The organism is Paenibacillus alkaliterrae, from assembly GCF_021532375.1.
GTDB classification, from domain to species: Bacteria; Bacillota; Bacilli; order Paenibacillales; family Paenibacillaceae; genus Pristimantibacillus; species Pristimantibacillus alkaliterrae.
Window position 1 is genome coordinate 1 of the sequence record NZ_JAKGAP010000022.1, and the last position, 115,343, is coordinate 115,343.

General features: G+C 50.3%; 126 protein-coding genes and 4 pseudogenes (1 of these 130 running past the window's edge). 116 read left to right on the plus strand and 14 right to left on the minus strand.

The genetic code is table 11. The features are described from left to right. Nucleotides 1–355 precede the first annotated feature (355 nt). Nucleotides 356–664 (minus strand): hypothetical protein, encoded by a 309-nt coding sequence (locus L1N85_RS10970; protein WP_235237689.1) that lies wholly within the window; start codon nt 662–664, stop codon nt 356–358. Between the two features lie 198 nt (nt 665–862). Here L1N85_RS10970 and L1N85_RS10975 point away from each other — a divergent pair, with 198 nt between their 5' ends. From L1N85_RS10975 to L1N85_RS11010, 8 genes are all read left to right on the plus strand, one after another. After that, complete coding sequence (locus L1N85_RS10975) at nt 863–2,683, plus strand: sensor histidine kinase (RefSeq protein WP_235237691.1); 1,821 nt, start codon at nt 863–865, stop codon at nt 2,681–2,683. After that, nucleotides 2,676–4,196 carry a response regulator gene (locus L1N85_RS10980; protein WP_235237694.1) on the plus strand — a complete coding sequence of 507 codons (1,521 nt, stop codon included), beginning with the start codon at nt 2,676–2,678 and terminating at the stop codon, nt 4,194–4,196. Before L1N85_RS10975 ends, L1N85_RS10980 begins: the two co-directional genes overlap by 8 nt. A gap of 127 nt (nt 4,197–4,323) precedes the next feature. Next, nucleotides 4,324–5,793, plus strand: a complete 1,470-nt coding sequence (locus L1N85_RS10985; RefSeq protein WP_235237696.1) for an ABC transporter substrate-binding protein — start codon at nt 4,324–4,326, stop codon at nt 5,791–5,793. An 80-nt stretch (nt 5,794–5,873) separates the two neighbouring features. Then, nucleotides 5,874–6,812, plus strand: a complete 939-nt coding sequence (locus tag L1N85_RS10990; protein ID WP_235237700.1) for an ABC transporter permease — start codon at nt 5,874–5,876, stop codon at nt 6,810–6,812. 50 nt (nt 6,813–6,862) lie between these two features. Beyond that, the gene (locus tag L1N85_RS10995; protein ID WP_235237702.1) at nt 6,863–7,774 is read left to right on the plus strand and encodes a carbohydrate ABC transporter permease; all 912 of its coding nucleotides are present in this window, start codon (nt 6,863–6,865) and stop codon (nt 7,772–7,774) included. A 34-nt stretch (nt 7,775–7,808) separates the two neighbouring features. Continuing rightward, on the plus strand, nt 7,809–9,128 hold the full coding sequence (locus L1N85_RS11000) for a glycoside hydrolase family 125 protein (protein WP_235237703.1): 1,320 nt from the start codon (nt 7,809–7,811) through the stop codon (nt 9,126–9,128). Next, nucleotides 9,125–12,247 (plus strand): beta-galactosidase, encoded by a 3,123-nt coding sequence (locus L1N85_RS11005; RefSeq protein WP_235237707.1) that lies wholly within the window; start codon nt 9,125–9,127, stop codon nt 12,245–12,247. Before L1N85_RS11000 ends, L1N85_RS11005 begins: the two co-directional genes overlap by 4 nt. Nucleotides 12,248–12,276: 29 nt before the next feature. Further along, nucleotides 12,277–15,015, plus strand: coding sequence for an alpha-mannosidase (locus L1N85_RS11010; RefSeq protein WP_235237710.1), 2,739 nt, complete (start codon nt 12,277–12,279; stop codon nt 15,013–15,015). Nucleotides 15,016–15,368: 353 nt separating this feature from the next. Here the strand turns inward: L1N85_RS11010 and L1N85_RS11015 are convergent, their stop codons facing one another. From L1N85_RS11015 to L1N85_RS11025, 3 genes are all read right to left on the minus strand, one after another. Further along, nucleotides 15,369–15,485, minus strand: a complete 117-nt coding sequence (locus L1N85_RS11015) for a YjcZ family sporulation protein (RefSeq protein WP_235237714.1) — start codon at nt 15,483–15,485, stop codon at nt 15,369–15,371. Between the two features lie 109 nt (nt 15,486–15,594). Then, on the minus strand, nt 15,595–16,005 hold the full coding sequence (locus L1N85_RS11020) for an ImmA/IrrE family metallo-endopeptidase (RefSeq protein ID WP_235237716.1): 411 nt from the start codon (nt 16,003–16,005) through the stop codon (nt 15,595–15,597). Nucleotides 16,006–16,013: 8 nt separating this feature from the next. Continuing rightward, on the minus strand, nt 16,014–16,439 hold the full coding sequence (locus L1N85_RS11025; protein WP_235237718.1) for a helix-turn-helix domain-containing protein: 426 nt from the start codon (nt 16,437–16,439) through the stop codon (nt 16,014–16,016). 197 nt (nt 16,440–16,636) lie between these two features. Here L1N85_RS11025 and L1N85_RS11030 point away from each other — a divergent pair, with 197 nt between their 5' ends. From L1N85_RS11030 to L1N85_RS11100, 15 genes are all read left to right on the plus strand, one after another. Continuing rightward, nucleotides 16,637–17,077: a phage holin family protein gene (locus tag L1N85_RS11030; RefSeq protein ID WP_235237721.1), complete on the plus strand. Its 441-nt coding sequence runs from the start codon at nt 16,637–16,639 to the stop codon at nt 17,075–17,077. A gap of 105 nt (nt 17,078–17,182) precedes the next feature. Continuing rightward, entirely contained in the window at nt 17,183–17,347 is a 165-nt protein-coding gene (locus L1N85_RS11035) for a hypothetical protein (RefSeq protein WP_235237723.1), read from the plus strand. A 365-nt stretch (nt 17,348–17,712) separates the two neighbouring features. Continuing rightward, nucleotides 17,713–18,786 (plus strand): ATP-binding cassette domain-containing protein, encoded by a 1,074-nt coding sequence (locus tag L1N85_RS11040; RefSeq protein ID WP_235237725.1) that lies wholly within the window; start codon nt 17,713–17,715, stop codon nt 18,784–18,786. Then, nucleotides 18,783–20,516, plus strand: a complete 1,734-nt coding sequence (locus L1N85_RS11045; protein WP_235237727.1) for a putative 2-aminoethylphosphonate ABC transporter permease subunit — start codon at nt 18,783–18,785, stop codon at nt 20,514–20,516. The genes L1N85_RS11040 and L1N85_RS11045 overlap by 4 nt, the downstream gene beginning before the upstream one ends. Nucleotides 20,517–20,578: 62 nt before the next feature. After that, on the plus strand, nt 20,579–21,379 hold the full coding sequence (gene phnX / locus L1N85_RS11050) for a phosphonoacetaldehyde hydrolase (RefSeq protein ID WP_268818239.1): 801 nt from the start codon (nt 20,579–20,581) through the stop codon (nt 21,377–21,379). Further along, the gene (gene phnW / locus L1N85_RS11055) at nt 21,376–22,503 is read left to right on the plus strand and encodes a 2-aminoethylphosphonate--pyruvate transaminase (RefSeq protein ID WP_235237729.1); all 1,128 of its coding nucleotides are present in this window, start codon (nt 21,376–21,378) and stop codon (nt 22,501–22,503) included. The genes phnX and phnW overlap by 4 nt, the downstream gene beginning before the upstream one ends. A gap of 21 nt (nt 22,504–22,524) precedes the next feature. Next, entirely contained in the window at nt 22,525–23,712 is a 1,188-nt protein-coding gene (locus tag L1N85_RS11060; protein ID WP_235237731.1) for a saccharopine dehydrogenase family protein, read from the plus strand. A gap of 57 nt (nt 23,713–23,769) precedes the next feature. Further along, nucleotides 23,770–24,555, plus strand: a complete 786-nt coding sequence (locus L1N85_RS11065) for a DeoR/GlpR family DNA-binding transcription regulator (RefSeq protein ID WP_235237734.1) — start codon at nt 23,770–23,772, stop codon at nt 24,553–24,555. A 205-nt stretch (nt 24,556–24,760) separates the two neighbouring features. Next, nucleotides 24,761–25,861: a putative 2-aminoethylphosphonate ABC transporter substrate-binding protein gene (locus L1N85_RS11070; RefSeq protein ID WP_235237743.1), complete on the plus strand. Its 1,101-nt coding sequence runs from the start codon at nt 24,761–24,763 to the stop codon at nt 25,859–25,861. A gap of 122 nt (nt 25,862–25,983) precedes the next feature. Further along, nucleotides 25,984–26,145, plus strand: coding sequence for a hypothetical protein (locus tag L1N85_RS11075; RefSeq protein ID WP_235237745.1), 162 nt, complete (start codon nt 25,984–25,986; stop codon nt 26,143–26,145). A 191-nt stretch (nt 26,146–26,336) separates the two neighbouring features. Continuing rightward, nucleotides 26,337–27,377, plus strand: coding sequence for a CobW family GTP-binding protein (locus tag L1N85_RS11080; protein WP_235237749.1), 1,041 nt, complete (start codon nt 26,337–26,339; stop codon nt 27,375–27,377). Nucleotides 27,378–27,513: 136 nt separating this feature from the next. After that, nucleotides 27,514–28,047: a hypothetical protein gene (locus L1N85_RS11085; RefSeq protein ID WP_235237751.1), complete on the plus strand. Its 534-nt coding sequence runs from the start codon at nt 27,514–27,516 to the stop codon at nt 28,045–28,047. A gap of 162 nt (nt 28,048–28,209) precedes the next feature. After that, nucleotides 28,210–28,353: a hypothetical protein gene (locus L1N85_RS11090; protein ID WP_235237752.1), complete on the plus strand. Its 144-nt coding sequence runs from the start codon at nt 28,210–28,212 to the stop codon at nt 28,351–28,353. 228 nt (nt 28,354–28,581) lie between these two features. Beyond that, complete coding sequence (locus L1N85_RS11095) at nt 28,582–31,077, plus strand: bifunctional diguanylate cyclase/phosphodiesterase (RefSeq protein WP_235237757.1); 2,496 nt, start codon at nt 28,582–28,584, stop codon at nt 31,075–31,077. Nucleotides 31,078–31,199: 122 nt separating this feature from the next. Then, the gene (locus L1N85_RS11100) at nt 31,200–31,460 is read left to right on the plus strand and encodes a SadB/YajI family lipoprotein (RefSeq protein WP_235237759.1); all 261 of its coding nucleotides are present in this window, start codon (nt 31,200–31,202) and stop codon (nt 31,458–31,460) included. Nucleotides 31,461–31,581: 121 nt separating this feature from the next. Here the strand turns inward: L1N85_RS11100 and L1N85_RS11105 are convergent, their stop codons facing one another. Continuing rightward, on the minus strand, nt 31,582–32,265 hold the full coding sequence (locus L1N85_RS11105) for a hypothetical protein (protein WP_235237761.1): 684 nt from the start codon (nt 32,263–32,265) through the stop codon (nt 31,582–31,584). A gap of 155 nt (nt 32,266–32,420) precedes the next feature. Between L1N85_RS11105 and L1N85_RS11110 the strand changes: the two genes are divergently transcribed. The 23 genes and pseudogenes from L1N85_RS11110 (at nt 32,421) to L1N85_RS11205 (ending at nt 58,055) form a co-directional block, all read left to right on the plus strand. Beyond that, nucleotides 32,421–33,470, plus strand: coding sequence for a LacI family DNA-binding transcriptional regulator (locus L1N85_RS11110; protein WP_235237763.1), 1,050 nt, complete (start codon nt 32,421–32,423; stop codon nt 33,468–33,470). Then, nucleotides 33,467–35,659 (plus strand): alpha-galactosidase, encoded by a 2,193-nt coding sequence (locus L1N85_RS11115; RefSeq protein WP_235237766.1) that lies wholly within the window; start codon nt 33,467–33,469, stop codon nt 35,657–35,659. The genes L1N85_RS11110 and L1N85_RS11115 overlap by 4 nt, the downstream gene beginning before the upstream one ends. 253 nt (nt 35,660–35,912) lie before the next feature. Next, complete coding sequence (locus tag L1N85_RS27140; RefSeq protein WP_268818240.1) at nt 35,913–36,035, plus strand: hypothetical protein; 123 nt, start codon at nt 35,913–35,915, stop codon at nt 36,033–36,035. 38 nt (nt 36,036–36,073) lie between these two features. Beyond that, nucleotides 36,074–36,604 (plus strand): type 1 glutamine amidotransferase domain-containing protein, encoded by a 531-nt coding sequence (locus L1N85_RS11120; RefSeq protein WP_235237768.1) that lies wholly within the window; start codon nt 36,074–36,076, stop codon nt 36,602–36,604. A 250-nt stretch (nt 36,605–36,854) separates the two neighbouring features. Next, a complete protein-coding gene (locus L1N85_RS11125) occupies nt 36,855–38,012 on the plus strand; it encodes a GntR family transcriptional regulator (protein WP_235237769.1) in 1,158 nt (385 codons plus the stop codon). A gap of 145 nt (nt 38,013–38,157) precedes the next feature. Further along, the gene (locus tag L1N85_RS11130; protein WP_235237771.1) at nt 38,158–41,241 is read left to right on the plus strand and encodes an alpha-mannosidase; all 3,084 of its coding nucleotides are present in this window, start codon (nt 38,158–38,160) and stop codon (nt 41,239–41,241) included. Between the two features lie 83 nt (nt 41,242–41,324). Then, a complete protein-coding gene (locus tag L1N85_RS11135) occupies nt 41,325–42,236 on the plus strand; it encodes an ABC transporter permease (protein WP_235237778.1) in 912 nt (303 codons plus the stop codon). A 13-nt stretch (nt 42,237–42,249) separates the two neighbouring features. Next, on the plus strand, nt 42,250–43,146 hold the full coding sequence (locus L1N85_RS11140) for a carbohydrate ABC transporter permease (protein ID WP_235237781.1): 897 nt from the start codon (nt 42,250–42,252) through the stop codon (nt 43,144–43,146). Between the two features lie 54 nt (nt 43,147–43,200). Continuing rightward, complete coding sequence (locus L1N85_RS11145) at nt 43,201–44,889, plus strand: extracellular solute-binding protein (RefSeq protein ID WP_235237785.1); 1,689 nt, start codon at nt 43,201–43,203, stop codon at nt 44,887–44,889. Between the two features lie 99 nt (nt 44,890–44,988). After that, nucleotides 44,989–45,096 (plus strand): annotated as a pseudogene (locus tag L1N85_RS27880) (glutaminase domain-containing protein); the annotation flags it as partial. A gap of 17 nt (nt 45,097–45,113) precedes the next feature. Next, nucleotides 45,114–45,212 (plus strand): hypothetical protein, encoded by a 99-nt coding sequence (locus tag L1N85_RS27885; protein ID WP_407946361.1) that lies wholly within the window; start codon nt 45,114–45,116, stop codon nt 45,210–45,212. Nucleotides 45,213–45,263: 51 nt separating this feature from the next. Continuing rightward, a complete protein-coding gene (locus L1N85_RS11150; protein ID WP_235237792.1) occupies nt 45,264–46,259 on the plus strand; it encodes a Gfo/Idh/MocA family protein in 996 nt (331 codons plus the stop codon). Next, nucleotides 46,256–47,125 (plus strand): sugar phosphate isomerase/epimerase family protein, encoded by an 870-nt coding sequence (locus tag L1N85_RS11155; RefSeq protein WP_235237793.1) that lies wholly within the window; start codon nt 46,256–46,258, stop codon nt 47,123–47,125. Before L1N85_RS11150 ends, L1N85_RS11155 begins: the two co-directional genes overlap by 4 nt. 62 nt (nt 47,126–47,187) lie before the next feature. Next, the gene (locus L1N85_RS11160; RefSeq protein ID WP_235237795.1) at nt 47,188–49,374 is read left to right on the plus strand and encodes a hypothetical protein; all 2,187 of its coding nucleotides are present in this window, start codon (nt 47,188–47,190) and stop codon (nt 49,372–49,374) included. A gap of 226 nt (nt 49,375–49,600) precedes the next feature. After that, nucleotides 49,601–50,839 (plus strand): LolA family protein, encoded by a 1,239-nt coding sequence (locus L1N85_RS11165; protein ID WP_235237798.1) that lies wholly within the window; start codon nt 49,601–49,603, stop codon nt 50,837–50,839. 148 nt (nt 50,840–50,987) lie between these two features. Continuing rightward, complete coding sequence (alr, locus tag L1N85_RS11170; RefSeq protein WP_235237803.1) at nt 50,988–52,175, plus strand: alanine racemase; 1,188 nt, start codon at nt 50,988–50,990, stop codon at nt 52,173–52,175. A 227-nt stretch (nt 52,176–52,402) separates the two neighbouring features. Continuing rightward, a complete protein-coding gene (locus L1N85_RS11175) occupies nt 52,403–52,684 on the plus strand; it encodes a CopG family ribbon-helix-helix protein (RefSeq protein WP_028609437.1) in 282 nt (93 codons plus the stop codon). Between the two features lie 3 nt (nt 52,685–52,687). After that, the gene (locus tag L1N85_RS11180) at nt 52,688–53,038 is read left to right on the plus strand and encodes a type II toxin-antitoxin system PemK/MazF family toxin (RefSeq protein WP_028609438.1); all 351 of its coding nucleotides are present in this window, start codon (nt 52,688–52,690) and stop codon (nt 53,036–53,038) included. Between the two features lie 244 nt (nt 53,039–53,282). Further along, on the plus strand, nt 53,283–54,008 hold the full coding sequence (locus L1N85_RS11185) for an SAF domain-containing protein (RefSeq protein WP_235237807.1): 726 nt from the start codon (nt 53,283–53,285) through the stop codon (nt 54,006–54,008). After that, nucleotides 54,005–54,853 (plus strand): P-loop NTPase family protein, encoded by an 849-nt coding sequence (locus L1N85_RS11190; RefSeq protein ID WP_235237809.1) that lies wholly within the window; start codon nt 54,005–54,007, stop codon nt 54,851–54,853. The genes L1N85_RS11185 and L1N85_RS11190 overlap by 4 nt, the downstream gene beginning before the upstream one ends. Further along, nucleotides 54,850–56,223 (plus strand): ATPase, T2SS/T4P/T4SS family, encoded by a 1,374-nt coding sequence (locus tag L1N85_RS11195; RefSeq protein ID WP_235237810.1) that lies wholly within the window; start codon nt 54,850–54,852, stop codon nt 56,221–56,223. The genes L1N85_RS11190 and L1N85_RS11195 overlap by 4 nt, the downstream gene beginning before the upstream one ends. Then, complete coding sequence (locus tag L1N85_RS11200; RefSeq protein WP_235237812.1) at nt 56,216–57,151, plus strand: hypothetical protein; 936 nt, start codon at nt 56,216–56,218, stop codon at nt 57,149–57,151. The genes L1N85_RS11195 and L1N85_RS11200 overlap by 8 nt, the downstream gene beginning before the upstream one ends. Nucleotides 57,152–57,164: 13 nt before the next feature. Continuing rightward, nucleotides 57,165–58,055, plus strand: a complete 891-nt coding sequence (locus L1N85_RS11205) for a hypothetical protein (RefSeq protein ID WP_235237817.1) — start codon at nt 57,165–57,167, stop codon at nt 58,053–58,055. A gap of 130 nt (nt 58,056–58,185) precedes the next feature. Here L1N85_RS11205 and L1N85_RS11210 read toward each other — a convergent pair whose 3' ends face one another. From L1N85_RS11210 to L1N85_RS11220, 3 genes are all read right to left on the minus strand, one after another. Continuing rightward, nucleotides 58,186–59,343, minus strand: a complete 1,158-nt coding sequence (locus L1N85_RS11210) for a site-specific integrase (protein WP_235237820.1) — start codon at nt 59,341–59,343, stop codon at nt 58,186–58,188. A 101-nt stretch (nt 59,344–59,444) separates the two neighbouring features. After that, nucleotides 59,445–59,864 carry an ImmA/IrrE family metallo-endopeptidase gene (locus tag L1N85_RS11215; RefSeq protein ID WP_235237822.1) on the minus strand — a complete coding sequence of 140 codons (420 nt, stop codon included), beginning with the start codon at nt 59,862–59,864 and terminating at the stop codon, nt 59,445–59,447. Between the two features lie 12 nt (nt 59,865–59,876). Next, nucleotides 59,877–60,332 carry a helix-turn-helix domain-containing protein gene (locus tag L1N85_RS11220; protein ID WP_235237826.1) on the minus strand — a complete coding sequence of 152 codons (456 nt, stop codon included), beginning with the start codon at nt 60,330–60,332 and terminating at the stop codon, nt 59,877–59,879. A 232-nt stretch (nt 60,333–60,564) separates the two neighbouring features. Between L1N85_RS11220 and L1N85_RS11225 the strand changes: the two genes are divergently transcribed. The 52 genes and pseudogenes from L1N85_RS11225 to L1N85_RS11470 all read left to right on the plus strand — a co-directional run bounded on the left by L1N85_RS11225 (nt 60,565) and on the right by L1N85_RS11470 (nt 96,959). Beyond that, complete coding sequence (locus tag L1N85_RS11225) at nt 60,565–60,807, plus strand: helix-turn-helix domain-containing protein (RefSeq protein ID WP_235237827.1); 243 nt, start codon at nt 60,565–60,567, stop codon at nt 60,805–60,807. Beyond that, complete coding sequence (locus L1N85_RS11230; protein ID WP_235237828.1) at nt 60,804–61,022, plus strand: helix-turn-helix domain-containing protein; 219 nt, start codon at nt 60,804–60,806, stop codon at nt 61,020–61,022. Before L1N85_RS11225 ends, L1N85_RS11230 begins: the two co-directional genes overlap by 4 nt. Before the next feature lie 36 nt (nt 61,023–61,058). After that, nucleotides 61,059–61,274 (plus strand): hypothetical protein, encoded by a 216-nt coding sequence (locus L1N85_RS11235; RefSeq protein ID WP_235237829.1) that lies wholly within the window; start codon nt 61,059–61,061, stop codon nt 61,272–61,274. Nucleotides 61,275–61,288: 14 nt separating this feature from the next. Continuing rightward, on the plus strand, nt 61,289–61,480 hold the full coding sequence (locus L1N85_RS11240; protein ID WP_235237831.1) for a hypothetical protein: 192 nt from the start codon (nt 61,289–61,291) through the stop codon (nt 61,478–61,480). A gap of 1 nt (nt 61,481) precedes the next feature. After that, on the plus strand, nt 61,482–61,640 hold the full coding sequence (locus tag L1N85_RS11245; RefSeq protein WP_235237833.1) for a hypothetical protein: 159 nt from the start codon (nt 61,482–61,484) through the stop codon (nt 61,638–61,640). A gap of 84 nt (nt 61,641–61,724) precedes the next feature. Further along, on the plus strand, nt 61,725–62,138 hold the full coding sequence (locus L1N85_RS11250) for a hypothetical protein (protein ID WP_235237835.1): 414 nt from the start codon (nt 61,725–61,727) through the stop codon (nt 62,136–62,138). After that, a complete protein-coding gene (locus tag L1N85_RS11255) occupies nt 62,131–62,370 on the plus strand; it encodes a hypothetical protein (RefSeq protein ID WP_235237837.1) in 240 nt (79 codons plus the stop codon). The genes L1N85_RS11250 and L1N85_RS11255 overlap by 8 nt, the downstream gene beginning before the upstream one ends. Next, nucleotides 62,367–63,590: a DUF2800 domain-containing protein gene (locus L1N85_RS11260; protein WP_235237839.1), complete on the plus strand. Its 1,224-nt coding sequence runs from the start codon at nt 62,367–62,369 to the stop codon at nt 63,588–63,590. Before L1N85_RS11255 ends, L1N85_RS11260 begins: the two co-directional genes overlap by 4 nt. A 172-nt stretch (nt 63,591–63,762) precedes the next feature. Further along, complete coding sequence (locus L1N85_RS11265; RefSeq protein ID WP_235237841.1) at nt 63,763–64,353, plus strand: DUF2815 family protein; 591 nt, start codon at nt 63,763–63,765, stop codon at nt 64,351–64,353. A 73-nt stretch (nt 64,354–64,426) separates the two neighbouring features. Beyond that, nucleotides 64,427–64,915, plus strand: coding sequence for a nucleoside triphosphate pyrophosphohydrolase family protein (locus L1N85_RS11270; protein ID WP_235237843.1), 489 nt, complete (start codon nt 64,427–64,429; stop codon nt 64,913–64,915). Continuing rightward, complete coding sequence (locus tag L1N85_RS11275; protein ID WP_235237845.1) at nt 64,912–65,226, plus strand: DUF7352 domain-containing protein; 315 nt, start codon at nt 64,912–64,914, stop codon at nt 65,224–65,226. Before L1N85_RS11270 ends, L1N85_RS11275 begins: the two co-directional genes overlap by 4 nt. Further along, nucleotides 65,223–65,384: a hypothetical protein gene (locus L1N85_RS11280; RefSeq protein ID WP_235237847.1), complete on the plus strand. Its 162-nt coding sequence runs from the start codon at nt 65,223–65,225 to the stop codon at nt 65,382–65,384. The genes L1N85_RS11275 and L1N85_RS11280 overlap by 4 nt, the downstream gene beginning before the upstream one ends. After that, nucleotides 65,381–65,599 (plus strand): hypothetical protein, encoded by a 219-nt coding sequence (locus L1N85_RS11285; RefSeq protein WP_235237850.1) that lies wholly within the window; start codon nt 65,381–65,383, stop codon nt 65,597–65,599. Before L1N85_RS11280 ends, L1N85_RS11285 begins: the two co-directional genes overlap by 4 nt. Further along, a pseudogene (locus L1N85_RS28160) lies at nt 65,580–67,370 on the plus strand (DNA polymerase); the annotation flags it as partial. The gene L1N85_RS11285 and the pseudogene L1N85_RS28160, both read left to right, overlap by 20 nt. Before the next feature lie 634 nt (nt 67,371–68,004). After that, the gene (locus tag L1N85_RS27895) at nt 68,005–68,136 is read left to right on the plus strand and encodes a helix-turn-helix domain-containing protein (protein WP_407946362.1); all 132 of its coding nucleotides are present in this window, start codon (nt 68,005–68,007) and stop codon (nt 68,134–68,136) included. A 289-nt stretch (nt 68,137–68,425) separates the two neighbouring features. Continuing rightward, nucleotides 68,426–69,328: a DNA cytosine methyltransferase gene (locus L1N85_RS11295; protein ID WP_235237856.1), complete on the plus strand. Its 903-nt coding sequence runs from the start codon at nt 68,426–68,428 to the stop codon at nt 69,326–69,328. Nucleotides 69,329–69,547: 219 nt separating this feature from the next. Continuing rightward, nucleotides 69,548–69,808 carry a DUF3310 domain-containing protein gene (locus L1N85_RS11300; RefSeq protein WP_235237859.1) on the plus strand — a complete coding sequence of 87 codons (261 nt, stop codon included), beginning with the start codon at nt 69,548–69,550 and terminating at the stop codon, nt 69,806–69,808. 34 nt (nt 69,809–69,842) lie between these two features. Further along, a complete protein-coding gene (locus tag L1N85_RS11305; protein ID WP_235237861.1) occupies nt 69,843–70,448 on the plus strand; it encodes a sigma factor in 606 nt (201 codons plus the stop codon). A 20-nt stretch (nt 70,449–70,468) separates the two neighbouring features. Then, nucleotides 70,469–70,597, plus strand: coding sequence for a hypothetical protein (locus tag L1N85_RS27145; protein WP_268818241.1), 129 nt, complete (start codon nt 70,469–70,471; stop codon nt 70,595–70,597). A gap of 41 nt (nt 70,598–70,638) precedes the next feature. Then, entirely contained in the window at nt 70,639–70,839 is a 201-nt protein-coding gene (locus L1N85_RS11310) for a hypothetical protein (RefSeq protein ID WP_235237864.1), read from the plus strand. A gap of 69 nt (nt 70,840–70,908) precedes the next feature. Then, entirely contained in the window at nt 70,909–71,727 is an 819-nt protein-coding gene (locus L1N85_RS11315) for a DEAD/DEAH box helicase family protein (protein ID WP_235237867.1), read from the plus strand. Next, on the plus strand, nt 71,720–72,235 hold the full coding sequence (locus tag L1N85_RS11320; RefSeq protein WP_235237868.1) for a helicase-related protein: 516 nt from the start codon (nt 71,720–71,722) through the stop codon (nt 72,233–72,235). Before L1N85_RS11315 ends, L1N85_RS11320 begins: the two co-directional genes overlap by 8 nt. Then, entirely contained in the window at nt 72,225–73,211 is a 987-nt protein-coding gene (locus tag L1N85_RS11325; RefSeq protein ID WP_235237870.1) for a DNA-methyltransferase, read from the plus strand. Before L1N85_RS11320 ends, L1N85_RS11325 begins: the two co-directional genes overlap by 11 nt. 12 nt (nt 73,212–73,223) lie before the next feature. Beyond that, nucleotides 73,224–75,587, plus strand: a complete 2,364-nt coding sequence (locus tag L1N85_RS11330) for a virulence-associated E family protein (RefSeq protein WP_235237872.1) — start codon at nt 73,224–73,226, stop codon at nt 75,585–75,587. A 306-nt stretch (nt 75,588–75,893) separates the two neighbouring features. After that, a complete protein-coding gene (locus L1N85_RS11335) occupies nt 75,894–76,181 on the plus strand; it encodes a VRR-NUC domain-containing protein (RefSeq protein ID WP_235237875.1) in 288 nt (95 codons plus the stop codon). Then, nucleotides 76,171–76,599 carry an HNH endonuclease gene (locus tag L1N85_RS11340; protein WP_235237877.1) on the plus strand — a complete coding sequence of 143 codons (429 nt, stop codon included), beginning with the start codon at nt 76,171–76,173 and terminating at the stop codon, nt 76,597–76,599. Before L1N85_RS11335 ends, L1N85_RS11340 begins: the two co-directional genes overlap by 11 nt. Continuing rightward, nucleotides 76,596–77,979: pseudogene (locus tag L1N85_RS11345) on the plus strand (SNF2-related protein). The gene L1N85_RS11340 and the pseudogene L1N85_RS11345 overlap by 4 nt, the downstream one beginning before the upstream one ends. Next, nucleotides 77,963–78,382, plus strand: a complete 420-nt coding sequence (locus L1N85_RS11350) for a transcriptional regulator (protein ID WP_235237878.1) — start codon at nt 77,963–77,965, stop codon at nt 78,380–78,382. Before L1N85_RS11345 ends, L1N85_RS11350 begins: the two are co-directional and overlap by 17 nt. Nucleotides 78,383–78,669: 287 nt before the next feature. Further along, the gene (locus tag L1N85_RS11355) at nt 78,670–79,116 is read left to right on the plus strand and encodes a terminase small subunit (RefSeq protein ID WP_235237882.1); all 447 of its coding nucleotides are present in this window, start codon (nt 78,670–78,672) and stop codon (nt 79,114–79,116) included. After that, the gene (locus L1N85_RS11360; protein WP_235237885.1) at nt 79,106–80,368 is read left to right on the plus strand and encodes a PBSX family phage terminase large subunit; all 1,263 of its coding nucleotides are present in this window, start codon (nt 79,106–79,108) and stop codon (nt 80,366–80,368) included. Before L1N85_RS11355 ends, L1N85_RS11360 begins: the two co-directional genes overlap by 11 nt. A gap of 7 nt (nt 80,369–80,375) precedes the next feature. Further along, nucleotides 80,376–81,815, plus strand: a complete 1,440-nt coding sequence (locus tag L1N85_RS11365; protein WP_235237887.1) for a phage portal protein — start codon at nt 80,376–80,378, stop codon at nt 81,813–81,815. Further along, nucleotides 81,802–82,725 (plus strand): phage head morphogenesis protein, encoded by a 924-nt coding sequence (locus L1N85_RS11370; protein WP_235237890.1) that lies wholly within the window; start codon nt 81,802–81,804, stop codon nt 82,723–82,725. The genes L1N85_RS11365 and L1N85_RS11370 overlap by 14 nt, the downstream gene beginning before the upstream one ends. A gap of 111 nt (nt 82,726–82,836) precedes the next feature. Then, nucleotides 82,837–83,463, plus strand: a complete 627-nt coding sequence (locus L1N85_RS11375; protein WP_235237892.1) for a phage scaffolding protein — start codon at nt 82,837–82,839, stop codon at nt 83,461–83,463. Between the two features lie 27 nt (nt 83,464–83,490). Then, nucleotides 83,491–83,676: a hypothetical protein gene (locus L1N85_RS11380; protein WP_235237896.1), complete on the plus strand. Its 186-nt coding sequence runs from the start codon at nt 83,491–83,493 to the stop codon at nt 83,674–83,676. 29 nt (nt 83,677–83,705) lie between these two features. Next, complete coding sequence (locus tag L1N85_RS11385; RefSeq protein ID WP_235237898.1) at nt 83,706–84,659, plus strand: major capsid protein; 954 nt, start codon at nt 83,706–83,708, stop codon at nt 84,657–84,659. A gap of 66 nt (nt 84,660–84,725) precedes the next feature. Beyond that, a complete protein-coding gene (locus L1N85_RS11390; RefSeq protein ID WP_235237900.1) occupies nt 84,726–84,998 on the plus strand; it encodes a hypothetical protein in 273 nt (90 codons plus the stop codon). Continuing rightward, nucleotides 84,995–85,504, plus strand: coding sequence for a hypothetical protein (locus tag L1N85_RS11395; RefSeq protein WP_235237901.1), 510 nt, complete (start codon nt 84,995–84,997; stop codon nt 85,502–85,504). Before L1N85_RS11390 ends, L1N85_RS11395 begins: the two co-directional genes overlap by 4 nt. A gap of 155 nt (nt 85,505–85,659) precedes the next feature. Then, complete coding sequence (locus tag L1N85_RS11400) at nt 85,660–86,217, plus strand: phage head-tail connector protein (protein ID WP_235237904.1); 558 nt, start codon at nt 85,660–85,662, stop codon at nt 86,215–86,217. Beyond that, a complete protein-coding gene (locus L1N85_RS11405) occupies nt 86,217–86,534 on the plus strand; it encodes a phage head closure protein (protein WP_235237908.1) in 318 nt (105 codons plus the stop codon). The genes L1N85_RS11400 and L1N85_RS11405 overlap by 1 nt, the downstream gene beginning before the upstream one ends. Continuing rightward, a complete protein-coding gene (locus L1N85_RS11410; RefSeq protein ID WP_235237910.1) occupies nt 86,531–86,935 on the plus strand; it encodes an HK97 gp10 family phage protein in 405 nt (134 codons plus the stop codon). The genes L1N85_RS11405 and L1N85_RS11410 overlap by 4 nt, the downstream gene beginning before the upstream one ends. Beyond that, the gene (locus tag L1N85_RS11415) at nt 86,928–87,332 is read left to right on the plus strand and encodes a hypothetical protein (RefSeq protein ID WP_235237912.1); all 405 of its coding nucleotides are present in this window, start codon (nt 86,928–86,930) and stop codon (nt 87,330–87,332) included. Before L1N85_RS11410 ends, L1N85_RS11415 begins: the two co-directional genes overlap by 8 nt. Nucleotides 87,333–87,346: 14 nt before the next feature. Then, nucleotides 87,347–87,856 (plus strand): hypothetical protein, encoded by a 510-nt coding sequence (locus L1N85_RS11420; protein ID WP_235237914.1) that lies wholly within the window; start codon nt 87,347–87,349, stop codon nt 87,854–87,856. Nucleotides 87,857–87,916: 60 nt separating this feature from the next. Further along, nucleotides 87,917–88,285: a hypothetical protein gene (locus L1N85_RS11425; protein WP_235237916.1), complete on the plus strand. Its 369-nt coding sequence runs from the start codon at nt 87,917–87,919 to the stop codon at nt 88,283–88,285. A 62-nt stretch (nt 88,286–88,347) separates the two neighbouring features. Continuing rightward, nucleotides 88,348–88,623, plus strand: a complete 276-nt coding sequence (locus L1N85_RS11430) for a hypothetical protein (RefSeq protein WP_235237917.1) — start codon at nt 88,348–88,350, stop codon at nt 88,621–88,623. Then, entirely contained in the window at nt 88,620–90,548 is a 1,929-nt protein-coding gene (locus L1N85_RS11435; protein ID WP_235237919.1) for a phage tail tape measure protein, read from the plus strand. Before L1N85_RS11430 ends, L1N85_RS11435 begins: the two co-directional genes overlap by 4 nt. Beyond that, nucleotides 90,548–90,802, plus strand: coding sequence for a hypothetical protein (locus L1N85_RS11440; RefSeq protein ID WP_235237920.1), 255 nt, complete (start codon nt 90,548–90,550; stop codon nt 90,800–90,802). Before L1N85_RS11435 ends, L1N85_RS11440 begins: the two co-directional genes overlap by 1 nt. Next, nucleotides 90,795–93,830: a sialidase family protein gene (locus L1N85_RS11445; RefSeq protein WP_235237921.1), complete on the plus strand. Its 3,036-nt coding sequence runs from the start codon at nt 90,795–90,797 to the stop codon at nt 93,828–93,830. Before L1N85_RS11440 ends, L1N85_RS11445 begins: the two co-directional genes overlap by 8 nt. An 11-nt stretch (nt 93,831–93,841) precedes the next feature. Beyond that, entirely contained in the window at nt 93,842–94,297 is a 456-nt protein-coding gene (locus L1N85_RS11450; RefSeq protein ID WP_235237922.1) for a hypothetical protein, read from the plus strand. Nucleotides 94,298–94,309: 12 nt separating this feature from the next. Continuing rightward, nucleotides 94,310–95,500: a hypothetical protein gene (locus L1N85_RS11455; protein ID WP_235237923.1), complete on the plus strand. Its 1,191-nt coding sequence runs from the start codon at nt 94,310–94,312 to the stop codon at nt 95,498–95,500. 14 nt (nt 95,501–95,514) lie between these two features. Continuing rightward, complete coding sequence (locus L1N85_RS11460; RefSeq protein ID WP_235237925.1) at nt 95,515–95,781, plus strand: hypothetical protein; 267 nt, start codon at nt 95,515–95,517, stop codon at nt 95,779–95,781. Nucleotides 95,782–95,851: 70 nt separating this feature from the next. Next, the gene (locus tag L1N85_RS11465) at nt 95,852–96,313 is read left to right on the plus strand and encodes a phage holin family protein (RefSeq protein ID WP_235237928.1); all 462 of its coding nucleotides are present in this window, start codon (nt 95,852–95,854) and stop codon (nt 96,311–96,313) included. Then, a complete protein-coding gene (locus tag L1N85_RS11470; RefSeq protein ID WP_235237931.1) occupies nt 96,306–96,959 on the plus strand; it encodes a peptidoglycan recognition protein family protein in 654 nt (217 codons plus the stop codon). The genes L1N85_RS11465 and L1N85_RS11470 overlap by 8 nt, the downstream gene beginning before the upstream one ends. 44 nt (nt 96,960–97,003) lie before the next feature. On the opposite strand, the gene L1N85_RS11475 is transcribed toward L1N85_RS11470, so the two are convergent. The 6 genes and pseudogenes from L1N85_RS11475 to L1N85_RS11505 form a co-directional block, all read right to left on the minus strand. After that, nucleotides 97,004–97,183: an excalibur calcium-binding domain-containing protein gene (locus tag L1N85_RS11475; RefSeq protein ID WP_235237988.1), complete on the minus strand. Its 180-nt coding sequence runs from the start codon at nt 97,181–97,183 to the stop codon at nt 97,004–97,006. Further along, nucleotides 97,172–97,744: pseudogene (locus L1N85_RS11480) on the minus strand (stalk domain-containing protein); the annotation flags it as partial. The gene L1N85_RS11475 and the pseudogene L1N85_RS11480, both read right to left, overlap by 12 nt. A gap of 84 nt (nt 97,745–97,828) precedes the next feature. Continuing rightward, nucleotides 97,829–100,480 carry an ATP-binding protein gene (locus L1N85_RS11490; protein WP_407946360.1) on the minus strand — a complete coding sequence of 884 codons (2,652 nt, stop codon included), beginning with the start codon at nt 100,478–100,480 and terminating at the stop codon, nt 97,829–97,831. 4 nt (nt 100,481–100,484) lie between these two features. Beyond that, nucleotides 100,485–101,204: a M23 family metallopeptidase gene (locus tag L1N85_RS11495; RefSeq protein WP_235237937.1), complete on the minus strand. Its 720-nt coding sequence runs from the start codon at nt 101,202–101,204 to the stop codon at nt 100,485–100,487. A gap of 120 nt (nt 101,205–101,324) precedes the next feature. Beyond that, the gene (locus L1N85_RS11500; protein ID WP_235237939.1) at nt 101,325–101,714 is read right to left on the minus strand and encodes a hypothetical protein; all 390 of its coding nucleotides are present in this window, start codon (nt 101,712–101,714) and stop codon (nt 101,325–101,327) included. A 126-nt stretch (nt 101,715–101,840) separates the two neighbouring features. Next, nucleotides 101,841–102,146 carry a hypothetical protein gene (locus L1N85_RS11505; protein ID WP_235237940.1) on the minus strand — a complete coding sequence of 102 codons (306 nt, stop codon included), beginning with the start codon at nt 102,144–102,146 and terminating at the stop codon, nt 101,841–101,843. A gap of 519 nt (nt 102,147–102,665) precedes the next feature. Between L1N85_RS11505 and L1N85_RS11510 the strand changes: the two genes are divergently transcribed. The 18 genes from L1N85_RS11510 to L1N85_RS11595 form a co-directional block, all read left to right on the plus strand. Further along, the gene (locus L1N85_RS11510) at nt 102,666–102,812 is read left to right on the plus strand and encodes a hypothetical protein (RefSeq protein WP_235237942.1); all 147 of its coding nucleotides are present in this window, start codon (nt 102,666–102,668) and stop codon (nt 102,810–102,812) included. Then, nucleotides 102,809–103,234 carry a hypothetical protein gene (locus L1N85_RS11515; protein ID WP_235237943.1) on the plus strand — a complete coding sequence of 142 codons (426 nt, stop codon included), beginning with the start codon at nt 102,809–102,811 and terminating at the stop codon, nt 103,232–103,234. The genes L1N85_RS11510 and L1N85_RS11515 overlap by 4 nt, the downstream gene beginning before the upstream one ends. A gap of 21 nt (nt 103,235–103,255) precedes the next feature. Continuing rightward, nucleotides 103,256–103,741, plus strand: a complete 486-nt coding sequence (locus tag L1N85_RS11520) for a hypothetical protein (RefSeq protein WP_235237944.1) — start codon at nt 103,256–103,258, stop codon at nt 103,739–103,741. 65 nt (nt 103,742–103,806) lie between these two features. Further along, entirely contained in the window at nt 103,807–105,027 is a 1,221-nt protein-coding gene (locus tag L1N85_RS11525) for a M24 family metallopeptidase (RefSeq protein WP_235237946.1), read from the plus strand. 21 nt (nt 105,028–105,048) lie between these two features. Then, a complete protein-coding gene (locus L1N85_RS11530; RefSeq protein WP_235237949.1) occupies nt 105,049–105,528 on the plus strand; it encodes a PH domain-containing protein in 480 nt (159 codons plus the stop codon). Then, a complete protein-coding gene (locus L1N85_RS11535; protein WP_235237951.1) occupies nt 105,521–107,050 on the plus strand; it encodes a PH domain-containing protein in 1,530 nt (509 codons plus the stop codon). The genes L1N85_RS11530 and L1N85_RS11535 overlap by 8 nt, the downstream gene beginning before the upstream one ends. 138 nt (nt 107,051–107,188) lie before the next feature. Further along, nucleotides 107,189–107,731, plus strand: a complete 543-nt coding sequence (gene sigY, locus L1N85_RS11540) for an RNA polymerase sigma factor SigY (RefSeq protein ID WP_235237955.1) — start codon at nt 107,189–107,191, stop codon at nt 107,729–107,731. Continuing rightward, nucleotides 107,709–108,047 (plus strand): YxlC family protein, encoded by a 339-nt coding sequence (locus L1N85_RS11545; protein ID WP_235237956.1) that lies wholly within the window; start codon nt 107,709–107,711, stop codon nt 108,045–108,047. Before sigY ends, L1N85_RS11545 begins: the two co-directional genes overlap by 23 nt. Continuing rightward, entirely contained in the window at nt 108,035–108,259 is a 225-nt protein-coding gene (locus tag L1N85_RS11550) for a sigmaY antisigma factor component (protein ID WP_235237958.1), read from the plus strand. The genes L1N85_RS11545 and L1N85_RS11550 overlap by 13 nt, the downstream gene beginning before the upstream one ends. Before the next feature lie 32 nt (nt 108,260–108,291). Next, entirely contained in the window at nt 108,292–108,501 is a 210-nt protein-coding gene (locus L1N85_RS11555; protein WP_235237960.1) for a PLD nuclease N-terminal domain-containing protein, read from the plus strand. Then, nucleotides 108,498–109,454, plus strand: a complete 957-nt coding sequence (locus tag L1N85_RS11560; protein ID WP_235237963.1) for an ABC transporter ATP-binding protein — start codon at nt 108,498–108,500, stop codon at nt 109,452–109,454. Before L1N85_RS11555 ends, L1N85_RS11560 begins: the two co-directional genes overlap by 4 nt. Beyond that, nucleotides 109,451–110,248 carry an ABC transporter permease subunit gene (locus L1N85_RS11565; RefSeq protein ID WP_235237966.1) on the plus strand — a complete coding sequence of 266 codons (798 nt, stop codon included), beginning with the start codon at nt 109,451–109,453 and terminating at the stop codon, nt 110,246–110,248. Before L1N85_RS11560 ends, L1N85_RS11565 begins: the two co-directional genes overlap by 4 nt. Nucleotides 110,249–110,353: 105 nt before the next feature. After that, nucleotides 110,354–110,734 carry an ATPase gene (locus L1N85_RS11570; protein WP_235237967.1) on the plus strand — a complete coding sequence of 127 codons (381 nt, stop codon included), beginning with the start codon at nt 110,354–110,356 and terminating at the stop codon, nt 110,732–110,734. Between the two features lie 178 nt (nt 110,735–110,912). Beyond that, nucleotides 110,913–111,200 (plus strand): Asp-tRNA(Asn)/Glu-tRNA(Gln) amidotransferase subunit GatC, encoded by a 288-nt coding sequence (gene gatC, locus L1N85_RS11575; protein WP_235237991.1) that lies wholly within the window; start codon nt 110,913–110,915, stop codon nt 111,198–111,200. 35 nt (nt 111,201–111,235) lie between these two features. After that, the gene (gene gatA, locus L1N85_RS11580) at nt 111,236–112,693 is read left to right on the plus strand and encodes an Asp-tRNA(Asn)/Glu-tRNA(Gln) amidotransferase subunit GatA (RefSeq protein WP_235237968.1); all 1,458 of its coding nucleotides are present in this window, start codon (nt 111,236–111,238) and stop codon (nt 112,691–112,693) included. A 34-nt stretch (nt 112,694–112,727) separates the two neighbouring features. Next, nucleotides 112,728–114,167 carry an Asp-tRNA(Asn)/Glu-tRNA(Gln) amidotransferase subunit GatB gene (gene gatB / locus L1N85_RS11585; protein ID WP_235237971.1) on the plus strand — a complete coding sequence of 480 codons (1,440 nt, stop codon included), beginning with the start codon at nt 112,728–112,730 and terminating at the stop codon, nt 114,165–114,167. Between the two features lie 142 nt (nt 114,168–114,309). Beyond that, on the plus strand, nt 114,310–115,020 hold the full coding sequence (locus tag L1N85_RS11590; RefSeq protein ID WP_235237973.1) for an MgtC/SapB family protein: 711 nt from the start codon (nt 114,310–114,312) through the stop codon (nt 115,018–115,020). Next, nucleotides 115,002–115,343, plus strand: the beginning of a protein-coding gene (locus L1N85_RS11595; RefSeq protein ID WP_235237975.1) for a DUF4097 family beta strand repeat-containing protein. It continues 1,596 nt past the right edge of the window; only the first 342 of its 1,938 coding nucleotides appear in the window; the start codon lies at nt 115,002–115,004; its stop codon lies beyond the right edge, outside the window. The genes L1N85_RS11590 and L1N85_RS11595 overlap by 19 nt, the downstream gene beginning before the upstream one ends.

Genomic DNA, 115,343 nt, shown 5'->3' on the forward strand with positions numbered 1-115,343 from the left:
ACTGCGTAAACTAGGGAACCGCCGTATACCGAACGGTACGTACGGTGGTGTGGGAGGTCGGCTACTCAAATAATGAGTAGCCTCCTACCCGATTGCGTTAATGGTGTGTGAAGTGTTGAACTGGGAGGCGGTAGTAAAACAAAAATTATATCTAATATAATCAAATGTTTCTCATAAGTTCGCCGAACTTCTGGGAAGACTCTTTCTTCATGTTTTTTGTAACGTGAAGATACACACGCTTTGTGATCTCATCTTCCATTCACACACTGACCACGAACATATCGCAACAATTTGCCTTACTGATTTCCCCGCATAGGGTATCATAAAAGAATGTCGTTGGGGATAGTTCCTCCAATTATTTGCTTTTCTTCTGCTGAGTCACGGAGAGAGCCTGCTTTAGCTCCGCGTTCTTGCTAACCAACAGCTTAGATAAATCAACTTGTTTTTTGTTGATTTCCGTTAATTCTTCGTTTAATTTATTTATCCGGGTCAATTTACTGCTTAAATCACTCGGCAGCGTACTTTTTTTGCTGTCTTTTTGTAACTGCTTCACTTTAGCCTGGGCTTTATCTTTTTTTTGTTTCTCATCCAAGCTTTGTTTTTCAATCGCAGCTATTTCTCTTTTTAACCGGCTTATTCTCGATTGGGTAAAGCTAATTGACATTCGGACACCTCTTAATCATATAGTGGGCATCGTTCCATTTTACTACAAAGCAAACGTTTAAGCGAGAAGGAGAAAGGCTGTCTGCCCTCAGAGGAACCGTATGCCGCTTGTTCCTTCAATCCTGCTGGAGTATGATTAGATGTTGTAGAAACATACGGTGTTAGCCTGTTTAATGGGGCGTGACGCAGAAAGGAGCGAATGTTGAAGATTAGCAGCTTGTACGACAATTACATCAAGAACAATCTGTTTATGAAAATGATCCTGTTGTTCGTCGTGATAACGACGGTGACGATCGTGACGTTTTCCTACTTCATGTTCGATTTCATGTCGCAGTCGATTGTCCGCAATGAGCTTGAGAATCAGAAAAAAGCGATGGACCGAATCAATAGCTATATGACTCGAAAATACGAGTCGGTTCAGACGATGATGCTGGACGTATACCGGAATGAGCCGCTCTCGCTTCAGCTGTCCTATTTTTTGCAAAATCCGTTCGATGAGTATATGAAATATATGCTGGATCAAAATATCGCGGAAGCGAATATCGATATGCCCAAAGGGCTCGATTATTTTGAAAATAAGCTTGAGAACGATCCGGATATCGAAAATTTGCTGTTGTACAGTTCAGATAAGCAGTTTTTGTATGTGTATAAGCAGCAGCAGGTGACGAGATTGATCTCGGCTAATGCTTCACGTTCCTTCATTCCCGATGCGATGGCGCTTGAGAACAATTTGGTTTCGGTGCCGAGCATATGGGTACGGAACGCGATCAACCAGCAGGATCCGAAGCTGTATGCCATACGCGTTCCAATCAACGATAAGAATACACTGAAAAATATCGGACAGCTGCTCGTGTATTACAATTCGTCTCGGATCGAGCAGGAGCTGGCCAGCTACGGTGAGCAGTTGAAGGGCTATATTCTAGTGCTGGGGCCCGAAGGGGAAGTGTTGTTCGATTCATCGAACAATTATTACGGTGCCCTCTATCCCTATACGGATCAAATCGAAACGTTACACGGGACAGCAATGTTGGAAAAGGAGTCCTACGTGACGACGCTGACGCAAAATCAAGCGGGTTATCTGATCGTCGGGATTGCTCCTAAGGATGAAGTGGCCGCCGCTTACCGGGGCTTGAAACAAACGATTATGCTCATTAGCGCGATATGCATCATCGTGGTGCTGCTTGTGCCGACTCTCGTCGTCGTCAACTTCGCGAAACGAACGAATAAAATTATCCGTTTCATGCGCAAGGTCGAAACCGGCGATTTGTCCGCCCGCATTCAGGACGAGAAGGAGGACGAGCTCGGACAAATTTCCAGAAGCTTCAACGATATGCTTGATGAGCTGACGCGGCATATCGACCGCGTTTACAAAGCGGAAATCAAACAAAAGCATACCGAGCTGGCCGCGCTTCAGGCAAGGGTGAATCCGCATTTTCTCTATAACACGCTGGAAGTGATTCGCATGCGGGCCGTTTCGCAAGGGGCAAAGGATGTCGGCGAAATGATCTACAGCTTGTCTGTGCTGTTCAAAAGCTTCGTGCAGCCGAAGGGGGTCAATACGCTGAAGGACGAACTCGAAACATCCCGTCTTTATTTGGAGCTGTTTCGTATCCGTTATAAGGATAAATTATCTTATGCCATTGAATCAGACGAACAATTATCAGACAAAATGATAATGAAAATGGCGCTGCAGCCGATTATTGAAAATTATGTTGTGCACGGTCTCGAACCGCGCAGGGCGGATAACCGAATTACGATCAGCGTCTTGCAGGAGGAGGGGCGGATCCGCGTACAGGTCGCCGACAATGGAACCGGTATTGACGAGGAAAAGCTGGAATCGATCCGTCAGTCTCTCGATTCGCCCGAAGAAAGCGGTGAATCCTTCGGCCTTAGAAGCGTACATGAGAGGCTGAAGCTGCTTTACGGAAGCGGATACGGACTTGAAATAGAGAGTGAAAAGGGCATTGGGACTATCGTGACGATAGCCGTTCCCGACTCGGGGGAGGCAGAGGGTGTATAGAGTATTCATCGTCGATGACGAGCCGTTCATTATTGAAGGCCTATATGACATAATCGATTGGTCGGAATTCGGGCTTGAAATTGCAGGCAGCGCGGAAAATGGCCAGGATGCGCTCGCCTTGCTCATGGATTTGCCCGTCGACATCCTGCTCACGGACATATCCATGCCCATCATGGACGGATTATCGCTCATCCGCGAAGCGCGAAGGTTCCGGCCGGATTTGAAGGTTATTATATTGAGCGGATATAACGATTTTCAATATATTAAGGAAGGACTCAAGCTTGGCGTAGAAAATTACCTGCTGAAGCCCATTAATATCGATGAGCTGCAGGAAACGCTCGCGAACACCATTGACAAGCTGAACGCGACGCGGGCTGACCGGCTGTTCAGCGATTATGATATTCGCATTTTAAGGGATAATATTCTGTATCGCTGGTTAACGGGACGCATCGCCCCGAACGAGCTGAACGAACGGACAGACATGCTGCAAATCCGCCTTGACCGTCCCTACTTAGTTACGGCGGTGCTTCGTACGGAGGATCAATTCGAGCCATCGTATGACGCTGCACAGCGGCTTGCCGTTCAGGATTCCTCGATGCTGCCTTTTGTCGATATCGACGGCGATTTGGTTATCGTCTTCATGTTCGAGGATCCGGTCGCGGGCAAGCAGGAGGCGATCGATAAGCTTCTCGGCATGCAGAAGCGGCTTTCGTCAGGCCAATCGCGCATCTCGCTCGGCAGCGTGGAGGCGATGGGCGAAGGAGCGCCGCGCAGCTATGCGAATGCGAAGAAAGCGCAGGAATACTTCCTGCTGTTCGACGAGCCGACGATATTGGATTACGGACTGCTGCCGGAGACAGGCGGCACGGCCCATGCGCTGACGGACCCGCTCGACTGGCCTTCCTATGCCAAGCTCATCAAAGCGAAGGATATCGATGGCCTTCATCAGGCAATCGCCGCAGAATTCGAGCAATACCAGACGCTCGCGGGAGCTACGCCGGCGTTTATTCAAAGCATGGCCATCGAGATGCTGATCCGCTTCAAGATGGAGCTGAAAGAAATCAAGCAGGCCGACCAGCCGGAGCTGTACAAGCCGGGTTTCGTAAAGGTGATGCAGGCTGAGACTATCGATGAGCTGGCGGCTATCGTGAAAGAGGCGGCCTCGTTAACTGTCGATTCGCTCATGCGGGACGTGAAGAGCCCTATTATTCAACTGCTGCTCAATTATGTGCATGAGCATTACGCGCAGGCATTATCGCTCAAATCGCTCGGCCAGCAGTATAATATTCATCCGGTCTATTTGGGCCACCTGTTTCAGAAGGAAACGAACGAATCGTTCACCGAGTACCTCAATAAATACCGGATCGGCAAGGCGAAGGAGATGCTGAAGGAGACGCATCTGAAGGTGCAGGAAATCGCGACTCAGGTCGGCTATTGGGAAACAGGATATTTTTACAAACAATTCAAAAAATATGTAGGGATATCTCCTACGGATTATAAAGGACTACTCTGATCAGGCGCAGGGTAGTCTGTTTTCTTTAATTTGTACATCATTCCTTTAGTTTGTTGCCTATTTGAAAAGCGTTACATCCGTTAAAGTCAGAGTATGAAATGCAATAACGTCAAGGGGAGGATATAAAATGAAAAACAAGAAAATAAAATTTATGCCGGCGCTCGCGCTGCTGCTTATCGTTTCGATCATGCTAAGCGCATGCGGCGGAGGCAAGAGCGATAACGCGGAAGGCACGGCGGAGAAACCTGTTGAGCTGATCTGGTACACGATCGGCACGCCGCAAAAAGACGTGGACAAGGTTATGGCGGAGGTCAGCAAATATACAGCCGAAAAAATCGGCGTGACGATTAAGATGAACATGATCGATTGGGGCGACTACTCGCAGAAGCTGCAGGTCATGACCGCTTCGGGTGAAGCGGTGGACATTATGTTTACGGCATCATGGGCATTCGACTACGTTCAAAACGCAAGAAAGGGCGCATTCATGCAAATTGACGATCTGCTTGCCGAATACGGCAAAGGCATCGTCGATACGCTTGATCCCGCCTTCCTTGAAGGCTCCAAGATAGATGGCCGCAATTACGGCATTCCAGCCAATAAAGAGCTTCCGGCTCAAGAGGTATGGCGATTCAATAAGCAGCTTGTTGACAAGTACAAGCTGGACATTTCGAACGTTTATACGCTGGAAAGCCTGGAGCCTCTGCTGAAAACGATTAAGGAAAACGAGCCGGACGTCTACCCGCTCGCGGTTGATAAAAACCAGATGCCTTACGTTCCTTACGATTACGTGATCGAGAAGCTTCCGATGGGGGTATCGCTCGATACGACGGACTATAAAATCGTAAACGTCCTGGATTCTCCGGAAATGAAACAAATGCTGAACACGATGCACAAATACTACAAAGTGGGCTACATTCCGACGGAAGCGGCTACGATGGACTCGTTGACGGACGTGCAATCGACCGGCAAATGGTTCGCTGACCGGGCGACATCCCAGCCGTTCGCAGACAACCTATGGTCAGCCAGCTACGGTTATCCGGTCGTATCGACGCCGGCAAGCGAGGCGCTTATTTACAACTGGTCGGTTATGGGCTCGATGCAGGCTATTTCGGCTAACTCGAAATATCCGGAGAAGGCGATGGAATTTCTTAACCTGCTTAACACCGACCCTGTACTGCGCAACATGATCGATTCGGGTATCGAGGACGTTCATTACAAGAAAGTAAGCGACACCGTGATGGAAAACCTCGATGAGTCGAAAAACTACGATATGCCGACCTTCTCGCTCGGCAACCTGATGCTTACGTACTTGAACCCGACCGACCCTGATAACAAGTGGGAAGAGTTCAAAAAATTCAACGATGCGGGTACAACTGCTCCTCTGCTTGGCTTCAATTTCGATACGTCGAAAGTAACGACGGAGATTGCGGCCGTACAGAACGTGAGAGAAGAATATTGGGCGCCTCTCATGAGCGGAACGGTCGATCCTGAAGTATATCTGCCGCGTGCGAACGAGAAGTTCAAGGCTGCCGGTCTCGATAAAATTATGGAAGAAGCGCAGCTCCAGCTTGACGAGTGGAGAGCCGCGAACAAGTAAGGAAGCGGGAGGTATGAGGCGAATGCACATCATTCGATTCATACCTTCTCTCATTAATTGACTGCATAAGAGGTGATAACGTGGGAGCCTTAGGGCGTTTTTTCAAGGATATTGGCAAAAATAAAGCGATGCTGGCAATGGTGCTTCCGGCCACGCTATGGTTCATTTTCTTCTCTTACCTGCCGATGGCCGGCATGGTTGTCGCGTTCAAGGAATACCGCTACAGCCGTGACGGTTTTCTGGCCAGCATTATCGAGAGCAAATGGGTCGGATTGCAAAATTTCAAATTTCTGTTCAGCACAAACGACGCTTATATCATTACCCGAAATACAGTCCTTTATAATATATTTTTCATCGTGCTGGGCCTTGTCATCGCCGTTGCGATGGCGATTATGCTCGCTGAAATTGCGAATAAAAGATTGGCTAAGGTTTATCAAACGGGCATGTTCCTGCCGTATTTCTTGTCTTGGGTCATCGTCGGCTACTTTGTGTACAGCTTCCTGAGCATGGATAAAGGCGTCGTGAACCAAATCTTCGGCTGGTTCGGCATCGATCCGCTCAATTGGTATTCGAATCCGACCTATTGGCCGATCATTATCGTCGTCGTTTTTCTGTGGAAGTCTGTCGGCTATAACAGCGTTATTTATTTGGCGGCTATCATGGGCATCGATAAATCGCTTTATGAGGCGGCGATGATCGACGGCGCAAACAAATGGCAGCAGATCCGCAACATAACGATCCCGATGCTGACGCCGCTTATTACGATTTTGACATTGCTTGCGATTGGGAAAATATTTTACGCGGACTTCGGCCTGTTCTATCAGGTGCCGCGCGATTCCGGAACGCTGTACAGCGTAACGAATGTAATCGACACTTACGTGTACCGCGGACTGAAATCGACTGGGGAAATCGGCATGAGCACGGCGGCAGGCTTGTATCAGTCGCTGATCGGCTTCATTCTTGTTATTACATCGAACGGCATCGTTCGCAAATTCAATAAAGATAATGCTTTGTTCTAGGTTCTAAGGCAGTTTAATGAAACAAGCAACACGATGGGAGGGAAACGGCTGTGTCCGTTGGAACGACGAAAGGCCGCGATTTTCATAGGCTGACGCCGGCATGGAATATCGCATTTCACTCGGTGGCCTTCATTTTCGCTTTTTTATGCGTATTTCCTTTTTTATTCGTAACGATTATTTCGTTTACGGACGAGACGACGCTTGCCCGCAACGGCTATCAGCTATTTCCGGAGAAGTGGAGTTTTGAGGCTTACAGTTATTTATTCAAAGCAGGCGATCAATTGCTCCGCTCTTACGGGGTAACGATTGCCGTTACGATTATTGGTACGATCATCGGTGTCGCATGTACGGCGCTCTTCGCTTATGCTATTTCGCGTCACAGCTTTAAATATCGCAATTTTTTTGCTTTCTTCGCCTTCTTCACCATGCTGTTCAACGGCGGTCTCGTACCGAGCTATATCGTCGTCACTCAGCTGCTCGGGCTTAAGGATTCCATCTGGGCGCTTATTTTGCCGCTTGCGGTGAACGCCTTCTACATCATGATCCTGCGCACGTTCTTCTCGACGATGGTGCCTGACGCGATCATCGAATCGGGCAAAATAGACGGTGCAGGCGAGTTCGGCATCTTCTTTAAGCTTGTATTGCCGCTGTCGCTGCCGGGTCTCGCTACGATCGGTCTGTTCAGCACGCTCGGCTATTGGAATGATTGGTTTAACGCTTTACTCTACATTAACGATCCGAATTTGGTGCCGCTGCAGTCGATGCTGATGCGGATCGAGAACAGCATGCAGTTCATTATGCAGAACTCGCAGTCAATCAGCGCGGGCGTGCTGCAGTCGATGCCGCAGGATACGTCGCGCATGGCGATGGTTGTGCTGGCAACCGGCCCGATCGTCTTCGCTTATCCGTTTTTCCAGAGGTATTTCATACAAGGACTTACGGTAGGCGCAGTGAAGGAATAAGATCGAAACTCGACAGATAAAGGAGTTAGACAACATGGAGCAATTCCGCTTACCGAAAATTCCGCTTCCGGAGCTTAAGCTGCCGGAGGCGATTCAAGACGTATTGCAAGAAGCGGAGCAGAAGCTGGCGCATCGCCCGAAGCTGCTCCAATTGTTCAAGAACTGTTTCCCGAATACGCTCGAAACGACGACGAAGCTGATGGATGACGGCACGACCTTCGTCATTACGGGGGACATTCCCGCGATGTGGCTGCGCGATTCGGTGGAGCAGGTCATTCACTACGTGCCCTTTGCCAAGGACGATGCGGATTTGCAGCGCATCATCGGCGGTTTGATCAAGCGGCATATCTCGTCTATTCAGATCGATCCTTATGCGAATGCTTTTAACGAAACGGACAATGACTGGCACTGGAATACGACCGACGAGACGGACATGTCGCCGTGGGTTTGGGAGCGCAAATTCGAGCTTGACTCCATTTGCTTCTCCATGCGTCTGGCTCACGAATACTGGAAGGAAACCGAGAGAACGGATATTTTCGATTCGGGTTTCAAGTCGGCGATGCGCCGCATCGCGGAGCTGTGGAAGACGGAGCAGCGCCATTTCGAGCGCTCGCCGTACCGCTTCACCAGAGATAACGGCATTCCGACCGATTCGCTGCGCAACGATGGTCTGGGCATGCCGGTCAATTACACCGGTATGATCTGGTCTGGCTTCCGTCCGAGCGACGACGCCTGCGATTTCCACTATAATATTCCCGCGAATATGTTCGCGGTCGTCACGCTGCGCCAGATGAGGGAGATTGCGGAGTGGGTATTCCGCGACATGGCCTTCGTGAAGGAGCTGAAGAAGCTGGAGGAGGATGTCGATCACGGCATTCAGCTTTACGGCATTTACCAGCATCCCGAATTCGGGCCGGTCTATGCTTACGAGACGGACGGCTTCGGCAATTATTGCCTGATGGACGATGCGGGCACGCCCGGTCTGATGTCGATTACTTACCTTGGCTACACGGACGCGGATAATCCGATCTATCAGAATACGAGACGGTTTGCTCTGAGCAAGCAAAATCCGTTCTACTACGAAGGCAAGGCAGCCAAGGGGATAGGCAGCCCGCATACGCCGCCTGATTATATCTGGCATATGGCGCTGTCGATGCAGGGGCTAACCGCAACGGATAACGAGGAGAAGCTAGCCATGATCGCGATGCTGGAAGCGACGGATGCGGATACCGGCTACATGCATGAAGGGTTCCATGCGGATGATCCGGCCGTGTTCACGCGCAAATGGTTCGCATGGTCAAACAGTCTGTTCTCGCAGCTTGTCTATAAGGCGATGAAGGATGGCCTTCTATGAGCCTCAAAACGGTCATCCTCTATGATCAATCGTTTCCGATAGCAAGTCGTTTGCCAGCCGATGCGGAAAGCAGTTTGCAACTGGCCGGAACCGTCGTACGAGCGGATGAGCTGGCGGAAGCGCTGAGCGATACGAACTGCGGGGTATTCATTAATCTGCATGCCCCTTATTTCCCAAAGCAGGCGTGGAGCGAAATTTCGGCGTATTTGAAACGCGGCGGCGGATTGATCAGCATTGGGGGCGCGCCGTTCAAGCGTCCGGTCGTCGCTTCCGAAGCGGAAGGCTGGCAAGCGGAGGCTGAGCAAACGGCCTATCACCGCGAGCTTCATATCCATGAGACGCTGCCGGTTGACGCGTCGCCGGTTGACAAGCTTTCGGCGCTCGCCGAGCTTCCTCTGCTGCAGGGCAAGGAAGCGTTATTCGAGGTGTCGGATACGTGGAATTTAGTGCCGCATGTGACGAAAAGCAGCGATTTGCCTCATCAGATGGGCTCTGCCGGTCCGATGGACGCACATTTGTACCCGCTGCTGAAAGGCATCTCGGCTGAAGGGCGTGAGGTAGCCGCCCCCGTCGTGCTTTGGGAAAATACGAAGGGCATGTTCGCGGGAGCCCGCTGGCTGTTCGTGAACATGCCGCTGCTAGACGGTTTCTGGACGAATGGCGGCGCGGAGGAACTGGCCCGATGGGCTTCCTATTGCGCGGCGGGCGTTACGGAGCTGTGGCTAAAGCCCAATTATGCCTCCTACGAGCCGGGCGAGCGGGCGATGCTGACGCTGCAGGCTCAGCATCTTGGGAGGCTTGGCGGCGCAGCCGACTGGAGCTTCTCGATCACGGTGAAGCATGAGAGCGAGCCCGGGCAGAGCTGGACGGTCAGCATGAAGCAGGAGGCGGATAACGAGCTTCGCCTTGCACGGCTTCACGTTCCGCTTGAGCTGAAGCCCGGATACTATCTGATGGAATGCCGGGCGGAAGCGTCCACTGGCGAAGTGCGTTTGCTTCGTCAAGGTTTCTGGGGCTTCGACCGCAGGCTGCTCGCCGAAGGCAGTCCGGTTACGTGCGGACGCGACTATTTCGAGAAGGACGGGCAGCCGATGCCGGTAGTAGGCATGACGTATATGACCTCGGACGTCGCCCGCAAGTTTTTGTTTCTGCCGAATGCGTCCGTATGGGACAAGGATATGGCGCAGATGCGCAAAGCCGGCATTAACTGGATCAGAACGGGGATATGGACGGCTTACCGGAACGTGATGCAGGTCGACGGCCATGCCTCGGAGGAAGCGCTCCGTTCGATCGATGCTTTCCTGCTTACGGCGAAGCGGCATGACCTGCAGGTAACCTTCACTTTCTTCTCCTTTACGCCGGAGCCATGGGAAGGACGTAATCCTTATCTCGATCCGCGCAGCGTAGAGGCGCAGAAACGATTCGTCAGAGCCATTGTCTCGCGTCATAAGGAAACATCGAACGTGGACTGGGATTTGATCAACGAGCCTTCAATGTTCGACCCGCCCCGCATATTTTCGGACGGACCGAGATCATGCCGCGATCCTTTTGAGCAGGCCGCGTATGCAGATTGGCTGAAGAAGCGCCATGGCTCGATAGAACGTTTGCAGGAGCTTTGGAACATGTCGCCGGAGCAGCTGCCGGAATTTGAAGCGGCGCTGCCGCCGGAGCCGGAGGAAATCAACTTTGACGTGCAGGACATGCACCAGGGCAAGAAAGGAACGCGCTGGCTTGACTACGCGCTCTTCTCCATGGAGATGCATAACCGTTGGGCAAGGCAGATCTATGATGCCATTAAGGACGAATGCCCGGGCCATATGGTAACGGTCGGACAGGACGAGGCGCTTGGCGCGCAAAGGCCTTCGCCGTTCTTCTATGCGGAGGCGGCCGACTACACGACCGTGCATTCCTGGTGGCTCAATGACCACCTTGTATGGGACGGCATCTTTGCCAAGACGGCAGACAAGCCGTGCCTTGTGCAGGAGACGGGCATCATGTATGTGGAAACGCCGGACGGCCGGGCGAAGCGTTCGGAAGCGGAGCTCCGCAATATGCTGGAGCGGAAATACGCCTATGCGTTCGCGACTGGCGGCGCCGGCGCGATTCAGTGGATCTGGAACACGAATTACTATATGGACAATGCGAACGAATCGCATATCGGCGCTTTGCGGGCGGACGGAACGGAGAAGCCGGAGGCGGATATCTCGTACGATTTCGGGCAGTTTATGTCAGAGATACGCGATTTGTTTGTTGATAGGAAACTGGAGGACGCGGCGGTTGTATTCCCATATTCCAATGATTTCTCCAATCGCAAGCTGGCGTTCGATGCTACCACGCGGGCAACGAGGGTGCTTGCCTACGAGTTGAACACGGCGTTCAGAGGAGTCGGGGAGTATCAGTTGGATGAGCTGGAGGCGAACCCGCCGAACCTTGTCATCCTGCCGAGCGCCCATAATATAGACGACCTTGCTCTTGATCGGCTGCTTGACTTCGTAAGCCGGACAGGCGCGACGCTGCTTATGACCGGACCGGCGGGTCTGGATGCTTACTGGAGACCGACCGACAGACTTACGAATCTGCTGGGCACGCGGCAGCTTGGCAATGTCCGCCGCGAGGAGCGGCTCCGCCTTGGCGGCCGCGTCATGCCGGTATCTTACGGAAACCGCCGAATCGCGGAGGTTTCGAAGGAAGTGACTGAGGCAGCCTTTAGCGGTGCAATTGAGGCAGATACGATTAAGGAAGTTGCTTACGGCAAGGGGCGGCTGATCTGGTGCCCGCTGCCGATCGAGCTTAACGACCGCATCGAGCCGATTGCAGCATTGTATGAATACGCGCTGGCTGCGGCAGGCTGCGGCCGGGAGTTGGATTGGATCAAAGGCGGCGAATTATCCGGGATATATGGCCGCAAGCTTACGTTCCGTGACGGAGCTTTGTTCGTCTTCGTGTCGGAATCCGGCTTTGACGAAGCGATCGAGGTGAAGGACCCTGTAACGGGTGCGGTGTATTCTTTTGCGCTGGAGAGTGACCGCTCGGTACTCTTCGGGTGTGACGCGAACGGCGGGCTTCGCTCCGTATATCGTCCGAGTCAAGTAGAGGTGACGGTAACTCCCGCGGGTTAACGACGAATATTTGGAAGAGGTGCTCAGTTATGACCGATAAACGAACGGCCCATATTATTTCGCATACACACTGGGACCGCGAATGGTATTTGCCCTATGAGAAGCATCATGTCCTGCTAGTGAAGCTTATGGATACGCTGCTGCATACACTCGATACCGATCCGGCGTTCAAAAGCTTTTATTTGGACGGACAGACCATTATCATTGAGGATTACTTGCAGGTACGTCCTGAGAACAGGGAGCGCCTCGAGCGTTATATCCGCGAAGGACGGATCCCGATCGGTCCATGGTACATTTTGCAGGATGCATTCCTGACCAGCAGCGAAGCGAATTTGCGCAATTTGCAAATCGGCCATCAGGACGCATCGCGTTACGGCACGATCGCGAAGGTAGGCTATTTCCCCGACACGTTCGGCAACATTGGCCAAGCGCCGCAAATATTGCGGCAGGCCGGCATTGATAATGCGATATTCGGAAGAGGCGTGAAGCCGACCGGCTTTAATAATACCGTGGCGGATTCGGAATACGAATCATCATTCTCCGAGCTGATTTGGGAAGGTCCGGACGGCTCGCGGGTGCTTGGAATTTTGTTCGCGAACTGGTATTGCAACGGCATGGAAGTGCCTGTAGACGAGGCGGAAGCTAAAGCTTATTGGGAACGAAAGCTGGAAGAGGCGCAGAAATATGCCGCAACCGGCCAGCTGCTGTTCATGAACGGCTGCGACCATCAGCCGATCCAGCAGGATTTGTCGGCCGCGTTAGACACGGCAAGACGCTTGTTCCCGGATACGGAATTCGTGCATTCGAACTTCGAGGACTATTTGGCTTCGGTGAAAGAGTCGTTGACCCGCGAGCTGTCTGTCGTCAAGGGAGAGCTTAGGAGTCAACAGACGGACGGCTGGTCGACGCTTGTGAACACCGCTTCCGCCCGCGTTTATTTGAAGCAAATGAACCAGCTCGGCCAAGCGATGCTGGAGAAGGTGGCCGAACCGCTGGCCGCGCTGGCGCAAACGGTCGGTCACGAGTATCCTCATCATTTGTTTACGTATGCGTGGAAGACGTTAATGCAGAATCATCCGCATGACAGCATTTGCGGCTGCAGCGTTGACGAGGTGCACCGCGAGATGGTGACCCGCTTTGACAAGAGCCGCCATGTCGCTGAAGCGATCATCGACGATGCCAAGCAAGCCATTGCTGATGCGGTAGATACATCCGCATTCGCCGCTTATGGCGAGGATGCGCTGCCGTTCGTCGTATATAATACGACAGGCTGGGAGCGCAGCGGAACGGTCTCGGTCGAGCTTGACGTCGAGCGGATTTACTACCGCGAGGGCGTGCAGCTTACCGAAATGAATCGGCGGATGAAAGCCGTGGATGTGAGCGGCAGAACGCTCATTGACCATAAAGGCGCTGCCGTTGCTTACTCCGTCGAGGATTTGGGACTGCAGTTCGGCTATGACCTGCCGGATGATAAGTTCCGCCAGCCGTACATGTGCCGCAGGGTGAGGCTGACGTTCGCGGCGGAGAAGGTGGCGGCGCTGGGGCATACCGTTTACGCATGGGTTCACGGCAGCGCGAAGGCGAGCGGAGGTCCCGCCGCTATGCTCGTGGCAGAGGATCGCATGCTGGAGAATGAATGGCTCCGCATAGCTATTGCCGAAGACGGATCTTTCAGCGTTACGGATAAGCAGAGCGGCCAAGCCTATAGCGATCTCGGCGTATATGAGAATACGGGCGATATCGGCAATGAATATATGTACAAGCAGCCGAATGGGGAACAAGCCCTCACGACGAAGGGGCTGCAGGCGAGGATACAGCTTCTCGAGCATACGCCTTACCGCGCGGCGATTGAAATTGTGCACGAGTGGGCGGTGCCGGCATCTGCGGACGAGGCGTTCGAGACCGAAAAGCAGGAAGCCGTCTACTTCCCAGACCGGAAGGCGCAGCGCTCGCAAGACACCGTACTGCTTACGATCAGAACCGTCGTGGCTTTGAGCAGCAGCGGCAAAGGAGTTGAATGGGAGACGTCGTTCAACAACCAAGCGAAGGATCATCGCGTACGCGCGTTGTTCCCGACCGACGTGGCAGCATCCGTTCATCGCGCGGATTCGATCTTCGAGGTGGCCGTGCGCGACAACGAGCCGGCAGCCGAGTGGATGAATCCCAGCAATGCTCAGCATCAGCAGACTTTTGTTGATGTTAGCGGCGAGCATGGAGGCTTGACGGTTGCCAATCTCGGTCTGCATGAATATGAGGTGCTGCGCGACGGCCGCAACACGATTGCGGTAACGCTGCTTCGCTCCGTATCGGAGCTGGGCGATTGGGGCGTTTTCCCTACGCCGGAGGCGCAATGCCTCGGCGGGCAGCGCTTCCGCTTGCGTATTATTCCGCACAGCGGCGACGGCGTTCAATCCGGCGCCTACGCGGACGCCTACCAGTTCCAGGTGCCGTGGACGGTATGTCAGACAGGCGTTCACGCGGGCAGGCTCGTCCCGTCGGGCGCAATAATCGCATGGGAGGGCGCGAGTCTAGCTTTCTCGTCGATGAAGGTGAACGAGAATTCCGGCGATTTGATGCTGCGCTGGTTCAATATGCAGGCGCAAGATGCGACATTGAAGCTAAATGCTCCAGATGGCCGCTCCATAGGGCAAATGTATAAAAGCAATGTGCTGGAGCTTCCAGGCGAAAGCATAGCCTTGCTTGATCAGTCGGTCGTTACTCTTCCGGTGGGGCCGTGTGAAATCGTGACCATAGGTATTAAGCGTTGACAAAACACGAAGAAGCCCTCCTTCAATCGGAATTGGGGCGAGTGTGCGTTCGGTGACGGGAACAGACATTAGAATCTCTACCTGATCCTATTCCTTTGCATAACTTATACAGTTCGACCCATTTTATAATCGCTAGATTGGAACGAGTTGGCCGACTATTTTGTCTCAGAAATGCTCTATTAAAGCATTGCAATTTTTAGTTCAACCTGTATAGTTCAGAGGCTCCATCAATCAAATCTTATATATAGAAAGATGCGGAAAAGCCAGAAAGACCCTGAAAAGGGTCTTTTTGGCTTGTTAACTGGAGTTATAGTAGTACACCTTGCATAACAAGGTTACGACTTAGAGGTTTATTAGCCTCTGCCATAGCCGCCGAAGCCCAAGCAGCTACAAGCGATAATCACCAATAGAATGAAGAGCACAAGAATCGTGCCAGTGTTCGTGAAAGCACCACCTACATAACCGGACATTGTTGAAGGCACCTCCTTCGTGTTGAGTACACTATAAGTTATGCAGGGTCGTTACAATTTGATTGGGTGTTTGTCTTGGAGATTGTTTATCCCTGTCGTTAGCCCAGATTCAAAAATAAAACTTCTGCATCTCCTTAGGAACGCCATTACGCATCAGCAGCTCCTCAAGCGTTTCAGAGCGGGCAGGCGAATCGCCGGCCGTGAGCAGCCGAACGGCGAATTTACTCGCTTGCCGCTCGTATTTCCCCACATTGAAATAGGATTGCTCATCCAGCCAAAAGCGGTTGAAGCCCGGGTGAAGCCGGTCATGGCCCAGCTCATGGGCGCATACGAACCGGCGCCAATCATCGGGGAGCTTCTCGTGGATGACGATGAACCGCCGGCGAAGCTTCTTGAAATAAAGGCCGCGCGTTCCTTCGCCTAAATCTGCAATCCGTATATGAATGCCAAGACCTTCGGCAATGGTAAAGGGATCGTTGGTCTTGAATTTGCGGATGAGCTTCAGAATTAGTTTATCCATAGCAACACCTATCCTTTGGGATCATCGGGAGCATCGTTTTGCGGATCTGCTTTTTTCTTGTGCTTATTCATTTGCTTCGCTTCCCAGAAGAGCCCGGTAAGAACGTCCATGACGCGTATGCGGTCAGCAGGGCTCATCGGCACGCCGTCGAACATAATTTCCCCGTCTTCCTCGAGCAGCTTTTTGAAGTCGCGTTTATCCTTATGCGTTGCCCAGTCGGGTATAGTTGCTGTGGAAAGGTCGCGGCCAAGCAAGTAATCGGTGGTCGTATTTAAAATATCGGCCATCTTTTGCAAATCCTCGCTCGTTGGCGTTACCCGGTCATTCTCAATGTGGCCTAAATTGGATCGCCCCATGTCCAGCTGCGAAGCAATGTCCAGCTGCGTTAAACCGCGTTCGATCCTCAAATGCTTGATTCTTGTTCCCAATGACATTTTTAATACCCTCCAATAATAAAATGAAGTATTTAAAATACTTGACGGTATTATAAATACCGAATACAATGAAGTTCACCAGACGAATACATAAAGCGATCTGTGAAACACGCTAAAAGGATATTTTCGCTACTTCACAGCTAGTATATTTACTAATTAGGGTAATGTCAATACCATCTAGGGGGAGGATGAGGAGGATGAAGGCTCCAGAGATTTATGCTTATCTATTATACGGAATGGAGGCGTTATACGGAGAGGGAAGGCTGCTGTTAATCACGATATTAATTGCCGCTATTGCATTGGATTGGATTACGGGAATCGCGGCAGCGCATTTAGGGGGCAGACAAGCTTTAGAATATGGGAAACTCGGCGTGCTTCGGACGTTGTTTATTTTGTTGCTTCCTATGTTTTCGAAATTATTAGATACGATGCTGAGTATGCCGGGTTTGTTTTTCTACGCCGTCACGATCGGACTTATTTATCGCGTCTGGCAATCGATAACGGCAAATGCCTATCATGCCGGCTGGGATAGGTGGATCCCCAGATTGGTCATTCAACATATCGAGGCCGAACTGAAAGCGAAAGCAGAGCAAGTCTTTATAAAGGATAACTGCAAGAAGGAGGAGGATTTGTATTAGCTGCAGCTGTAACCTTAGGCATTTGCTCATTTCATGCGAATGCCCATACACTTTTCGCCCTGAAACATAGGATACTGTGTACCTTAACGCAAAGGAGATGAACAAATGAGCTATGGAGTAGCAGGTGTTGGTGCAGGAAACAATGCTCCTTACCCGGTTGCAGGAGTTGGACATTGCGTACCAAAAGTTGGCGGTGCATTCACGAATGTGGGCTGCATTCTTGTCCTTTTTATTCTACTGGTCATTATCTCGCGTGCTTGCTTGTACTAGTTTTACCAAGGCTTTATTGTAAATCGGCATAAAAAAGCTTCCACTACCTGCGTGTATAATAAAATCCCCAAGAGCCTGAGCCTTGGGGATTTTATGTGTGTTTCGATCATGATGCGAGAATAAGGGCTAGAGGGGGAGTATCGCGTTCATAGGTTTGGAATCAGTCCTTTATTTGTGTTGTTGTGGAAAACAAGAAACGGAATCCCGGCTCCAGGCTCTGCATAATCACGTCCTTACATACAAACGCAACTTAAAACAATAACAAAACAATTAAACACACAATCTTTACTTGTATTTGACGCTCTTTTAACAAAACTATTTTAAGATACAAAGGTGTTAAACCGAGGATAGCAAGGAGAATGAGAATGAATAATGAAGGATTGGCGATTAACGGCATTCGCAAAGCATTCGGCGGTTTTCAGGCGCTCCAAGATGTCAGTGTTCATATTCCAAAAGGAAAGTTTACGTGTCTGCTCGGTCCTAGCGGCTGCGGGAAGACGACATTGCTTCGCATAATAGCAGGTCTGGAACAGACAGACTCAGGCACGGTCATGCTTGATGGACGAAATATTACGATGCAGCCTTCGGCAAAACGGAATTTCGGCATTGTGTTTCAATCGTATGCATTGTTTCCGAATTTGACCGTAAGCGAGAACGTTGGTTATGGCTTGAAGGGGAAGCAGCCGAAGCGGCAAATCGAGGAACGCGTGCAGGAAATGCTCGAGCTCGTCGGCTTGGCAGCCGTGCGCGACAGGTATCCTGCCCAGCTCTCCGGCGGACAGCAGCAGCGCGTTGCGCTCGCCAGAGCCATTGCGCTGTCGCCAGACATTCTGCTGCTCGATGAACCCTTGTCCGCTCTCGATGCCAAGGTGCGCGTGATGCTGCGCGAGCAGCTATGCGAGCTCCAGGAACGGCTAGGCATTACAACGGTTATGGTTACGCATGATCAGGAGGAGGCCTTGACGATGGCGGATCAAATCGTCGTTATGGATCATGGCCGTATCGTGCAAATCGGTACTCCCCAAGATGTATACGACAAGCCGAATACACCGTTCGTTGCGGATTTTATCGGCGCTATCAACTTCTTGCCGGCCGGAACGATGAAGTGGATGGAAGCAAGCCCGAATGATGTGCTTGCCATTCGTCCCGAGCATATCCAGATCTATGAGAAGCAAGGCATGCCGGGGGAGCTAAATAACGGAGGAATCAGCGGTTTCGTGCAGCATGTCGAATTTAGGGGCGCTTTCTACCGCGTAAGCTTGCTGCTAGCCAATGAATTCGGCAGCAACACGGACATTAACGTAACGGTGGACCTTTCCGCGCAAATGGCTAACCGGTTCAACTGGTCGCGAAATTCACTCCTTCATCTGCATTTGCCTGAAGAGCGTATGCTGCATTACCCCTCGCAAGCTCCGGGGGCGCAGAGGAGTACAGGATGACAGTGAAAGCTAACCATGTCACAGCCTTGCAAACGAGGATGAGCAGGAAAAAGTCGGGAGAAGGCGGCTGGTTGTTAAAGCTGATGCTGATCGCTCTTCTGCTTGCGTTAGTATCAGCCATTGTGCTTCCGCTTTTATCCATGTTCAAGCAAGCATTTGTTGATTCAAGCGGCAATCCAGCAGGTCTGGCCAATTTTGCGAAATACTTTCAATCCCAATCGCTGCTCCAATCGCTGTTAAATACGATAACCGTATCGACGACTGCTACGGCAATTGCCGTACCGCTGGCTTTCGGACTAGCTTACGTGCTGACGCGAACGGATATTAAAGGGAAATCATTGTTCAAAGCGCTGGCTATGCTGCCTTTGTTCGCGCCGACTATGATGCACGGCATTGCGCTTACGTATTTATTCGGGCATCAGGGCTTGATATCGACCGGCCTGTTCGGCCTATTGCCTTTCGAATGGCGAATTCCGCTATACGGGTCGACGGGCATCATCATTTCGGAGGTCATTTATACGTTTCCGCAGGCGTTCCTTATTTTGTGCGCAGGCCTTGCCGTCAGCGATTACCGCTTGTATGAGGCAGCCGAGTCAATGGGAGCAAGCGGATGGCGAAAGTTGCGGACGGTAACGCTTCCGTCGGTCAAATATGCGCTGCTTAGTGCTGTTGTCATTTGTTTTACGCTAAGCTTTACTGACTTTGGAGCTCCTAAGGTCGTCGGCGGTCAATACAACGTGCTTGCTACCGATATTTTCAAACAGGTTGTCGGTCAGCAAAATATGCCAATGGGAGCCGTCGTTGGTATCGTGCTGACGATTCCGGCTATAATTGCCTTCGTTGTTGATCGTATGGTGACACGAAAGCAGCAAGCCTATGTGACATCGAAATCGGTTCCCTATTCCGTCAAGCGAAACCGTACGCGCAATGCTCTCGCTTATGCATACGCGATTATGCTGTCGGCAATGGTCCTGCTCTTGATGGGAGCCGTCGTTCTCGCTTCGGTCGTGAAGAAATGGCCGTACGACATGTCGTTTACTTGGAGCAACTTCGATTTCTCCAAAGCGGCAGCAGGCGGCTTCGATCCGTTCTGGAACAGCGTGGAGATGGCGGCGTGGACAGCTGTAATCGGGACGGTTATTACCTTCCTCTTCGCTTATTTAATTGAGAATGCGCGCGTATACAAACCGATTAGACAAATGGCCTATTTTCTATCTATATTGCCGTTGGCACTGCCCGGTCTCGTAATCGGGCTATCGTATATTTATTTTTTCAACCATCCTGCAAATCCGCTCCATTTCGTGTACGGGACGATGATTATACTAGTTTTGGCTAATATCATTCATTTCTATTCCGTTCCGTTCATGACGGCGACAGCGACTTTGAAAATGATGGACAAGGAGTTCGACAGCGTCTCCGAATCGATGAATGTTTCGAAGCTCCGGACTTTTACGCGCATTACGGTTCCGTTGTCTTTGCCGGCTATATTGGAGATGGCCGTCTATTATTTCGTGAATGCAATGGTTACGGTATCGGCGCTGATCTTCCTGTATGCTTCGGATTTAAGGCTCGCATCGGTATCAATCGTCAGCATGGACGATGCGGGAGATACGGCTGCCGCCGCGGCGATGTCAGTACTCGTCGTTCTGCTGAATATTGTTGTCCGTATCCTGTATGAAGCGGGAACCGCGCGGCTGCGCCGAAGGATGTCGGCTTGGCAGAAGCGGTAAGAAAAGAAATGGATGCGCCGCATAAGTCGAGAAAATAACAAACAACACAATGGAGGCCAAGAATGATGATTAAAACAGTAATTTTGGATTGGGCAGGCACGGTAGTGGACTATGGAAGCTTCGCGCCCGTTGAAGCGTTTCGCAGATTATTTGAGGAAAGAGGCATTGAGGCGTCTTCGAAAGCCATCCGCAAGCCGATGGGCCGCATGAAAAAGGATCATTTGCGGGACATTTGCTCCGATCCAGACGTATCGGCGGCTTGGCAAGCTAAATATGGCAGCGCTCCGAGCGAATGCGATATTGACGATATGTACGAGGCGTTCGAGCCGATGCTGTTTTCCATTCTTCATCAATTCGCTGCACCGGTGCCAGGCGCGCTTAAGCTGATTGCAAGCTTGCGGGGGCAAGGGATTACGATCGGAACGACGACGGGGTATACCCGTCCGATGATGGATATTATTGCGCCGGAGGCAGCTAAGCATGGTTATTCACCGGATAGCACGGTGACGCCTGATGAGGCAGCCGAAGGCCGTCCGCATCCTTGGATGATCTTCCGCAACGCGGAGCGGCTTGGCACTTATCCGATGAGCGCGATCGTCAAATGCGGTGACACAGAGGCCGATATGCGGGAGGGACGGAATGCGGGCGTATGGTCAGTAGGCGTTATCTTTGGCGGAAACGAGATCGGATTAACGCAAGCGGAGACGGCTGCGTTGACGCCTGCAGAGAAGGAAAGGCTGTTTGTCGAAGTATCGGAGCGGCTGATGCAAGCGGGAGCTCATTATATTATTCGTGAAATCGGCGAACTGGACGGAATTATTAGTCATATCAATGAACGCATGAAGGAGGGAGAACAGCCATGACAGCATACGAAACAGCATCAACGTCAAATCCTTATTTACTGCTTACACCAGGGCCCTTGACGACGACCCGGACCGTGAAGGAAGCGATGCTGAAAGACTGGTGCACCTGGGACGAGGAGTATAACCGTTTGGTAGCTTCCATTCGGGAAAGGCTTGTTCAATTGGCGGTGAAGACGGAGACGGAGCTTTACACAGCGGTGCTGATGCAAGGAAGCGGGACATTCAGCGTGGAAGCGGCAATTGGCACTGCGCTGCCGCGCGAAGGCGGCAGGCTGGCTATTGCGGTTAACGGCGCTTATGGAGAGAGAATCGTTCAGATTGCCGAGGTGCTGGGCATTCCGACTACGGTTGTACGCTTTGATGAGCGCAGCGCGATCGATCCGGCCGTATTCGAGCAGGCACTGCGGCATGATCCGTCCATTACGCATGCGGCGGTCGTGCATTGCGAAACGACGACAGGCGTTCTTAACCCGCTTGCGGAAATAGCAGAAGCAGTTAAACGCCGGGGAGTTACGTTCATTGTGGATGCGATGAGCAGCTTCGGCGGCGTAGCTCTCGATATGAAGGAGCTAGGCATCGATTATTTGGTCAGCAGCAGTAATAAATGCGTGCAAGGCGTACCGGGCTTCGGCTTCGTTATCACGCGCCGCGAAGCAATTGCCGCCTGCAAAGGCCATGCGCGTTCGTTATCGCTGGATTTGTACGACCAGTGGGACATGATGGAGCGATCTAACAGCAAATGGCGTTACACGTCCCCGACGCATGTCGTGCGTGCATTCGATCAGGCGCTGCGGGAGCTGGAGCTTGAAGGTGGAATCGCAGCCAGGCAAAACCGCTATAGCAGCAACCAGCGCGTATTGACGGAAGGCATGGAAGATGCCGGCTTCTCCGTGCTGCTGCCCCGCGAGTGGCAATCGCCGATCATAACCGCATTTCGTTATCCGGATGCCGAATTTTCGTTCGAACAATTTTATGCTCGCCTGAAAAAAGAGGGCTTCGTATTGTATCCAGGCAAGCTGACCTCGGAGCCTACTTTCCGAATCGGCAGCATTGGCGATGTCCATCCGTCCGATATGGAAAGATTAGTTGCGGTGATCAAAAGCAATCAATTGACATTTTATTAAGCATAAAGGGGATCGGGAGCGATGAAGGTATTCTGTTTGGGCGGCGCGGGACGAATTTGCAGGGAGGCGGTGCTGGATCTGGTTCAGCATTCCGCATTCGAATTGATCACAATAGGCGATTTCAACTTGGAGGCGGCTGAGGCTGTCGCGGCCAGTCTCGATGACAAACGGGTTCGCGCGGTACGGGTCAACGTGCTTGACCATGCGGCGACCGTGGAACAACTTAAAGGTTACGATATTGTAATGGACGGAACGACGATTACGTTAAACGGACTTTCTACCGCTTGCATTGCGGAAGCAGGCTGTCACGGCATTAATTTAAACGGCTTTGGCGAAGAGGATGCCAGTCATGAAATATTCGCCCGTCACGGAAAAATTTGCTTGCCCGGTTTCGGGATGACGCCCGGCGTTACGCAAATGATGGCGATGCATGCGGCTAATCAGTTGAAGGAGGTACATGAGGTTCGTGTCAGCCACGGCTCTTACCGCCCGATCGCCTTTTCCAAGTCGATTGCGGAAACGACCGTATACGAATATGATCCCGAACTGCCTGGCAGAGTGGTGTTTGAGAACGGGCAATTCATTCAAGTAGAGCCGTTTGCGCGTCCGCGTGAAATCGAGCTGCCCGAGCCGTACGGCACCTCCGTGCAATATATAATTCCGCACGCGGAGACGCGTACGCTGGCCAAGGCTCTCGAGGGCAAGGGCGTCCGCTTGGTTGAAGTAAGAGGAACGTGGCCGCAGCCCAATATGAGGCTTGTCCGTGCGTTGTACGAATACGGGTTCATGCGCAACGATAAAATTACAATCGGCGATCAGAAAATCGGCATCATGGATGCCATTGGGCAATATTTGTTCGAATCAAAGGAAGGACATCATACCGAGCTATACGGCTATTCCCTGCATATTGAAGTAACCGGAATATCCGCCCAGACCGGAGAAGCGGTAAGGCATACGCTCATTCATACGCATCCGGCATCTGACGGGTCGGTTGAAGACTGGGAGGGCTTGCGTGCATACACTCGCAATGTCGGCATTCCGCTTGCCATTGCGACGGAGCTTATTGCCAGCGGACAAACGCTTTGCAAGGATCGTCCGGGCATCGTCACGCCTGAAGACGCTTTTGAGCCTGCCGTCATTTTCGAACAACTTAAGAAGCGCGGTATTCTCATTCACGAAAAGATTGAGAGTTTGGCAGAAGTGCGCTAGAATACGTTTAACATTATAATGAAGGCTTGTTAAGCTGAAGATGAAGGGGATATCGCGATGTCGCTCGCCGGAGAAGAACGGAAGCAGATCATCATTAATATGCTGCAATTGAAAGGAAAGGTTCGTACGCCTGAGCTCGTACAAGCGCTTGACGTTTCGTCGGAGACGATCCGCCGTTACTTGGAGGAGCTTGAGAATGAACTCAAGCTGAAGCGGGTTTATGGCGGCGCCGTGAAAATTAATGTAGAGCGGGAAGAGCCTGCTTACGTTCGGCGCGAGGTGCTGCAGGCGGAGGAAAAACGGCGAATCGGACGTGCTGCCGCTTCCTTGATTCAGGATAAGGACGTTGTCGTCATCGACGACGGAACGACGACGCTGCAAATGATAGATTCACTAGTGCTTAAGAAGCAGCTTACGGTGCTGGTTACATCCGTATATACGCTGAATCTGCTGATCGGGTATAAAAACCGGAACATATTTGACGGGGAAATCGTCCTGATCGGAGGACGAATAAATACAAAGCATTACCGTACTTCCGGAACGCTTGCGATGGAGTTTATGTCTAACTTCAACGTAGACAAGGCTTTTGTAGTCGCAGACGGCCTGCAGATCGACAGCGGCGTGACGAGCTATGAGGATGAGCGCGGCGTGCTTGCAAGAACCTTCATGAAGCAGGCGAAGCAGACGATCGTTTTGGCCGACTATACAAAGATTGGCACAAGCCATTACTATAAAATTGCCGATTTTAAAGAGATTGATATGGTCATAAGCGACGTCGCGCCTCCGAACGCCTGGCAAGCCAAGCTCGATGATCGGGATGTGCACTGGATTGTAGCGGAATAACGGCTATCCTATATAGAACCTTTAAGTCTATCGACGATTAGGGTTCTTTTTTTTATGCGCAGGATCTATGAAAAAGTAGAAAAGTCCACACAAAAACAATTAAACATAAAACAAAACAATTTATTTACTTGTAATTAACAGTGCGTTAAACAAACAAGCATATAGTAGAGCTAGTGAAGAACATCATCGAAAGGGAGAATCAAAAATGAAAAGAAACTGGTTTCTATTAATGAGTATGCTTATTATCCTTACTGTGTTGTCTGCATGCGGCAGCAACGGGAGCGCTAATACCGAAGCTGATAATCCTTCCGGCAATACGGCTGCGGCAGGAGCGGGGCTTGATACGGAAAGCAAGGAGCTTACCGTCTATACGGCACTTGAGGATGACCAAATTAAGGAGTACTTGAAATCGTTCAATGAAAAATATCCGGATATAAAGCTGAATATCGTTCGCGATTCGACTGGTATTATTACGGCTAAGCTGCTTGCCGAGAAGGATAACCCGCAAGCCGACGTCGTTTGGGGCGTTGCCGCGACAAGCTTGCTCGTTCTTGATCAGAACGGCATGCTGGAGCCGTATTCACCTGTAGGGATCGATCGCATTCAAGATGATTTCAAGGATAGCTCTAGCCCGGCGCACTGGGTAGGTATCGATGCATGGGAAACGGCGATTACCGCCAATACGGTAGAGCTGGAGAAAAAAGGGCTTGCCGTTCCGCAATCGTATGAGGATTTAATAAAACCGGAATATAAGGGTCTGATCACGATGCCTAATCCGGCTTCGTCGGGAACGGGCTTTCTGACGGTATCCGGCCTGCAGCAGCTGCTGGGCGCAGATCAAGCTTGGGAGTATTTGGACAAGCTTCACGAGAACATCGGTATTTACACGCATTCCGGTTCCAAACCGGCGAAGATGGCGGGTACCGGCGAGTATCCGATCGGAATTTCTTTCGGCTACCGCGGCATTAAAGAGAAAAACGACGGTTCCCCCGTTGAAGTCGTCTTTCCTGCAGAAGGTTCAGGCTGGGATGTAGAAGCCAATGCATTGATGAAAAAAGCAACGATTAAAAAAGCAGCAAAGGATTTCCTCGACTGGGCCATTACGGACGAAGCCATGGCTGAATACAGCAAAAACTATCCAATCGTAGCGGTGAAGGGCGATTCGGGCGTCATTCCGGACGGCTACACGAAAAATCCGGTGGAGCAATTGATCGAGTACGACCTGCAGGAAGCTGCGAAGGATCGCGATAACGTGCTTAACGAGTGGAGCGCGCGATACGACAGCAAGAGCGAGCCGAAATCTTAATGCAATGCTAATGAGTACCGGGCGATGATGAAAATGAGCAGGAGCACATTTTGCCGAATTGCCTATACATTTTTATCTCTGAATCATAGGATACTGTACCTTAACAAAAAGGAGATGAACAAATGAGCTATGGAGTAGCAGGTGCCGGCGCAGGACACTGCTGTCATTATCCGGTTGCAGGAGCTGGACATTGCGGACCTGGAGTTGGCGGAGCATTCACAAGCGTAGGCGGTATTCTTGTCCTTTTCATTCTGCTTGTCATCATATCCCGTGCATGCTGGTAATCGTCAACGGAGCTTACTTGTAAATCGGCATAATTGCGTTTCCACTAACTGAAATAGGTTAAAAAATCCCCAAGTGCCTGAGCCTTGGGGATTTTGAATTGTTCATGAATAAAAGATGAACGAGCGTAACGGTTACGATATAATAGAAGATGATTGAGAAGCATTCATTTCATTGAACGGGAGAAGCAAACATGAAACATAGTGAACAAAGCATACCGGTACATCTATTATCCGGCTTTCTTGGGAGCGGTAAAACAACGCTGCTGCAGAGACTGCTGGAATACTGCAAGGCTCAGGGGAAGAAGCCGGCCGTCATCATGAACGAGCTGGGCGATATCAATCTGGATGGGCAACTGCTGGACGCAGAGGTGCCTATGGCCGAAATGCTTAGCGGCTGCATTTGCTGCACGATACGCGGCGATTTGGGCATGGAGATCAGCATGCTCATTGAAGAACATCAGCCTGATGTGATATTCATCGAATCGACGGGAGCTGCCAATCCGATGGAAACGTTGGACGGCGTAACGGAGGCGGCCATGTATAAGGCGATCGACCTTCGCAGCGTCATTACCGTCGTAGACGGGCCGGAGCTGCTGGAGCGCGGCCGCGACGGTAAAGGACGCACCTTTAAGCTGATGAGTGAGCAAATCCGGTGCGCTACGCTGCTGCTGTTGAATAAAGCGGATAAGTTGGAGCCCGAACAGCTCGTAGAGGCGCAGCAGCAACTGCGGGAGCTGAATGCCCATGCGCGGATTACGGCAACGATTCGATGCGCGATCGATGATTGGAGCTGGCTGGATAGCGAAGAAGAAACGCAAGATTTTTCTCTTGACTCTATGGATGGCGAAGAAGGCGAAGCTTGCACGCATGTCGGCTGCTCCCATAATCATAGCGGGCACGCTCATCATCACACCCATGACGGTCACCATCACTCGCATGATCATGTACTGGTCGTAACTCATTATTGGAGCAGTCCGGTCTGCAGCAAGGCGTTCGAGGCATTGCTGCAGCGTTTGCCGAATGAGATTTACCGGGCGAAGGGAATCGTGACGTTTACGGATACGCCGAGCCGCTTCCTTTTCCAATATGCCTATCGGGAATCCGACTTCATGAGAATCGAGCCGCAGGGGCATGTGAACGATGTCGCCGTATTTATCGGAGAGCATTTCTCCAAGGATTGGCTGCGAAGCGAGCTGGCGCATCTGGAGCAAACCGAGAATACAGAGGCGTGAAGCTTGATGAAGAGATTTGAAGAGTTGTCGAAATTTGCGGACATATGACTATTCATTCGTATGCTTGGGCAAAATAAGCCAGATGAGGCTAATCCAGCCTTTTCATCACGATTGCAATAGAAAGGTGTGGCAGCAAATGATTAGAAAATGGTTAGTCCCGGCTGTGGCGCTAGCTGTGCTGTTCTCAGTCGCTCCCGTATGGGCGGCGCAATCGGTAACGGCCTTGCCGGATGCAGCACATTTTGTTAAGCATCCAACAACGTCCGATGAGGATGGCGAGTATAAGCATCACAAGGGAAAAATGACACGCAAGGATTTTGAAACTTACCGGCTGGAGAAGCTGAAGGAAGCCGCAGCTTATTTCGGCATCGAAACGGAAGGCAAAACCGTCCAGCAGCTCAAGAAGGAAGTGGAGGCAGCAAAGGTTGCCAACAAGGACAAATGGGAAGCCTTCAAGGCGGAGCATAAGGCTAAGCGGCTGGAGCATTTGCGAAAAATAGCCGATGAGCATGGCATCAAGACGGATGGCAAGACGGCAAAGCAGCTGCGCGAAGAGCTTTATAAGCTGCACGGGGGCAAAGGCAAACGTCCTCATCGCTTGGAAGATCACGATCGCGCCGGCGAGGATGCGCAGGACAAGCAGCAGAAGGACAAGCAAAACCAAGTATAAGATTGGCATGAAGCAGGCCGTTTCTAGTTCATTAATGACTAGGGACGGCCTTATTTTTTATTCGAAAATTGTGCGCATACTAGTTTAGGGCGTTTTGGGCATTATACATCGACTGTTTATATGTGATTTCAGTGCTCCGCAAAGCTATGCTTGGTGATCACGATGGATTGGGGGAAGCTGCAAAACCGCCGTCTCGTTATCGAGCAGCAGGGCCCAGCCGTAGAGGAAGTGCCGCCGATGTTTATTGAGAACAAAGACGCTGATATGGAGCGCATCTGCCTAATAGAGGCTGATGCGCTTTTTTAGTGCGCCCAGCATGGGCGCTATCTATAAAGAAGACATTAGGTCCAATAGTCCCTTGCCTTGTTTAAACAACAGGTGAAAAGTAGTTTTTTGTCGATAAATATAGTGTTTCTTGCCTATTTCAAGCATTGTGTTCAAGGAGAAATGTCAAGTATACTAGAGCCATATCATAATTTGACATATTGCGTCGTTTTTATTTCTTTGTTCGACAACAAGGGGCTGATCGATAAGATGAGAAAGATAAGGCTAAGCATCGCTCAAAAATTAATGTTTTCTTTGGGCCTGCTTGTTATTCTTTCATTTGGTATATTGGTATCCGCCCACCTTATTAAGCTTTATCATTTGAACCTGCGTGAAAGCGAGCTGCTCTCGCAAACGCAGTCGATGGCCTACATATATCCTCTCACCAAATCACTGGACCAAACCATTGCAAAGCTCGATAAGCTGGAAGCCATTATGGTACAGATGCGCAGTGATCAAATGCAGGACCGCGAAATTATCGTTGAAAAGCTCCAGAAGCTGCTTCGCGAGCAGCCTCAGCTGTTAGGCGTCTATACGCTTTGGGAGCCAAACGCTTTCGATGGAAAGGACGACGCCTACCGTAACAAAAACAGCTATGACGATGATACGGGACGTTTCATTCCCTACGCGGTGCGTAAGGATGGGGAGATTCAGCTTCATGCTCTCGAGCATTATGAGGATCAGGTCGATGGAAGTTATTATCAAATTCCGAAACGTTCAAAGACGTTTTCGTTAATCGAGCCTTATGCCTATCAAGTCGATGGCAAAACCATTTTAATGACCTCGCTCGTGCTTCCTATAATGGATACGCAAGGCCGGTTTTTGGGAATTGTAGGAGCCGATCTTTCACTGGATTCGGTACAGAAGCATATCGAAGAAGTTCGCCCCTTAGGCGGATACGCTAACATCATAACGACAGAAAACAAGTATTTAGCCAATGGCAGTAATTCGGAGCTAGTGATGCAGCCCTATGAGCGATGGTCGGACGATAATGAGCTTGAAGCGATGAAAGGCACGAAGCCTTATTTTCGCTATACGCGTGATGCCGATGGCAGCGGAACCGTGCTGCGAATGTTTTATCCGATTGTGATCAAGAATGCGATTTGGCATATTGAAACCGTCATACCGAAGAAGAATATGCTGACTGAATTTTACAAGAGCTTATGGGAGTCGCTTATGATCACGGCGTTCGCGCTTCTGTTTATAACGCTTATGATGGGGCTGCTCGTTCGGAAAATCATCCTGGTCAATATCCATAAAGTTGTTCAGGCAACCTCCGAAGTCTCCTTCGGCAATGAAAATAAAAAGCTGGACATTCAGACGAATGATGAATTCGAATTTATGGCGAAGCATTTCAATCATATGATCGACCAGCGCAAGGAAGCGCAACTGCTGATCGAATATCAGTCCACGCATGACTTATTGACCGGACTGCCCAATCGTTATGCGTATCTTCTGCATGTGGAAGGAAAAGTTTCGTCCCGAACAGCAATGGAGGACGGACATCTTGCTTTGCTCTTCATTGATCTTGATCGATTCAAAGTGATCAACGATACGCTGGATCATGCTATGGGCGATCAACTGCTAAAGAAGGTGTCCGAGAGAATCGTACAAGTTGTTCAGGACAAGGGACGGGTATTTCGCTTCGGAAGCGACGAGTTTATTGCGCTGCTTGAAAATGTGAGCCATCTGCATCAAGCGCTGCATACAGCGGAGGACATCCTGTCGGGCATTGCCGAGCCTCTGCGATTGAGGGATCGGATGTTTTACATAACGGCCAGCATCGGAATGAGCATTCACCACGAGCTGCTGCCCGGTACGGGCGAACAGCTGGTGAAGGAGTCCGACATTGCGATGTACGTGGCCAAGAAGGAGCGCAACACCTGCAAGATCTATTCTCCTTCGATGAACGATGTGCCGAAGAAGGAAATTATGCTGGAGAACAGCATGCTTAACGCATTGGAGCTGGGACAATTTATGTTATATTACCAGCCGAAGATCGATGTAAAGACCGGCCGGATTAATGGAGCGGAAGCCTTGATCAGGTGGAAGCACCCGGAATTGGGTATGGTCTCGCCGCTTGATTTTATTCCCATAGCAGAGAAGACGGGCTTCATTATTCCGTTGGGAGAATGGGTGCTGTATACGGCATGCCGGCAAATGAGCGAGTGGGAGCGGATGGGGCTGCCACGGCTGACGGTGAGCGTCAATATGTCGATGATTCAATTCCAGCAAAAGCAGATTGTCCATACGATCGAACGTATTCTTTCGGATGCGGGCATCAGGCCGGAGCAGATCGAGCTGGAAATTACGGAATCTATCTTTATGGACAACCAGGAGTACACGCTCAAAATATTGCATGAGCTTCAGCAGTTGGGCGTCAAGCTGTCGCTTGATGATTTTGGAACGGGGTATTCCTCGCTCAGCTATTTGCAAAATATACCGCTGCACACGCTGAAGCTAGATAAATCGTTTATCAGCGATATCGTCAGCGATTATAAGAAGCAAATGATTTTTAAATCGGTCGTCGTTATCGCGCATAATTTGAATTTAAGAGTGGTGACCGAAGGTGTCGAGACAGAGGAGGAGCTGCGAGTCATTCGCGAGCATAACTGCGATGCGGTGCAAGGCTATATTTTCAGCCCGCCGGTGCCGGCACCTAAGTTCGCCAAGCTTTATATGGATCATCTTACAGCAGAAGCCTGATGATATTTCCGAGGTTGTAATAAGAACGCTTGTTTGGTACAATGGATTAATCGCATTTATGCCTACGCAGCTACGCTATGAAGTACATTTGCTTCGCAAATGTTTAATTAAGGAGGATTTCAATGTCAGAGGAACGACTTGAACGTCTGGAAGGCTTGATGGAGCAGCTGATTGGTATGGTGGGCAGTGTGCTTAGTGAGCAAAGGTCGATGAAAGATGAGCTTAGCTCAATGAAAGAGGATATTTCGTTAATAAATGAACGACTCGAGCGAATCGAACGGCAAAACACGGCTTTTCAAGAATCTACGGCGTATCTATTGGACAAAACGGCGGAACATGACCATGACATTCATGTGCTTAAGCACCGTTTGTTAAAAATTTGATCGAAGTAGTTTATGACAGCTCTATTGGTCATGAGACGAAAAGATTTTTAAACGATGCTGCCGCCCATTGCAAGGGAGGCAGCATGTTGTTTTAGTTACACTTCTTGCACCCGGCTATTCTTTAGATCGTCCACTGAGAGTGGACAATTGCGCTTACGTACCAAGCTCCCACAAACTCCTCAAGCACGAGAATAAGGCTTTCCCAATCCATTCCCTCATACTGCTTATCAAAGCCGCTAAAATAATAATCCATCACGAAGCTGCCCGGAAACACCTCTTCAATATTGACAAGCGTATTTCCCATCCCTTTAATCTCATTAACGCCGACGGTCTCTGCTTCCATAAAGTCCTTGCCGTAAACGAACTTGTCGTAATACTGCTGAAACGTCAGCTCAATCGGCTCGCCGGTGCCGTCATAGGAGCCCCAGTTGTAGACGGTCGGATCTGACATAGCCGGCAAGTCTGCAGCTTGAAACACTTTAGCGGATACGGTTTCGATATGGGCATAAGGAGAGAATAATAATCCTTTGTCCGGATGGATATAGCTTGCGAGCGTCGCAAGGTCCGCATCCTTAAGTGCGAGAATGACCGCGGCCGCCGCTTCCTGCTCGGTTTTTGCTTTAACAGGCTGCTCCTCGCCGTCTGTGTTCGTTTCCGCAGGTGCGGGACTGGGCTTCGCCGCGCCCGTATTTTGATTTTGGCCTGGATTTGCAGTTGAATTACCGTTTCCTGAATCGTTCGTGGCAGCATTGCTGCATGCGGATAGGAGAATCAGCAGAGAAAGGATCAGAATTGTTTTTTTCATCCTTCGATCACCTCTAAATACGGTTTTGTTTGAAGCATTCTCATAAAGTCAGACGTGATTTGATCTTAAAAGTTGCATAGACGCTTGTGGACTTTATACCGGTCTGCTAAAATATTATTGTTCAGTAAATTTATTAACTAAATTTGGAGCGTGACATGGCGACTATAAAAGATATTGCGCATGAGGCGGGAGTATCGGCAGCCACCGTATCCAGAGTGCTCAACAATGACGCTGCGTTGGCTGTTAGCGAGGAAACGCGTGCCCGTATATTCAGCATTGCCGAGAAGCTGCAATATAAGCCGTCGAGATTGCGAAGAATGAAGAAGGAAGAGCAGCTGTCGCGTCAGCAAATCGGCTTACTCATGTGGTCGACGCCGGAGGATGAGCATAGCGATCCATATTTTTCTTCGATCCGCAAAGGAATTGAAATGCGCTGCGAGGAGCTCGGCATTAGCATTAATAAGGTGTTGCGAGGAAACGGCCGGGCAGAATTTCAGCCCATGCATGAGCTGGACGGCTTGATCGTCGTCGGATCTATCGCCGAGGAGGACGTAACCCAGCTTTTTAGACATGGACACCGGCTCGTATTCGTCAATCATTCGAGAGAGTTGAACGATTACGATACGGTGAAGCTTCATTTTGAACAGGCAACAAGAGCCGTTATTAATCATTTGAGAGAGCTCGGGCATGCGCGGATCGGTTATATTGGCGGGAATGATCACATTCATCGGCTCAATCGCCAGGAAGAGGACGTTGTCGTAGTCGAGCTTCGCCGCGCTTTTTTCGAGAAGGCGCTTGGCGAGCTTGGACTTTATGAGGAAACGCTTGTCATGCAAACGGAATGGTCCTCGAATGGCGGCTATGAAGCGATGAACCGGCTGCTTCAGCTGGAAGCGAAGCCGACCGCATGCTTTATCGGAAGCGATCCGATGGCGGTCGGCGCTTTGCGGGCGTTACATGAGCATGGCGTGAGGGTTCCGGAGGAAATGGCTGTCGTCGGGTTTGACGATATCGAAGTATCGGCATTTCTTAATCCGCCCTTGACGACCGTACGCGCGCATACGGAGCATATGGGAAGATCGGCGGTACAGCTGATGCTTGAGAGAATCGAAGGGCGGGAAGCTGCGGTGCATATGACGATTAATACTACCTTGATCGTTAGGGAGAGCTGCGGCAGCAAATTAAATGGGAGGAATTCATTATGACTATTCAGTATGATCAACAGCGTTCGCTATTCCATCTTCAAGCTCAAGATACGAGCTATGTCATTCACGTTACAAAAACAGGTTATGTCGCGCATCTCTATTGGGGGAAAAAAATACGCGGCATGAAGCTGGAGCGCTTGCTTGAGCTGAAGGAGCGTGCTTCCTTCTCTCCGAGCACGGAGCTGGATCATTTGGCCTTGTCGCTGGACACGCTTCCTCAGGAATACCCGGGCTACGGAAATTCCGATTTCCGGATGCCTGCCTATCAAGTCATGCTGCCTAACGGCACGACGATAACCGATTTGCGTTATGAATCACATGCAATTGTACAAGGCAAGCCGGCGCTTGCGGGATTGCCTGCAACCTATGTAGAAAGTGATAAGGAAGCGCAAACGCTGGAGCTTACGTTGAAGGACGAACTAACCGGTTTATCTGTTATTCTTTCCTATACGGTGTTTGAAGAGTTTGATGCGATTACCCGCTCAGCTAGACTAGTGAACAACGGAACGGACACGCTGCAGCTGCAGCGCGCCTTCAGTTTGAGCCTGGATATGCCGCATGATCAATTCGAAATGCTTCAGCTATCCGGCGCATGGACGCGTGAGCGCCATATACACAAGCGTAAGCTTGAGCCTGGCCTGCAATCGATCGAAAGCCGCAGAGGGTCAAGCAGCCATATGCAAAATCCGTTCGTAGCGCTTCTATCGGAAGGGGCAAGCGAGGATCACGGCGACGTGTACGGGGTGAACCTCGTATACAGCGGCAACTTTACGGCAGGCGTAGAGGTCGACCAATTCCATTCGGCACGTTTGTTTATAGGGATCAACCCCTTCGACTTCAATTGGCGGCTTGATCCGGGCGAGCATTTCCAAACGCCGGAGGCGGTTATGGTTCATTCCGAGCATGGGCTCGGCGGCATGTCGCGCAGCTTCCATGATCTTTACCGCACCCGCTTGATTCGCGGCACGTTCCGCGACCAGACGCGCCCGATTCTCGTCAACAACTGGGAAGCGACGTATTTCAACTTTAATGCGGATAAAATCGAAGCGATCGCCCGTACCGGACAAGAGCTCGGTATCGAGCTGTTCGTGCTTGATGACGGCTGGTTCGGGAAGCGTGACAATGACACGACCTCGCTTGGCGATTGGTTCGTGGACCGCAGCAAGCTGCCAAACGGCCTCGAGGATCTGGTAAGCCGAGTTAAACGTCTTGATATGCAGTTCGGCTTATGGTTCGAGCCGGAAATGATTTCACCTGAAAGCGAGCTGTATCGTGCGCATCCGGATTGGTGCTTGCACGTAGAAGGCCGCCGGCGCACGCAAGCGCGGCATCAGCTGATTCTCGACTTGTCCCGCAAAGACGTGCAGCAATATATCGTGAAGTCGATTTCGGACATTTTGTCCAGCGCTCCGATTACGTATGTGAAGTGGGACATGAACCGGAATATGACGGAAATCGGCTCGGCGCTGCTGCCGGCGGAGCGGCAGCGGGAGACGGCTCATCGTTACATGCTCGGTTTATACGAGGTGCTTGAGCAAATTACGTCGGCTTTCCCGCATGTTCTGTTCGAGAGCTGCTCGGGCGGCGGAGGCCGCTTCGATGCGGGCATGCTCTATTACATGCCGCAGACATGGACAAGCGACAATACGGATGCCGTTTCAAGGCTTAAGATACAATACGGCACAAGCATCGTCTATCCGGTGAGCTCCATGGGTTCGCATGTATCGGCCGTCCCTAACCATCAGGTCGGACGCATTACTTCCTTGGAGACGCGGGGCAATGTCGCGCTGTCCGGCAACTTTGGCTATGAGCTCGACCTTACGCGCTTTACCGAACAAGAGAAGGAAACCGTCAAGACACAGGTCGCACTTTACAAGGACGTGCGCCATCTCGTACAATTCGGCAATTTTTACCGATTGCTAAGTCCGTTCGAGGGGAACGACACGGCGTGGATGTTCGTATCCAAGAATCAGAGCGAAGCGTTCGTCGTTTATGTATCGGTGCTGCAGGAGCCGAATCCGAAGCTGAATCGCTTCCTCCTGAAAGGGCTTGATCCGAAGCGGGATTATAAGCTTGACGGGCAGGAGTCCGTATACGGCGGCGATGAGCTGATGTACGCGGGTCTTGCAACGCCGCAATTCCATGGCGACTATGCGAGCAAGATGTACCGTTTCCGCGCAGTGGAATAAGCTGGGCTCGCCTATTGGCAAAACAAAAGGGGTATCCTGCGAGCAGCATGTTGCAGCTCGCAGGATACCCCTTTGTATGATCAACCTGATAGCGGAACGTTATTGTACAAATAGTCATACTGGCTATATGTTATGACTTATGCACTTCGCTGAATTAATTGGTAATTGTGAGAATCTATGCTTGAATGTACCGGTCGCTAAGTTATGAGTAATTTGTAAGGGTTATACTTTGTTGCAGAGGTAGATCAGCAGGATGGAAAGGGAAAAGGCACAGCCTTATCTAATAGGAGCCTTCGCGAAGCTGACGGCAGTGACCGAGCGGACGCTCCGCTTCGTAGAAAACGCGCTGCTTCAAATTTGCGACATTAGGGTATAGTAATTTATGGCTATACGAATGAGAGGAGTGTGCAAAAGATGACGAAAGCGAAAAAGGTTGCTTTTCTGCTGGCGAATGACTTTGAAGATTCCGAGATGAAGAACCCCTTCGATGAGATGGTGAAGAACGGCCACGAGACCGTTATTATCAGCTTGAAGGCCAATGAGGAGCTGAAGGGCAAGCAGGGCACGATCAACTATACATCGCATCTGGGTATAAAAGAAGTCGCTGCGGACGATTATGCCGCTGTCATCATACCTGGAGGCAAATCGCCTTCCCATCTGATGAATGACGCGGACGTGCAGGCGTTCGTGCAGAAAGCGGATAAGGCAGGCGCGACAATTTCTGCGATATGCCATGGCCCGCAGGTGCTGGCCGCTGCCGGTTTGCTTAAAGGCCGAACGTTGACGGCATTTCCGGGCATTTCCGGCGAGATCGAAGCGGCAGGCGGGCATTTCGTCGACAAAGAGGTTGTCGTAGACCGCAATCTGGTGACATCGCGCATGCCGGAGGATGAGCCGGCCTTTATCCGGGAGACCCTCGAACGTCTGGGCGTGAACGCTTGGTAGGGGCACAGCGGCAAACTCTGACTGCGGCACCGTGAGCGGTGAGCCCGGCAAGGAAACAAGGAGCCGAATGATCCGGCTCCTTTATTTTGCGTCTTATGGACCTATCGGCAAAAATCCAGCAGCAGTGATCGAGATTATAATATATATTATATATGTTATAAGTTCATTCGACGATGGACTAGGTCTTGCGTAATAGTGATTAACCATATAATATATATTACAAATATCAATATGAAGTTTGGTGATTGCTATGAATTCAACAGTCCGCACCCCGCTCTATCAGAAAATTCAGGACTATATCCGCGATCTGATTGATTCGGAAGGCTTAAAGACGGGGGATCGCATTCCGACGGAAAAGGATCTTATGAAACGGTTCAACGTTAGTAAGATTACGGTTGTTAATGCTATGACCGGATTAGCGAATGATAATATTATTACACGGGTGCCCGGGAAGGGCAGCTTTGTCAGCGGCCAGAAGCCGATGCCGGTGCAAGAGGTTGAAGGGTCCGCAACAAGTTCTATCGAGGCGGGGGAAGAGAATGGCCTTCGTACGCGCATTATCGGCCTTGTTATGCCTTCCATTTACGATTATTTCGCTATTCGTCTGATCGAAGGCGTCCAAAGGGCGCTCAATGAGAAAGGCTACCGGAGCATGATCCTCTTGTCGGAAGGCAAGCTGGAAAAGGAAAAAGAGGCTTTTAAAACGCTCAAGGAAATCGGAGCGGAAGGATTGCTGGTTTTCCCGGTGGACGAAGAAAATTACAACGAGGAGATTCTCAGCATGAAGTTCACCGGCTATCCTTTCGTGCTTATCGACCGGTACCTGCCGGGCGTGGAAACCCATTACATTGCCGCTGACGGCAAGCTTGGAACGAGTCTCGCAGTCGATTATCTGTGGGAGCTCGGACACCGGGAGATTGCGATTTGTTCCGATTCTCCGCTGCAAACGGTAACGGTTCAAGAGCGGATTGAAGGATATATGAGTGCTCTGAAGAACAAGGGGGCGCTCATAAATCCGGCTCAGATGATTACCGGCTTTCAGGTGGAAAGTCTGAAAGATTCGGAGAAACATCCGTTATTCCGGTATATCCGCAGTCGAATGGCAACGGCATACATCACGCTGAACGGAAGACTTGGGGTGCAAATTTATCAAATGGCGCGCCAAGCCGGATTGAAGGTGCCGGAGGATTTGTCCATCATTAGCTTTGACGACCCGACAGCGATCGTAGAGGAGTTCAGCATCTTCACCCATATCAAGCAGTTCGAGCATGATATGGGCTACCGCGCGGCCCACACATTGCTCGAAATTATTGAGAACGGAGAAGGTAAGGGCAAGAAGTACAGCAAAACCTTAATTAAGCCGGAGCTGGTCGTCGGACAAACGACCGGACATTTTACCGCTAAGTAAGCAAGTCGTTAGGAACCGAGGATCTTTTCCGCTAAGGAGAAGATTCTTTTTTTATTTATATATTGAATATATTCAACTTATATATTATATTAGGATCAAGCTATCGACTCGAAGTATATAACAGGATGGAAATGGAGACATGCATATGCCCTACGAAACGGTAAGTATGGAACAGTTGAAGTCGATGTTGGAACGCTTGAAGGAACATATCTATAAGCCGCTCTCGGAATTGAACGTAACGGCCTGGGTAACGCCTGAGCCGGTCCCCTATGAAGCTAGAATGTCGGGGCAAAGAATAGAGCTTTCTTCTGGCGACCGATGGGGAAAGCTGTGGGATTGCGCTTGGTTCCATTTTACCGGCCAAGTGAACGGAGACGCCAAAGGCTTGAAAGTCGTCTTGCTCATAGACGTGAATGGCGAATTATGCCTTGTTGATGAAGAAGGATCGCCCGTCCAGGGATTGACGAATATCAATTCCGAATATGATTACTCGCTAGGTCTTCCTGGGAAGCGGGTCGTGAGCGTCAGCGATTGCTCGATCGGGAACGAAACAGTTGATTTGTGGGGCGATGCGGGCTGCAACGACCTGTTCGGGCGATTCCGCAGCGGAACTTTGAAGGAGGCGGTCGTCGCTGTCTGCCGCGAGGACGTCCGTCAGTTGTATTACGACACGGAAGTGCTGCTGGAAACGGCGGACCGTCTGCCGAAAGGATCCGCTCGAAGGGAACGAATGATCCAGGCTCTGTACGACGTATCGCTTCTGCTTACCGAGTTGACGGAAGACCGCGTGGCTAAGGCATTGTCGATCTTGGGCGAACAGCTGGCGAAGCGGGGCGGCGATCCGGTACTGACCATCAGCGCCGTTGGTCATGCGCATTTGGATTTGGCGTGGCTGTGGCCAATCCGGGAAACGATCCGCAAAGGCGCGAGAACATTCTCGACAGCGCTGATGATGATGGAACGTTATCCCGACTATGTTTTCGGGGCGAGTCAGCCTCAACTGTATGATTGGATGAAAACCCATTATCCGAAGCTGTATGCACGGATCAAGGAGCGCGTTTTGGAAGGGCGCTGGGAGCTGCAAGGGGCGATGTGGGTCGAGTCGGACACGAACGTGCCTGGGGGCGAATCCCTTATACGCCAAATCCTTTACGGGAAACGTTATTTTCAAGAGGAATTCGGTCAAGAGATGAAGACGTTATGGATGCCGGATGTGTTCGGCTACACGGCCAGCTTACCCCAAATTTTGAGCAAATCCGGCGTTGATTACATGATGACGCAGAAGCTGTCTTGGAGCAAATACAACCGTCATCCCCATCATACGTTTGTATGGGAAGGGATCGACGGCTCGAGAGTACTGACGCACATGCCGCCGGAGGATACCTATAACAGCCCTGCGGCACCCCGTTCGATCGTGAAGGCAGAGAACGAATATTTGGATAAAAACGTGTCGGAAGAGTGTCTCATGCTGTTCGGGATCGGCGACGGCGGAGGCGGTCCCGGCGAAGAGCATCTAGAGAGGCTTATGCGGCAGAAAAATCTGCTTGGTCTAAGCCCTGTCGTGCAAGAACCGTCCTTGCGTTTTTTCGAGAAGCTGGCCGAAGGTGCGGATCGCTATCAAACCTGGTCCGGTGAGCTTTATTTGGAGAAGCATCAAGGAACGTTAACAAGCCAAGCCCGGAACAAACGATACAACCGGAAGCTGGAGAAGGCGCTTCGCGAGCTGGAGTACGCTGCGGTTTTGGCCGGCGAGAGAACGGGTAAGCCATATCCTTCTGAGGAGTTGGAGCTTATTTGGAAGGAAGTGCTTCTATACCAGTTTCACGATATCCTGCCAGGCTCCTCGATCAAGCGGGTATATGACGAATCTTTGGAGCGCTATGCCGCGCTGTCGGAACGAGTGGAGCAGATGATTGCGGAAGCGTATGAAGCGGCTGCCGAAGGGCTCCCGGCTGAAGCGGGGACTGCAGCCTTTTTCAACTCCTTGTCCTGGGAGCGGGAAGAGTGGCTGCACAAAGATGGCTGTTGGTTCCGGATTCGTGTGCCTGCTATGGGATATGCCTTGGCGAATACGGATATGCTCGCTAGGTCGAAGGCAGAGACGGCTGCTGCGGGAGCAGACGTGGATGAGAAGGAAAGCGCGATGTTGCCGGATTCAAGATTCCCGGATATGAGGGCTTCAACCGTCGACCGAATCATAGAGAATGATCTGCTTGCAGTGACTTTCGCAGAAGACTATACCATTGTATCTGTGTGGGATAAAGAGTATGGTCGGGAAGTGATTCCTAACGGACAGAAAGCCAATGAGCTCTGCCTGTACCATGACGATGGCGATGCATGGGATTTCCGTCAAGATTACAGGCAATCCGGTGCAGCGCCGCTGCAAACCGCTGAAAGCGCCGCATTTCAAGAAGGACCGAAGAGCGGTTTGATTTTACATTATCGGTTCGGCCATTCTTCCTTGACGCAAAAGGTCGTGCTCACCCAAGGCAGCCGCCGGATTGATTTCGTTACGAACGTAGATTGGAAGGAATCCGGGAAAATGCTTCGTACGTCGTTCCCGGTCGATATTCGGTCGGACAGCGCCAGCTGTGAAATCCAGTTCGGCTACATCAAGCGTCCTACGCATCGCAATACGATGTGGGATTATGCCAAAGACGAAATATGCGCTCATCATTGGATGGATCTCTCTGAGCCGGATTACGGTGTGGCCTTGCTGAATGACTGCAAATACGGGCATCGCGCCTGGCAGAATGTCCTCGATCTCAATCTGCTGCGCAGCACAGCCTATCCCGATCCTGAAGCCGACCGGGCGGAGCACAGCTTTACTTATTCGCTCTATCCGCATAAGGGGGATCATATTCAGGCGGAGGTTTACAAACGGGGCTATGAGCTGAATGTACCTTTGCGGTCGGTCGACTTGCCTCGAAGCAGCATGACTGGGATGCTGTCGGAAGAGCAGTCCTTTATTCGGATCGGCCATCCGAACGTTATGGTTGAAACGGTAAAGCAAGCGGAGGATGGCGAAGACTTGATCGTCCGGCTTTACGAGACAGCGGGCACTCACCTCAAGACAACGTTTGATCCGAAATTCAGGATGTCGGAAGCGTGGCTCGCCGACTTAATGGAAGCGCCGATCGAAAGGCTCGATTCGGAGGACGGGGCGTTCACGCTATCCTTCACGCCTTTCGAAATCAAAACGATCCGATTGACAAAGCCATCCTTGTGAAAACAATATAACCTGCTGGAAAACTCATGTTTGCGATAGACCGAGTGATCCAGCTCTTCATTTACAAGAAGGAGGTGGGGGATGTGACAATATCCCTGCAATGGAAGCGAATCTGGCGGCATAAATTGTTCTACCTGTTTATGCTGCCGGGCATTATTTGGTTTTTTCTCTTCTCTTACGTCCCGCTCTTCGGCATCCAGGTAGCATTCCGTGACTTCATGTACTCAGGTGGCTTTACGGGAAGCCCCTGGGCCGGACTTAAATACTTCAAGCAGTTCTTCTCTTACTATCAGTCATTCGAAATCATCCGCAACACGATCATTATCAGCCTAATGAAGCTTCTAATCGGATTTTCCATGCCCATTATATTGTCTATTATTTTAAATGAGGTTCGTAACGTTAAATTCAAGAAAACGGTGCAAACGCTTTCGTATTTACCTTATTTCGTCTCTTGGATCGTCGTCGTAACGTTGATGCAGAGGCTTCTGACGCCTTATGGAGGTCCGCTCAACGATCTGATTTCCTCCTTCGGAATGGAGCCTATCCAGTTTCTGAACAACACGACTTGGTTCTATCAAATTATAGTTGGTTCGGATATTTGGAAAAACATTGGATGGAACTCTATCATTTATATGGCGGCAATCGCCGGCATCGATCAACAACAGTACGAAGCGGCAAAGATCGACGGCGCCAGCCGCTTTCGCCAAATGTGGCATGTCACGCTTCCGGGTATCCGCAATATCGCCGTCATTCTGTTTATTCTCTCGGTCGGCAGCTTGATGAGCGCCGGTTTCGAGCAGCTGCTGCTTCTAAACGGACCGGCTACGGCCGCTATCGGCAGCGTACTGGATGTACATGTTATCAACGCGGGTATCGGTGAAGGCCGGTTGAGCTATGCCGCGGCTGTCGGTTTGTTCCAGAGCGTCATTGCGCTCATTCTCATATTGACAGTCAACCGGATTGCACGCAAAGTCAGCGACGTATCCCTGTTCTAAGGAGAGATTTGTTATGGCGAAGCGCCAATTTTCCGTTTTTAACTGTTTGAATTATATCTTTTTGACGCTGTTCGGTCTATCGATGATCTATCCGTTCATTTACATCCTTGTTTACTCGCTAAACGACGGTAAAGATTCCATGATGGGTGCTTTGTACTTCTTTCCGCGTAAATTTACGCTGGACAATTACGCTGAGGTGTTCGACAACGCCCGCATCTGGCAATCTTACAAAATTACGCTGTTTCGCACGCTGCTAGGCACGTTCCTGCATGTGGCGTTATGCACACTTATGGCCTATGCCCTTTCGAAGAAGTCGCTGCCGGGACGCACATTTTTTACGTTTTACATTTTTTTGCCGACGATCTTCAGCGCTGGCTTCATTCCGTACTTCATCACTTTGCAAAAGCTGCATCTGATTAACAGCTTCTGGGTGTACGTCATTCCAATGCTGTTCAACTTCATGCATATCGTCATTCTCCGTACGTTCCTGCAGGGCATTCCGGAGGAACTGGAGGAATCGGCCCGTATAGACGGATATGGGGATTTCCAAATTTTCATCCGGATTATTTTGCCGCTGTCGGGTCCCGTTCTTGCGACTATCGCACTGTTCATTGGGGTTTCTCACTGGAATGATTGGTTCTCCGGTGCTTACTACGTGTCTAACAAAGATCTTATTCCTGTTCAGACGCTGCTTCAGGAAATGCTGACGGAGGCAGAAGCCCTTTCCTCCTCCATGCAGCGGGCGGCGCAGCAGGGCGGTCAGACGGTCAACGTCAATATCGAGGGGGCCACGCCGGAATCACTCCGGATGGCGCTGCTTGTTATCACGGTTTTCCCGATCTTATGTATTTATCCGTTTTTGCAGCGGTACTTTGTAAAGGGCGTCATGATTGGATCGGTCAAAGGATAAGCGTCTCTAATCGGGACTTTATCATATTTAATTACAGTTCACGGGAGGGTTTTTATGAAGAACAAAAGAGTAAAAAGCACTTCGTTATTGCTGGCGGTCGTTCTGATAGCGGTAACGCTGTTTGGCTGCAGCGGCAACAACAACAACGGTGGATCCGGCAGCGGTAATGTTCCTTCCGACAACAATGGCACATCGAACAGCGGCACATCACAAAAAGAAGTGAAACTCAAAGTCCTTCACAACTGGAACGGCTCGACCGGCGCCGACGTCGATATGACAGCCGTTGCGGAGGTCATCAAAGAGAAAACCGGCGTAACCGTGGAATGGGAATATACGAAAGGCAGCGAGGTTGAGAAGCTGAATACCATCTTCGCGACGCAGGATCTGCCAGACATCTATACCGGTCCGGCATGGGGCGGCGAACTGGACGGCATTATCAAAGCGGCTAAGGAGGATCAACTCGTCGATCTAACCGATAAGCTGGATAAATATCCGAACCTCGCCAAAGCTATTGCGAAAGAAAACGTGCCTCCTGCGCTTTATGAGAAAGCGTTCGACGCTTACGGCGGCAAGCAATTCTTGCTTTACCAAAACCATCCTGCGACACCTGAGGATGCCATGGATTGGTTGTACGGCTTCTATGTTCGGAAGGATATCGCCGAGAAGATAGGGGTCGATCCGCAATCCGTCAAAACGAAGGACGATCTGTACAGCTTCCTGCAGAAGATCAAGGACGCTGGTCTGGAAGAGAACGGAATGCCAGTCATTCCGCTAGGCGGCTTCCACAACGGTTGGGCCGTTGGAATCGGCAATACGATGTTCTATGGCTCCGGTTATGTCGACAAAGGAGACGGCACATTAGAAAACAGCTTCTTCACGAAAGCTTATGAAGACTATACGTTATACTATCGCAAGCTGCTCGCTGAAGGGCTGCTCGATCCTGAAACGTTCACCCAAACGGCCCCGATTGCAAACGAGAAAATCAAGCAGGGCCGCATAGCCGTGCTGGCTGCGCACTATCCGGCCATTCTCGACGCATCCAAGGACTATGTGAAAGCGCATCCAGGCTCTGACTATGTTCCGGTCGGACCGCTAGAGCGCGCAGGCGCCGAATCGGACCGTCCAGCCGATCTTTCCATTCAAGGCAACAACGTAACCGTTATTATGAAAAAATCCAAAAACGTAGATGCAGCGCTACGTCTGTTAGAATATCTCGCGTCCGATGAAGGTTTTCTGCTCGTGCGTTATGGCGTGCAGGGCGTACACTGGGACATGGAGAACGGCAAACCGGCCGCAAAGAAGGAATGGTTTGATAAATTTACGGCTGACACGACCGGCAAGCTGAAGAAAAACGAAGGCATCGGCATTGGCTTTGAATCCATGTCCGGTCAGGATCGAATCAACTCCGTCGGCAGTGGAGACATTTGGTCCGATCAGGATCGTCTCGCCGCAATGGAGAGCGCCCGCAAAATACTTCGTCCGAACGGTATCAGCGTCATTTCGGCATACAATCCTGGAGATGTCATGATGAAGTCGCCGCAGTGGGAAATGCTGAAGCCGTCCATGGATAAAATAGGTGACGTATGGCAAGTAGCGATTTTCGCGAAATCCGATGAAGCGGCGCTTAAGGTAATAAACGACCTTCGCGAGCAGATGAATAAGACAGGTTATCCGGAAGCGATCCAATTCGTGAACGACAACCTTAAAGGCAAAGAAGCAGTCATGTTTGGAATGCCGAACTGATTCAGCTATAGGGGGAGCGTCTTTGCTCTCCCTTTTTATTATCGATTGAACAATTATTTTGATAGGCAAGCGATTGCGGCACATAAGCTGGTTAGTGATGAAAACGGGGATCCGGCCAATCAACTGTGCACAGATGATTTTGCCGGCCATTTGGCGCATAACGCCAACCTTTCCAACAAAGCGATCATCGGTATCGGCGCCTATTCCATCATTGGTATGATACGATCTCCGGCAAGCAGTTAAACTTTCAGAACCGGCCGGTCGTCGGCGGACTTTTTATTCAATTATTAAATTCCAATAAAAGTGGAGCGCTCAAGTGGTAATAGGTTTATTCCCAGGATTTGCACAATATTTGATTATGGGAGGCAATAAGTATGAGTAAAATTCGCGTGGGCTTGATTGGTACGGGAGGGATTGCCGGCTTGCATGCCAGACAGCTGCTGGAGCTGCCGGAAGTGCAGATAACGGCTGTGTCTGATACAAGCGTTTCGAACAGGGAGAAATTCGTAGAGAAGTTCAGCTTGAGTGAAGCGGACCAATTTTCCGATTATCAAGAAATGCTGGAGCAAGCAGATTTAGATGCGGTAGTTATTTGTTCGCCGCATACGCTGCATTTTCAACAAGCAAATAATGTGTTAAACAGCGGTCTGCATGTGTTGATTGAGAAACCGATGACATGCTCATCCGCGGAGGCGGAGTTGTTGATCAAGACGGCTGAGCAAGCGGGTAAGATCATGCAAGTATCCTATCAGCGGCATTTTCAACCTGAATTCTTATATATTCGCGATGCCATCGCAAGCGGGGAGATCGGTAAGCTCACTTCGATTACTGCTTCCCTCTACCAGGAATGGAGACAGGGAACACCTGGTTCATGGCGTCAAGATCCAGCATTATCCGGAGGCGGCTTCTTAATGGATTCCGGCAGCCATATTATCGACGTTCTGCTTTGGACATCAGGTCTTACCCCCGTGGAGGTAAAGCCCCAGCTGCATATGCATGGAGCAGCAGTTGAAATCGATACCTTCACTTCCATTCGCTTCGCGGAAGGAGCCGTTGCCGGCTTAAACCTAGTCGGTTACTCGCCGTGCTGGCATGAAACCTTTGTATTCTGCGGAGAGAACGGCGGGATCTTCTATGACAACGGTAAAATCACGTTACGTCGTTTAGGACAAGAAGCGATCGTACCGGAGCTTCCGGTACAGACCACCAATCAGGATAAAAGCTTTATTGATGCCATTCTTGGGCGTCATGAAGTGCTCGTACCTGGTGAATTCGCGCTCAAAGTCGTCAAGCTTTCGGAAATGATTTACCATGCTGCCAGCTATGTTCCGGATGCAGCACTTGAGGCGGAGGAGGAGCAAACAGCATGAACGTTCAAATAGGTATGCGTATCCCGCCCAAGATTGGGGCGGAAGGAATTATCAAAACGGCTGAATGGGCGGCTAGTGCCGGTCTGGATATCTTGGACGTCTCTAATTTGACCCCTGAAGTGAAGGGCGCGTGCGAACATGCCGGTATCGGCATCGGATCTATCGATGCGCATCATACATCGCAGCTGTTAAGCCGCGATGAAGCGCGCCGCGCGGATGCAGTGGAAGCCACGAAGCGACAAATGACCAGTATCTCCGAATTAGGCGGAAGGGTGCTGTTCATGTGCTTGGTACCGGAAGATCATACACTTCCTCGCAGGGAAGGGTTCGCTATCTTTAAGGAAACGTTCCCGGAGATCGTCCGTCATGCGGAGCAGTCGGGCATCTATATGGCCATAGAGGGTTGGCCGGGACCGGCGCCGTATTATCCAACGCTTGGATGCACGCCGGAAATGTGGAGAGCGATGTTCGAAGCCATTCCGTCGAAGCATTTTGGTCTGAACTATGATCCATCGCATCTCGTGCGTCTTGGAATCGATTATATCCGAGCACTTACGGAGTTTGGTGACCGAATCAACCACTGTCACGGAAAGGATACGGAGATTCTTCATGACGAGCTGTATGAATGTGGCGTTATTCCTGCGACATTCGGTGAGAAATACGGTTTCTCCGAAGGATCCTGGCGTTATACGATTCCTGGACATGGTGAAGTGGAATGGGGCAAGGTGGCCGTTCGCCTTGATCGTCTCGGCTATAAGGGAGCGGTAAGCATTGAGCTTGAGGATCACCGTTACTGGGGATCGCTTGAAGCAGAGCGACAAGGTATCGTGAAAGCGGCCGAGCATCTGACGAGATATTTTAAATGAGAGTGATAACTTATGGCGGGATCGGAATAGACAGATTATTGAATTAAAGGAGGTTTCTTGAATTGAACAAGGCAACGAAAGCGCGGTCCGAATGGACCGGATTTCAGGAGTCGCGGCCATATGGGCCGAAGTACGATTTGCGGACTGATTTTGTTATGGTTTACGGCATTTCAAAGGATTTGCCGCAGCGTATCGAAGGCTGGAAGAAGGCCGGTTACACGATCCATCTCATGACGGGTATCTCATGGGGCGAATATCAGGACTATTTATATGGCCGGTTCGATGGTCGCAATCATTGGGATGAAGCCCAGACGGATCGAAAAGGCAATCATCTGCTCCACGGCAAGGACGTGCCTTACATGGTGCCAACCATTTCATTTGCCGAATATTTGGCGTCTCATATCAAACGGGCGATCGACTGCGGCGCCGAAGCTATCCATTTGGAGGAGCCGGAGTTTTGGGCAGCTTCGGGGTATTCGGATGCATTCAAGCGGGAGTGGTTGAATTATTACGGGGAGGACTGGATTCCTCCCCACTCTTCTCCGGATGCTCAATACCGGGCGTCTAAACTGAAGGCAGCCATGTATTACCGGGCACTCGACCGGCTTTGCAGCCAAATGAAGGAATATTCGCTTGTCACCTATGGAAGGACCGTACGCTTTTACGTACCTACCCATAGCCTCATTAATTATACGCAGTGGCGTATTATAAGCCCTGAGGCGCTGCTCGTTTCCATGCCGGGCTGCGACGGCTTTATCGCCCAGATCTGGACGGGGACGGCGCGTACGCCTAACGTATACAAAGGCTTGCGCCGGGAACGGACCTTCGAAACGGCGTATTTGGAATACGGAATTATGCAGGAGCTCACGCGCGGAACAGGCAGGGAAATGTGGTTTCTTCATGATCCGATCGAAGATAACCCCGGCTACAGCTGGAGCGATTACCGCAAAAATTACCGTTCAACCGTCGTTGCCTCCCTCCTGCATCCCGAGGTCAAGCGATACGAGGTCTGTCCTTGGCCGCGCCGTGTGTTCGAGGGCAGCTATCCTAAGGAGAATGGGCAAGGTAAAGAAACGATTCCGGGAGACTACGCGACCGTCCTGCTTACCGTCATGAATGTGCTGCGGGATATGCATCATCACGAGGAAGAGGTCGAAGGAGATGCGTATACGTCGGGGATCGGCCTCTGCCTTTCCAATTCTGCCATGTATCAGCGAGGGGACGTTGTACCGGAAGAGGACAGACAAGGCGATGCTTTCAAATATGACGGCACCACGACGACCGAGGGGCTGACTTCCGGGCAGCAGGAGGTGCTCGATTGGTCTGCGTTCTACGGCTTAGCGCTGCCGCTCGTGAAGAGCGGCATTCCGCTCCGCCCGGTGCAGCTCGACAACATTATGACCTTTCCCGGATATATAGAGGGCTACAGGGTACTGCTGCTCAGCTATGAATTCATGAAGCCGGAGCATCCGGGCATCCATCAAGCGGTTGGACAATGGGTGAGGGAAGGCGGCGTTCTGATCTATGTGGGGGACGGCTCCGACCCGTTCCACTCCGTTCGGGAATGGTGGAACCGCAAGGAAGGACACCGGACTTATGAGCGGCCCGAGGAGCATCTATTCGAATCGTTAGGGCTGAGCAGGAATCCGGAGGATGGCGAGCATACAGTAGGCAGCGGTGCTGTTCTTATCCACCGGGTGAACCCGGCAGTACTGTCTCGTTCGAGCGCCGGCGCAGAGCAAATAAGGGACACGGTGCGGCGGGCGCTTGAAATTCGCGGCGAAGCAGGCGATTACAAGGAGAGCAGCCTGCTTCAAATTAAGCGCGGTCCTTATTTGATCACCCATGTGCTTGACGAGTCGGAAACGGCAAAGCCGGTATTCCTGCAAGGTCTATTCCTTGATTTGTTCGAGGCCGACCTTCCCGTCCGGCAGTCTGCCTTGCTGAAACCGGGTGAGGATAGCCTGCTTTATGATTTGAACCATTCCGTTCAGGAGCATCGCGTTCCCGGCATCCTTGTCAGTTCGTCGCGAATCCGTGACGAACTGACGGAGAAGACGAGACTGTCTTTTGTATCGGAGTCTCCGCAGGATACGGTCGTCAGCACGCGAATACGCGTTGCGGGCGAACCTCGCAGTGTGAAGGCCGGAGGCGCTGCGGCGGAATTCCGCTATGATCCCGTATCGGGAACGGTACTGCTCCGATATTCTGGAGTGCCGAAGGGTATAAACATAATCGTGGAGTGGTGACAGTGCTTCTCTTGGAAATGCCGGCAGCGGAAGATGCCGGCATTTCTATATATTGTAAGGTTTCGATCCGGATCCCAGCTGCGGAATAAACGGTCCGGATGACCATTCCCTTTTTGCTCGAATGCCGCTTTGCCTAAGCTTGTCAAACTAGTCCGCATAATTGGTCAAGTCCCCTCATAGACATGTTATCAGCCAGTAAAAAACATTGTGCAGAGGGGATGATTACATGCGTCGCATTACATGGACCGCGGCAGTTTTGTTATGTTTCTCATTAGTACTAGCCGCTTGCGGAACGAAGGACGCCGAGTCCGTGGTTAAGGATCTCGACAAGCATGTCAACAACATGGAAAGCTATCAAGGAAGCGGGACGATGACGCTTCACACGAGTCAGCAGCCACTCGAATACAAAGTCGAGGTTTCCTATCAGAAGCCGCAATATTACCGCATCAAGCTAACGAATGAAGAGAAGGACATTACACAAATCGTGCTTCGCAATGACGACGGAGTATTCGTTCTCACTCCGAAGCTGAATAAAGTGTTCCGCTTCCAAAGCGATTGGCCGCAAAACCAAGGACAGGTGTACCTGTACCAAACGTTAGTTCAAAGCATTTTGGTGGATAACTCACGCGAGTTCGTAATCGACGAGGATGCTTATGTATTTGACGTCATGGCCAACTACAACAACGGCTCATTGGCCCGTCAAAAAATTTGGCTAAATAAATCCGATTACAAGCCGGTGCAGGTTGAGGTCAGCGATGCGAACGCAGCGGTTATGGTCGAGGTGAAATTTGATACATTCGAATTCGGGCGGAAATTTGAAAAGTCGGTGTTCGAGACGGAGGCTAATATGAAGGCGGAGCCTTCCAGCCAATCGACCGAAGAGCCGACAATGGCGCAGCCGGAGCAAGAAGGCGATGATGCGGCTGCGGGCAATGCATCCGGCAATGAGGCAGGTAATGCAGCCGACGATGGCGACGACAATGCTGCAGCGCCTGGCGACGAAGCGGATGCAAGCGAAGACGAGCAAGGGAATGACAGCGCGGTAGACGGCGACGATCAATCTGACGAAAGCGGCAATGACAACGCTGGCGACGATGCTTCTGCAGGCGCCGGGAAAGAGACAAGCGCTGAATTCACAGCTATGAAGCCGTCTTATCTTCCTGACGGAGTAGCGGAGCTGGACATGATTGACATTGTGTTTGGCGGTAATCCCGGCCAGATGACTCGTTACGAGGGCGATTACAGCTATACGCTGATCCAAACGCAGCCGAAGGACCAAGCGGCATCGTTAACGGATGGAATGATGGTTGATTTGGGCTTTACGATCGGTATGCTAAGCGGCGAAGATCAACTGACGCTTACTTGGATACATGAAGGAAATCAATTCCGTCTCATAAGCGCAAATCTTCCTGAATCCGAGATGATAAAGGTTGCGCAATCGGTACAGGGCGAAATAGGGAAATAAAGCTGGAAAACAGCCGAATTTCCAAGACGTACTAGCCATTTCCGGGGCTCCTTTCATTGACAGTCTTAGCGGCAGCGTTTAACATTATTTCTATTGATGTTTGCTGCTCGGACTGTTATGGCTGCCAGATAAGGAGAAGGTGAACGGCTTGGATTCGTTTTATCGCCCGACAAGGGTTGAAATATCATTAGATGCGCTTAAACGTAATTTGCAGGCATTTCGTAACGCAATGCCAGACGGCTGCAGGCTTATGGCCTCGGTCAAGGCGAATGCTTACGGGCATGGCGCAGTAGAGATAGCGCGCGAGGCGGAGCGCTTCGGCGTTGAATATTTTGGAGTCGCTTTTTTAGATGAAGCACTTCAATTGCGGAAGGCAGGCATCCAAACCCCGATCCTTGTGCTTGGTTTCGTGGCCGCGGATGCCTTGCCTGTCGCAAGGGACAACAATGTGACGATCAGCTTGTTCCGGGAGGATATCATCGAGGCAGCCGCAAAGCTGCCTAACGATTCTGCCGGACGCAGGCTTAAGGTGCATATCAAGATCGATTCCGGCATGGGACGATTGGGCGTACTGGGACAAGAATCGGCGGAAGCCTTTATTGAGAAGGCGCTAAACGTGCCTCAGCTTGAGGTCGAAGGGATGTTTACCCATTATGCCCGCGCAGATGAGGCGGACAAAAGCTACACGAAGCTGCAATACGACAGATTTCAAAGCATTGTCGCTTATGTGAAGCGGCAGAACTTATCGATTCCGATTATCCACGCTGCCAACAGCGCTGCCGGTATCGATACGCCTGAATGGGCAGGCGGCATGCTGCGGCTTGGAATTAGCATGTACGGTTTATATCCTTCTGCCGAAGTGAATCGTCAGCGCATAGAGCTTGAGCCCGTAATGACCCTTAAGACTGAGGTTGTTATGGTCAAAACCGCGCCGGCCGGCTGGGGAATCAGCTATGGCTCACGTTATGTGACAGAAGGCGAAGAACGTATAGGAACACTGCCGATCGGTTATGCGGACGGCTTCAGCAGAATGCTTACCGGCAAAGCGAACGGACTTGTGCGCGGTGTCAAAGTGCCGATTCGCGGTACAATTTGCATGGATCAATGTATGATTTCGCTCGATTTTGCCGTTGCGGGAGCGAATGCAGCGCCCGTAGAGCCTGGCGAGGAGGTTGTACTCATCGGACGTCAGGGCAATGCGGTCATTACGGTTGAAGAAGTGGCGCAGCAGCTTGGTACCATTAACTACGAAGTCACCTGCATGTTAGCGGCCCGCGTTCCTCGTTTATATGTAAACGGCGGCCGTACGTCAGCCGTTTACAACCCTTTAGTCTAAACTTAGCTTTTATTGGTAATTGTTTCAAATTACATTTTTTCGTAAATGAAGAGGAATTTCGCTAATAATCACGAATTTAGTAAGGCAGAGCATCTATAGAGGCTATACATGAAAACATACAGCATATTTGATATACGGCGATCATAGATATGTTGAAGTATAGCGACGGCAATATTATGTCATAATGTGTATTAGGGTTTTGGAAAAGTTTTGGGGGTGCGAGTTCGGTGGCCAATGTACAAAATACCAAGAGGATCATGATAAGCCTGCCAGATCATTTGCTGGAGGAGGTTGACGGGATTGTTGCCAAGGAAAACTCCAACCGCAGCGAATTTATTCGGCAAGCCATGAAGCTGTATCTGGTGGAGCGTAAAAAACGTCAAATCCGGGAATCCATGCAGCGCGGGTATATGGAAATGGCGAAAATTAACCTGAACATGGCCTCGGAAGCTTTTCAAGCGGAGGAAGAAGCAGACCATACGTTAGGCCGTCTCGTTAGCGGGGTGTAGAGCTTGATCGTAAAACGCGGAGATGTGTTTTTTGCGGATTTATCGCCAGTCGTCGGATCGGAGCAGGGCGGAGTTCGCCCCGTGCTGGTCATTCAGAATGATATCGGAAATCGTTTCAGTCCGACGGTTATCGTGGCTGCTATCACGGCTCAAATCCAGAAAGCGAAGCTGCCTACCCATGTGGAGATGGATGCCGCCGCTCACGGGTTCGATCGCGATTCGGTTGTGCTGCTTGAACAAATTCGGACGATCGACAAGCAAAGGCTGACCGATAAAATTACGCATCTTGACGACGAAACAATGCGTAAGGTTGACGATGCTTTGTTAATCAGCGTAGGATTAATCGATTTTTAAAGATGTGGGCTGTTTGGCAGAATGAAGGAGCTGTCCTTTATGCTAAATGGCTTTTTTGTCGGGATTAACCGAAATTTGATGAATTTAGGAAAAAATGATAGACAAATGAAAGCACTATTTGCTATTATGTACTCAATTAGCAGTTGAAATTATATACGAGAGCATTACATTGCGAAGAACGCATGCGGAACAGCCTGAGAGGGCTGCCGATGCGTTCTTTTTTTATGCTCGGAGAGGAGTGGCGATGAACAGAAGAAGGAATGTATACATCAGCTTAACGGCTGCAGTGCTGTCAGGATGTCTCGTTTATGGCATGTATAAGCTGCAGCGCATACAGATCGAGCGGGAGGGAACGGTCGCGGTGCTAGTGCCAAAGCGCTTCATTGCGGCGGGTGAGCGGCTTACGGAGGGGGATCTGGCGTACAAGTCGGTACCGAATGCCGCATTTGTTCCGGAAATGATTTTGAAGAAGAGCCAAGCGGCAGGGAAGGAAACGATCATACCGCTGGGTAAAGACGAGCCCATTTTGTCATGGAAGGTAGACCGGTATCTGCTGCAGCCTAAGCGCTCCGAATCGACCTTCCAAATTCCCAAGGAGTATATTCGTTCTATTTCGAACGGCATTAGAGCGGGGGATAGGGTGCTGTTGTACGTGTCTGGCGACGCTTCCCCCTCCAAACGGCTATTCGAGGAGGCCGTCATTGTCGCCTCGGTGAAGACTTCGGGAAACGTGGAGATCGACAATATGGAAAATCCTAATATCTTGTCGCTGGCCGACGGCAACAAAGAGCAGATGTACGCTTCCAGACGGGATGCGAACGGGATGATCGACTATCTGAATTTAAATTTAACGGAAGCGCAATGGCTGCAGCTCGACAGTTTGTGCAAAAACGGGGAACAAATGCTGGTCGTTGCTTATAGTCCGGAATCATTGGACTTCCATACGGATGGGGAGGCTGATAAGCCGTGAACGGAGCAGCCGCGCCACTCACCGCTTTTATTGGTACAACTCCCAATATAGGTACGACGGCAGCAGCTTTCGCGACAGCGTATCGCATAGCCGAAGCCACCGGCAAATCGATCGGATATTTATGCCTCAATCTCAAGAGCGCCAAGATCCACCGGTATATCGGCGTCGATGAGCCTGCGGTTACGCTGGATAAGCTTCGCCCGGAGCTCCGGTCTTATACCTTAACGCCGGACAAGCTGCGCAGAGCTGCCTATCCCGTTAATAGGCAGCCTAATTTACAAGTGTTGTTCGGTAATTTATTGCGGGATCAAGCCGAATTTTTCACCCCTGAGGAAGCAGAGCATTTGCTTACAGTCGCTGAGCAAGCCTTCTCTTTCGTCGTGTTGGACCTTGGCGCTTATTGGGACAATGCGGCGACGATATGCTCGATAAGGAGAGCAAGCACGCGAGTTCTCGTTACGACTTCAGCGCTCTCCCACTTTGGGGAGGACGGGCGGCGTTGGATTGGACAAGTATCGCCGCTATTCGGTGTTTCCCGCGAGCAGTACGTTTCGGTTTTGATTAAAAATCCTTGGAGGAGCGGAGGTTTTCAGATGAAGCATATTTGCAAAGAGCTTGGAACGGAAGCGCTTGGACAATTTCAAATGAGCGAGCCGTTATTCAGCCATTTAGACAATGGAACTTATGCCGATTGGCTCGGCACCGCCGATGAGGGCAAACAAGCGATGCGCGCTCCTGCGAAAGCGATTATGCAACGCCACGGCATTCGCAGCATGGCCTCGACTATTGCAGTTCAGCCCTGGTACCGCAAGCTGATGACCCATCGCAACGGGACAAGCTCATGATTGCGAGGGAGAGTCGGTTTTCTCCTTCGGAATTCGCGTCGCAGATGAAGTCGGAGCAGGTAAAACGCGAAGGGGATGAAGCAGCGCCATACCTGGCAGAGGCTGCGGGAGGCAGATTTGCCAGGCTTACGGATGATATTAGAACATACTTAAGCGCTCCGCATGGACTGAGTGAGGATGAACGCAGGCAGTACGGTGAGACGTTGAATCGCGCAGTGCTTGGTTATACGCAGGAGCGGGAGCAGGTGCTTGCCGTTATTACGGATCGTTTGATCAGGCTTCGCATTCATGGCGCTGCCAATGTTGAGCATCCTTATCAGACGCTTGCGGAAGCGTTGTTCGCAGAGGTTATCGGTCTTAATGTACTTGAGTTAGTTCTTGCTGACAAGGAAGGACTGGAAGAGATACAAGTGGTCGGCGAACAAATCTTCCTCGTCAAGGACGGTGTGACGGTTCTTTCGGATTATCGGTTTGAAAACGTACGCGAGGTGGAGCGCATTCAGCAAAACCTCGTGCTCTACAATAATGACCGTATAAATCCGCGCAAGCGCTGGGCAGAAGTGATGCTGCGAGACGGCTCCCGCGTTACGATGACCGGCTTCGGCTTCACGGCTAGCCCGACCTTGACGATTCGGTTCTACACGGTGCGGAGCTTTAGTCTCGATACCTTAGGATCTCCCGCTTACAGGACCATAAGCGCGCGAGTGCAAAGCCTGCTGAGAGCCATTTTAGCCGCAAGATTTAATATCGTCATTATCGGTCCGACGAACTCGGGAAAAACGAATTTGATGAAGGCTTTAATCGCCGAACTTCCGGATGAGGAGAGAATCATTACGATCGAGAGCAGATTCGAAATGATGCTGGGGCGCGATTTTCCAACAAAAAACGTGGTCGAGTACGAAACGGAAGAGGATGATCCGCAGCATCGTTCAGATCAGGCCTTTAAGCTGGCCTTAAGGCAATCTCCGCAGCGCATCATTCATGCCGAGATCCGGGATGTGGATGCTAACATCTACGTGCGGGCCTGCACGAGAGGTCACTCCGGTAGCATGACTACCGTGCACGCCAATAGGCTTGAAGATGTGCCGGAAGCAATAACGGATATGTGCATGCTTGACGGCCGGGGAATGAATGCGGAGCGATTAACCAAGCGGATTACGCAATATGTGACGGAGGTCGGCATTGAAATGAGCTATTTGAACGGTCGAAGAGTCGTCAGCCGGATAGGCGAACTGCTATGGCAGGAAGGACAGACTTTCGTTATGGATTGGGCGGTATTTGATGCGCAGCTTGACGAATGGAGCTTTCCTTCACAGCCATCCCCGAAAACTTCTGTCCGAATGGCAGCGAAGGGTGACGGTAATGAATAAGCTTTCAATAGCTGCTGCGGCGACCTTGCTTTTCTGCTTGATATTTATTGCGTTATATCACCTTTTCTTCATTTGGTCGCGGGAGCGGCAGCTCATCGGCAAGCTAACCTACCGGACGAAGATTGGTTGGAAATATCGGCTGAAGGAGCGTTTCAAACGATATGAAAGGCTGAATCGGCATTTGTCTGAATTGTTGGAAGCTCTTCAATTAAAAGTGACGCCCGGCGCCTTCGCATATGTGTCTGGCTTGCTTCTGCTCGCAGGAATCGCCGCGGGCGGACTATTCTTTCAAAGCGTAAAGGGGACGCTGCTATTCGGCATGCTGCTTGGCGCGATGCCCTATACAATCGTTAGAGCCATGCTCGTACATCGACGTATGCAGACGCAAATGGATTTTTTACCGGCGGTAGAGCTGTTTTATCAATGTTATATCGTCACCGGAGAACGTCAGGTCCGGATCGCGCTGCAGCGTACGGTGGAGGAGCGGCGATTGCTTGGACCGATGCAAACCGTGTTCGAGCAGCTTTACCGTAACCTTTCAGTGCGCGGTGACGACGATGCGAGCTTGCGTCTGCTGTCCGCATCGCTAGGGCATTTATGGGCGGATTATTTCGTCAATATTTTAAGGGTAGCGCTTGTGGAGGGCGTGACTATAACCGAAAGTCTGAAGGAGCTTCTGACGGATATGCGCAAGGCAAGAAGAGCGAATGAGCAGGAAAGAAACCGGCTATTGGAGATTCGGGTAGCTAACTTCTCGCCGCTCTTGTTTCTCGCCATCTATATCGGAATCAACCTTAGATATAACAAGGAGAATTCCTATTATTATTATGTGGTCGACCCGCAGGGACGTGACATGCTGCTTAATGCGATGGTTCTCATTTTTGCTTCTTTTCTTATGGGACTCTGGCTGTCACGCAAAAAAATGTGAAAGGAGGACATAAATGCACGAGTGGACGGAAGGCTTCATCGGGATAGCCGTGACGATCGGCCAGTATGTGTTTGGGGTGGCCGCTATTTATGCCATTCTTCAATTGCTGCCGAGACGCACCACGAGATGGAAGCATTTGGCCCTATTAGGCTGGCGTACAAGGCAGGCTCCGGAGCAATGGCTGCGACTGTTTCGGGTAGAACGACACGGACCTTCATTTTTGGAGCGAGAGCTGCTCCTTGCCAGCTGCGGCATCACGGCGGACGCTGCATGGTATGTTATCGCCAGGAGGCTTCTCATAGCTGCTATCATGCTGTCTGTTATTTTCATGGTTCTTCTGTATGAGCGCTTAAACGCACTCCTGCCGATATCCTTCATTGGTCCCGGCTTGCTGCTCGCGATGTTTATTGTATATATCGACTTGGTATGGCTGCGGTCAATAAGCAAAATGCGCGCGCTGCAAATAACCAAAGAAATATTCGTCGTAAGCAATCAGCTTCTCTATCTCTCGGACTCCTCGCTCCATATCCATGCGAAGCTGCTTCGCTGCTTGCCGTTTACGCGAGCCATGCGCGATGATTTGGAGCGGCTGCTCGCCGAATGGTATCATGACGCGGGTGCGGCGCTGCAGCGTTTTAAACTAAGACTCGGTACCGATGAGGCGCTTAGCTTCGTCGAGACGCTCGATGCGCTCCGGATGCACGAAAGTCTGCAGTATTACGACCTGCTTCGAGCGAGGATCGGAGATTACAAGGAGAAGATTGAGCTGGCTAAAGAAAGCAGGAAGGAATCAGCCTCATACTTTTTATTTGTTATAGCGGGCATTCCGATTTTGTATACCTTTCAGGTATTTATTTATCCATGGGTAAGAGAAGGGCAGAAGCTGTTTCAGTCGCTTAACTGAATGGAAGTTAATACGGGAAGGAGGTGAAGGCATGCGTAATATTTTGATGACTGTTATGATGCTCATTACGGTTACAGGTGAAAACCCCCTTATAATTAAAGGGATTTTAGGGGATGGTATACACGTATGCTCACAATTTGACCACTTTGCTCAAAAGAGCGGAAAATTTTTCGGAGGCTTCTTTCTTCACTGCCTTTGTTACATGAAGATACACTAACCTGGTTGTAGCATCACTCTTATGGCCAAGTCTTTGCATGATCGCCTCCAAACTCACTCCTGCTTCTGCACATAGCGAGGTATGTGTATGCCTAAGTGAATGCGGCGAGAACTTTTGCGGGAGATCCATCCACTGCGTAAGGCGTTTCATTCGATGCTCAATTTTTCTGCGCGTTGGAGGGTACCCGAACGAATTATCATCCCGCCCAAACACAAAATTTTTATCATGGTAGACATCGCGCTTACTCATTTTGAATTCATTTTGCTTTGCTTTGTGTCGTTCTAATTCAGCGATAATGTTCACGTCCACGTCTATTATACGACGTGACGATTTTGTTTTAGGAGTGCCTATTCTGTACTCTTCCGCCTTGTCCTTAAGATTAACAAGTGTTCCATTTACAGATATTGTGCAATTTATGATATTGATGTCCGACCAGGTAAGTGCACACAGCTCGCCGATCCGCAGACCAGTGTAAGCGAGAACTAGAAACATTAGGTAGTCGTCGTGCAGTCCCCGGTGTTTGGCGAGTCGCAAAAACTCGGCCAACTGCTCCTTCTCCATGTATTTCGGTAATTCTTCCTCATCTGCGGCAGACGGCACTTTCGCGTACTCGGTAGGGTTGATTTTTATTTCTGAAAACTCCATCGCTTTCTTGAATAACAATTGCGCAACACCGTGTATCCCTTGAACTGTGCTGTGCGCCATCGTCTCAGACATATTTATTAATACATCTTGGTATTTCTTGCGAGATATATTGCGTAAACGGACTTTAGCGAAATACTTCAAAAGGCTTTTTATCTGGTATCCTCTCTGTCTGATAGAACTTTCCTTTGCGTTACTGGCACGATAAAGTTTAAGCCAGGTATTGGCAAACTCCTCGAAAGTAGTGTTTGATTCTTTGACATAGACGCCATCTGCCACTGCCGATTCAACCTTAGCCGCAGCAAGTTCAGCCTCCCGTTTAGTTCTGAATCCGCCTTTAGAATCTTGGTTACGTTCCCCAGTAACTGGGTCCTTCTCGAGATCTACGGTATATGACCAAGTTTTACCACGCTTACGAATGTATGGCATGTCTTATTTCTCCTCTCAATTAGAACGTATGTTCTATTTTTGGTATATAGAAAACCGCCTCGCAGCGGCGAAAGCGCAAGGTTATAAATATATGATGGTGCTTATTTGTAGAAACGTTTAAATCTTGCCATTTGTTCCGGTATCCCGCAGATTGCAGCAGCTTCGCTTATCGTGTGCTCCAGCAGCAGCTCATCTGGGATAAGGAGCTCTGCTGCAAATTGGTTTGCCTCCCGTTCGATGCGATCAACGGAAAACAACGTGTGCCTTTTAAGGAATGGCGTGTTCACTTTTGGGTGAAGCAGGGCATGTCCGAGTTCATGGGAACAAGTGAAGCGCATTTCGATTTCATCAAGTGAGTTATTAAGGTGAATCATCTTCATTCGTTTATAAGTATTAAAATAACCCATAACGCCGCCGAGCGGCTCGTATACGACTAGGATGTTTTTCTGCTTCGCAATGGTGAAAGGGTTATTCGTTCCATAATTACGGGTCAGCTGACTGACCATACGTCTGATCCCCATCCAGTGCGCCCCTTATTTGTTTTTGTTTTTATTAGGGTTGAATTTTCGTTTTGCCATCCCTTTAGCTAGTCGCAAGGAATTTTCAAGTGAGATCCGCATGAGTTCTTTTGTTTCATCATCCATCGGCTCGCCGTGGAAAGCTAACGCTTCGTTTGATTCGAGCTCGCCGATCATGCGCTCCAGATCAGTCGCAATGTCACGTTCCTCTCTAGCCGATAAACCGTTTGAATCATCGGTATATCCTTCCGCGTAATCTTCCTCTGACACTCTGCTCGACATCCCCAACAATTCATTTGCGCTTACCTTTAGTACATTAGCGATCGCAGTTAGTGTATCAAGACTAGGGTTATATCGGTCACGTTCTATGTCTGCTATGTATGAGCGGGATATATTAGCTTTATCAGCCAACTCCACTTGAGTAAGTCTTTTTGCTTTGCGGTAATTTTTAATATTTTCCCCGATAGACAATTTCCTGCACTCCTTTTAAGTCGGTGGATCCGACATTTATTTCATTATACAGCCGTAATGACGGTCATACAAGTCCTAAAATGTCGTAAATACAAGTATAATTGACCTATTAGACGGAAATACCAGTAAATAGCTAGCGTATGCTCTTAAATGCTCGAATATGACTAAAAATCGAATTTTACAAAAATGACGGAAATACTGTACATTTATTACACAGGAGGTGATACAAACAATGGATAAGAAAGCACTAGGAAGCGCCATCCAAACAAAGCGCAAAGCGTTGCACTTAAAGCAGGCCTCTGTTTCTGAAACGACAGGGTTGTCTAGGAGCTACCTTTCTGATATTGAGAACGGAAGGTATGCACCTAGTGTCGATGCACTATCCAAAATCGCCATTGCGCTGAATTTGGATTTAAACTTTCTCAAAAATGACGGAAATACAAGTATCCAAGGCGAGGGAGTTGGTGATCAGTGACTCAAATAAAACTGCTCACGTTAGAACAGCTACCCAGCATTTTAACAGCTCAAAATATCGCTGATTACCTTGTGATAGGGCGTAAACGTGTTTATGAATACATGCAGCTTTCGCCAGCTCACGGCGGTATACCTTGCTTCTCACTAGGTAAAACGAAGCGAGTTGAGAAAAAAGATTTTGAGAAGTGGATAGCTGATCGCAAGAACAACAAATAGATGTCTGATGGAATTACGTGAAGGAGGTGAAAAAGAATGAGTGAACAGGGTTATCGTGAACTTGCTGCTCGTCAAGCAGCGCAGCTGCTCGAAGCTGGCTTTATTGCTAAAGACGAAAATGGCAGTGCAGTGCTTACCGAAAAGGGCAAGCAGCGTGCAGCAAAACGGCTGGACAAGCTGCCGATCGGTGACGATGTACTTATTGAAATCGCATTCTGTGAAGCGCATCATATCGGCTTCAATCCATTTTAAGGGGGCGAAAACCAATGAATCCGACTCAGAAAGCAGTTCAGCACATGGAAGAAGGCGTTATGCTCTTGCGAGCTGCTAAACGCAACCTGTTACAAGCTCGTAGCGATCAACATGTTCCGCTAGCGATGGTGATCGCATCACTCGAGGAAATTCTCGATGTACTAAAGGACCCTGAGTGTACGCCAGCAATATTAGGGGGTGAGTAATATGCCTGAGGAGCTGGAATTGCGTTGGAGGAAATACGAGCTGCAGCGGATGCGCTGGCGGTTAACAAATCGTATCGAAGTCGATCCGCGTGTTCTGCCGACTGCGCTTGATTGGTTAGACGGCGAGATCGCACAGATAGAAAAAGCCCTCGCGGGTTAGGAGCCGCAAAGGCCGTTTAAATCAAAAACCAAGTTACCGCCAGCATATCACATGTTGGACGGATTGAAAACAGGAGGTTTTATCATGCCAGTAAATATCCATATTAGCGGCGAGAACGCCGAGCAAGCAGTATTAGAGTTATCTGTTCTAGCAGGTCGGATCGGAGGATTTGCGGCTCCTGTCGTACAACCAGAGGCCACCCCAGAAGCGCCTAAGCAGCGTGCAACTCGCGCGAAGTCGGAGAAAGCAGAGCCTATTGTTGAGCCAGAAGTGAAGCCGGATCCAGTTCAAGAAGAGCCGGAATCGACTGATGACGATGAGCCGTCCACATATTCCGTTGAGGATCTGAGAGCAAAGGCGGCTGAGGTGGCTAAGCTTGGTAAGCAGGCAAAGGTTAAGAAGGTGTTGACCGATTTCGGCGCGGCTTCTATTAGTGCTGTCCCTGAAGATCAACGTGCTAAGGTTTACGCGGCGCTTGAGGCTGTTGCGAATGAGTAGTGCTACACAAGCGCGGGATTTAGAATCTGATCTCGAATACGTGGACAGTTGTTCAACGCTGTTCTTAGCCGCTGGTTATCATTTTTCATTTCCCGGATTCATTAAAAACGCATTAATCGGCTGGCCTTATGCGATAAAACGTGCCATGGAAGCAGAGAAAGAAGTCGATCGTCTCCGCAATGAGCTTAACATCCTGCAGGAGCAGAAACGGGGAAGAGGGTGCTGGGATTGACTCAAAACCATTCAAGCCGTGCGCATGCCAAATTATCGGCATCCGGTTCTAAGCGCTGGCTAGCTTGCCCGGGGAGTGTCGGGCTAGAAGCGTTGTTCCCGAGCGATAGTGGTAGTAGCATATTCGCCGCTGAAGGTACAGCAGCCCATGAGTTGTCTGAGATTCACCTGGCTTACCTGTTTAACCATATCGACAAGAAAGAGCATACAAAACGTCTGAAAGTCGCTACGAAGGGCCAGTTCTACAGCCAAGAGATGGAGGACCACGTTCAAACCTACATAGACGTGGTCGTCGAGCGGATCAATGAGGCCCGCGCTAAAACGCCGGATGCGACGGTCTTGTTCGAGGAACGGCTGGACTTCTCACCGTGGGTGCCGGAGGGCTTCGGTACAGGTGACGTGGTGATCATCGCAGACGGTACGCTTGAGGTCATCGATCTTAAGTATGGCAAGGGTGTTCCCGTTTCTGCTGAGGATAACAGCCAGCTCCGGCTATACGGGCTCGGCGCCATCAATGGCTTCAGCTTTCTTTACGATGTGCAGAACGTCCGTATGACGATCGTCCAACCGAGGCTCGACAGTGTATCGACGGAGGGGATGACTGCAGAGGAACTGCTCAAGTGGGCAGACGAAGTCGTGAAGCCCGGCGCGGAGCTGGCCGTATCCGGAAAAGGTGAGACGAAGGCAGGCGAACACTGCAAGTTCTGCAAGGCTAAAGCGGTCTGCCGCGTCAGGGCCTTTGCGAATCTTGAGCTTCTCGCTCATGAGTTTAAAGAGCCGGAGCTGCTGTCTCTTGAAGAGCTTGCTGAGATCCGGGGCAAGATTGATAACCTTGTCAGTTGGGCTGGCGATGTGAAGGATTACATGCTCGAGCAGGCTGAGAAGCATGATGTTAGATACCCTGGCTGGAAGCTTGTCGAAGGTCGTAGCAATCGGATTTACAGTGACAAAGATGCAGTTAAATTCACGCTTGAGCAAGCGATTAAGCAGAAGCATTTCGGACAGCACTTTAAGCCGGATTCCATCTATAAGCCGCAGGAGCTTGTCGGCATAACGGAGATGGAGAAGGTCGTAGGTAAGAAGATGTTCGGGGAGCTGCTGTCTGATCTGGTGATTAAGCCGGCGGGCAAGCCGACTCTTGTAGAAGAAGCGGACAAGCGTCCGGAGCTGTCATCCCTAGCATCGATTGAGTCTGAATTCCAAGGTGAGGATATTGGCTGATCAATGGGGTATCTACAGCACTATTTCGAAAAAGTTTTGCTTTGGGATCTCTGAACCTTCCAAAAAGCTTGCACAAAGAGCCTTATTCAATAAAATCGGTACGGACGCCTATAAATGGCGCTTCATGCCTAGAGTAATCATTCAAAAACCAATTATAAAGGAGCCAACAAACATGGCTATTACAAATACGGATACAAAAGTAGTCACTGGAACAGTTCGTCTCTCTTATACACACGTTTTCACTCCGCAATCCATCGATGGTGGCGATGAGAAGTACAGCACAGCGATCCTAATCCCGAAGTCGGACAAGGTGACGCTGCAGAAGATCAAAGCAGCTGTTGACGCTGCGAAGGAGCAAGGCAAGAGCAAATGGGGCGGAAAGATCCCTGCTAATGCTAAGACGCCGCTGCGTGACGGTGATGAGGAGCGTCCGGACGATGAAGCCTATGCTGGTCACTTCTTCCTGAACGCTTCCAGCAAGAACAAGCCTGGTGTTGCAAAGAAAGTCGGCCGAACGCCTGAAGGCAAACCGAAATTTGCAGAAATCACGGACACAACGGAGGTTTACTCCGGCTGCTATGCGAAGGTCAGCCTTAACTTCTACCCATTCGATGCGAAGGGGAACCGCGGCGTGGCTGCTGGTCTGAACAACATCGTTAAGGTACAGGACGGCGATTTTCTTGGCGGCCGCAGCAGCTTGAACGATGACTTCTCTGATACGGAATTCGAGGACGACCTTGGCGAAGAGGATTATCTGAACTAATTTCTTTTACTTAACAGCAAGGGATTCGGCAACGGGTCCCTTTTCTTATCCAAAAATACGGGAGGTTTTAAGGATGAGCTATTTATATAGGACGGAGCAGGCGATCGCTGAAGGCAAGCTAAGCGAGCTTCATGCAATCGAGCTTGCGAGCCGATTAGATGAGGCTGAACAGGCAATTGAGAAGCTACTGGACGTGCTTCGCCAATCACAGGCTGATTTTCGCAAGGCTGTGAGCCTTACGGTTAACGAGCTGGGCAAAGTAGCGCACGCGAACGCCATCGATAAAGGCTGGTATTCAGAGCCGCGCAGCTTCGGTGAGGTAATTGCTCTTATGCACAGCGAGCTGTCGGAAGCGCTAGAGGATCACCGGAACGGCCGTGGCTTTACGGAGATATGGCTTGAAGGCGACAAGCCGTGTGGCATCCCAACGGAGCTGGCGGATACGGTGATTCGGATATTTGACACTTGCGGGCATCTCGGTATCGATCTGGGTGCGGCAATCGCTCAGAAGATGGCTTATAACGCTACTCGAAGCGTGAGGCACGGAGGTAAAAAGCTATGACTACCGTCTATAAATATTTTGTTCCAGTTTCAAACCTTGTAAATTACGTATCCATGCCAGTGGGCTCGCGCATCATTTCGGCTATTGAGCAAAACGGGGCAATCATTGTTTATGCGCTCGTCCCTACGCCGGTATCCTTGCCTATCTGGGATGAGGCAAAGCGGATTCTTGTTCTCGGCACCGGCCAGGAGTTTAATGACGAGCGGGAGAACGAAATTAAGCCTTTCGATAAAATCCGGTTTATATCAACGGTAAAGATCGGGCCTTATGTGTGGCATGTATCCGAATTGGTTGAGGGAGTGGAAGAATGAACAATCCTATCCAATGGTATCTATGGGCTTGTAGCGCCTGCAGCTCGACGATGAAAATCAATCACGTTGCAAGCGAGCAGGATTATGAACGGTTTAAGGCTTGTCATTGCGGCGGGACGCTTGAGTATAAAGAAGATTTGGAGGGTGACGGCGAATGAGATTTAATCTTGAAAACAAGAATCATCAAGCTATCGTTAATGCCATGTTTTGCATGATCGAAGAAGACGGTATCAAGCCGAGCGAAGTTTACAAGACAATAAACGACATTATACGCGAGTCGCATCTAAGCTGTATAAATCTGTATCACTCGGTCAAAGGTGATCCGAAACCGGAAGAGATTAGAGGGCTGCTGAATGACCACGCTCATAATTGATATCGAAACATACTCCTCAGTAGATCTAATCAAATGCGGCGTTTATAAATACGTCGATTCACCTGATTTTGAAATTTTACTATTCGGTTATACCTTCGATGACGATCCCGTTCATGTTGTTGACTTGCTAGACTTCGAGACATTGCCTGACAACGTATACGATGCACTCACAGATCCGGCAGTTACCAAGACCGCGTTTAATGCTAATTTCGAGCGGACCTGTATTGCGAAGTGGTTTCATATGCCGATGGAGCCGGAGCAGTGGAGGTGTACGGCGGTTCATGCTTTATATCTCGGCTTGCCGAATTACCTGGACGGCGTCGCAAAGGTGCTCGGGCTGGAAGCTCAGAAGGATACGGCGGGCAAGAACCTAATCAAATATTTCTCACTCCCATGCAAGCCGACCAAAGCAAACGGCGGCCGAACGCGTAACTATCCGCATCATGATCCGATTAAATGGCTCAGTTATAAAGCCTATTGTGGCCAGGACGTCGTCGTCGAGCGGGATATAAGCCAAGTACTTGAGCAGCACCCTATTCCGGATAGCGAGCACCGGCTATGGGCGCTGGATCAGAAGATTAATGACCGTGGCGTTCGGCTGGATCCGCAGCTTGTGACTCATGCGATTGCCTGTGATGAACAGTACAAAGAGAAGCTTATGGCGGAAGCCGTGGAGCTGACGGGGCTGGATAACCCAAACAGCGGACCGCAGATCAAGGCATGGTTACTGGAGGCTGAAGGGTTGGAAGTTGACAGCCTGACAAAAGACACGGTGCCGCTGCTACTCGATCAGGTTGAGAGTAATACGGCCAAGCGTGTACTGGAGCTGAGGCAAGAGCTCAGCAAAACGAGCGTGAAGAAGTACCAGGCGATGGAGCGTGCGATCTGCTCCGACAGCAGGGTGCGCGGGCTGCTCCAGTTTTACGGTGCTGGCCGAACCGGGCGATGGGCTGGACGACTTGTGCAAGTACAGAATTTGCCTCGAAACTACTTATCCGATTTGGGACTTGCTAGACAGCTATTAATAGAAGGGAATTACGAGTTGCTGGAATTGCTGTTCGCCAGTGTGCCCGACGTTCTATCTCAACTGATCCGGACCACGTTCGTTCCGTCTGATGGTAATACCTTTGGGGTAGCGGACTTCTCGGCTATCGAGGCCCGCGTTATTGCATGGCTGGCCGGAGAGCAGTGGCGGTTGGACGTATTCGCGACACACGGCAAGATCTACGAGGCGTCTGCAGCCCAGATGTTCAAGATACCGCTTGATGAGGTTACGAAGGATGATCGGCAGCGCGGCAAGGTAGCGGAGCTGGCGCTTGGCTATCAAGGCGGGCCCAATGCTCTTATTACGATGGGCGCTTTGGATAAAGGGCTTAAAGAGGAAGAGCTACAGCCGCTTGTTGATGCTTGGCGTGAAGCGAATCCAGCGATCAAACGTTTCTGGTATGCGGTCGGCGATGCCGCGGTTAAAGCGGTTGAGGAGCAACGGACCGTGAAACTGAATCATGGCATTTCATTCATTTACACACCTGGCACGCTGTTCTGCCAGCTGCCGTCCGGTCGTCGGCTTGCTTACTTTAAGCCACGGCTGGAGGACGGCAGCTATGGCAAGAAGCAGCTCAGCTATGAGGGCGTTAACGATAAGAAGCAATGGGTACGGCTCCGGACATACGGCGGGAAGCTTGTCGAGAATTGCCTGTCCGGTGAAACGCTCGTTTTAACCGATAAAGGGTGGGCGCGAATGGTGGACGTCGAATCTGATAGCCTGCTATGGGATGGCATTGAATGGGTGCAGCATGACGGCCTTATTAGTAACGGCATGCAGGGCACGATTGATCTTGATGGCGTTAGAGTGACGCCTGACCATAAAATACTGACCGAAATGGGGTGGCGAAGTGCATCATCGTGCGAAGGATATTACCGGGCTTCGGTTTCACTCCCTAACAGCTTTGACGTATGCGGGGTCAGACGGGAAAAAGTCACTATGGGAAATCCAATGCGATTGCGGAAAAATCATAACGATGCCAGCGAGCGAATTCAAGAAGGGCAAACAGAAGTCATGCGGATGTCAGCGCAGCGAATTGGTTGCGGAGAGTCGGACGACACACGGCATGTCACGACATCCATCTTTTGCGGTATGGCGATCCATGATAGACCGCTGCAAGCTCCCGACACATCAAGCATGGAAGAATTACGGCGCTCGGGGGATTTCAGTTTGCTCGGAATGGGTGGAGAGCTTCGAAACATTTTGGCAGGACATGGGGCCGACGTATCAAACGGGATTGACGATAGAACGAATGGACGTGAACGGGGATTACACAAAGGCGAACTGCTGCTGGGATACGATGAAACAGCAGGCGAACAACAAGCGGAACAACGTGAGAATACAGACGCCATGGGGCGAAATGACAGCAGCAGAAGCGGCGGATCGTTCGGGGATCAATCGGACAACGCTCTATTACAGACTGAAGACCGGGTGTCCGCAGAACCTTTTGTTTGCAGAACCGGACGTTACGAACCGGTTTACGACATTGTAAACGCCGGACCACGTAGCCGCTTTACGGTCCTTGGTGATTCAGGGCCGATGATTGTTCATAACTGCGTGCAGGCGATCGCCCGGGATTGTCTGGCTGAGTCGATGATTCGACTGGACGCCGCCGGCCACAACATCGTTATGCACGTACATGATGAGGTCATATTGGACGAGCAGTCAGGCTCACTTGAACGGGCATGCGAGATTATGGGTCAGCCGATCAGCTGGGCGCCGGGGCTTCCGCTGCGGGCTGATGGTTTCGAGTGTGACTTCTATAGAAAGGATTGATCGATTTGAATCAACTTGATGTATTTGCTGGAATAGGCGGCATATCGTTGGCGGCGGAATGGGCAGGGATTAATACAGTTGCCTTTTGTGAAAAGGAACCTTTTGCTCAGTCTGTTCTTCGTCGCCGATTTCCAGAAAGACCGATATATGAAGATGTTTTTAATTTAACACGAGAGGTGATGGAGCTTGATGGAATTGCGGACATTGATATCGTCGCAGGTGGCTTCCCCTGTCAACCTTTCAGTCATGCTGGAAGAAGAACCGGGACGAATGACGACCGTTACCTCTGGCCTGAAATGTGTCGAGTTATTGGAGATGTCAGACCCTCTTGGGTGTTTGCTGAAAATGTTGACGGGCTCGTCAGTATGGCACAATCCAATAGTGAAATTGTCTTGGAAGACGAGACAACTCTATGCGAGGAAGCGGAAATGGTCCTCGAAACCATTAGGAAAGACCTTGAAGAAATTGGATATCAATCCGTCCCAGTTGTTGTTCCAGCTGCAGGTATCGGCGCGATGCATCGGAGATACCGGATCTTCATTCTGGGCTACACCAAGCGCAGCAGACGCAGTAGGGAGTCACGGGGGGGGCAAGGCAGAAGTCTTCGAACGGACATGGCGGAATGGAAGGCTGGGCTTTGGCCGACTCCGAGGGCCAACGATGCGGAGAAGCACGGCGAGATAGCGAACGATCCGAGGAACGGGCTTCCGGCGGCGGCTCTATGGGGGACTCCGACAGCATCATCTTGCAAAGGGAGCTCTCCTTACGGGTCGGATCGGTGGGAAGAAGAATTGAGGCGGGGCAACATCAAGGGTCAGGTAATGGAGCCGAACAACAAAGGGCAGTTGAATCCAGATTGGGTGGAAACCCTTATGAACTTTCCGATTGGTTGGACGGATGGGGAATGAATCCCTTGGATGCTCTTGTTAAATTTATATCGTCTTATCCTCAACCTGCACCTCGCGGTATAGAACAATACAGCTGGGAGCCTCATCGAGTAGCGACAGGTGTAAAAAATAGAGAGCCAAGACTAAGAGCTCTAGGGAATGCAGTTGATCCATTGCAGGCGTTGCCCGTGCTTTATGGGATTCGGGTCATAAATGATTTTTTAGAAAGGATTGATAGTTATGGCTAAAGATAACGTGAATCATCCAGCCCATTATACGGCCGGAAATGTGGAGTGTATCGATGCACTGGAAGCAGCGACTGAGGGGCTAACGGGTATCGAGGCGGTATGTACAGCCAACGCGATCAAGTACCTATGGCGCTGGAAGCGTAAGAACGGCGTAGAGGATCTGCATAAGGCGGTTTGGTATATTAACCGATTGATAGAAAGGGCTGATGAGGATGGAGCGGTTACCGGAACACCTGCATCAGTTAGTTACTGACAATCTTGGTCTCGTACGAAAGGTGGCGAGGCGTATGAGCTTTAGCCTGCGTGATCCGGCTTTGGACTACGACGATCTATATTCCGCAGGCTGTATCGGGTTGATGTTTGCCGCCGCCAATTATGAAGATTCGAAAGGGTTTGCTTTCAGCAGTTATGCATATAGGTGCATCTGGGGTTATGTGGCAAGGTCGATCAACACCAATGCACAAGTAAGGGTTCCCACTCATATCAGGCGGATCGCTAATCGTATTCGGATTAATCACTTATACGATGTCGATTCTGAGGAGTTGGCAGCAAGCTTCGGCGTTTCAGTGGAGCGAATCGACTTTGCAAAACATTTCCTGAGAATCAGGACGTATCCAATTTTGCTTGAAGTCGATGGCGAGATTCAAAACCTTGCTGATCTGTACGCCACGTCCAGTGTTGACACATCAGCTGCTTGTATTAATGAATTTATTCAGTCAATGCCGACCACGGGCAGACGGAGCAAGCGACGCGCTTTGGTAGAGCTCATGTTGCAAGGGATGAACGCTTCGGAAGCTGGTAAGCGGTTGGGTTTCTCAAAGCAAGCGGCTCATGTACATTTAAAGGGCGTACGAGAAGCGTGGCATGAGTACAGCTATCAAGTATCTGAATGAATAGGGAGCGTGTACACGGGATGAAAGAAGCATTTAAACAAATTCTCGCTATTGCCTATGGAGAAGTAAAGCACATTAATAATCAAGCGCGACTCCTGCACATCATCGAAGTAGCAGAAGAAGCTTTAAAGACTGAAGAATCAAAATGAATAGTCGACTCATATTGCGAGATAAGAGAGGAGCAAACGAAATGCCGAAATACCGAGTTTATGGAGTTGTGACAGCAACAAAATATCTGGGCGAGTTTGAAGCAGACACAAAGGAAGAAGCGGAAGGAATGGCCTGGGAAAGTGGTGAGGCATACGTTTCAGTGTGTCACAGCTGCTCTGGCGAGGTTGACGGGGCTGAAATAGACAGTTTGGAAGTCGAGGAAATCGACGAGCAGGACTGAATATTAAGTTGTATAGGAGTGATAGTTGTGAGCAGTTATCAGCAATTCATAGAAACTAAGCGGTCAACTTTGCCGCCTAACGGTTTCTCTGTTGGTAGAGACAGCCTGAACGATACGTTGTTCGCATATCAACGTGACATCGTACGCTGGGCGCTAAGGCGTGGACGTGCAGCAATATTCGCTATGACCGGCTTAGGTAAGAGCCGGATGCAGATCGAGTGGGCGGCTAACGTTCACCGATTAACTGGTGGCGATGTCCTACTGCTGGCACCGCTTGCAGTAGCGCCTCAGACGGTTCGTGAAGGCGCGGCACTGGGCTACGAAATAAACCTATGCCGGACACAGGAAGACGTTAAGACTGGGCTCAACATTACGAACTACGACATGCTCCATGCTTTTGAACCTATTCTATTCTCAGGCGTGGTGCTGGATGAAAGCTCCATCCTTAAGTCATTTACAGGCAAAGTACGAACTGCTCTTATAGAATCATTCGCTTATACGCCATATCGACTTGCTTGCACCGCTACGCCGGCGCCTAACGATTTCATGGAGATTGGTAATCACGCTGAGTTCCTCGGTGTAATGAGCCGGACAGAGATGTTGTCAATGTATTTTGTCCATGATGGCGGTGATACAAGCAAATGGCGGCTGAAGGGCCATGCAGAGGATGCGTTCTGGCGCTGGGTAGCATCATGGGGTGTTGTCCTAGAAAAGCCTTCAGATCTCGGTTACGAAGACGGAGACCACGAGCTGCCACCGCTTACGGTGACGGATGTGGTGGTCGAGGTGGAAGGCGAACCTGCAAAGACATTATCAGAACGGCAGAAGGTAAGGCGTTCAACAATTGATCAGCGCGTAGACGCTTTAAGGGGGTTAATTCTTGGATAAATGGTTGATATGGTGCGATTTGAACGCTGAACAGGATGCGCTTGAGAAGCTATTCGAGGGGCAATGCGTATCGGTTCGAGGCAGTACGCCTGCTTCTAAGCGACTGGAATATGAAAAGGCGTGGCGTGAGGGTGACGTACCGATTATGATTTCCAAGCCTTTGGTCTTTGGATTCGGTATGAACTGGCAGCACTGCTCCAAGATGGCATTTGTCGGATTGTCGGATAGTTTTGAACAAGTGTTCCAGGCGATCCGGCGCTGCTACCGTTTTGGTCAGACAAAGCCGGTCGATGTCTACATGATCACGACATCTCTGGAAGGTGCGGTATCGGAGAACATCAAACGCAAAGAGTCCGACTTCCAGCAGATGGTCGGGGAAATGGTGAAGTACACCAAGGAGATAACGTCCGAATCCATCCGATCAGCAGACCGCGACGCTACGGAATACGAACCGCAACGAGCTATTATCATCCCGTCATGGTTAAGGAGTGAGTCATTTGCAAGCTAATACGATCGACCAGGCAATAACAGATGATTACGCTTTGTATCACGGAGATTGTGTAGAGGTGACGCGCGGTCTGCCGGATGACAGCGTCCATTATTCGATCTTCTCGCCGCCATTCAGCTCACTTTATACCTACAGTAATAGCGAGCGTGATATGGGTAATAGCGCTAATGATGACGAATTTTATAAACATTTTTGCTTCCTTATCAAAGAGTTGTACCGCATTACGATGCCAGGGCGGCTGGTGTCATTTCATTGTATGGATATCCCTGCTATGAAATCGAGAGACGGTTATATTGGCATAAAAGATTTTCCCGCAAAGCTAAGGCAGGCCTTTGAGGATGAAGGTTTCATCTGGCACTCCAAAGCAACTATTTGGAAGGACCCTTTAATTGAAGCAGTGCGAACAAAATCTATCGGATTAATGCATAAGCAACTTGTCAAGGACTCGCATTTAAGTCGTCAAGGGTTACCCGACTACCTGATCACCATGCGTAAGCCAGGCGACAACCCAGAGCCTATCACACACCCCAATGGGCTCGAACGCTTTTTCGGAGAGGACGAGCCCATTGCACCAAAGGCAGAGCCGACAATAAAAGACAGCCGACAGCATAAGGACATCGCAATGTCTAAAGAAGACCCTGTCTATTCTCATCAGGTGTGGCGGCGCTATGCTTCACCGGTCTGGATGGACATAAGGCAAAGCAATACGCTTCAATATAAGTCGGCTAGAGCGGAGAAGGATGAGCGCCACATATGTCCGCTGCAGTTGGATGTAATCGCTCGCGGTGTGGAGCTTTGGAGTAATCCGGGCGACATCGTGCTCAGCCCATTTGCTGGCATCGGCAGCGAAGGTTATCAGTCTATTAAGATGGGCCGTCGCTTTGTCGGTGTTGAGCTCAAGGATAGTTATTATAAAACCGCTGTCGCTAATTTGGAGATGGCTGTACAAGAAGTGCTGGATGAAATGCTCTCATAAGGACGTGAAGAAATGCATGATGTCGAACTAGCCATCGCGTTCGGGCGGAACCGGAGCGATACAAACTGGCGCAATGAGTATTTATCTTGGACTGAATATGTACAGCGGCTTCGCTCGCTTCGCCGGACGACCGAGACGATGGCCGAGTACGACAAGCTGTCCGTCCCAGCTAAAGGGAAGGTCAAGGATGGGGCTGCTTTCGTCGGCGGGCTCGTTCAGGGTGGGCGCCGGAAGAAGGAGAACGTGGATGCGCGCTGCTTGATCACGCTGGATGTGGACCACGCAGATGAGGACTTTCTCTTCACGCTTGATCTGATCCTTGGCGGTAATGCTTATGTCCTGTACTCCACACACAGCCATCGAGAGGACAAGCCCAAGTACCGGATCGTCGTGCCGACAAGCCGAGAGATGAGCCCGGACGAATACGCGGCAACCTCGCGGAAGCTTGCGGCCAACATCGGTATGCGGCATTTCGATAAGACGACGTTCGATGTACACCGTCTGATGTATCTGCCAAGCTGCTCCAGCGATGCCGAGCCTGTGTTCATCGAGATCGAAGGCGATCCGGTTGACGTTGACAACCTGCTGGCGGAATACGCGGACTGGACGGATCCGGTGCAATGGGAGCGTCATCCGGAGGAAGAGGCGCAGCGGCGGACAGGCGCTAAGATGGAAGATCCGCGTGAGAAGAGCGGCGTGATCGGCGCGTTCTGCCGGCAGTACAGCATCAGCGGTGCGATCGAGACCTTCTTATCGGAAGCTTACACGCCGACAGCGATGGAGGATCGATTCACGTTCACCGGATCCGCTTCCCATGGCGGGCTCGTTGTCTACGATCAAGATACATTCGCATTCAGTCATCATGAATCAGACCCGATTAGCGGCCGAGAGGTTAACGCCTTTGACCTGGTGAGGCTACATAAGTTCAAGGATCTCGATGACAACGCCAGTGACAAGACGAATATCACGAAGCTGCCGAGCTATCATGCCATGTTGGAATTCGCTATGGGGGACGAGCCGGTTATGCGCGAGGTGATTGCGGATGAGTTTGGCGATATGGACGACCTGGACGAAGAAGCGATCGATTGGATGGCCAAACTGGAGCGCAATAAGAAGAATCCGAAGATCATCCTGCCAAGCGCACGTAATGTGGAGCTCATACTCACGAATGGACCTCTTAAGGATGTGCTCGCCTATGACGCTTTCAAGAATACCGAGGTCGTAAAGGATGCGCTGCCGTGGCGTAAGCGAGAGCGGCCAAACACGGAGTATGAGCCATGGCTCGGTGCCGATGACCGCAGGCTGCAGCACTATATTAGTAAGAAATTTAATATCAAATCAGCCGATACGATCAAAAACGCATTGACTGAGGTCGTTCACGCGAACACCTTCCACCCAGTCAAGACCTACCTTGAAGCACAGTACTGGGATGGGGCGCCGCGGCTTGATCGGCTGTTTATCGATTATCTGGGCGCTGAGGATACGCCTTATGTACGAGCGGTGACGCGGAAGATGTTCGTGGCTGCTATCAAGCGGATCTATGAGCCCGGGTGCAAGTTCGATTATATGCTCGTGCTGGTTGGGCCGCAGGGGGTCGGTAAGAGTAGCCTGCTGGCCAAGATGGGCAAGCAATGGTTTAGCGATTCGCTTAAGACGTTTGATGCCAAGGAAGCCGGTGAGCACCTGCAGGGGGCGTGGATCATCGAGATCGGTGAGCTGGCAGCGATGAAAAAGGCCGAAGTAGATGAGATCAAGCAGTTTTTATCCAAGGAAAGCGACAGGTACCGGGTCGCTTATGACCGGATGGTTTCAGACTTTCCCCGTAAATGTGTATTTTTCGGCACTACTAATAATCATAATTTCTTACAAGATGCTACAGGGAATCGTCGCTTCTGGCCGGTTACTGTTGATCCGGATAAACGTACCAAGAACCATTTTACGGAGCTTACCGAGGAGATCGTTGGGCAGATATGGGCGGAAGCGCTAAGCATTTATAAGAGTGGCGAGAGGCTGGAGCTTGATGCTGAAATGTACGCTCAGGCTCAAGCGATGCAGGAGCGACACATGGACACGGATCCGCGCGAGGGGTTGATCCAGGAATACCTCGATACCCTGCTGCCGGATAACTGGGATGATATGGACGAGTACGAGCGCCGGGAGTATTTAAGGGTGCCGACTGGAAGTGTTCGGCGGACGCGCGTTTGCGCTGCAGAGGTGTGGGTCGAGTGTTTGGAGTCACCGCTTAAGCTACTAAAACCGTGGGAGTCAAAAGCGATATGTGATATCGTTCGAAGGATTTCAAGCTGGCGTGAACGGGTGCCAGAGAAGACCAGATTCAAGATTTACGGACAGCAAAAAACGTTCGAACGGGTGTAACCGTAAAACGAAAAAGTGTAACCGTAAAAATTTTACGGTTACACCTACTGTACCTTATGTAACCGTGAGTGTAACCGTAAATTTTAAGAGTAAGGTACGGCTTAAAGCCAATAACCATAAGGGTTTAAGGGTTACTGTATCTTATGTAACCGTAAATATCTTATATATAGTGAAAATGTAATTAGCATAGTAAAATGGGCGCCTGTGTACGTGTAAAACATATGCTAACGCGTAATTTGCCCGTATACGCATATGTACGACCCCAACGGTTACATAAGGTACACCCCTTATTTTGGGAGGTAAGCGATGAGAGAGCGGACAATCGAAAAGCGATTCACTGATGAGGTCCAGAAGCATGGAGGCAAGGCGCTTAAATTCGTGTCGCCAGGACATAACGGTGTGCCGGACCGCATCGTGCTTTTACCGGATGGCCGGACGGTGTACGTTGAGTTGAAGGCGCCGGGCAAACCGCTAAAGCCGCTGCAAGCGAAATGGGCGAGGATATTAACCAGTATGGGCCATGCGTTTTATAAAATAGATTCTCACTCCGATACAGATCGATTCATAGCCGAGGTGTTTGGTCATGAAAATTGAGATACGTGGGCGCAAAAAGATACTTGTAACAGAATGCGCATATTGCGGAGATGACATAGAAAAGCCTGCATATACCCGCACACTCGAAGCGAAACGTCATTTCTGTGATCGCAGCTGTAACTTGAAAAAGATGAACGAGGAACTTAACCCGACTCGAATGACCTTTGAAATGCGTATGGCTGTACGCAGGGGTCACCTTGGGAAGGGGCAAGGAAAGGCGTACCCGAAAATACTTGGACGACATGCACATAGGATTGCTGCTGAGGTCAAACTAGGACGGGCACTTCTTCCAGGTGAAGTGGTTCACCATGAGGACGAGAACAGGCAGAACTATAGTCTTGAAAATATAACTATATTATCTTCTCAAAAAGAACATGCCAAACTACACGCGGCAAAGAATAGAGGTGATGCCAAATGAAGTTCATCCCCCATAAATATCAGGAATACGCTGTTGATCGAATCATGGATACCCCAGCTGTCGGATTATTTTTAGAGATGGGCTTAGGTTGACAAAACTATCATAACATTAACCGCGATCGACCGGCTGCTGTACGATTCGTTCGATGCAGCGAAGGTTTTGATCATAGCGCCGAAGCGAGTAGCAGAGGACACCTGGAGCCGGGAGTCGAGCAAATGGAATCATACCAAGCATCTACGGATCAGTAAGATCCTGGGCGATGCCAAGAAGCGAGAGGCTGCACTGAAAGCCGATGCTGATATATACGTGATCAATCGGGAGAATGTCCAGTGGTTAGTCGGATTCCTTGGGAGCAAATGGCCATTCGATACCGTTGTCATTGATGAGTTATCCAGCTTTAAGAGCAGCAGCGCACAGCGTTTTCGGGCACTCAAACGGGTGCGGCCGCTGATGAAACGCGTCATCGGGTTGACAGGTACGCCAGCGCCTAATGGTTTGCTTGACCTATGGGCGCAAGTTTACCTCCTAGATCGAGGTGAGCGTCTTGGAGCAACCGTAACAGGTTACCGCGATCGATACTTTTCAGCTGGTGCTAAAAGCGGTCATGTCGTTTACGAGTGGAAGCAGAAAAAGGAGTCAGAGGAGCGGATCCATGAGCAAATTGCGGATATTTGCATCAGCATGAAAGCAGAGGACTGGCTCGAAATGCCAAAGCGCATCGATCGGATCGTTCCCCTGGTGATGGGTGACAAAGCAAGAGCCCAGTATGAACAGCTTGAACGGGACCTGCTGCTGCCTATGGCTGGATCGGACATTGTTGCAAGCACCGCAGCCGTACTCTCCAACAAACTGCTGCAGATGGCAAACGGCGCGGCTTACGACGAGGACCGCGGCGTTCGTGAGATTCACGACATCAAGCTGGATGCCTTAGAGGATCTGATCGAAGGAGCAAACGGCCATCCGGTTCTTGTGTTCTATGCCTATAAGCATGACCTGAGTAGGATCAAAGAGCGATTCAAGCAAGCCCGAACACTGGATACGGCGGACGATATTGCAGAATGGAACGATGGGGTGATCCCGATGCTTTTAGCGCATCCTGCGTCAGCTGGGCATGGTCTTAACCTGCAAGCAGGTGGTAACATCATCGTTTGGTTTGGGCTTAACTGGAGCCTGGAACTATACCAGCAGGCAAACGCCCGCTTGCATAGACAGGGTCAAACACAAAGCGTTATCATCCACCACTTGGTCGCTGAGGGCACGATTGATGAAGACGTCATGGCTGCACTGGAAGGCAAAGCAATTGGACAAGATGCATTGATGGCAGCGGTTAAAGCTAGAATTGAACGTGTAGGAGGCGACGTATGTGATAAAGATTCGTAAAGGGGCATTCCAGCATGTGGAGTCGGAGCTTTATGCTTTTCCAGATACGAGAAGAGAAATTGTCAGACTTAAAAACGATATCCTTCATGGTAAATCGAGTGAAGATGAAAACGTAGGTGGCGGTCGAAGTAGCTTGCCGAGTGACCCCACAGGACGGACTGCAGTGTTACTGACCAGTCACCGTAAACTAGAGCAGTTGGAGCGAATCCACGATGCGATCGAAACGGTGTACAACATGCTTCCAGAAGAGCGGAAAAAGATCATACGGTTTAAATACTGGACCAGGCCCCAAGTATTGACGTGGGACGGAATAGCACTGGAATCCGGAGTAAGTAGGATAACAGCTATCAGGTGGCGCGATGAGGTAGTTAAGCTGATAGCTGATAAAATAGGCTGGAGATAAAAATGATACTAAAATGATACTTTCGGCCTCAATTTCTGTGATATTATGTCAGTGTGCAAGTATATAAATAAACGATCGAGCCTAGATTCCTCACGAGGACTGGGCTTTTCTTTTTGAGGCGGTGAAACCGTGGGTGTCTTTGAATATAAAAAGTTTCAGGAAGAGCGTGAGCAACCGAAGCCGCCAGAAAAGTGTCAAGGCTGCTATTGGGGAAGATGGACAGGCATTAAGCAGACTTGTATGCGGATGCCGTGCGTTAAAACATAAACGGTGAGGAGGTGATCGATGTGAGGTTGTCGGAAAAGCAGAAACGTTTTGCAGATTATTTCGTCGAATTGGGCGATGCCACAGAAGCATATCTGCGAGCAGGATACAAAGTAAAAAGCAGAGATGTGGCAAAAGTTAATGCGTCAAGGCTGCTGACGAATGCTAACGTCAAGACTCACATTGAAAGCCGAATCGCCGAAAAGGACGCCGCTCGTATCGCCAAACAGGATGAGGTCCTTGAATTCCTTACTAGCGTTCTGCGAGGGCAGGTTAAAGAGCAATTCCCTCTCGGCCTGGGCATGGGCGAACAGTCGCTCGTGAAGAAAGAGTTGGACGGTAAGGACCGCATAAAGGCGGCTGAGCTGCTAGGCAAGCGTTACGGGATGTTCAAGGATAACGTTAATATCGAGGGCTCTGCAATCGTCCAGATCATCGATGACCTCGGGAGTGGCAAGCATGGGGATTAAGATTTCCGAGATTGTAACACCGGCATTCCATGATTTCTGGCAGGCGTCCAATTCGCGCAAGTACCTGAAGCACGTCACGAAAGGCGGCCGGGGATCAGGGAAGTCAGCGCAAATCGCTATGAAGCTGATAAAAGACATGATGAAACACCCGGTCACGGCGCTATGTGTCCGGAAAGTCGGTCTGACTCTTGCTGAGTCGGTCTTTGAGCAGCTGAAAGAGGCAATCGATATATTGGGTGTGAGCCAACACTGGCGCGTACTGAAATCACCGCTGCAGCTCATCTACACGCCTCGAGGGAATAAGATTATATTCCGAGGTGCGGATGATCCGCTTAAGATAAAGTCAATCAAAATGAGCAAGTTCCCCGTAGCGTTCCTTTGGATCGAGGAGCTGGCTGAATTCAAAACCGAAGAAGAGGTATCGACCATCGAAAATTCTGTACTGCGTGCAGAGCTCCCGGACGGTCTTTTTTATGCGTTTTATTACAGCTACAACCCGCCGAAGCGTAAGCAGTCATGGGTGAACAAAAAGTATGACACGGCCATCGATATTCCAGCTAATACGTACGTACACCACTCGACGTACCTGGAGAACCCGCACATCTCAAAGGTTTTCATCCAGGAGGCCGAAACGGTTAAGGAGAGGAATCTCCAGAAGTATGAGTGGGAATATCTCGGCAAAGCGATTGGCAGCGGCGTGGTGCCGTTTGATAACCTTACCTTCCGTCGTATCACGGATGAGGAGTACCAGACGTTCGATAACCTCCGGCAGGGCATCGACTGGGGATACGGCGTGGATCCATTTGCTTTCGTACGCTGGCATTACGACAAGACGCGCCGGCGCATTTACGCAATGGATGAGATATACGGCGTGAAGCTCTCTAACCGGGAGGCAGCTGCTCGTATCAAGTCCAAGGGTTACGATACGCTGCAATCTACCGCAGATAGCGCAGAGCCGAAGTCGATCGACGAGATGAAGAACGAACACCACATCAAAATCAAAGGTGCGAAGAAGGGTGAAGGCTCGGTCGAGTACGGCGAGAAATGGCTGGATGACTTGGATGAGATCATCATCGATCCGAAGCGCACACCGAACCTGGCGAAAGAGTTTGAGGATATCGACTATCAAACCGATTCCGACGGCAATCCAAAAGCGAGACTTGAAGAGAAAAATAATCACGCGATTGACGCAACCAGGTATGCGTTTGAAAACGATATGAAAAATAAACGAGGCATGCAAGTCTTGGAGTGAGGTGAGAATGGTGGATTTTCTAACAGCAGATAGTCCGATATCGGATACATCCGTCATTAAGGATTACATCGATGAGGACCTGGAAAGCCCGCGCAAAACAGAGATGCGAAAAGGTTCGGATTACTTCAAGGCAAAGCATGATATCCTGCAGCGCAAGATCACATATCTGTCTGATGGGCAGGAAATCGAGGATAAGAGCAAATCCAACCACAAGCTCATGCATCCATTTTTCCGCATGATGGTTCTCCAGAAGACCGGTTACGTGGTAGGTAACCCAATCGTGTTCAGCGTTGAGGATAAGGGCACTGAGGCGGAGAAATTCGAACAACGTATAAACGAGCTCCTCGGCGAGGTGTTCGATGACAAGGCCAATATGTGGGTACAAGGCGCGGCCAATAAAGGCGTTGAATGGCTGCACCCGTATATCGACAAGGACGGCAATTTTAAATACGTCATCATACCGGCTGAGCAGATCATCCCGATCTATGACACCGAATATGAGGAAGAGCTGCAGGCCATCATCCGTTATTACAGCATGACCGTAGTGGACGGTGCCCAGAAGAGGACGCGGTACCGAGTCGAGCTTTGGGATAAGGAGAAGGTTACCTACTTCATGCAGCAGGCCGATAACACGTATGCTCTTGATGCGATAGACCCGAATCCGCGGTATCACTGGTATTCGTTTAACACGACCAGCCCATCGGAGATGAAGGCAAACTCATGGGGCCGAATCCCGTTCATTGCGCTGGAGAATAACGACGATCAGATCCCGGATCTGCGCTTTACGAAGACGCTGATTGATGATTATGATCTGAACGCATCGGACTTCTCGAATAATCTTTCGGACATTCAAGAGCTGATCTGGATCCTGAAGGGATACGAGGGTACGAGCCTAGATGAGTTCCTGGCGAACATCAAGACGAAGAAGGCGATAACGCTGGAGGCGGATCCGGAGAGCGGCGCGGAAACAGCTCGGGCAGAATTGCCAAAGGATGCACGCGACTCGCATCTGGATCGCCTCGAGGATAACATCTTCATTTTCGGCATGGGCGTAAACATGAAGACAGACAAGTTCGGGAATAGCCCGAGCGGCATAGCGCTGAAATTCATGTATGCGCTGCTGGATTTGAACGCGAACATCCTGATCCGGAAGATGAAGAGCTCGCTTAAAGAGCTGATGTATTTCGTTACGGTATACATCAACATGGTGGACAAGACGAGCTACGATCATACCAAAGTGAAGTTCACCTTTAACAAATCGATGATCACGAACACGTCTGAGGCGATCGATAACGCACAGAAGTCGAAAGGCGTTATTTCGGACAAGACGATTCTGGAAAATCACCCGTGGGTAGATGACGCGGGCGAGGAAGAGGAACGGATCGCCGAAGAGGTCGGCCGTATTGTACTGGACGACGAGGACGGTGATGAGGATGTCACTGAATGACGACCTACAGCGAGCAGATAAATACCTGCGCGGGCTCGAAGATGAAACCGTCAAGGAGATCATCAAGGCGTACAACGAAGCACTGAAACAGGTGAAGGCCGAGCTTACAGCGATGTATCAGCGATTCGGTGAGGGTGTGACTCACATCGATATGGCTAAGTTTGGCCGGCTGCAGAAGCTCGAACGTGAGATCTCAGCGATCCTCATCAGCGCTACCGGCAAGAATGCCAGGACGCTTATGCGGTCATTGGTCGAGATCTACGATGAGTCGCTGCTGTATACCGGCTTTGCCGTCGAACGAGAAACGCAGATGAAACTTGCTTATACCCGAGTGAACCAAAACGTGGTGATCGCTGCCATTCAGAATCCCGTCAGCGGCCTCACGTTGGCGCATACGCTGCGGAAGAACCGGCAGGAGATTATCAGCCGCATCCAGCGCGAGATCACGCAGGGGTTAATTCTGGGCGAGGGATACAAGAAGATGTCTAAGCGCATAACAGAAGCTTTTAACGGCGATGCGGTCAAGGCCGTCAGAGTCGTAAGCACTGAAGCGCACCGGGTCGCGATGCATGCGCGCTTGGACGGGATCAAACATGCAGCAAGCAAAGGCGTACAGATGGTTAAAGTGTGGGATGCTTCGCTGGACAGCAAAACACGACCAGCTCACCAGAAGCTGGACGGTAAGAAGATACCCATCGATGCTGACTTTGAAAGCTCGGCAGGCGGCAAAGGTCCGGCACCGGGCAGCATGCGTAAGGCAGCTGATGATGTTAACTGCCGCTGCTCAATCCGGACGGAGATCCAAGGATATGAAGCACACATACGTCGGGCAAGGAATGAACAGACCGGACGAACAGAAGTGATTCCTTATACGACGTACGAGGAATGGAAAAAGAATCGAATTTCTTAACGGGCCGAGGGTGAGGATCCTTTGGCCCTTCCTTTTGCTCGTTGGCCGGAGCATAACGGCTGCCCATGGCGGCGGGTTACGCCATAAAAACCAAATGGGAGTGGTAAAGAAATGGATTTGAAAGAGCTGTTAGGCGAAGAGCTATATAAGCAGGTCATAGAAAAGCTAGGCGACAAGCATAAGGTGGCTGTTATCTCCGATGGTAACTGGATCCCGAAAGATACCTTTAACCAGGTGAACGAAGCCAAGAAGCAGCTTGAAACTGATCTGAAAGATCGCGACAAGCAGCTGACCGATCTGAAGAAGAGCGCCGGCGATAACGAGACGTTGAAACAGCAGATCAGCGTTCTCCAGGAGGACAACAAAAAGAGCGCCGGTGACTACGAGGCCAAGATAAAGGATATGAAAGTGGCCGCGGCGATCGAGAAGGCGCTGGGAGCTGCTAACGCTAAGTTCCCGGATCTGCTGCTCAGTAAAGTCGACAAAGCAAAGATCGAGCTGCTGCAGGATGATACCGTGCGGGGTCTGGAAGATCAGATCAAAACGCTGAAAGAGTCGTACAAGGAGCTGTTCGGAGAGGACAAACTCACAGGCGGAAATCCTGGTAAAGGTAACAACCCTAACCATGCTGGGACTAAAAATCCTTGGAAGAAAGAGAGCTTTAACCTGACGGAGCAGGGAAGGCTTCTTCGAGATGACCCTGCCTTGGCTAATGAATTAATGGCCGCTGCGAAGTAAAGATGACGATAAGGAGGATGACATACCATGCCACGTGTTCCTCGTACGTTGCAAAGAGTCTATGACACTAACCGTGACGGCAAGATCGATAGTGCTGCTCTCCCTAAAATTGCAGCACAGGCAGATACCACTGCCGTGGATTTAGCGGCGCTTAGAGTCGATTTTAATGCCTTGCTGGCCAAGTTGAGAGCTTCTGGCTACATGAACCAGTAAAAATTTAAACGAAATGGAAGTGTTGAATCATGCCAAAAACACAAATTGCTGACGTAATCGTTCCGCAAGTATTCAATCCATATGTCATTCAGCGTACGATGGAGCTTTCCGCGCTATCTCAAAGCGGAATCATCTCCAACAACTCCGAGCTGGACGCACTGGCAGCCGGTGGCGGTAAACTCATTAACATGCCGTACTGGAACGACCTGACCGGCGATGACGAGGTGCTTTCCGATAGCGGAGCATTGACACCTCAGAAAATCACTACTGGCCAAGACGTAGCGGCGTTATTCCTGCGCGGTAAAGCGTGGTCTGCTAATGACCTGGCTCACGTTCTGGCAGGAGCAGATCCAATGGCCGCAATCGGCGACTTGGTAGCTGCGTTCTGGGCCCGTAAACGCCAGGCGCATTTGTTCGCGATGTTGAAGGGCGTGTTTGCTGCCGCATCAATGTCCGGCAACGTACATGATATCTCGGCTAACGCAGGGACTGCAGCTGTGCTTGGCGGTGAGACGTTCATCGATGCACAGACGAAGCTTGGCGATGCTGCAGGCGGACTGACAGGTTTCTCGATGCACTCCGCTGCATATGCGCTGCTCAAGAAACAGAACTTGATCGAGACGGTAAAGGACAGCGAGGGCAACGAGATTGAGATGTATATGAAAAAACGCGTCATCGTTGATGACGGTCACCCTGTAGCAGCTGGCGTTTATACGTCGTACCTATTTGGACAAGGGGCGATCGGCCTGGGCAACGGTATGGCTAAGTATCCGACAGAAACGGATCGCGATAAGCTTGCCGGTGATGACATCCTGATCAACCGTCAGTCGTACATCCTCCATCCGCGCGGCGTAAAGTTCAACGCTGCATCGGTGGCTGGTTCGACTCCGACGAACCTTGAGTGCGAAGCAGCTGCGAACTGGACGCGGGTTTACGATAACAAAGCGATCCGTATCGTTAGATTCGTTTATAAATTGGCTTAATAGTTTGGGCGTTATGGGAGGGGCAGAGATGCCCTTCTCAACCATTTCAGAAGGGGGCGCATGAGTATGTCGGCAACAGCCTATCAACGAATGAGGCGCGTAAATGCGCTGCGCGAGGAATCGAAAGAACTGGGGATCGAAGGTTACGAGCAGCTGGAAGAGGCGGATCTGCGAGCTGCTATCGAGAAAGCATTGAAACCTCCGGAGCAGGGGTCAGCACAATTAGACGAGGAGCAAATTCGCGCACGAGCGAAGGAGCTCGGTATCGGTAACTGGTATAACAAAGGATTGGATCGGCTGCTTGAAGAGATCGCTGAAAAAGAAGGTGGAGCAGAATGAACGGACTACCAGCAGGTGCTTTTAACCCCGTAACAGGGAAACTGCTTACCGAACTATCGGGGAGAAAAGCGAAAGTAGAAAAACAGTCCTATGACCAAGTGTTAAATGTAGTAGCTAATGGGAGTGTTTATTTTAATTATACACCCCCGGCAGGAGAACTATGGCGCCTTAAACTCCTACGGATCTACGTTCCTGCTCCTGCTTCAGCGACATCTGGAGAGCATGAGGTATCTGTCGTATTGGATTCCGATGGAAACAATTATCATAACGGAGTTATATTTTTGAAAAGCGGTTATGCTGGCGCGATCAGTTCGTTTTACAATGTGATCGAAATTGCATCGTTAAATAAAATTCCAGCAACCGAAATCGCACAAATGCAAGCTATGCAAAACATAGTTGCAACTAACGCCCAACCATTCAGCATTAATTACATCAACCGTACTAACGTAACACAATCTCAGACGGCAATTATTCGAATGGTCCGGGAGGTAGAATACATTGTATAGTGTAGGTGACATTTATGACGTGGACGGGAAGCAATATCAAGTTACGGATGTAACGGAACAAGTCTATGAAGACGGTTCTAAAGTGATTACGGTTGCTTCAAAAGCTGTGTAACTAACGAAGTTCGATAGTTAAAGAGCGGAGGGAGGTAAACTGATTGATCGCTACACTGGCAGAGGTTAAAAGTATTCTCCAGATCATTGATACGAGCAAGGATAGCGTCATTAATGCGTTATTGCCGAGCGTCGAACGATTTATCTTGGATTGGACCAGGAATCAATTTAAGCAAACGAAAGTCCGCATACAGGGTAAAGGAATCTCTTTCGATGCGACTACAAAGGCGATTCTCGATAGCGCGGGCGGGTTCGTTTTGCGTAAGTTCGCTCCTGGTATTCAGATCGTCGTAGAAGGCAGCCTGTTAAACGATGGCGTGTATAAAATCAATACGGTTACGGCGACTCAGTTAACATTAACCCCTGAATCCGTTCTGAAGGCCGAGTCCGCCGGTGAATATGTGACGATTACGATGGTCAGCTACCCCGCATCACTTAAGCTGGATGTCGCTAGTATGATTTCTTTCGCGATGGCCAAAGCGAATAAAGAAGGCATTCAGAGTGAATCGCTGGGAGATTACTCCGTTACTTTCACCGATGCCTCCACGTATCCTGGGGTTATTCTTAGCCGGCTGAGGCCCTATCGCAAGGTGGGATGGTAATGGCGATTGAGGACTACTTCAAACCAGGTATAGTTGTTGAGCGTAGCGTCACCACCAAGAAGGCCTCCGGTGCGGTTCAACAGACTTGGGCAACCCATCTAACCATCGCGGGCCGCATACGTCCGTTGGGCGGAAATGAACGGCTTTCAGGCAACAGGGAAACGCTATATGCCACTCATAGGCTGTACTGTTCACCGGCTGACATCGCCGTAAAAGATCGGGTGAATGAGAACGGCACGATATATGACATTCGCTATGTTCGATCCCCGATGGGGTTCGGACGATTCCTCGAAATCGATTTGGAGTTGGTGCAGTGAGATACGTTAGCCATACGGCTGAATTCAGAAGGAAATATCGTGAGGCCCAAGAGCGGACGCTTGAGGCGATCGGTCAAACGTCTACATCTTGGATCATTGCCGCAGCTCCAGTAGGGGAGGATGGCGGCGGGCATTATAAATCATCTATTCAGTATGAAGTAAACCTGGAAGAGCAGAAAGTTACGGCTTACACGGATGCGCACTATGGCCCGTATCTTGAGTTCGGGACAGGCATCTATGCCGAGAACGGCCAAGGACGGAAAGATCCTTGGAGCTACAAAGACGAATCTGGAAAGTGGCATACGACACAGGGGATGCGGCCGCGGCGCATATTCCGTGTTGTCGAGGAGCGAGTAAATGATCTGGTACGACTGGCACAGGAGATGATGCGTATTGATTGATCTCACAACCATCGTTAACAGTCGCCTGGTAGCGCTAGCTGGGCACAGTCGCGTCTATCTAGAATCGGCCCCGCAGGATATTGGTAGAAACGATTACATCACATTCTGGATGCCGACGAGCCTGGAGAACGTTCGAGAGGATTTCACGCTTGAGGTGGATATCTGGGACGCCGTTACGCGATCCGGGTACGATCCGGATGCCATCGACAATCTGTCAAAAACCATCGATGGTAATGGTGATATCATCAACCCAACAGGGCTGAACAGATACGAATACAGGAATCCAGGTGTCATCCATGCGAAGTTCTACCGCATAAACCGCTCGATGATTCCTGATCCAGATTCAAGGCTGCGGAGAAGGCAGCTGCGCTATCAAGTACAAGTTTATTTTAAATAGGAGGTCATGACAAAATGGTGCCAAACGATATCGTACTCGGCGACGGGGTGTTTGCTGTAGGTGGCGTGAATATCGCCCTAACGCGCGGAGGAGGTCAGTTTTTAGTAGAGCGGGAATATCGTCGGATTCAAGCCGACGGAGATTACGGTCCAGTAAAAGGCCGCATCCGAAAAATCAGCAGCGTTGCAAAATTGGTAATGAATGCGCTGGAGATCCTGCCAGCCAGCCTTCCGAAGTTTTATCCCAGTGTAAGGAATACAAACGCTGCTGGACCACCTATTACAGATACCATTACAGGGAAAGTCGACATTGAAACCGCTGACTATAATACGACGGTTACCTGGACAGGCAAGACAAAAGGGGGCCGCAACGTCGTCATTACGCTGGATAATGCAATTAACCTAGAAAACATCGATTGGGCTCTGACAGATAAAGATGAGCTGGTACCGCAGCTTACCTTCACAGCCACGTATGACGAAACAACGAGAACAACAGAACCTTGGAAAATCGTATTCTCGGGTTAATACAAAACATAGAGGGGCATCCAACACGGGTGCCCCTTATCTTATTTGGAGGGATAATTCATGGCTATTGAAATCAAAGGAACGGTTTACGAAGTCCGTGAGCTCGTCTTCGAGGATGCCTTTCACCTCTCGACCATCCTGGAGAAAACAAACTTCGATCTGAAGAACTTCAACCGGGATATCAAAGGCAAACGGCTTACAGAAGACCAGGTAAAAACTTTGGGCCTCGAGGTAGCAACTGAGATCATCGGGCACCTTATCCGGAACTACCATAAAGCCCATAAAGAAGTGAAAGAGATCCTGGCCAGTCTCATCGGTGTTTCTCCGCAAGAATTTGCTAAGATGCCTCTTACAACGCCGGTCAAGATTATAAAGGAGCTGTCAAAGACAGTTGATCTGAAGGATTTTTTAGCCTCTGCAGTAGGTTAGATTGGATCGATGTCCACGATCTACTGCTATCGCGATATGGCAACATTGACCGGATTATGCGCATGCCCGTCCCCTCCGCTCTAAAAATGGTAGAGAAGGCAACGGAAAAGCGAGAGGAGCAGAAGTTATGGGATCTATGGCTTGCCCTTTATCCGGATATGATCATCCCGCGTCCAATGGCCAAGGGGCCTGCGCTTAAATTTGAATCGTTTGAGAGATTCAGCAGTCGATTAAAAGCACCTACAGTAAGCGCTCGATCGGCTGAAGAAATACTTGCCGAGGCGGAAGAGATCCATAGACGGATCGCAGAGAGCAAGGAAGAGGATGTGAGCCCGTGAAAATATTCTCTTTGTTTGGTGATTTTGCCTTAAGAGGGAACAGGCAAATAGAAGATGCCCTCCGAAACATCGACGCGAGAGGCGAGCAAGCCGGGTCTCGTCTAGGCAACATAAGCAAAGTCGCAGGCGGGGTTGTGTTAGGGATCGCAGCGATCGGAGCCGCTGCCGTGGCAGCTCTCGGTGTGAAAGCTGTCGGTGCGGCAGACGAATTCAACAAGGCGATGAACGATCTCACCGCTGAAACCGGAGCATCGGCGGAAGAGATGGCTGAGTTTGAGGACATTGCGACTCGAATATACAACAATAACCTCGGTGAAAGCTTTGGTGATATCGCAAGTGCTATGTCAGAGGTTAAGCGTACAACAGGCTTAGCCGGTGAAGAGCTGGAGAAGGCGACAACGAACGCACTAATGCTTCGCGATACGTTCGAGATGGATGTAGCCGGCTCTGTAAATACAGCCAACTCCCTAATGAAACAGTTTGGCATCTCTTCCGATGAAGCATTTACGCTGATTGCCCAAGGAGCCCAGCAAGGAGCCAACAAAAACGGCGATCTTTTAGACGTTATGAACGAGTACGCGCCGCAATTCGAGGCGATGGGTTTCAGTGCGGAGCAGTTTACTGACATCTTGATCCAGGGTGCGAACGACGGGGCGTTCCAGGTTGATAAAATAGGCGACGCCATTAAGGAATTTACCATTCGATCCAAAGATCTATCCGAGGGATCTCTTGAAGCGTTCGATGCACTCGGGCTGAATGGCCAGGAGATGTCAGCGCAATTCGCCGCAGGGGGAGCGTCAGCGCAGACGGCTTTTCAGCAGGTCATGTCAGCACTGAGTACGGTTGAGGATCCACTGCAGAAGAATGCAATTGGCGTGGCGCTATTCGGTACTCAGTTTGAGGATTTAGAAGCCACCGCGATCACTTCGCTGGCTAACGTCGAGAGCCAAACCAACATGGCAGGCGACACGTTGGCGAAAATAAATGAGGTTAAATACGATACCTTCGGCGAAGCGCTGCAGGGGATCGGACGAAATCTTGAGACAGGCATCTTACTCCCTCTCGGTGAAAAAATCCTTCCGATTCTCGAAACATTTGCTGATTGGATCATCGACCACATGCCGGAGATTCAGGACTTCATCGATAAAGCTTTCACCAGAGCAGGCGGAGTACTTAGCGGTTTCGGGGATACTTTCACATGGCTGAAGGATGAAATCATCGGGCCGATACTAGATTGGGCGGTCCCTTTCTTCGAAGAGACGCTTGGCGAAATTAAGGCATTTTGGGAAGAGAACGGTGCGGACATTGAGGAATCAGTACGTACTGTAATGGGTTTTATCGAAACCACATTTGATTACGTCATGCCACATATCCAAGGCGTTGTTGAGGTCACCGTCGGTACAATTATTGATGTGATTTCAGGACTTACAAAAGTCGTTACCGGCGTCATTAAGATTCTGAATGGGATATTCACCGGAGACTGGAAGAAAGTATGGCAGGGCGCTGTTGATATCTTCGAAGGGATTTGGAGAAGTATCGAGGGCATCGTTAAAGGGGTCATCAACACAGTTATTAATCAAGTTAACAGTATGATTCGCGGCCTAAATAAGATTGATATCGATATCCCGGACTGGGTTCCGGGCATGGGCGGTAAGAGCTTTGGCATTAACATAGCAACCATCCCGATGCTGGCCAAAGGTACCGATAACTTCAAAGGCGGTCTCGCGATCGTAGGCGAGAGAGGTGCAGAGCTGGTTAACCTCCCGAGGGGCAGCCAAGTCATACCACATGGTGAGACGAAAGATATCCTTGGCACGCCAAAGTACATTCAGACCCACATCTACCTGGACAAAAAGGAAATTGCTAATGCTGTGAGTGAAGCGCAGTACCAGGATCTGCGTATGCTGTCGAGGGGGGACAAGTAATGCGCTGGATTAAGCACGATAAAGCCAATATGGAGATAGGAGAGGTCGCCCCACCAACGGGTGACCTCTTTTTTGTGGACGGAAATGGCAGCAAAGCCATTGTTAACGGAGTGCTGTATATCGACGGCAAGCCCGCCCCAATCGGTCAACACGAAATCAAACTCGAAAATGGCGATACTTTACTCATAGATATAGATGCGAAAGGCAAGGCGGTACGTAAGGCGATTCGGAAGGGAGGCGGTAAGGTTGGCTAACACCATAGTACAGGTAGGCCTTGCCGATCCTCCAGCATTATCAGCCGTTGCAACCGGAGCGGAAGCAAAAGCACAGGCGTATACTTTAATCGCTCCAACGCTTGCCTCAAGCCCACTTACTATTAAACATCCGGATGGCACCGCGTTCAACTGGAGACCGACGGAATTAGCCTACAGAGATGCTACCGGGCAGATGGACTATCTGGTAGGTTCGTCGCCGTCCTCTCTTTCCACGAGAGGGAAAGAAGCACGGTATGCCCGGACGTTTCCAAATGCAGACGACATATTCATAGCGCAAGCTGGGGGCGTCAAACACTGGACGGTTCTACACGAGCCTCCACGCACTCCTGCCGCTTATCTAGGCGCAGGCATAGAATTCGGGGTAAGCGGACTTATTACAGGCATTCCGTTGCCGCTGGGTAGCCATAAAGAGATCGCCTCTGACCGATTTAATTTCCCGGAGCCGATCGCAAAAGACCTGAACGGCAAAGAAATCAAAGGCCGCTATGAAGTTAAAAACACGGCTAGTGGACAGCAGCTCTTCATTTGGTTCCCGTACTCATTCCTGCGGACGGCAACGTATCCGATAATGCTCGATCCGACAGTCGTCATCAATGCGGCGTACGATACGAGCGGTAACGGTGGACGGAAGATCGTTCGATTGAGTAATGGGTGGCTGGTGGCTGTTGCGTATGGAGGGACGGGCAGCGCCGCAAGGTTCTATAGGTCAACTGATGAAGGAGTGACCTGGGCGGAGTTTACGCATGCAACTGGTATTCCCGGTACTGGATCGGGAAGAAACATAGCAATTGCAAGTTCTGGTACTACGGTTTATCTACTCTGCTTTGGAACTCCAGCCACCAATTATGACGTTAAATTTATTAAATTCGATGCGACTACGGTGCCGAATACAGACCGGTTATCGAGTGCCGTTGTTCTAGATACGATTACTGGCTATGATTCGATCTCATTAATCATCGACGGAACAGGCGCGATCCATGCAGTGTGGGCGTGTAAAAACGGCACGTATCCCAATTCTTTCAATATCAGGTATAGCAAAAGTACCGATATCGGGGCAACTTGGGCGGTCCCCACGCAGATTACAAAAGCAAATAACTCGCTTGAATACGTTCAGAATCCAAGCATAATATTCCGAAATGGGCATCCGATTATTGTCACAGAAGTAAAAGGATCAGGCGGTTTTATTAACGGGCTGTGTTACATTCTGGCATTTACTACGGCATTTACGACTACGAGTTCCGCTTGGATGAACGCTTCATATAAGGATGCAAGTTGGGGAGATGCGATTGTTTACCAGTCCGCAGCGGTATCGCACAACCAAAATAATGTGATTGCAATCCTAAAGAAATACGGGAGCAACGTCGGACGTATATGGGCTGTTTGGGATGGGCTTGATGCCACTGATACTACCAAGCGTAATTTACGTGTATCTTATTCCGATGACGGAGGAGCTACATGGTCTGCCGCTGTGAAAGCTACGACCGGAAACACGGTTGACCGTCAAAAACCTACTGTAGGCGAAAGTACCGCTGGAGATGTGTTCGCATTCTATCAAGACGCCACATCAATTTCGTACCAAAAGTGCTCGAATGGTACAGTAACCTTCGGTAGCGTAACATCCTTTGCTGGGAGCGGTACGAATCCATCAGCAATGTCGGAAGAAGCGAACGTAATGATGGGTGTCATTTACATGGACGCATCACAGGTCAAATTCGAGAAACTCTCATTCAACCAAGCGCCGAACGCTCCGACACTAGGCACACGTACTAACTTCGACGCAACGTCTTCGGCGGCATTTACATGGACCTTTAGCGATCCGGACGCAGGCAACACGCAATCCGCGTACCAGTTGCTGATTAAACGAGTATCCGACGGCGTAACGGTCATCGATACGGGTAAGGTCGCCAGCACGACGAGCAGCCACACAGTAGCCGCCAATGCACTCACGAACAACGTACAATACCAATGGCAAGTGCGGACGTGGGACCAAGGGGATTTGGTAGGTCCATACAGCTCGCTTGCTTCATTTTGGACGAGCGCAAAGCCTACCGCAAGCATTACGACTCCGGCAACGGATGGCGCAACGGTATCGAGCTCAAGCTTGACCACACAGTGGTCCTTTTCCGATCCGGAAAGTGAAGGTCAATCTGCTTACCAAGTAAAACTTACCAGCAATGCCGATGCCGTTCTGTGGGACAGCGGGAAAGTAGCGGACGTAAACGCCCGGAGTCGGACGATTGGTTATACGCTCGTAAATAGTACGAGTTATAAGGTCAAGGTGACTGTGTGGGATGCGAAGGATGTCGCCAGCACGGAGGTTGTACGAACGTTTACGACGAGTTTCACGCCGCCTGCCACGCCGACTATCGCTGTTACCGCTCAAAATGGGTATATCGGCCTTGCCGTAACGAATCCCGTACCGAGCGGTAGCCAGCCGACTGTAAATAGCAATGACCTGTACCGTCGGAAACTTGGGGAAACGACATGGCAGCGCATCGTTGCCGGGATTGCCGTTAACGGATCATTTAACGATTACGCAGCGGCTTCGGGTCAAGCCTACGAATACAAGGCGACAGCGATCGGAAGCAACGGAACTACAGCGGATAGCGCAGCGGCCAATGCAAGCATCACGCTCTCTGGTGTTTGGCTGCATGATGTTGCGGATCCAGGTGGAACATTCAATAACTTTAAGATGGACGGGACTGGCCGCAGCTCTAATTGGCAGGCCGAGGCCAGCATGATGAAGTTCGCCGGACGTTCCGGGGCGGTGGCCGAGTTTGGGGAGCAAGAAGAAGGCAGCGTTACAGCTCAGATCCAGATGCTCCGAAACAGCATAGACGTTGAGAAGTTGAATTCACTGGTGCGCCGAAAAGGGACATTGTGCTACCGAGACGGAAGAGGCCGAAAGCTCTTTGGAGTGATTATCACACTGCCATTTAAAGATGAGGACTTTGGGTACGCGACCACTATTGAAGTAATCGAAACAAGTTACTCAGAAACGGTGTGAGGTGAGAAAACATGCCCTATAATACAAAGGCTATGGTTAAGGACGTAGGAAACATACAAGTGCCTCAGCTATACAACCCGGTAACAGACGCTTATGAGGTGCTTCAAGGCGGAGACGGTGCGCCAAGACAGACGCATTGGGGAAGTCGGTTAGTGGAGGTTGTGCTTCAAAACGCCGCAATCGCAACTGGTAACGGTACTCCGTTCACCGTTGATACATTCCGAACACTGGTTATAAAGATTTCAGGCACGAGTACTAGCCGTACCATCGCTTTCGAAGAAGGAGATGCTGACGGGAATTATACGCCGATTCGAGGTTTTAGGCGATCTGATAACATCGCCGATAACCAATCAACAGGAACAAATGAAGTGTGGCAGTTTGATATCATCGGAGCCAAAACCATTCGAGCACGAATATCCGCTGTAGCCGGCGGAAACGTGACGATTAAAGGAAATGCTGCGGTGTAAGGAGGCGAGCCGGTGCAATCACTAGCCAGAAATGGGTTTTCGCATGAACAGGTAAAAGCGGCATTGCATGCACCCAATAGATCGATCGCCTTTAGATACGATTTGCTGGACTCGCAGAGCAAATTTAAGTCTGGGTTAACCAATGTTCTCTCCGGTACAGTCTCCAATAACGCGCTTGCCGATATTAAACGGACAGCGCGTTTTTCATTGCGAGATGATGGTGCCATTAACTTCCTGAGTGACCGCATCAAACCGTATGTGAGGTTGTGGATCCCGCCAGGTCGTATACTCGCCAGGCACTATGCATTTCTACAAGCGTCTCAACCGTTCCTCTATCAAACGATTCAGGAGTCTCCCGAGGCAGGCGGATGGATCGAATGGCCGCTCGGGGTGTTCATGCTGTCAACGCCCGTTAGGCGATCACAGGACAGCGGTGCTGTGATCAGAGATATAGAAGCATACGATCAGGCGCAGATACTCCGCGAGGATAAAGTAACCAGTCAATACTTCGTAGCGGCCGGGATCAATTACGTTACGGCAGTCAAGACGCTACTCGATGGCGCCAGCATCGCAGCGCAGAATTTGACGCCCAGCAGCCGCACGCTCCCTGTGGATCGGGAGTGGCCAGGAGGTACGCCTAAGCTTGAGATCATAAACGAGCTGCTGGCGGCACTGAACTATGACGCGCTCTATTTCGACGAGGATGGTGTCGCGGTAGCTCGCCCGTACGTCACGCCAGATCAGAGAGCATCGGAGTATGTTTATGCCGATGACGCAGAGAGCGTCATATTTCCGGAAGTTGAAGAAACGTTGGATCTTTTCAACGTACCGAATAAATTTGTGCTCGTAGTCAGTCAACCGGATAGGCCGGTGCTGAAATCGGTGTATACCAACAGCAATCCGTCATCGATGACGTCATCGATCAGCCGCGGCCGCACGATCGTTGATTATCTCCAAGTGGACGCAGCTGACCAAGCTACACTTGACAGCCTGGCGCAGACAGCCGCAATTAAGGCGTCGCAGGTTTACCAAACGGTAACGCTCCAAACGGCGATCATGCCGCAGCACTCGTATAATGACGTGTTTTCGCTTCGCTTCAGTGCTTTGGGTATAGACGCCAAGTATGAGGAGATCGGGTGGAGCATGGCTTTAAAAGCTGGAGGCCAGATGCGCCACACGATTCGGCGCATCGTCACGGTTTAAGAGGAGGGGTAGATTTGATAGAAAGGCTGTTCAGCTCAATTCGAGATCTGGCAAAAAAAGAAGTGAAACATCATCTTTCTTCTCTGGATGCGCAATCCACGTTTACCCGATTCGGCACAGTAACCGATGCTACCGGTCGTCCGAAAGTGCGGTTTGATGTGGAGGATGCTGCAACTGATCGGCGTTATCCCTATGTCGCATCCTATACTCCAGTCACGGGTGACCGCGTCATGCTGGTCCGTGGCGGGAATACTTGGGTTGTTGTCGGTAAGGTCATTTAAATTGCCTAGTCCAATCCCGAGTCGATCGGGGCTTTTTTATTTTTATAAAATTATCATTGGAGGTATGACAATGCAACAAATCAGAGAATACCTATCAAACATTTCCGCAGCAGCGGTAGGCTCCAATGAAAGGGAGTCCGCGATCGGAGTTATCGTTGCGATAATCGGGGCTGCTGGTACTGCCCTCGGCGGGTGGGATAAAGGCATGATTATACTCATTATTCTTATGGCCGGCGATTACATCACAGGCGTTCTCGGGGCGATCAAGACAAAAACAGTAAATAGCGATGTAATGTACTGGGGCGGTATTCGAAAGATCGTTGTCCTGTTTGTCATCTATCTGGCTTACGCCATCGATGGATGGATGCACCCGGACGCACCTATTTTCCGAACGCTTGCGATTTACTTTTACGTAGGCCGCGAAGGACTGTCTGTCATAGAGAATCTTGGGACGCTGAATGTACCGTTGCCTCAGAAAATGAAAGACGTGCTGCAGCAGCTGAATGAAAAGGGAGAGGGTAAAAGTGGTTAAATACATCGTTGACCACATCCCGGGGAACACGCCGTTGCATAGACGGCCTGAGTATAAGATGGCTCCGACATCCATCACGATCCATAACACCGGCAACATGAAAAGCACCGCTCGCAATGAACGTGCTTATCTAACCAACCCATCAAACAACCGTACAGCATCATACCACATCGTCATAGATGAGCATGAGGCTATCGAGTGCATACCTTTGAACGAATCCACATGGCATGCTGGTGATGGTGGAGCTGCTGACAGCGGGAACAGAACGTCGATCGGCATCGAGATATGCGAGAGTGGTAATTATGCCAGGACGCTCGACAATACAGCGGAGCTAGTGGCCAGCATGCTTAAGGAGCGAGGCTGGGGCGTAGATCGCTTGCGCCGTCACTATGATTGGTCCCGCAAAATATGCCCGCGATTGATGTACGATAACGGCTCATGGGCTGGCTGGGCGGTGTTCAAGAACACGGTTGCTGCAAAGTTGAAGCCGAAGGAGGTTGAACACGAAATGACGAAAGAGGATGCAGACAAAATCATTGAATTCCTTAAAGCTGGCTACGCCATATCTGCAGAACCGGCGAGTCGCAATGAGTTTAACCGTTTAGCGAACGAGCTCCGTAAAGTAAGCGGACAGAAAGAACAATAAAGCAGAAGCCCACTGGCCTATTTGGTCGGTGGGCTTCTTTGTATTTATGACTCACACGCTACTCCATCCCCATCGCGATCTAGCTTTGTACTATATCCAGGATCCCCTATGCGAATCGGTGCTTTACCGGCCGCTTTAGCCTCTGCGCATGAGTTATAAACGACCGTAAGATCAGGTTTTGCGGTTTCTACAGTTGTATTTCCGCCGCCATTGATGACAAACAATACTCGCGTACCGTCTGTATACCCTTCAAGCTGATTGCCTACCCATGAACCTGCGCCACGATTATCGGTAGGCGTTACATAAGCAACACTAGCTCCTGCTCCACCTTCCGCGCATATTGCCATTGGCCACTCATCGCGATCATAGCCATCCTTAGTCGGTATCCCTTTTAGGGATTCATCGCGGTTTTCGTCCGCGCCAGCTCTATCAATCGTGCATACCGCAGATTCACCTTTAGCGATAGCCGAAGCGATGTGAGCTGCTGTTTCCGGGTAGCGGTCAGCGGGAAAGTGCAGCGTAACAGTTTTTGCCGTTTCTGCCGTCGTAGATCCACTTGTAATCCGGATTGTCTTTGTGCTGCCTTCCCACTCAACTTTAGCTCCGAGAAGCTCGCCCGTTGCACGCAGCGGTAGGTATGTGGTTCCGTTAATTACTTTTGCATCAACGTTCGCAACTTTACCATTAACGATGATCGTAAATTTCGTTGCGGCGTACGCTCCGATACCGGCAGCGGCGAACATGAGCAGGGCGATCACGAGAGATAAAAACAGTTTCCTTCTCATTTCCTAACCCCTTCCAATTTAATAGAATGAGACCATTCTACTATAGTCGCCCATATCTTGGAAAGGGTTTTGTCTGAATTAGATTCACAGTGCTTGTTGCAGCTCCTGCCAGTGCCGACCAAACATTCTGGCGTGCCGCTTAGTCAAAAATGAATTGTCATACTGCGGCTTAAGAGGAGGGCGCATGTGACAGACAAAGGCGTTTTGCATTTCTCCACCAGCTCGCACAGAAATAATAGCGTGATGTGCCGGTAGTCGTCCTGCTTCATCGACCGTGATGGTCGGCTCAAGGCGGTGCTTCGATAGCTCAAACGTCTTAATGTGGTCGTTCATGAAAAGGAATTGCTGCACCCCGCCGCCCTGTAAATTCTCTTGCAAGCTCTGCGGCAACTTGTTCCAGTGGTGGAAGGCGTAGAGACTGCCGAAACGCTCCTTGCGCCCCTCTGTTCCGATCCGACCCATAAGCCGCGTTAATCCGTCCGATGCGTATTGCTCCGGCTCGTTGAACACCATAAAACATCCGTTTGCCTGCTCCTTCTGGGTCATGAGCGCTCTGGTCATGTAGGCTTTTAATGTGATCCAATGCACTAATGTACGAGCAGCGACTTGGCCTAGCTTCCTAACCGGTATGCGAATAATAATAACTTTCCCCTGCTCCATCCAGCCTGCGAAATCGACTTCCGGTTTTGGGGGCTGCGCGAATATCTCATATAATTTGTCGTTATCGAAGAAATCACCCAAACGGTCCAGGATTGGATCGGCTTTGCTTCCTAGATCGTCATTGGTTCCCCAACTGATCAATGCGTCAGCCAATCGCTCATTACCTTCACTTTGCAATCTCTCAATGGTGTCAGCTCTAAATTCCTCTTCTTCAATAATTCGCTGAATGTTATAAAGGGACCCGCCGGAAGCTTTGGCTGCTGTTCTCAGTATCTTCTTAGATCGCTTCAAACCCTCCATGTCTCCAAAGAAGTCTAAAACCTCGTCAGCAAAACGGCTTGCGCCATCACGTCCTAGTTTACTTATGACCTCGGTTAGATCCATAGGAACGACATACTCACCATCGCTTAAATCGATATCTATAATTTTGTCAGGAGGGAGGGAATCGCGAATACCGTCAGCCATTCCGCGCTCACCTTCCTCGACGATAACCTCCGGTATAATTGCAGATATGCCGTGGTTGAGGCACCCATCAATGATCCAGTTTTTAATAGCGGTGTCTTTCCCAGCCCCTTGTCCGCCGATAAACACATACCCTCTGTACAATTCATCAGGATTGGTAAGAGGGAAGTAGATCGCCGTCTTTTTATCTTTAACCTCTGATTCACCTAAATAAAGTCCGCCTTCTTTGCGTAAAGCTGCTGGTATATCAGTCTCGATATTCCGTTTTACATTTAACTCGGCATCGTACCGTCGCTGTAATTCAGCTGTAGGCATTTGTAATGCTAGTTTTGCGAGCTCATCCGTCGAGATCAAATTAACGTTAGCATCGGCGCGGCTGCGGATTGTCAAACGCAACGTGTTCAACTCTTGGACTATTTCATAACGGCGGGAACCGATCCGGACCTTAAACGCTTGTAATTCGTTGTTCTCTGCTATCTCCGTGAACGCAAGCCCAAGCGTTTCTGCAATCGTTTCACGTGTTAATTTATCTTGCGAATGGGCAGCTACTCGGATATGTGTTCGAAACACTGGCTGATTGACTTTCTCCAGGCTGGATCCACTTAAGCGCCTGGCGTTAATCTCATCCTCAAGTACAAACGACTTTTTAATAACCTTATCCTTGGTGTATTGCTTATCGCTTTTGAAAAAAGAGTTAGTGAATGCTTGGAAGGTATCAACAAGCAAGTCGTTAATCTCATTGACGATTCCAGCAATAACTGTTCTACCGGCTCCGAATATCTTGGCTCCGTCAATGTTCGCCCGCTGCGGCACTCTCCCTTTTTGCATTTTCTCATATGCCCAAGCTGAGGCTTTAACCCATTTTTGACGGTTTTCAGCCTCGGCGCAAAGACTCAACCGGGCAAAGTCGCCATCGAATTGGAATTCATCGATCGTGTTAAGTATGGCGGCGATGGGCGTTTTCTGCTCTTGCGTATTCGTGTTTAGGGAGAATATGTCGTGTTTGAGGTAGCGCAGCTCCTGCACGATCGTGTTCTCCTGCGGTACTTGCAGCGCCTCGATGCTGGTCTCTTGGATCGTCGCCGCCATCTTGTTCTCAAGTTTGCGCTTAAGTTTGGTCGCCTGGTACTCACTCGTCGAGACGTAGAACTCGACTTTACGCTGGCCATTTTCCTGTTTAAAAATCACATCGAACCAGAAAGCATCCTTCTCACGAAAGCGGAATTTGAAGCCGTCGCGTTCCAGGCGAGAACCGGCACCCTCATACATGGCGTACATCTGATAAATCGCACGCCACAACCGTTTGTTATTGTTTGTAATGCTCGAATGAGGGATGATTCGGTACACGACCATTTCGTTCTGCTCAACCTTGAAAAACTCTTTCCAAGGAACTGTTTTGATCTTGTCACCAAAAGCCCAGAACGCCCGTTTCTCAGCTTTGAGAGGTGCGGGCAAATAAACACTCCCGTCAGTACGTTCACGTTCCTCTCTGGCTACCCTAGACAGTAGCGCGCGCCCCATTGCATACGCGGTCTGTTGTTCTGGCGTTGTGGGGTTATCTCCAGCTAAAGCAAACGCCTTTTGCGCCTTACGAAGCAAGTCATCCTTCTCCATGCCGCTAGCCTCCTAAGATACAAAGTGCCAGGATAAGCAATCCTGCATAAATCGCTAGCGGTTTTAGTATGCCGCCTTTGCCGGCCATGCTGCCCAATATGATGCAGACAGCTGCTAATATCGCACCGTAACCCATAATGTCCGGCAAGTTTGCGACGAACCAATGGCCTAAGTCAATCATTTGCGCTTTAATCCATGCCCATACCGGATTTGAAACGGTTTGCACGACTTCACGTTCTTTGCCTACGACCCCGTCGGATAGTTTGTTTAACCAATCCATTAAACCGCCTGGTACCGGCTGGCTTCCAATAAACATGTTCATTGGATCGGCACCTGTTACGGACTCAAGTGCTTTAATGACTGGCGCTGGATCCACGTATTTTCCATCAATAGTTTGGATTGCAAAGTGTAAATGAGGGCCGGTGCTGTGGCCGGTATTCCCGCTCAATCCGATTATATCCATACCTGCCCGTACCGTATCACCTTTATGAACTGTGATTTTTTCCAAATGGCCATAAATATAGGCGTTGCCATCCTCACCGCGGATAATTACGTGCTTGCCTAGTCCATCCCGTACACTTATGACTCGCTCAACAGTACCGTCAACGAATGATCTTAGTTTCGTGCCGACTTCTAGCGGGATATCGATACCGGTATGTGGTCGAAAATCCCTTACCTCTGACAACTCGCCAAAAGGGGAGGAGAGTACAAATTTCATAGGCATGATCTAGGCCTCCTCATTTTTTACCCCGTAGTATCGGGTAATTTTTAAAGATCAACCTCTCATGCCAAACCTTGACAAGCGTGAAAAGAATCGCCATTATGATCGTCATGGTGTCACCCCTTAAATCCCTTTTAGGAAGTCGCGAATATCGATTGCGTGACGAGCCAAGATGTAGCCGCAGCATACGCCGATCAGTATCTCAATGGCCTTGGTACGGTGACCAAGTGCCCAACTCGCACCTGCGAAGATAATAACCAGAACAATTCCTGCATCGAATGCGTTCATGATCGCGCTATGAACATTGCCGAACGTGCCGTCAATGCCCGCAGCAAATACCATTTTCGGCAATAACAACCCTAGGGTACCTCCGGCCATGATAATAACCTTGCCCACTTGACGTAAACCTTTAAGCGCCTCCACTTGTTTTTCACTACCGGCATTCGTTACGATTGCCTCACCTAATGTATAGCTTTTGCGAATAGCGCCATCTGCGTAAAGATTAACCCGCATTTTTACCCCTCCATAAGTTTAATTTTTGATTTACGGGACAGACTAAACCTATACTCATTCAAAGGGAGGCGTCCGCTATGTTTTTTATTGGTGCGCTTATTATTGGTTATGGCATAGGGCTGGGTATCAACTCTTTGGTTGGTTAACCCATGGTTTTGCTTGGGCGGGTTTCGACTCGCCTTTTTGGCGTTTCAACGCTTCGAGTCTTTCCGCTGCACTTAGCGACTTTTCTGGTTCGAGGGCGGGTGTTTGTTCCTCTGATGGTTCAAAGTTGTTTTTTACGGCTGTTTCGGCTTCCCTGGCTTTAATGTCTGCCAGTATCAGCCTCTTAACGTACCCGCTAAAATTTCGTCGCTTAATGGCTTTTAATATGGCTGCGTCATCCGCATTGCTGATGTTCAGCGAAACGGATTTAACTATTTTGTTACCCATTCTCTATAGCCTCCTTTTAGTGCTGATATCTCAATCCTATGCCGCCGGTCATAGCGGTATGACCATTTTGGCAAATAAAAAGCCCACCGAGGACTCGGCAGGCGGTCATACTTTTACGGTTAGCTAATAGCGCGCTTCATGCTAATAGCTATATGCGGCATATCGGTAAAAGATGCAAGTCCCCCCGCAGTTTACACACTTTTCTGCTCACATTTTGTCCACATACTGTCGACTTAGTTAAACCACGCTTGACCATTATGTTACAACTTGATCGCGAGAAATCCCTTTAATATCAAGGTTTTAAGTGACATACGGAACCTCAGAGGATCAGCGTTACAGATTTATACTTATATGATGCTCGTTGTCGTAATCGTTTTGTTCAACACCATCATTGCTCAAGATACGACAGGAACGAGAAGCCAAATCCAATCGCAAGGAACCTCGGCAAATACGAGAATTAATCAACTGCTTCCGTAGTTTCCTTCGAACAAATGGAAAGGAAGATGGGGGCTCTGTGCGATGCGTGGAATACTTGCAGCGATGCTGCTGCTTATAACGGTCATGGTTTTATATCAATCGATCGCGGAAGGCGACAGCGGGATGAAGCAGCAAATTCATGGGGCGGGCGGTTCGGTCAGCACTCACATTAGGGGCATGAGCCCATGAAGCAAATATTAATTTTTGTACTTTTTGCTGCCATGCTTTGCTGGCTGATGTTTTCCCCTATATACAAGCATGTCCTTATTGTTAGGCAAGCCGTGCTGCAGCAGGAGGTTAATTATTTGCTTGAGATCGGTGCGAGCGGCAGCTACGGCTATATTAGCGAAGCCATGCTGCAGCAATCCAGGGAACGAATAGCGCGTTTTGGCATGCAGCCAGATGAAATTTTATACGAGCTATCGACGACAAACGGCGTTGCCGCAACGAATCCCGGCGCGCCGGTGCTTCGGGGAGCCGGCATTTCGTTAACGATGAGTTATCCGTATGAGAATTTGTTTGAAATCGACCGTTTAATCGGTTTGACGCCGCCTGCCCAGGATGAGAGGCTGCGTGCGTTCGGAATGAAAATGAGCGAGTATGTACCGTAAGCGCGGAAGGCGGTAGAAACGATGAACAAGCTGCTGCTGATCGTTGTTATGATGACGGTGTGGATCTCCATCCATCTGCTGCAGGTGGAGGAGGAGCTGGCCATGCAAACGTTGTTTCAAGGCAAGTACGCGATTAACCGGGCGGCGCATGCAGCGGCGCAGCAGCTAGACCCTGTCGCACTTGGGAACGGCGTGCTGCAAATTGCTCCTGAAGCGGCGGCGGAAACGGCCGCCCGTTATTTGCAGGTTAATTTAAGGCTTGATGCGAACGGCTTGCCTCTGCCGGGATCTTTCTTTAAGGACCCGGTAGAGATAGTCGTGTTCGAGGTAATAAACGCAGACCGCGGTTTTCCTTATACCTACCGCAGCGATGCATATCAATATGAGGTCACTCTGCAGCGGCCCGGCGTAATTATAATTGCGAATATAGTATATCCGCGTGCCTTTGAGGTGCTGGATGAAATCGAATGGCATATTAAGGGGGCGGCAGAGCTCGTAACGGGTTGACGTAAAATTGGAAAATTGGTGTAATAAAGGGGAGGGAACTAGTATAGGAGTTGATCTGCGGAGTCATGGATATTAAACCGGATATTCCAACCGAGCTTGTTCGGCAGCGAATTGAACGATTGCAGAAAGTGATGCAGTCGGAAAGTATGGATGCGTTTATCCTTACTCAAAATATTGATATCTATTATTTTAGCGGGTCTATGCAAAATGGATTTTTGTTCATTCCATGCATCGGCGAGGCTACCTTTTACGTTCGGAGAAGCATTCAACGTGCGAAGCTGGAGACGCCGGTTCAGGTAGCGGAACTTGGTGCTTTTCGTCAATTTGGGCAAACGCTGCGAACCGATTATCCGTCGCTGGGACGCGAAGGGGCGAAGCTGCGAATTGCGGCCGATCTTGATGTGCTTCCGGCCCAAATATATTTGAAGCTGTCGGAGCTGCTGAGCTCGGCACGCCTATGCGAGCTTGTTGACGGATCGGCTCACATTCGTAAACTCCGGATGATTAAAGCGGCTTGGGAGATCGGCAGAATCGAATCCGCCGCGAGGGTTGTAGCCGAAGCGCTGGAGGAGTCGCTGAATGAGCTGAAGGAAGGCATTAGCGAGCTGGCTTGGATGGCACGCGTTGAATATGAGCTGCGTGTCCGCGGGCATATCGGCATGATGCGGCTGCGCGGCTATAATCAGGAAATAACGACGGGCATGGTTATTTCGGGAGCAGCTGCGGCCGTTCCGACTTATTTTGATGGTCCTGCCGGCGGGCTGGGACTTGGCGCGGCATCGCCGCAAAGCGTCAGCCGCTCAACGATCCACAGGGACGTACCGATATTAATTGATATCGGCTGCTGCATCGACGGTTATGTGATTGACCAGACGCGGACTGCTGTTATAGGCGAGCTTCCCGAAGCGCTGATGCGAGCTTATGAGGTATCGGAATCGATAATCGTTGCTGCGGAGAGTCAAATGATCCCGGGCGCCATTTGCACGAAGATCTATGAGGATGCGCTCCAGCAATGCGCAGCGGCTCAGCTTTCCGACCACTTTATGGGCTATGGCGCGGACCAGGCAAAATTTCTTGGACATGGTATTGGACTCGAAATCGATGAATGGCCAGTGCTGGCCAAAGGCTTTAATATGCCGCTTGAGGAAGGGATGGTCATTGCGGTAGAGCCGAAATTCACGTTTCCCGGGCAGGGTGTGGTAGGCATTGAGAACAGCTACTTGATTACGGAACATGGAGCCAGAGCGCTAACCTTTACGAAAACGGGGCTTATCGTGCTCCCCTGACGATTTGAGAGGATTGAGAATATGAATCGAGAGCTAACGAAACGGCTTCATCGGGATTACATCAAGGTTTATCGTATTAGCGGGCTCATTTCGCATGCCGTGTTTCTTGCTTTTATTAGCGTTTATTTTGTTTTTGCCGTGATGTGGGATTGGACGCTCATCCCCGGGTGGATTGCGTTGTCCATTTTTATTATTACCTTCGTATTGTTCACATGGATTATCCCGCAATTAAAGTATACAAGATTCCAATATGAGCTGTTTGACGATGAGCTGGAAATACAGTCGGGGCTTATTTTTCTGAGCAACGTGCTTGTACCCATGGTTCGTGTCCAGCATGTCGAGCTGGAAAGCGGGCCATTGATGCGGAAATACGATCTGGCCGGCATATCGATTGTAACTGCGGCAACCACGCACCGGATCAGCGGACTCAAGCAGGCGGAGGCGCAGCTGTTGAAGCGAAGAATAGGTATACTGGCTAAGGTGGATGATCACGATGAGTGAGCGCCGCACCCTTCATCCCGTTTATATCCTTTTTGGGCTGTTAAATACGGTTAAGGGCTTTCTTCCATTCATAGTTATCGCTTTGCTTAGAGGAACGGAATGGATTGAGCTTCATTGGTATTGGATAGCGGGAGCCGTTACATTGGCGGCTGTCATCCTGGTGTTCAGCTTTCTCGACTGGAAACGGTTCGGTTTTTGGCTGGAGGAGGATCGGATCATAATTCGCAGAGGGCTGCTGTTTCGCGACGAGAAAACGATCTATTACGGCAGAATTCATTCAGTTAACGTGGAACAGCCGCTCATCCAACGCTTGCTTGGAGTGGCGCAGGTAAAGATTGAAACGCCTGGCGGCAATAAGAAGGCGGACGGAATATTGCCGGCACTCTCTGTAGCGGAAGCGAACAACATCCAGTTTGTGCTGAGAAAGCAGGCAAGCACCAAGCTGCAGCCTGATGAAGAGAAGCAGAATGGAACGGAGCACATAAACGCCGTCGAGGGGGTTCCGGCAATTAAGATTCAGGGGAAGCCAATCGCTGCGGTTCCGGAAGCAAAAGCCGAACAGAATGGCGCATCCTTTCATCTTAATCCGGGGCAGCTGCTTCAAGCGGCTGCGACATCGATGAACTATGGTCTTGTGGCGGCTTTTATGGCAGGCTTGTACTCGTTTGCCGACGATTTTATCGAAGCCCTGCTCCCGGATCATTTTTTCGAAAATGTCGTTGAGGACTCAGTAAGCCTGATGCCGGGTTACGTATTCGTGATTTCTATCGCTCTATTCGGAATCGGATTTGCGTGGTTTCTGTCCATTGCCCTGTATGTGCTGAAGTACAGCGGATTTTCCGTGAAGAGGGGCGGCAAGCAAATATCTGTATCTTACGGCCTTCTTGAGAAAAAAACCTTTGTATTCGATCCGAAAAATGTGCAGGCGGTTATCGTCAAAGAGGGTTTGCTCCGGCAAGCGACCGGTTATGCCGAGATCCAGCTTCAGATCATCTCATCGGATAAGAAAGAACAGCTTATGCTGCATCCGTTTGTGAGGCGAGCGGATGTGTCCAAGGTGCTCGCGAATTTCGTGCCGCAGCTGCGGCTTCCAGCGAATGCCGACCTGACGGGAGCGCCGAAGCGTGCGCTGCTTTACTACATTAGAATTGAACTGCTGCTTACCGTGGCGGCAAGCGCCGCGCTTATCGTATGGCTGAAAACATTCGGTTTGTTCTCGCTGACGCTTGTTCTTCTGGTCTTTTGGTGGAGAATTTGCTGTTACAGAGCCGCAGGCGTGAAGCTTGCAGACGGCCAGCTGACGCTGAGAAAAAGATTGATCTCCAGAACGACCTGCTTGATACGCCGGCCGCAGATCGTTACGATGCGGGTAAACCGGTCGCTCGGCCAGCAGCGCAAGAAACTGTTGACGCTTTCCGTGCATGCGATGGGCAGCCCGTATGACTACCGGGTTGCATGCTTGGATCATGCGGATGTGGAGCCAATTTGGCAATGGTATAGCCGCAACCGAAATCATAATTAAATGATTTAAAATTCGACTGCAGACCCACTGGCTTCTGCGGTTGTTTTTGTGTTGAAAAAAATTATTTTGCGATGAACGAAATGAGCATCATAATCGTCATAGCTATAACGTTCCCAAACAAAGGAGGCATACTCGCTCGTGCATGACGAGACGAAGCTGATCAAGCAAGCGGTACGAGGAGATTCACGGGCGCTTTCAGAGCTGCTGCAGCAAAATTATTCTTTCTTGTACCAATATGTACTTAAAGCAACAATGAATAAATCCCTTGCGGAGGACGTCACTCAGGAAACGATGCTGAAGGCTATTGAGAAAATTGCTTCATTTCAGGGAAAAGCCAAGTTTTCGACTTGGCTCATCACGATAGCATCGAGACATGTCGTTGACCGCGTTAGGCGAAATGAACGCGAGAAGCATTGGATTCAGGAGGAGCAATCGCTACGCGCCGTGCGTTATGATACGCTGCAGCGGATGAATGATTGGCCGGAGGCGCTTCAAGCGCTTGGTGAGCTGAGCAGCGATACACGAATGCCAGTGCTGCTCAAGTACTTCTATGGCTACACGCAGGAAGAAATATCCGCGATGCTGGATATCCCGATCGGTACAGTAAAATCAAGGCTGCATAACGGCATAAAGCAGCTGCGGAAGGAGCTAACGAATCATGAGGAAGCAAAAAACGGATGATGTCGACCAGTTATGGTTCGAGAAGCATGTAGGGCCGGCTGTCAACCGTTTTGACGCCGTTCATTCGCCGCCAATTCCCGGGCTGAATGAGCTCGAGCAGCGTGTAAAGCGACACAAGCAAGATGTGAAAAGGATGTTGTGGAAGGAGCTAGCGTTATTTTGGCTGACAGCTATCTTCGTTCTCAGCTCCATGCTGTGGCTATTGGATAACAGCCGAATGTGGTTTGCTGTCGTACAGACGGTCTTTGCGGCAGGCGGAATAGGGTATGTCAGTATGATCTTTGGCAGAAGGATGGGGCATAAATGGAAGAACTAACTCGTTTACCCGTCTGGTTCTGGCTGATTCTTTTCCCCGTACTGATCGCACAGTCGACTTGGTTATTTATTGATGCGCGCAAGCGGGACAGCATCCCATGGTTTTGGGGCATTTGGGGTCTCGTTCATTTTCCGATGCCGCTTGTTTTTTATTTTATCTTTGTTCGGAGCGGATGGTTCGGCAGAGGTAGAAGAGGTAGAAAGAGGAGTTAAGATGTGTTGTTTATAATAAGGGGGATTTACTTATGTACGATAATTTTGACTTCGGGCAAATTTTGCCCATTATCGCTCCTATACTTACCATCCAGCTAGTCCTTGTGATCATAGCTTTAGTGATGTGTATAAAGGCAGAGCAGACTAGAGGCCCGAAATGGATGTGGGTGCTTATTATTCTTTTTGTCAACCTGATTGGTCCTATAACCTTCTTTATTTTCGGTAGGAGGAATGAAAGATGACAACGCTGCTTGAGGTAAAGGGACTGACGAAAACATTTGGCGCGGTGCAGGCGGTGGGAGGAATTGATTTCTCCATACATGTGGGTCGATGCGTGGCGCTGCTAGGACCTAACGGTGCAGGAAAAACGACAACAATCCGGATGATTGCGGGACTGCTTAGTCAGACGGCCGGAACCATGCGCTTTCATGGCTTCGTTAAAGGGGATTACGGAAAGGGCAAAGTGCACATTGGATACTTGCCGCAGTCTCCGTCGTTTTATAATTGGATGTCGGGCCTTGAATACGCCGTGTACGCGGGAAGGCTGTGCGGATTGCCGGCTGGGACTGCCTTGAAGCGTGCGAAGGAGCTGTTGGAACGAGTGGGCTTGTCCGGCGCGGCTAAACGCCGTATCGGCTCGTATTCGGGAGGGATGAAGCAGCGGCTGGGACTCGCTCAAGCGCTGGTGCATAGTCCGAAGCTGCTTATCATGGATGAGCCGGTATCCGCACTGGATCCTATCGGCCGGAGAGAGGTGCTCGGTCTGCTTCAAGAGCTGAAGGAGGAAACGACGGTGCTGTTCTCCACACATGCGCTGCACGATGCGGAGGAGCTGTGTGATGACGTCATCATTATCCGCAAGGGACAGATTGCCCTTCAAGGAAATATAGCTGCAATTCGAAACGAGCATCGCAAACCGATTATTGAGCTTCAGCTCGAGCAGGATGAAGTTTCAATTAAATGGTTCACCGATTATAAAGATCGTCTCAGCAGATGGTCAGACGAAGCGCAGGAGGCCAGCTTCATTCAAAATATAGAACAGCAGGGCGCCGCCGTTCGTTTTACCGTGAGGGAGGTTGACTCGGCAAGGCAGCATTTGCTCGAGGTGCTGACGAGAGAGAAGGTCAAGGTAAGCAGATTGGAAATCGGGCATACCTCGTTGGAGGATTTATTTATGAAGGTGGTAGCGCCATGATGACCTCAAGCTTTACCCGTTTACTCGTCATGGTGCAGAAGGAGCTGCTGGAGCTCGTACGCAGCCTTAAGCTGCTTTGGGTTCCGCTTGTGTTCGTGCTCCTGGGTGTGATGCAGCCGGCATCGATGTATTATATGCCGCTGATCTTAGAAAAGGCAGGCAATATAACGGAGGGAGCGGTTATTGAAATACCGCAGCCGTTAGGCTCGGAGGTGCTCGCACAGACGCTTCAGCAATTTGGGACGCTGGGCCTGCTAGTACTTGTACTAGTAGGGATGAGCTCGGTATCGGGGGAACGGAACAGTGGCGCAGCCTCGCTTATATTGGTAAAGCCGATAGCTGTATTCTCTTTTACAGCATCCAAATGGACGGCGCTGCTGCTGCTGGCTTGGGGATCTTTATCGGCCGGTTATTTGGCGTCTTGGTATTACACCGGTCTATTGTTTGGCGATGTGCAGGCTTCTAAGGTGCTGGGCAGCCTCCTTGTGTTCGGCTTATGGCTATCCTTTGCGATGACGTTGACCCTATTTTTCAGTACGCTTCTTAGGAGCTCGGCCGCCGCAGCCTTCTCGACGCTCGGCACCGCTGCGGCGCTTTCCTTGCTTGCAGGGCTTTTACCTAAGAAGTTGGGCTGGCTTCCAGGTTCATTAAGCAGCTTTGCCTATCAGACAGCGGTTTCCGATATTGCAAATGTGAGCCTTTTTGGATGGGCGCTCGCCTGTACGTTTACTCTTATGGCCGCTGCTTTAACCGGGGCGTCATGGCTGTTGCGCCGAAGCTCCGCCATTGATTAATCGGACCGCTAGTCTCTCAACGTTTTTCCTGATTGGACACCGCTATTATTTTTTAGTAGGATAGTAGTGATAGAATCAGCGGCGAAGAAACAGGAGTTGAGGACGATGCTAAAATTAGGCACAAAGGTCGTCATAGTGGCTGACCAATACGAACAAAACCTTCCAATAGGGCAATATGGCTTTATAATAGCTTACGACCGAAACCAGGACAATGTATTTGATTATGTGCTGAGGGTGCCTTCAGCCAATCGTAATTTTCTTATTCCGGATGAAGACGTCGAGCTCGAAGAGGTGCTTATTCAGGACGAGGTCGACCGCGTAGAGCGGGAAGCGCTTATTGATTTTGCGCTCGCCACTCATAACGAGGAATTGTTCAAGCGAATTATGAACGGAGATAATGCTGAGACGGAGCCGGACAGTACGGTCAAGGAAACGCTCAGTCCAGCGGATTTTATTCGTCAGGTAAATTTGAAGGCTTGGATTTAATAACCCAGTCGACCTGTATCAGACTGTTCTGTAAGTCACTTCAATGACTTCGGAGCGGTCTTTTTTCGTATAGGAACTCGTTTGGCGTTTACATTGATGTTCGTCCTGAATGTGAGATATAATAGGAAGAATCGTTATGGAAATGAGCTATAGAACCTTTAGAGAGGAAGATACAACGATGAGCATTACGTCCAAGGATGTTGAGCATGTTGCCAATTTGGCGCGGCTGGAGCTGTCTGATTCGGAGAAAGAACAGTTTACAGAGCAGCTAAACGCAATATTGAAATATGCGGAGAAGCTAAACGGTTTGGATACAGAAGCTGTTGAGCCGACGAGCCATGTACTGCCGATCACAAATGTTATGCGTGCCGATGAGCAGCGCCAGTCGTTGCCGATCGAGAAGGTGCTGCGAAATGCGCCTGACGATGAGGACGGACAATTTAAAGTACCTGCGGTGCTTGAATAATAAGAATGGGTTGATTTTGAAGGGAGGAACTACTGTTGGCACTGTTTGATTTGCGCCTGCAGGATGTACATAACAAGCTTAACAACAAGGAGCTATCCGTCTCTGAGCTGGTTAGCGCATCTTATGCGAGAATTGCCGAAACCGAGCCTTCTATTAAGGCTTTTATTACACTAAATGAAGAGAACGCCCGTCAGCAGGCTGCCGAGCTGGACAAGCAATTGCAAGAAGGCGGCGAACGCGGCCTCTTGTTCGGTTTGCCTGCCGGTATCAAGGATAATATCGTAACAGAGGGACTGCTGACGACCTGCGCGAGCCAGTTCTTAAGCAACTACGATCCGATCTATGACGCAACCGCGGTTCGAAAGTTAAAAGCTGCGCAATCGGTGACGATCGGAAAGCTGAATATGGATGAATTCGCGATGGGCGGTTCGAATGAAAACTCAAGCTACTATCCTGCTCGCAACCCGTGGAATACGGAATATGTACCAGGCGGGTCAAGCGGCGGTTCGGCGGCATCCGTCGCAGCCGGGCAAGTGTATTTCTCGCTGGGCTCCGATACAGGCGGTTCGATCCGTCAGCCTGCTGCTTATTGCGGCATCGTTGGCCTGAAGCCGACCTATGGACTTGTTTCCCGTTTTGGACTGGTCGCCTTCGCATCTTCATTGGACCAAATCGGTCCTTTAACAAAAAATGTGGAGGACTCCGCTTACGTATTGCAAGCAATCGCCGGCTATGATGCAAGCGACTCGACCTCTGCGAATGTGGACATTCCGGATTACACTTCAGCTTTGACCGGAGATGTGAAGGGCTTACGCATCGGTGTGCCAAAGGAATACCTTGGAGCGGGTATCGATCCGCGCGTGAAGGAAGCTGTGTTAAAAGCATTGGCTGTTTATGAATCGCTTGGCGCCGCATGGGAAGAGGTGTCGCTGCCACATACCGAATATGCGATTGCGACCTACTATTTGCTTGCATCGTCGGAGGCCTCATCAAACCTCGCGCGGTTCGACGGCGTACGATATGGCGTTCGGGCGGAAGATCCGGCGAACCTGATCGATCTTTATCGCAAATCCCGCAGCCAAGGCTTCGGTCCCGAAGTCAAACGCCGGATTATGCTTGGAACCTATGCGCTTAGCTCGGGCTACTACGATGCTTATTATTTGAAGGCCCAAAAGGTTCGAACGCTTATTAAGCAAGATTTCGACCAAGTATTTAGCCAATATGACCTCATTATCGGGCCGACCGCACCGACGCCGGCCTTCAAGATCGGAGAGCAGGTTGGCGATCCGCTGACGATGTATTTAAACGATATTTGCACGATACCGGTTAGTTTGGCTGGAGTGCCCGCGATAAGCATTCCATGCGGTACCGCAGACGGCTTGCCGATCGGACTGCAAATCATCGGCAAAGCTTTCGACGAATTGACGGTGCTGCGCGCCGCTCATGCGTTCGAGCAGCAAACCGGGCATCATAAACTCCGTCCGCGGCTATAAGCGGTTATATACGTCTACGAAGGGATCGATACGAATGTCTGAACCGAACAAATACGAGACGGTGGTCGGGCTGGAAGTCCACGTAGAGCTGCATACAAAGAGTAAAATCTTCTGCAGCTGCTCAACAGCTTTCGGCGCGCCTCCGAATACCCATACTTGTCCAGTATGCCTTGGACATCCCGGCGTTCTGCCGGTGCTGAACCGTCAAGCCGTTGAATACGCGATGAAGGCGGCAATGGCCATTAATTGTCAAATTGCAGATATCAGCAAGTTTGACCGTAAAAACTATTTTTACCCCGATTCTCCAAAAGCGTACCAAATTTCGCAATACGATCAGCCAATCGGCGAAAACGGCTGGATCGATATCGAAGTAAACGGCGAGACGAAACGTATCGGCATTACCCGTCTTCATCTCGAAGAGGATGCGGGTAAGCTTACGCATGTAGAAGGGGGATACGCCTCGCTCGTCGATTTCAACCGCGTAGGCACGCCGCTCATCGAGATCGTATCCGAGCCGGATATCCGCACGCCTGAGGAAGCCAAGGCTTATCTCGAGAAGCTGAAGGCGATCATGCAATATTGCGACGTCTCCGACGTGAAGATGGAGGAAGGAAGCTTGCGCTGCGATGCGAACATCAGCCTTCGCCCATACGGACAGCGGGAGTTCGGGACTCGCGCGGAGTTAAAAAACATGAACTCCTTCCGCGGCGTTCAGCGCGGCCTGGAATACGAGCAGTTCCGCCAAGCCGAAATTCTGAATAGCGGCGGCGAGGTCGTGCAAGAGACTCGTCGATTTGACGATGCGTTAGGCAAGTCGTTCTCGATGCGCGGCAAAGAAGAGGCTCACGATTACCGTTACTTCCCGGACCCGGATCTAGTGCGTCTGCATATAAGCGAGGATTGGAAGGCGAGCGTTCACGCTTCCATTCCCGAACTGCCGGACGCCCGCAAAGCGCGCTACACGACAGAATACAGCCTGCCTTCTTACGATGCAGAGGTCATTACTTCTTCTAAGAAGCTTGCTGATTTCTTTGAGGAAAGCCTCTCCTATACGAAGGATGCCAAAGCGGTATCGAACTGGATTATGGGCGACTTGCTCGGTTATTTGAACGCGAATGGCCAAGAGCTTACCGATGTGAAAATAACGGGACAAGGTCTTGGCGAAATGATCGGCTTGCTTGAGAAAGGCACGATCAGCGGAAAAATCGCCAAAACGGTCTTCAAGGCGATGATCGAGACAGGCAAGCTGCCTCAGCAAATCGTTGAGGAGCAGGGGCTCGTGCAAATTAGCGATGAAGGCGCGATTCAAGCCGTCGTGAACCAAATCGTAGAAGCGAATCCGCAATCCGTTGAAGATTATAGAGCAGGGAAAGAGAAGGCGATCGGTTTCCTTGTCGGACAAATTATGAAAGAAACCAAAGGGAAAGCTAATCCTGCACTCGTTAACAAGCTGCTGCTGGAACGGTTGAAATAAGTGCAGCTGCGCGAAAAGACGCGGTTCATCATTTAGATGAAACGCGTTTTCTTTTTTTTCTGTCCTCATCTGGATGGCCTGTATGTTCTGTTTCACGCATACAATTATGGTACAATAAACAGTAGAGAAAGGTCGGGATTTCATGCTGTTGAACTCGCTTCATAATCCTTGGTACATTAGTGAACTGCATATTTTGATCCGGCTGCTCCTCGCATTATTGTTAGGCGGTCTCGTTGGCTTCGAACGGGAGCAATCCAATCACGCGGCGGGCTTTCGAACCAATATTCTTGTCTGTCTGGGATCTTGCTTGCTTATGCTCCTCTCAATGTACGGTTTCGCTGCTTTTGTCGATGAGCCTAACGTGAGGGTCGACCCTGCTCGGCTGGCGGCGGCGGTAATTACCGGGATTGGTTTCCTGGGAGCTGGTACTATTTTATTTACTGGAAAATCGATAACGGGACTAACGACCGCAGCCTCGCTGTGGGTTGTATCCGCTATTGGTTTGGCTGTCGGGGCGGGCTTCTATTTTGCATCCGGAATCACTACATTCATGGTGCTCGTCACTTTGTGGGCCTTTAATAAGCTGGAGAAGAGATACATTAGCTCGAAGAAGGAGCAGCTGCTCAAGATAAGGGCAAGCGATGTATCGCAAACGTTGCGCAGCATGAACGGGTTATTGGCAGATAAGAAAATCGTAATCCGCAAAATACAGCTTGAGGACTGCGAAAACGATGGGAACATAGGTCTGGTCATGCTGCAGGTGTATGTCACTTTGCCTAAATCGGAAGCGCTGCTCGCGCTACTCGATCAAATCAAGCAGTTGGAGGGCGTACGTTGGGTAAGCTCGGAATAAAAAGAACAAAAAGCAGATTGCTAACCGTCATATTCGCTTTTGCGCTTCCTGGCGCGGGACATATGTATACGGGGCAGCATCCTCGAGGATTAATGCTTATAGCCGCGTTTTTGCTTGATCTTACGGCTATCATCCGCCTGGCTGATTCGGATGGCGGAAGGCATTTGCTGCTCATTGTTTATCTAAGCATCATGCTTCCGGTATTTTATTTCATTAGCGTTTTTGATTCGCTCCAAAGCTTGGAGACAGATCACAACGAACCTATTGCATTCGGTCTCATTCATGGCATTGTACTTATGACGTCAGGAATCGTCATGTTAATT

Bases quoted from the DNA above. Each gene is read 5' to 3' on its own strand.
- L1N85_RS11275 (WP_235237845.1), top strand. From the start codon at position 64,912: ATGACTACCGTCTATAAATATTTTGTTCCAGTTTCAAACCTTGTAAAT.
- L1N85_RS11555 (WP_235237960.1), top strand. From the start codon at position 108,292: ATGTACGATAATTTTGACTTCGGGCAAATTTTGCCCATTATCGCTCCT.
- L1N85_RS11010 (WP_235237710.1), top strand. From the start codon at position 12,277: ATGACCGATAAACGAACGGCCCATATTATTTCGCATACACACTGGGAC.
- L1N85_RS11200 (WP_235237812.1), top strand. From the start codon at position 56,216: ATGAATAAGCTTTCAATAGCTGCTGCGGCGACCTTGCTTTTCTGCTTG.
- L1N85_RS11425 (WP_235237916.1), top strand. From the start codon at position 87,917: ATGGCTATTGAAATCAAAGGAACGGTTTACGAAGTCCGTGAGCTCGTC.
- L1N85_RS11225 (WP_235237827.1), top strand. From the start codon at position 60,565: ATGGATAAGAAAGCACTAGGAAGCGCCATCCAAACAAAGCGCAAAGCG.
- L1N85_RS11150 (WP_235237792.1), top strand. From the start codon at position 45,264: ATGAGTAAAATTCGCGTGGGCTTGATTGGTACGGGAGGGATTGCCGGC.
- L1N85_RS11215 (WP_235237822.1), bottom strand. From the start codon at position 59,864: ATGGGGATCAGACGTATGGTCAGTCAGCTGACCCGTAATTATGGAACG.
- L1N85_RS11240 (WP_235237831.1), top strand. From the start codon at position 61,289: ATGAATCCGACTCAGAAAGCAGTTCAGCACATGGAAGAAGGCGTTATG.
- L1N85_RS11085 (WP_235237751.1), top strand. From the start codon at position 27,514: ATGATTAGAAAATGGTTAGTCCCGGCTGTGGCGCTAGCTGTGCTGTTC.
- L1N85_RS11005 (WP_235237707.1), top strand. From the start codon at position 9,125: ATGAGCCTCAAAACGGTCATCCTCTATGATCAATCGTTTCCGATAGCA.
- L1N85_RS11110 (WP_235237763.1), top strand. From the start codon at position 32,421: ATGGCGACTATAAAAGATATTGCGCATGAGGCGGGAGTATCGGCAGCC.
- L1N85_RS11570 (WP_235237967.1), top strand. From the start codon at position 110,354: ATGCTAAAATTAGGCACAAAGGTCGTCATAGTGGCTGACCAATACGAA.
- L1N85_RS11510 (WP_235237942.1), top strand. From the start codon at position 102,666: ATGCGTGGAATACTTGCAGCGATGCTGCTGCTTATAACGGTCATGGTT.
- L1N85_RS11130 (WP_235237771.1), top strand. From the start codon at position 38,158: ATGCCCTACGAAACGGTAAGTATGGAACAGTTGAAGTCGATGTTGGAA.
- L1N85_RS11000 (WP_235237703.1), top strand. From the start codon at position 7,809: ATGGAGCAATTCCGCTTACCGAAAATTCCGCTTCCGGAGCTTAAGCTG.
- L1N85_RS11395 (WP_235237901.1), top strand. From the start codon at position 84,995: ATGAACGGACTACCAGCAGGTGCTTTTAACCCCGTAACAGGGAAACTG.
- L1N85_RS11025 (WP_235237718.1), bottom strand. From the start codon at position 16,439: ATGTCATTGGGAACAAGAATCAAGCATTTGAGGATCGAACGCGGTTTA.
- L1N85_RS11515 (WP_235237943.1), top strand. From the start codon at position 102,809: ATGAAGCAAATATTAATTTTTGTACTTTTTGCTGCCATGCTTTGCTGG.
- L1N85_RS11105 (WP_235237761.1), bottom strand. From the start codon at position 32,265: ATGAAAAAAACAATTCTGATCCTTTCTCTGCTGATTCTCCTATCCGCA.
- L1N85_RS11020 (WP_235237716.1), bottom strand. From the start codon at position 16,005: ATGGATAAACTAATTCTGAAGCTCATCCGCAAATTCAAGACCAACGAT.
- L1N85_RS11450 (WP_235237922.1), top strand. From the start codon at position 93,842: ATGCCCTATAATACAAAGGCTATGGTTAAGGACGTAGGAAACATACAA.
- L1N85_RS11255 (WP_235237837.1), top strand. From the start codon at position 62,131: ATGAGTAGTGCTACACAAGCGCGGGATTTAGAATCTGATCTCGAATAC.
- L1N85_RS11300 (WP_235237859.1), top strand. From the start codon at position 69,548: ATGGCTAAAGATAACGTGAATCATCCAGCCCATTATACGGCCGGAAAT.
- L1N85_RS11565 (WP_235237966.1), top strand. From the start codon at position 109,451: ATGATGACCTCAAGCTTTACCCGTTTACTCGTCATGGTGCAGAAGGAG.
- L1N85_RS11280 (WP_235237847.1), top strand. From the start codon at position 65,223: ATGAACAATCCTATCCAATGGTATCTATGGGCTTGTAGCGCCTGCAGC.
- L1N85_RS11380 (WP_235237896.1), top strand. From the start codon at position 83,491: ATGCCACGTGTTCCTCGTACGTTGCAAAGAGTCTATGACACTAACCGT.
- L1N85_RS11095 (WP_235237757.1), top strand. From the start codon at position 28,582: ATGAGAAAGATAAGGCTAAGCATCGCTCAAAAATTAATGTTTTCTTTG.
- L1N85_RS11040 (WP_235237725.1), top strand. From the start codon at position 17,713: ATGAATAATGAAGGATTGGCGATTAACGGCATTCGCAAAGCATTCGGC.
- L1N85_RS11205 (WP_235237817.1), top strand. From the start codon at position 57,165: ATGCACGAGTGGACGGAAGGCTTCATCGGGATAGCCGTGACGATCGGC.
- L1N85_RS11195 (WP_235237810.1), top strand. From the start codon at position 54,850: ATGATTGCGAGGGAGAGTCGGTTTTCTCCTTCGGAATTCGCGTCGCAG.
- L1N85_RS11245 (WP_235237833.1), top strand. From the start codon at position 61,482: ATGCCTGAGGAGCTGGAATTGCGTTGGAGGAAATACGAGCTGCAGCGG.
- L1N85_RS11120 (WP_235237768.1), top strand. From the start codon at position 36,074: ATGACGAAAGCGAAAAAGGTTGCTTTTCTGCTGGCGAATGACTTTGAA.
- L1N85_RS11140 (WP_235237781.1), top strand. From the start codon at position 42,250: ATGGCGAAGCGCCAATTTTCCGTTTTTAACTGTTTGAATTATATCTTT.
- L1N85_RS11080 (WP_235237749.1), top strand. From the start codon at position 26,337: ATGAAACATAGTGAACAAAGCATACCGGTACATCTATTATCCGGCTTT.
- L1N85_RS11405 (WP_235237908.1), top strand. From the start codon at position 86,217: ATGGCGATTGAGGACTACTTCAAACCAGGTATAGTTGTTGAGCGTAGC.
- L1N85_RS11365 (WP_235237887.1), top strand. From the start codon at position 80,376: ATGGTGGATTTTCTAACAGCAGATAGTCCGATATCGGATACATCCGTC.
- L1N85_RS11250 (WP_235237835.1), top strand. From the start codon at position 61,725: ATGCCAGTAAATATCCATATTAGCGGCGAGAACGCCGAGCAAGCAGTA.
- gatC (WP_235237991.1), top strand. From the start codon at position 110,913: ATGAGCATTACGTCCAAGGATGTTGAGCATGTTGCCAATTTGGCGCGG.
- L1N85_RS11535 (WP_235237951.1), top strand. From the start codon at position 105,521: ATGAGTGAGCGCCGCACCCTTCATCCCGTTTATATCCTTTTTGGGCTG.
- L1N85_RS11465 (WP_235237928.1), top strand. From the start codon at position 95,852: ATGCAACAAATCAGAGAATACCTATCAAACATTTCCGCAGCAGCGGTA.
- L1N85_RS11060 (WP_235237731.1), top strand. From the start codon at position 22,525: ATGAAGGTATTCTGTTTGGGCGGCGCGGGACGAATTTGCAGGGAGGCG.
- gatB (WP_235237971.1), top strand. From the start codon at position 112,728: ATGTCTGAACCGAACAAATACGAGACGGTGGTCGGGCTGGAAGTCCAC.
- L1N85_RS11500 (WP_235237939.1), bottom strand. From the start codon at position 101,714: ATGCGGGTTAATCTTTACGCAGATGGCGCTATTCGCAAAAGCTATACA.
- L1N85_RS11440 (WP_235237920.1), top strand. From the start codon at position 90,548: ATGCGCTGGATTAAGCACGATAAAGCCAATATGGAGATAGGAGAGGTC.
- L1N85_RS11265 (WP_235237841.1), top strand. From the start codon at position 63,763: ATGGCTATTACAAATACGGATACAAAAGTAGTCACTGGAACAGTTCGT.
- L1N85_RS11090 (WP_235237752.1), top strand. From the start codon at position 28,210: ATGGATTGGGGGAAGCTGCAAAACCGCCGTCTCGTTATCGAGCAGCAG.
- L1N85_RS11390 (WP_235237900.1), top strand. From the start codon at position 84,726: ATGTCGGCAACAGCCTATCAACGAATGAGGCGCGTAAATGCGCTGCGC.
- L1N85_RS11125 (WP_235237769.1), top strand. From the start codon at position 36,855: ATGAATTCAACAGTCCGCACCCCGCTCTATCAGAAAATTCAGGACTAT.
- L1N85_RS11490 (WP_407946360.1), bottom strand. From the start codon at position 100,480: ATGGAGAAGGATGACTTGCTTCGTAAGGCGCAAAAGGCGTTTGCTTTA.
- L1N85_RS11505 (WP_235237940.1), bottom strand. From the start codon at position 102,146: ATGGGTAACAAAATAGTTAAATCCGTTTCGCTGAACATCAGCAATGCG.
- L1N85_RS11075 (WP_235237745.1), top strand. From the start codon at position 25,984: ATGAGCTATGGAGTAGCAGGTGCCGGCGCAGGACACTGCTGTCATTAT.
- L1N85_RS11375 (WP_235237892.1), top strand. From the start codon at position 82,837: ATGGATTTGAAAGAGCTGTTAGGCGAAGAGCTATATAAGCAGGTCATA.
- L1N85_RS11360 (WP_235237885.1), top strand. From the start codon at position 79,106: ATGGGGATTAAGATTTCCGAGATTGTAACACCGGCATTCCATGATTTC.
- phnX (WP_268818239.1), top strand. From the start codon at position 20,579: ATGATGATTAAAACAGTAATTTTGGATTGGGCAGGCACGGTAGTGGAC.
- L1N85_RS11285 (WP_235237850.1), top strand. From the start codon at position 65,381: ATGAGATTTAATCTTGAAAACAAGAATCATCAAGCTATCGTTAATGCC.
- L1N85_RS11045 (WP_235237727.1), top strand. From the start codon at position 18,783: ATGACAGTGAAAGCTAACCATGTCACAGCCTTGCAAACGAGGATGAGC.
- L1N85_RS11185 (WP_235237807.1), top strand. From the start codon at position 53,283: ATGAACAGAAGAAGGAATGTATACATCAGCTTAACGGCTGCAGTGCTG.
- L1N85_RS11550 (WP_235237958.1), top strand. From the start codon at position 108,035: ATGGAAGAACTAACTCGTTTACCCGTCTGGTTCTGGCTGATTCTTTTC.
- L1N85_RS11070 (WP_235237743.1), top strand. From the start codon at position 24,761: ATGAAAAGAAACTGGTTTCTATTAATGAGTATGCTTATTATCCTTACT.
- L1N85_RS27140 (WP_268818240.1), top strand. From the start codon at position 35,913: ATGGAAAGGGAAAAGGCACAGCCTTATCTAATAGGAGCCTTCGCGAAG.
- L1N85_RS27895 (WP_407946362.1), top strand. From the start codon at position 68,005: ATGACAGCAGCAGAAGCGGCGGATCGTTCGGGGATCAATCGGACAACG.
- L1N85_RS11525 (WP_235237946.1), top strand. From the start codon at position 103,807: ATGGATATTAAACCGGATATTCCAACCGAGCTTGTTCGGCAGCGAATT.
- L1N85_RS11145 (WP_235237785.1), top strand. From the start codon at position 43,201: ATGAAGAACAAAAGAGTAAAAAGCACTTCGTTATTGCTGGCGGTCGTT.
- L1N85_RS11495 (WP_235237937.1), bottom strand. From the start codon at position 101,204: ATGCCTATGAAATTTGTACTCTCCTCCCCTTTTGGCGAGTTGTCAGAG.
- L1N85_RS11100 (WP_235237759.1), top strand. From the start codon at position 31,200: ATGTCAGAGGAACGACTTGAACGTCTGGAAGGCTTGATGGAGCAGCTG.
- L1N85_RS11155 (WP_235237793.1), top strand. From the start codon at position 46,256: ATGAACGTTCAAATAGGTATGCGTATCCCGCCCAAGATTGGGGCGGAA.
- L1N85_RS11530 (WP_235237949.1), top strand. From the start codon at position 105,049: ATGAATCGAGAGCTAACGAAACGGCTTCATCGGGATTACATCAAGGTT.
- L1N85_RS11035 (WP_235237723.1), top strand. From the start codon at position 17,183: ATGAGCTATGGAGTAGCAGGTGTTGGTGCAGGAAACAATGCTCCTTAC.
- L1N85_RS11430 (WP_235237917.1), top strand. From the start codon at position 88,348: ATGCCCGTCCCCTCCGCTCTAAAAATGGTAGAGAAGGCAACGGAAAAG.
- L1N85_RS11340 (WP_235237877.1), top strand. From the start codon at position 76,171: ATGAAAATTGAGATACGTGGGCGCAAAAAGATACTTGTAACAGAATGC.
- L1N85_RS11305 (WP_235237861.1), top strand. From the start codon at position 69,843: ATGAGCTTTAGCCTGCGTGATCCGGCTTTGGACTACGACGATCTATAT.
- L1N85_RS11210 (WP_235237820.1), bottom strand. From the start codon at position 59,343: ATGCCATACATTCGTAAGCGTGGTAAAACTTGGTCATATACCGTAGAT.
- L1N85_RS27145 (WP_268818241.1), top strand. From the start codon at position 70,469: ATGAAAGAAGCATTTAAACAAATTCTCGCTATTGCCTATGGAGAAGTA.
- L1N85_RS11270 (WP_235237843.1), top strand. From the start codon at position 64,427: ATGAGCTATTTATATAGGACGGAGCAGGCGATCGCTGAAGGCAAGCTA.
- L1N85_RS11310 (WP_235237864.1), top strand. From the start codon at position 70,639: ATGCCGAAATACCGAGTTTATGGAGTTGTGACAGCAACAAAATATCTG.
- L1N85_RS11165 (WP_235237798.1), top strand. From the start codon at position 49,601: ATGCGTCGCATTACATGGACCGCGGCAGTTTTGTTATGTTTCTCATTA.
- L1N85_RS11545 (WP_235237956.1), top strand. From the start codon at position 107,709: ATGAGGAAGCAAAAAACGGATGATGTCGACCAGTTATGGTTCGAGAAG.
- L1N85_RS11520 (WP_235237944.1), top strand. From the start codon at position 103,256: ATGAACAAGCTGCTGCTGATCGTTGTTATGATGACGGTGTGGATCTCC.
- phnW (WP_235237729.1), top strand. From the start codon at position 21,376: ATGACAGCATACGAAACAGCATCAACGTCAAATCCTTATTTACTGCTT.
- L1N85_RS11015 (WP_235237714.1), bottom strand. From the start codon at position 15,485: ATGTCCGGTTATGTAGGTGGTGCTTTCACGAACACTGGCACGATTCTT.
- L1N85_RS11335 (WP_235237875.1), top strand. From the start codon at position 75,894: ATGAGAGAGCGGACAATCGAAAAGCGATTCACTGATGAGGTCCAGAAG.
- L1N85_RS11030 (WP_235237721.1), top strand. From the start codon at position 16,637: ATGAAGGCTCCAGAGATTTATGCTTATCTATTATACGGAATGGAGGCG.
- L1N85_RS11385 (WP_235237898.1), top strand. From the start codon at position 83,706: ATGCCAAAAACACAAATTGCTGACGTAATCGTTCCGCAAGTATTCAAT.
- L1N85_RS11370 (WP_235237890.1), top strand. From the start codon at position 81,802: ATGTCACTGAATGACGACCTACAGCGAGCAGATAAATACCTGCGCGGG.
- L1N85_RS11115 (WP_235237766.1), top strand. From the start codon at position 33,467: ATGACTATTCAGTATGATCAACAGCGTTCGCTATTCCATCTTCAAGCT.
- L1N85_RS11065 (WP_235237734.1), top strand. From the start codon at position 23,770: ATGTCGCTCGCCGGAGAAGAACGGAAGCAGATCATCATTAATATGCTG.
- L1N85_RS11560 (WP_235237963.1), top strand. From the start codon at position 108,498: ATGACAACGCTGCTTGAGGTAAAGGGACTGACGAAAACATTTGGCGCG.
- L1N85_RS10975 (WP_235237691.1), top strand. From the start codon at position 863: ATGTTGAAGATTAGCAGCTTGTACGACAATTACATCAAGAACAATCTG.
- L1N85_RS11590 (WP_235237973.1), top strand. From the start codon at position 114,310: ATGCTGTTGAACTCGCTTCATAATCCTTGGTACATTAGTGAACTGCAT.
- L1N85_RS11235 (WP_235237829.1), top strand. From the start codon at position 61,059: ATGAGTGAACAGGGTTATCGTGAACTTGCTGCTCGTCAAGCAGCGCAG.
- L1N85_RS10970 (WP_235237689.1), bottom strand. From the start codon at position 664: ATGTCAATTAGCTTTACCCAATCGAGAATAAGCCGGTTAAAAAGAGAA.
- L1N85_RS11420 (WP_235237914.1), top strand. From the start codon at position 87,347: ATGGTGCCAAACGATATCGTACTCGGCGACGGGGTGTTTGCTGTAGGT.
- L1N85_RS11330 (WP_235237872.1), top strand. From the start codon at position 73,224: ATGCATGATGTCGAACTAGCCATCGCGTTCGGGCGGAACCGGAGCGAT.
- L1N85_RS10985 (WP_235237696.1), top strand. From the start codon at position 4,324: ATGAAAAACAAGAAAATAAAATTTATGCCGGCGCTCGCGCTGCTGCTT.